At 51.3% G+C, this 115,343-nt stretch carries 108 protein-coding genes, 4 tRNA genes and 1 other annotated feature; of the genes, 19 read left to right on the plus strand and 93 right to left on the minus strand.

Annotation, left to right across the window (positions count from 1 at the left end; genetic code table 11):
* The first annotated feature begins 441 nt into the window (after positions 1–441).
* Entirely contained in the window at positions 442–1,041 is a 600-nt protein-coding gene (gene rpsD / locus SNR34_RS21465) for a 30S ribosomal protein S4 (protein ID WP_236416476.1), read from the plus strand.
* Between the two features lie 255 nt (positions 1,042–1,296).
* Positions 1,297–4,389, plus strand: coding sequence for a transglycosylase domain-containing protein (locus SNR34_RS21470; RefSeq protein ID WP_343261057.1), 3,093 nt, complete (start codon positions 1,297–1,299; stop codon positions 4,387–4,389).
* 149 nt (positions 4,390–4,538) lie between these two features.
* Here SNR34_RS21470 and acsA read toward each other — a convergent pair whose 3' ends face one another.
* A complete protein-coding gene (acsA, locus tag SNR34_RS21475; RefSeq protein WP_486180144.1) occupies positions 4,539–6,263 on the minus strand; it encodes an acetate--CoA ligase in 1,725 nt (574 codons plus the stop codon).
* Between the two features lie 277 nt (positions 6,264–6,540).
* Here acsA and SNR34_RS21480 point away from each other — a divergent pair, with 277 nt between their 5' ends.
* Positions 6,541–7,173 carry a GNAT family N-acetyltransferase gene (locus SNR34_RS21480; protein ID WP_339273501.1) on the plus strand — a complete coding sequence of 211 codons (633 nt, stop codon included), beginning with the start codon at positions 6,541–6,543 and terminating at the stop codon, positions 7,171–7,173.
* A 121-nt stretch (positions 7,174–7,294) separates the two neighbouring features.
* Here SNR34_RS21480 and SNR34_RS21485 read toward each other — a convergent pair whose 3' ends face one another.
* From SNR34_RS21485 to SNR34_RS21500, 4 genes are all read right to left on the minus strand, one after another.
* Positions 7,295–7,990: a 5'-methylthioadenosine/adenosylhomocysteine nucleosidase gene (locus SNR34_RS21485; RefSeq protein WP_236416489.1), complete on the minus strand. Its 696-nt coding sequence runs from the start codon at positions 7,988–7,990 to the stop codon at positions 7,295–7,297.
* Positions 7,991–8,172: 182 nt separating this feature from the next.
* Positions 8,173–9,180, minus strand: a complete 1,008-nt coding sequence (gene ccpA / locus SNR34_RS21490; protein ID WP_236416492.1) for a catabolite control protein A — start codon at positions 9,178–9,180, stop codon at positions 8,173–8,175.
* A gap of 92 nt (positions 9,181–9,272) precedes the next feature.
* A complete protein-coding gene (gene ytxJ, locus SNR34_RS21495; RefSeq protein ID WP_236416493.1) occupies positions 9,273–9,620 on the minus strand; it encodes a bacillithiol system redox-active protein YtxJ in 348 nt (115 codons plus the stop codon).
* A 122-nt stretch (positions 9,621–9,742) separates the two neighbouring features.
* On the minus strand, positions 9,743–10,144 hold the full coding sequence (locus tag SNR34_RS21500; protein ID WP_236416495.1) for a hypothetical protein: 402 nt from the start codon (positions 10,142–10,144) through the stop codon (positions 9,743–9,745).
* Between the two features lie 281 nt (positions 10,145–10,425).
* Here SNR34_RS21500 and SNR34_RS21505 point away from each other — a divergent pair, with 281 nt between their 5' ends.
* Positions 10,426–10,953, plus strand: coding sequence for a type 1 glutamine amidotransferase domain-containing protein (locus SNR34_RS21505; RefSeq protein ID WP_236416498.1), 528 nt, complete (start codon positions 10,426–10,428; stop codon positions 10,951–10,953).
* 154 nt (positions 10,954–11,107) lie between these two features.
* Here the strand turns inward: SNR34_RS21505 and ptsP are convergent, their stop codons facing one another.
* The 4 genes from ptsP to aroA form a co-directional block, all read right to left on the minus strand.
* On the minus strand, positions 11,108–12,868 hold the full coding sequence (ptsP, locus tag SNR34_RS21510; RefSeq protein ID WP_236416500.1) for a phosphoenolpyruvate--protein phosphotransferase: 1,761 nt from the start codon (positions 12,866–12,868) through the stop codon (positions 11,108–11,110).
* Entirely contained in the window at positions 12,865–14,745 is a 1,881-nt protein-coding gene (locus tag SNR34_RS21515; RefSeq protein WP_236416502.1) for a glucose PTS transporter subunit IIA, read from the minus strand. The genes ptsP and SNR34_RS21515 overlap by 4 nt, the downstream gene beginning before the upstream one ends.
* Positions 14,746–15,090: 345 nt before the next feature.
* Entirely contained in the window at positions 15,091–15,525 is a 435-nt protein-coding gene (locus SNR34_RS21520; protein WP_236416503.1) for a CoA-binding protein, read from the minus strand.
* Between the two features lie 36 nt (positions 15,526–15,561).
* Positions 15,562–16,857 carry a 3-phosphoshikimate 1-carboxyvinyltransferase gene (gene aroA / locus SNR34_RS21525; protein ID WP_486180145.1) on the minus strand — a complete coding sequence of 432 codons (1,296 nt, stop codon included), beginning with the start codon at positions 16,855–16,857 and terminating at the stop codon, positions 15,562–15,564.
* 151 nt (positions 16,858–17,008) lie between these two features.
* On the opposite strand from aroA, the gene SNR34_RS21530 reads away from it, so the two are divergent.
* Positions 17,009–17,314, plus strand: a complete 306-nt coding sequence (locus tag SNR34_RS21530) for a rhodanese-like domain-containing protein (protein ID WP_236416505.1) — start codon at positions 17,009–17,011, stop codon at positions 17,312–17,314.
* A gap of 55 nt (positions 17,315–17,369) precedes the next feature.
* Here SNR34_RS21530 and SNR34_RS21535 read toward each other — a convergent pair whose 3' ends face one another.
* The 3 genes from SNR34_RS21535 to SNR34_RS21545 all read right to left on the minus strand — a co-directional run bounded on the left by SNR34_RS21535 (position 17,370) and on the right by SNR34_RS21545 (position 20,407).
* On the minus strand, positions 17,370–17,879 hold the full coding sequence (locus SNR34_RS21535) for a shikimate kinase (RefSeq protein WP_236416506.1): 510 nt from the start codon (positions 17,877–17,879) through the stop codon (positions 17,370–17,372).
* A gap of 315 nt (positions 17,880–18,194) precedes the next feature.
* Positions 18,195–19,604, minus strand: a complete 1,410-nt coding sequence (gene gndA, locus SNR34_RS21540; RefSeq protein WP_486180146.1) for an NADP-dependent phosphogluconate dehydrogenase — start codon at positions 19,602–19,604, stop codon at positions 18,195–18,197.
* Between the two features lie 203 nt (positions 19,605–19,807).
* Positions 19,808–20,407, minus strand: coding sequence for a hypothetical protein (locus tag SNR34_RS21545; protein WP_236416508.1), 600 nt, complete (start codon positions 20,405–20,407; stop codon positions 19,808–19,810).
* 213 nt (positions 20,408–20,620) lie between these two features.
* Between SNR34_RS21545 and SNR34_RS21550 the strand changes: the two genes are divergently transcribed.
* Complete coding sequence (locus tag SNR34_RS21550) at positions 20,621–21,244, plus strand: YktB family protein (protein WP_339273509.1); 624 nt, start codon at positions 20,621–20,623, stop codon at positions 21,242–21,244.
* Positions 21,245–21,337: 93 nt separating this feature from the next.
* Here SNR34_RS21550 and SNR34_RS21555 read toward each other — a convergent pair whose 3' ends face one another.
* Entirely contained in the window at positions 21,338–22,636 is a 1,299-nt protein-coding gene (locus tag SNR34_RS21555) for an MFS transporter (protein WP_236416510.1), read from the minus strand.
* Positions 22,637–22,837: 201 nt separating this feature from the next.
* Here SNR34_RS21555 and SNR34_RS21560 point away from each other — a divergent pair, with 201 nt between their 5' ends.
* Positions 22,838–24,313 carry an aminotransferase class I/II-fold pyridoxal phosphate-dependent enzyme gene (locus SNR34_RS21560; protein WP_339278445.1) on the plus strand — a complete coding sequence of 492 codons (1,476 nt, stop codon included), beginning with the start codon at positions 22,838–22,840 and terminating at the stop codon, positions 24,311–24,313.
* Between the two features lie 572 nt (positions 24,314–24,885).
* On the opposite strand, the gene SNR34_RS21565 is transcribed toward SNR34_RS21560, so the two are convergent.
* Positions 24,886–25,296 carry a DUF2000 family protein gene (locus tag SNR34_RS21565; RefSeq protein WP_486180147.1) on the minus strand — a complete coding sequence of 137 codons (411 nt, stop codon included), beginning with the start codon at positions 25,294–25,296 and terminating at the stop codon, positions 24,886–24,888.
* On the minus strand, positions 25,293–25,856 hold the full coding sequence (locus SNR34_RS21570) for a type 2 periplasmic-binding domain-containing protein (protein WP_339273512.1): 564 nt from the start codon (positions 25,854–25,856) through the stop codon (positions 25,293–25,295). Before SNR34_RS21570 ends, SNR34_RS21565 begins: the two co-directional genes overlap by 4 nt.
* Before the next feature lie 205 nt (positions 25,857–26,061).
* Here SNR34_RS21570 and SNR34_RS21575 point away from each other — a divergent pair, with 205 nt between their 5' ends.
* Together SNR34_RS21575 and SNR34_RS21580 are read left to right on the plus strand one after the other, a co-directional pair.
* Positions 26,062–27,303 (plus strand): ATP-grasp domain-containing protein, encoded by a 1,242-nt coding sequence (locus SNR34_RS21575; RefSeq protein WP_236416519.1) that lies wholly within the window; start codon positions 26,062–26,064, stop codon positions 27,301–27,303.
* A 125-nt stretch (positions 27,304–27,428) separates the two neighbouring features.
* Entirely contained in the window at positions 27,429–28,688 is a 1,260-nt protein-coding gene (locus tag SNR34_RS21580) for an MFS transporter (RefSeq protein ID WP_486180148.1), read from the plus strand.
* A 702-nt stretch (positions 28,689–29,390) separates the two neighbouring features.
* Here the strand turns inward: SNR34_RS21580 and SNR34_RS21585 are convergent.
* The 9 genes from SNR34_RS21585 to SNR34_RS21625 form a co-directional block, all read right to left on the minus strand.
* Positions 29,391–29,675 carry a hypothetical protein gene (locus SNR34_RS21585; protein ID WP_486180149.1) on the minus strand — a complete coding sequence of 95 codons (285 nt, stop codon included), beginning with the start codon at positions 29,673–29,675 and terminating at the stop codon, positions 29,391–29,393.
* A 59-nt stretch (positions 29,676–29,734) separates the two neighbouring features.
* Entirely contained in the window at positions 29,735–30,052 is a 318-nt protein-coding gene (locus SNR34_RS21590) for a DUF1292 domain-containing protein (protein ID WP_236416523.1), read from the minus strand.
* A 97-nt stretch (positions 30,053–30,149) separates the two neighbouring features.
* Positions 30,150–30,704 (minus strand): copper amine oxidase N-terminal domain-containing protein, encoded by a 555-nt coding sequence (locus SNR34_RS21595; RefSeq protein ID WP_236416524.1) that lies wholly within the window; start codon positions 30,702–30,704, stop codon positions 30,150–30,152.
* Between the two features lie 212 nt (positions 30,705–30,916).
* Positions 30,917–31,657: an SDR family oxidoreductase gene (locus SNR34_RS21600; RefSeq protein WP_339273516.1), complete on the minus strand. Its 741-nt coding sequence runs from the start codon at positions 31,655–31,657 to the stop codon at positions 30,917–30,919.
* A 4-nt stretch (positions 31,658–31,661) separates the two neighbouring features.
* Complete coding sequence (locus tag SNR34_RS21605; RefSeq protein ID WP_339273518.1) at positions 31,662–32,276, minus strand: TetR/AcrR family transcriptional regulator; 615 nt, start codon at positions 32,274–32,276, stop codon at positions 31,662–31,664.
* A gap of 336 nt (positions 32,277–32,612) precedes the next feature.
* Positions 32,613–32,813: a hypothetical protein gene (locus SNR34_RS21610; protein WP_236416527.1), complete on the minus strand. Its 201-nt coding sequence runs from the start codon at positions 32,811–32,813 to the stop codon at positions 32,613–32,615.
* A 218-nt stretch (positions 32,814–33,031) separates the two neighbouring features.
* Positions 33,032–33,211, minus strand: a complete 180-nt coding sequence (locus SNR34_RS21615; RefSeq protein ID WP_236416528.1) for a hypothetical protein — start codon at positions 33,209–33,211, stop codon at positions 33,032–33,034.
* A gap of 82 nt (positions 33,212–33,293) precedes the next feature.
* Positions 33,294–33,851, minus strand: coding sequence for a YdhK family protein (locus SNR34_RS21620; RefSeq protein WP_486180150.1), 558 nt, complete (start codon positions 33,849–33,851; stop codon positions 33,294–33,296).
* 235 nt (positions 33,852–34,086) lie between these two features.
* A tRNA-Val gene (locus tag SNR34_RS21625) sits at positions 34,087–34,159 on the minus strand.
* A gap of 148 nt (positions 34,160–34,307) precedes the next feature.
* On the opposite strand from SNR34_RS21625, the gene SNR34_RS21630 reads away from it, so the two are divergent.
* From SNR34_RS21630 to SNR34_RS21640, 3 genes are all read left to right on the plus strand, one after another.
* The gene (locus SNR34_RS21630) at positions 34,308–34,559 is read left to right on the plus strand and encodes a hypothetical protein (protein WP_236416533.1); all 252 of its coding nucleotides are present in this window, start codon (positions 34,308–34,310) and stop codon (positions 34,557–34,559) included.
* Between the two features lie 252 nt (positions 34,560–34,811).
* On the plus strand, positions 34,812–35,255 hold the full coding sequence (locus SNR34_RS21635; protein WP_339273666.1) for a GNAT family N-acetyltransferase: 444 nt from the start codon (positions 34,812–34,814) through the stop codon (positions 35,253–35,255).
* 145 nt (positions 35,256–35,400) lie between these two features.
* A complete protein-coding gene (locus tag SNR34_RS21640; RefSeq protein WP_339273668.1) occupies positions 35,401–35,637 on the plus strand; it encodes a DUF3892 domain-containing protein in 237 nt (78 codons plus the stop codon).
* 90 nt (positions 35,638–35,727) lie between these two features.
* On the opposite strand, the gene SNR34_RS21645 is transcribed toward SNR34_RS21640, so the two are convergent.
* The 4 genes from SNR34_RS21645 to SNR34_RS21660 form a co-directional block, all read right to left on the minus strand.
* Complete coding sequence (locus tag SNR34_RS21645; RefSeq protein WP_236416543.1) at positions 35,728–36,012, minus strand: LexA family transcriptional regulator; 285 nt, start codon at positions 36,010–36,012, stop codon at positions 35,728–35,730.
* Entirely contained in the window at positions 36,006–36,218 is a 213-nt protein-coding gene (locus SNR34_RS21650; protein WP_236416545.1) for a hypothetical protein, read from the minus strand. Before SNR34_RS21650 ends, SNR34_RS21645 begins: the two co-directional genes overlap by 7 nt.
* 150 nt (positions 36,219–36,368) lie before the next feature.
* Positions 36,369–36,686, minus strand: a complete 318-nt coding sequence (locus SNR34_RS21655; RefSeq protein ID WP_236416547.1) for a DUF3889 domain-containing protein — start codon at positions 36,684–36,686, stop codon at positions 36,369–36,371.
* A gap of 45 nt (positions 36,687–36,731) precedes the next feature.
* On the minus strand, positions 36,732–37,025 hold the full coding sequence (locus tag SNR34_RS21660) for a hypothetical protein (protein ID WP_486180151.1): 294 nt from the start codon (positions 37,023–37,025) through the stop codon (positions 36,732–36,734).
* 229 nt (positions 37,026–37,254) lie between these two features.
* Here SNR34_RS21660 and SNR34_RS21665 point away from each other — a divergent pair, with 229 nt between their 5' ends.
* Positions 37,255–38,157 carry a manganese catalase family protein gene (locus SNR34_RS21665; RefSeq protein ID WP_339273674.1) on the plus strand — a complete coding sequence of 301 codons (903 nt, stop codon included), beginning with the start codon at positions 37,255–37,257 and terminating at the stop codon, positions 38,155–38,157.
* 281 nt (positions 38,158–38,438) lie between these two features.
* On the opposite strand, the gene SNR34_RS21670 is transcribed toward SNR34_RS21665, so the two are convergent.
* From SNR34_RS21670 to SNR34_RS21685, 4 genes are all read right to left on the minus strand, one after another.
* Positions 38,439–40,154, minus strand: coding sequence for an ABC transporter ATP-binding protein (locus SNR34_RS21670; RefSeq protein WP_486180152.1), 1,716 nt, complete (start codon positions 40,152–40,154; stop codon positions 38,439–38,441).
* Between the two features lie 163 nt (positions 40,155–40,317).
* On the minus strand, positions 40,318–41,349 hold the full coding sequence (locus SNR34_RS21675) for a FecCD family ABC transporter permease (RefSeq protein ID WP_236416735.1): 1,032 nt from the start codon (positions 41,347–41,349) through the stop codon (positions 40,318–40,320).
* 3 nt (positions 41,350–41,352) lie between these two features.
* Entirely contained in the window at positions 41,353–42,411 is a 1,059-nt protein-coding gene (locus SNR34_RS21680) for a FecCD family ABC transporter permease (protein ID WP_236416554.1), read from the minus strand.
* A 297-nt stretch (positions 42,412–42,708) separates the two neighbouring features.
* A complete protein-coding gene (locus SNR34_RS21685) occupies positions 42,709–43,446 on the minus strand; it encodes a glycerophosphodiester phosphodiesterase (protein WP_486180153.1) in 738 nt (245 codons plus the stop codon).
* A gap of 208 nt (positions 43,447–43,654) precedes the next feature.
* On the opposite strand from SNR34_RS21685, the gene SNR34_RS21690 reads away from it, so the two are divergent.
* Complete coding sequence (locus SNR34_RS21690; RefSeq protein ID WP_236416557.1) at positions 43,655–43,927, plus strand: hypothetical protein; 273 nt, start codon at positions 43,655–43,657, stop codon at positions 43,925–43,927.
* 434 nt (positions 43,928–44,361) lie between these two features.
* On the opposite strand, the gene SNR34_RS21695 is transcribed toward SNR34_RS21690, so the two are convergent.
* The 6 genes from SNR34_RS21695 to SNR34_RS21720 all read right to left on the minus strand — a co-directional run bounded on the left by SNR34_RS21695 (position 44,362) and on the right by SNR34_RS21720 (position 50,754).
* A complete protein-coding gene (locus SNR34_RS21695; RefSeq protein ID WP_486180154.1) occupies positions 44,362–44,946 on the minus strand; it encodes an LOG family protein in 585 nt (194 codons plus the stop codon).
* 240 nt (positions 44,947–45,186) lie between these two features.
* Complete coding sequence (locus SNR34_RS21700; protein ID WP_339273682.1) at positions 45,187–45,606, minus strand: hypothetical protein; 420 nt, start codon at positions 45,604–45,606, stop codon at positions 45,187–45,189.
* Positions 45,607–45,627: 21 nt separating this feature from the next.
* Positions 45,628–46,296, minus strand: coding sequence for a uracil-DNA glycosylase (gene ung / locus SNR34_RS21705; RefSeq protein WP_236416561.1), 669 nt, complete (start codon positions 46,294–46,296; stop codon positions 45,628–45,630).
* A gap of 293 nt (positions 46,297–46,589) precedes the next feature.
* Positions 46,590–49,511: an insulinase family protein gene (locus tag SNR34_RS21710; protein WP_486180155.1), complete on the minus strand. Its 2,922-nt coding sequence runs from the start codon at positions 49,509–49,511 to the stop codon at positions 46,590–46,592.
* 380 nt (positions 49,512–49,891) lie between these two features.
* A tRNA-Leu gene (locus SNR34_RS21715) sits at positions 49,892–49,977 on the minus strand.
* Between the two features lie 309 nt (positions 49,978–50,286).
* Positions 50,287–50,754, minus strand: a complete 468-nt coding sequence (locus SNR34_RS21720) for a general stress protein (RefSeq protein WP_486180156.1) — start codon at positions 50,752–50,754, stop codon at positions 50,287–50,289.
* A 207-nt stretch (positions 50,755–50,961) separates the two neighbouring features.
* On the opposite strand from SNR34_RS21720, the gene SNR34_RS21725 reads away from it, so the two are divergent.
* Positions 50,962–51,198 (plus strand): hypothetical protein, encoded by a 237-nt coding sequence (locus tag SNR34_RS21725; RefSeq protein WP_236416567.1) that lies wholly within the window; start codon positions 50,962–50,964, stop codon positions 51,196–51,198.
* Between the two features lie 114 nt (positions 51,199–51,312).
* On the opposite strand, the gene SNR34_RS21730 is transcribed toward SNR34_RS21725, so the two are convergent.
* On the minus strand, positions 51,313–51,801 hold the full coding sequence (locus SNR34_RS21730; RefSeq protein ID WP_236416569.1) for a NucA/NucB deoxyribonuclease domain-containing protein: 489 nt from the start codon (positions 51,799–51,801) through the stop codon (positions 51,313–51,315).
* Between the two features lie 275 nt (positions 51,802–52,076).
* Here SNR34_RS21730 and SNR34_RS21735 point away from each other — a divergent pair, with 275 nt between their 5' ends.
* Together SNR34_RS21735 and SNR34_RS21740 are read left to right on the plus strand one after the other, a co-directional pair.
* On the plus strand, positions 52,077–52,241 hold the full coding sequence (locus SNR34_RS21735; protein WP_486180157.1) for a DUF6199 family natural product biosynthesis protein: 165 nt from the start codon (positions 52,077–52,079) through the stop codon (positions 52,239–52,241).
* Between the two features lie 383 nt (positions 52,242–52,624).
* On the plus strand, positions 52,625–53,053 hold the full coding sequence (locus tag SNR34_RS21740) for a hypothetical protein (RefSeq protein WP_486180158.1): 429 nt from the start codon (positions 52,625–52,627) through the stop codon (positions 53,051–53,053).
* 104 nt (positions 53,054–53,157) lie between these two features.
* On the opposite strand, the gene SNR34_RS21745 is transcribed toward SNR34_RS21740, so the two are convergent.
* From SNR34_RS21745 to pyrR, 19 genes are all read right to left on the minus strand, one after another.
* Complete coding sequence (locus tag SNR34_RS21745) at positions 53,158–53,487, minus strand: DUF1904 family protein (RefSeq protein WP_236416573.1); 330 nt, start codon at positions 53,485–53,487, stop codon at positions 53,158–53,160.
* 163 nt (positions 53,488–53,650) lie between these two features.
* Entirely contained in the window at positions 53,651–53,761 is a 111-nt protein-coding gene (locus SNR34_RS21750) for a YjcZ family sporulation protein (RefSeq protein WP_236416574.1), read from the minus strand.
* 110 nt (positions 53,762–53,871) lie between these two features.
* Positions 53,872–54,534 (minus strand): hypothetical protein, encoded by a 663-nt coding sequence (locus tag SNR34_RS21755; RefSeq protein ID WP_486180159.1) that lies wholly within the window; start codon positions 54,532–54,534, stop codon positions 53,872–53,874.
* Positions 54,535–54,716: 182 nt separating this feature from the next.
* Positions 54,717–54,893, minus strand: coding sequence for a hypothetical protein (locus tag SNR34_RS21760; protein ID WP_236416580.1), 177 nt, complete (start codon positions 54,891–54,893; stop codon positions 54,717–54,719).
* A gap of 253 nt (positions 54,894–55,146) precedes the next feature.
* Positions 55,147–55,220, minus strand: a tRNA-Ile gene (locus SNR34_RS21765).
* Between the two features lie 57 nt (positions 55,221–55,277).
* Positions 55,278–55,351: transfer RNA gene (locus tag SNR34_RS21770), tRNA-Met, on the minus strand.
* 69 nt (positions 55,352–55,420) lie between these two features.
* A complete protein-coding gene (locus SNR34_RS21775; protein ID WP_236416582.1) occupies positions 55,421–55,585 on the minus strand; it encodes a hypothetical protein in 165 nt (54 codons plus the stop codon).
* 147 nt (positions 55,586–55,732) lie between these two features.
* Positions 55,733–57,181, minus strand: coding sequence for an ABC transporter substrate-binding protein (locus tag SNR34_RS21780; RefSeq protein WP_339273824.1), 1,449 nt, complete (start codon positions 57,179–57,181; stop codon positions 55,733–55,735).
* A gap of 20 nt (positions 57,182–57,201) precedes the next feature.
* Positions 57,202–58,065 (minus strand): ABC transporter ATP-binding protein, encoded by an 864-nt coding sequence (locus SNR34_RS21785; protein WP_236416587.1) that lies wholly within the window; start codon positions 58,063–58,065, stop codon positions 57,202–57,204.
* A 1-nt stretch (position 58,066) separates the two neighbouring features.
* Positions 58,067–60,997, minus strand: coding sequence for an ABC transporter permease (locus SNR34_RS21790; protein WP_339273825.1), 2,931 nt, complete (start codon positions 60,995–60,997; stop codon positions 58,067–58,069).
* Positions 60,997–62,109 (minus strand): efflux RND transporter periplasmic adaptor subunit, encoded by a 1,113-nt coding sequence (locus SNR34_RS21795; RefSeq protein ID WP_236416591.1) that lies wholly within the window; start codon positions 62,107–62,109, stop codon positions 60,997–60,999. The genes SNR34_RS21790 and SNR34_RS21795 overlap by 1 nt, the downstream gene beginning before the upstream one ends.
* The gene (locus tag SNR34_RS21800) at positions 62,072–63,007 is read right to left on the minus strand and encodes an ABC transporter ATP-binding protein (protein WP_486180160.1); all 936 of its coding nucleotides are present in this window, start codon (positions 63,005–63,007) and stop codon (positions 62,072–62,074) included. Before SNR34_RS21800 ends, SNR34_RS21795 begins: the two co-directional genes overlap by 38 nt.
* A 280-nt stretch (positions 63,008–63,287) precedes the next feature.
* Positions 63,288–63,929 (minus strand): orotate phosphoribosyltransferase, encoded by a 642-nt coding sequence (pyrE, locus tag SNR34_RS21805; RefSeq protein WP_236416593.1) that lies wholly within the window; start codon positions 63,927–63,929, stop codon positions 63,288–63,290.
* Positions 63,926–64,666 (minus strand): orotidine-5'-phosphate decarboxylase, encoded by a 741-nt coding sequence (pyrF, locus tag SNR34_RS21810; protein ID WP_486180161.1) that lies wholly within the window; start codon positions 64,664–64,666, stop codon positions 63,926–63,928. The genes pyrE and pyrF overlap by 4 nt, the downstream gene beginning before the upstream one ends.
* Before the next feature lie 107 nt (positions 64,667–64,773).
* Complete coding sequence (carB, locus tag SNR34_RS21815; protein ID WP_486180162.1) at positions 64,774–67,992, minus strand: carbamoyl-phosphate synthase large subunit; 3,219 nt, start codon at positions 67,990–67,992, stop codon at positions 64,774–64,776.
* 1 nt (position 67,993) lies between these two features.
* Positions 67,994–69,136 carry a glutamine-hydrolyzing carbamoyl-phosphate synthase small subunit gene (gene carA, locus SNR34_RS21820; RefSeq protein WP_236416595.1) on the minus strand — a complete coding sequence of 381 codons (1,143 nt, stop codon included), beginning with the start codon at positions 69,134–69,136 and terminating at the stop codon, positions 67,994–67,996.
* A 307-nt stretch (positions 69,137–69,443) separates the two neighbouring features.
* On the minus strand, positions 69,444–70,748 hold the full coding sequence (locus SNR34_RS21825; RefSeq protein WP_486180163.1) for a dihydroorotase: 1,305 nt from the start codon (positions 70,746–70,748) through the stop codon (positions 69,444–69,446).
* 122 nt (positions 70,749–70,870) lie between these two features.
* A complete protein-coding gene (locus SNR34_RS21830; RefSeq protein WP_486180164.1) occupies positions 70,871–71,785 on the minus strand; it encodes an aspartate carbamoyltransferase catalytic subunit in 915 nt (304 codons plus the stop codon).
* Positions 71,782–72,345 carry a bifunctional pyr operon transcriptional regulator/uracil phosphoribosyltransferase PyrR gene (gene pyrR, locus SNR34_RS21835; protein WP_339273831.1) on the minus strand — a complete coding sequence of 188 codons (564 nt, stop codon included), beginning with the start codon at positions 72,343–72,345 and terminating at the stop codon, positions 71,782–71,784. The genes SNR34_RS21830 and pyrR overlap by 4 nt, the downstream gene beginning before the upstream one ends.
* A 736-nt stretch (positions 72,346–73,081) precedes the next feature.
* Here pyrR and SNR34_RS21840 point away from each other — a divergent pair.
* Positions 73,082–75,757, plus strand: a complete 2,676-nt coding sequence (locus tag SNR34_RS21840) for a YhgE/Pip family protein (RefSeq protein WP_486180165.1) — start codon at positions 73,082–73,084, stop codon at positions 75,755–75,757.
* A 270-nt stretch (positions 75,758–76,027) separates the two neighbouring features.
* Here the strand turns inward: SNR34_RS21840 and SNR34_RS21845 are convergent, their stop codons facing one another.
* The 8 genes from SNR34_RS21845 to lspA form a co-directional block, all read right to left on the minus strand.
* Positions 76,028–77,356 (minus strand): DUF6080 domain-containing protein, encoded by a 1,329-nt coding sequence (locus SNR34_RS21845; RefSeq protein ID WP_486180166.1) that lies wholly within the window; start codon positions 77,354–77,356, stop codon positions 76,028–76,030.
* Between the two features lie 30 nt (positions 77,357–77,386).
* Positions 77,387–77,689: a permease gene (locus tag SNR34_RS21850; protein WP_486180167.1), complete on the minus strand. Its 303-nt coding sequence runs from the start codon at positions 77,687–77,689 to the stop codon at positions 77,387–77,389.
* Between the two features lie 4 nt (positions 77,690–77,693).
* Positions 77,694–78,023, minus strand: coding sequence for an EamA family transporter (locus SNR34_RS21855; RefSeq protein ID WP_236416602.1), 330 nt, complete (start codon positions 78,021–78,023; stop codon positions 77,694–77,696).
* Complete coding sequence (locus tag SNR34_RS21860; protein WP_339273835.1) at positions 78,011–78,655, minus strand: HAD family hydrolase; 645 nt, start codon at positions 78,653–78,655, stop codon at positions 78,011–78,013. Before SNR34_RS21860 ends, SNR34_RS21855 begins: the two co-directional genes overlap by 13 nt.
* A 25-nt stretch (positions 78,656–78,680) precedes the next feature.
* Positions 78,681–79,574, minus strand: coding sequence for a decaprenyl-phosphate phosphoribosyltransferase (locus tag SNR34_RS21865; RefSeq protein ID WP_236416739.1), 894 nt, complete (start codon positions 79,572–79,574; stop codon positions 78,681–78,683).
* 201 nt (positions 79,575–79,775) lie between these two features.
* Complete coding sequence (locus SNR34_RS21870; protein WP_339273836.1) at positions 79,776–81,029, minus strand: LL-diaminopimelate aminotransferase; 1,254 nt, start codon at positions 81,027–81,029, stop codon at positions 79,776–79,778.
* A gap of 106 nt (positions 81,030–81,135) precedes the next feature.
* Entirely contained in the window at positions 81,136–82,038 is a 903-nt protein-coding gene (locus tag SNR34_RS21875) for an RluA family pseudouridine synthase (RefSeq protein ID WP_236416740.1), read from the minus strand.
* A 91-nt stretch (positions 82,039–82,129) separates the two neighbouring features.
* Positions 82,130–82,624: a signal peptidase II gene (gene lspA / locus SNR34_RS21880; protein ID WP_339273837.1), complete on the minus strand. Its 495-nt coding sequence runs from the start codon at positions 82,622–82,624 to the stop codon at positions 82,130–82,132.
* Positions 82,625–82,854: 230 nt separating this feature from the next.
* Here lspA and SNR34_RS21885 point away from each other — a divergent pair, with 230 nt between their 5' ends.
* Complete coding sequence (locus SNR34_RS21885) at positions 82,855–83,592, plus strand: TraR/DksA C4-type zinc finger protein (RefSeq protein ID WP_236416605.1); 738 nt, start codon at positions 82,855–82,857, stop codon at positions 83,590–83,592.
* 16 nt (positions 83,593–83,608) lie between these two features.
* Here the strand turns inward: SNR34_RS21885 and SNR34_RS21890 are convergent, their stop codons facing one another.
* The 27 genes from SNR34_RS21890 to mraZ form a co-directional block, all read right to left on the minus strand.
* Complete coding sequence (locus tag SNR34_RS21890; RefSeq protein ID WP_486180168.1) at positions 83,609–83,980, minus strand: DUF5665 domain-containing protein; 372 nt, start codon at positions 83,978–83,980, stop codon at positions 83,609–83,611.
* Positions 83,981–84,140: 160 nt separating this feature from the next.
* Entirely contained in the window at positions 84,141–87,236 is a 3,096-nt protein-coding gene (gene ileS, locus SNR34_RS21895; RefSeq protein WP_343261707.1) for an isoleucine--tRNA ligase, read from the minus strand.
* Positions 87,237–87,903: 667 nt separating this feature from the next.
* Positions 87,904–88,191, minus strand: a binding site (T-box leader).
* Between the two features lie 57 nt (positions 88,192–88,248).
* Positions 88,249–88,758, minus strand: a complete 510-nt coding sequence (locus tag SNR34_RS21900) for a DivIVA domain-containing protein (RefSeq protein WP_236416609.1) — start codon at positions 88,756–88,758, stop codon at positions 88,249–88,251.
* Positions 88,759–89,006: 248 nt separating this feature from the next.
* Complete coding sequence (locus SNR34_RS21905) at positions 89,007–89,789, minus strand: YlmH family RNA-binding protein (RefSeq protein ID WP_236416610.1); 783 nt, start codon at positions 89,787–89,789, stop codon at positions 89,007–89,009.
* 14 nt (positions 89,790–89,803) lie between these two features.
* Positions 89,804–90,070, minus strand: a complete 267-nt coding sequence (locus SNR34_RS21910) for a YggT family protein (RefSeq protein WP_290371453.1) — start codon at positions 90,068–90,070, stop codon at positions 89,804–89,806.
* 7 nt (positions 90,071–90,077) lie between these two features.
* Positions 90,078–90,545, minus strand: coding sequence for a cell division protein SepF (locus tag SNR34_RS21915; protein ID WP_236416611.1), 468 nt, complete (start codon positions 90,543–90,545; stop codon positions 90,078–90,080).
* Positions 90,542–91,237, minus strand: a complete 696-nt coding sequence (locus tag SNR34_RS21920; protein WP_236416612.1) for a YggS family pyridoxal phosphate-dependent enzyme — start codon at positions 91,235–91,237, stop codon at positions 90,542–90,544. Before SNR34_RS21920 ends, SNR34_RS21915 begins: the two co-directional genes overlap by 4 nt.
* A 6-nt stretch (positions 91,238–91,243) precedes the next feature.
* Complete coding sequence (gene pgeF / locus SNR34_RS21925; protein WP_343261786.1) at positions 91,244–92,140, minus strand: peptidoglycan editing factor PgeF; 897 nt, start codon at positions 92,138–92,140, stop codon at positions 91,244–91,246.
* 59 nt (positions 92,141–92,199) lie between these two features.
* The gene (locus SNR34_RS21930) at positions 92,200–92,589 is read right to left on the minus strand and encodes a YlmC/YmxH family sporulation protein (RefSeq protein ID WP_236416613.1); all 390 of its coding nucleotides are present in this window, start codon (positions 92,587–92,589) and stop codon (positions 92,200–92,202) included.
* Positions 92,590–92,778: 189 nt separating this feature from the next.
* On the minus strand, positions 92,779–93,561 hold the full coding sequence (gene sigG, locus SNR34_RS21935; protein ID WP_236416614.1) for an RNA polymerase sporulation sigma factor SigG: 783 nt from the start codon (positions 93,559–93,561) through the stop codon (positions 92,779–92,781).
* A 121-nt stretch (positions 93,562–93,682) separates the two neighbouring features.
* Positions 93,683–94,405: an RNA polymerase sporulation sigma factor SigE gene (gene sigE / locus SNR34_RS21940; protein ID WP_236416615.1), complete on the minus strand. Its 723-nt coding sequence runs from the start codon at positions 94,403–94,405 to the stop codon at positions 93,683–93,685.
* An 11-nt stretch (positions 94,406–94,416) separates the two neighbouring features.
* Positions 94,417–95,397, minus strand: a complete 981-nt coding sequence (gene spoIIGA, locus SNR34_RS21945; protein ID WP_486180169.1) for a sigma-E processing peptidase SpoIIGA — start codon at positions 95,395–95,397, stop codon at positions 94,417–94,419.
* A gap of 404 nt (positions 95,398–95,801) precedes the next feature.
* Entirely contained in the window at positions 95,802–96,914 is a 1,113-nt protein-coding gene (gene ftsZ, locus SNR34_RS21950; RefSeq protein WP_236416617.1) for a cell division protein FtsZ, read from the minus strand.
* A 148-nt stretch (positions 96,915–97,062) separates the two neighbouring features.
* A complete protein-coding gene (gene ftsA / locus SNR34_RS21955) occupies positions 97,063–98,340 on the minus strand; it encodes a cell division protein FtsA (protein ID WP_236416618.1) in 1,278 nt (425 codons plus the stop codon).
* Between the two features lie 290 nt (positions 98,341–98,630).
* On the minus strand, positions 98,631–99,398 hold the full coding sequence (locus SNR34_RS21960) for a cell division protein FtsQ/DivIB (protein ID WP_236416619.1): 768 nt from the start codon (positions 99,396–99,398) through the stop codon (positions 98,631–98,633).
* A gap of 59 nt (positions 99,399–99,457) precedes the next feature.
* A complete protein-coding gene (gene murA / locus SNR34_RS21965) occupies positions 99,458–100,741 on the minus strand; it encodes a UDP-N-acetylglucosamine 1-carboxyvinyltransferase (protein ID WP_236416620.1) in 1,284 nt (427 codons plus the stop codon).
* 627 nt (positions 100,742–101,368) lie between these two features.
* Entirely contained in the window at positions 101,369–102,478 is a 1,110-nt protein-coding gene (murG, locus tag SNR34_RS21970; RefSeq protein WP_236416621.1) for an undecaprenyldiphospho-muramoylpentapeptide beta-N-acetylglucosaminyltransferase, read from the minus strand.
* A gap of 7 nt (positions 102,479–102,485) precedes the next feature.
* The gene (gene spoVE / locus SNR34_RS21975; RefSeq protein WP_486180170.1) at positions 102,486–103,583 is read right to left on the minus strand and encodes a stage V sporulation protein E; all 1,098 of its coding nucleotides are present in this window, start codon (positions 103,581–103,583) and stop codon (positions 102,486–102,488) included.
* Positions 103,584–103,631: 48 nt separating this feature from the next.
* Complete coding sequence (gene murD, locus SNR34_RS21980) at positions 103,632–105,053, minus strand: UDP-N-acetylmuramoyl-L-alanine--D-glutamate ligase (RefSeq protein WP_236416624.1); 1,422 nt, start codon at positions 105,051–105,053, stop codon at positions 103,632–103,634.
* A 3-nt stretch (positions 105,054–105,056) separates the two neighbouring features.
* Entirely contained in the window at positions 105,057–106,025 is a 969-nt protein-coding gene (gene mraY / locus SNR34_RS21985; protein WP_236416625.1) for a phospho-N-acetylmuramoyl-pentapeptide-transferase, read from the minus strand.
* A 12-nt stretch (positions 106,026–106,037) separates the two neighbouring features.
* Positions 106,038–107,450 carry a UDP-N-acetylmuramoyl-tripeptide--D-alanyl-D-alanine ligase gene (locus tag SNR34_RS21990; RefSeq protein ID WP_343261787.1) on the minus strand — a complete coding sequence of 471 codons (1,413 nt, stop codon included), beginning with the start codon at positions 107,448–107,450 and terminating at the stop codon, positions 106,038–106,040.
* Positions 107,450–108,937, minus strand: coding sequence for a UDP-N-acetylmuramoyl-L-alanyl-D-glutamate--2,6-diaminopimelate ligase (locus tag SNR34_RS21995; protein ID WP_486180171.1), 1,488 nt, complete (start codon positions 108,935–108,937; stop codon positions 107,450–107,452). The genes SNR34_RS21990 and SNR34_RS21995 overlap by 1 nt, the downstream gene beginning before the upstream one ends.
* A 131-nt stretch (positions 108,938–109,068) precedes the next feature.
* Positions 109,069–111,033, minus strand: coding sequence for a stage V sporulation protein D (locus tag SNR34_RS22000; protein WP_486180172.1), 1,965 nt, complete (start codon positions 111,031–111,033; stop codon positions 109,069–109,071).
* 93 nt (positions 111,034–111,126) lie between these two features.
* Positions 111,127–113,457, minus strand: a complete 2,331-nt coding sequence (locus SNR34_RS22005; protein WP_486180173.1) for a penicillin-binding transpeptidase domain-containing protein — start codon at positions 113,455–113,457, stop codon at positions 111,127–111,129.
* Positions 113,458–113,473: 16 nt separating this feature from the next.
* Positions 113,474–113,899 carry an FtsB/FtsL family cell division protein gene (locus SNR34_RS22010; RefSeq protein WP_236416632.1) on the minus strand — a complete coding sequence of 142 codons (426 nt, stop codon included), beginning with the start codon at positions 113,897–113,899 and terminating at the stop codon, positions 113,474–113,476.
* Between the two features lie 26 nt (positions 113,900–113,925).
* The gene (gene rsmH / locus SNR34_RS22015; protein ID WP_236416633.1) at positions 113,926–114,876 is read right to left on the minus strand and encodes a 16S rRNA (cytosine(1402)-N(4))-methyltransferase RsmH; all 951 of its coding nucleotides are present in this window, start codon (positions 114,874–114,876) and stop codon (positions 113,926–113,928) included.
* A 17-nt stretch (positions 114,877–114,893) separates the two neighbouring features.
* Positions 114,894–115,331, minus strand: a complete 438-nt coding sequence (gene mraZ, locus SNR34_RS22020) for a division/cell wall cluster transcriptional repressor MraZ (protein ID WP_236416634.1) — start codon at positions 115,329–115,331, stop codon at positions 114,894–114,896.
* Positions 115,332–115,343: the final 12 nt, after the last annotated feature.

Consider the following 115,343-nt stretch of genomic DNA (forward strand, 5'->3'; position numbering starts at 1 on the left):
TTTGCATCTGAAGATGCATGAATCTGCAGATCCTATCGCAAATCTGCAAAAGGTATGGGATAACGTTTGTTTTACGCAATCCTTTAAAGTTAAGATACACTTTATTCTACTCTCTTTAAAGGGTTTTTGCATCCATATTCCATAAAATCGTCCCATTTTTTTAGGCCCAATGACCTATCGACAAAATTAGACGTTTTTCTATCTTCACCTTGCTCTTGACTTCCTTTTATCCAAACTGTAGAATATATTGTTGATGAAGACTGCTAATGGGTCTTTAAATTTGGGCATTACCGGTTGTGTCACCCTCATTTGTTTTGTTGCTTTCAGGACAGCGGCTGAACTTTCCTGATTGATGCTTGCGAGGCTTGCCCGCAACAACAAAACGAAGCGCAAACAGAGCCCTAACTATTGAATTTTAATTAAAAAGGAGCTACTTTACACATGGCACGTTACACTGGTCCTAAATTTAAATTGAGCCGTCGTCTCGGCATTTCCCTGAGCGGAACTGGCAAAGAATTGAAACGTCCTTTCCCTCCGGGTCAGCACGGTCCTAACCAACGCAGAAAAATGAGCAACTACGGTATGCAGTTGCAAGAAAAACAAAAACTTCGCCACATGTACGGCCTGGGCGAAAAACAATTCCGCACTCTGTTTGCTAGAGCGCAAAAAATGCAAGGAATCGCGGGTGAAAACTTCATGTTCTTGCTCGAGAGCCGCCTTGACAACCTGGTATACCGCCTTGGATTCGCTAACTCCCGTGCAGGTGCACGTCAGTTGGTATCCCACGGTCACGTTACTGTAAACGGCAAAAAAGTCGACATCGCTTCTTACCAAGTAAGCACTGGCGACGTAATCGGCCTGCGTGAAAGAAGCCGCGGTTTGTCTTCCGTGAAGGAAGCTCTGGAAAACCGTACGCATCTTCCGGCATACCTGGAATTCAACGACACAGCTGTTGAAGGAAAATACATCCGCCTGCCAGAACGCGCGGAACTTTCCCAAGACATCGACGAAAAACAAATCGTCGAGTTCTACAACCGTTAATCGTTGTTTTTCAATCCTGCTTTACCCCAAACAGCTGCCTGAGAAATTTCTCGGCAGCTGTTTTTTTGCTTCCATGCTAAGCCTATATTCCCCCACAACTTACATATACTAATCGAACGACTTCGTCTCGATGACAACTTATTCAGTCATTCCCCCAAGAAATTGGCAATTTTCGTCGATTGCTTGTATTTCTCACGCATGCAAAGCCTCCTTTTTATGCTATAATAAGTGTCGTTAAAAGGAGGAAGACACTGAATGGTTGATGCAAATAAAAACAAGCCCGACGAGCAGCCTGTCCGCAAGCGGAGCTTTATCCGCAAACTCGGCAGCGTTGTCAAATGGATGGTTATCCTGGGATTCATGGGCGTGCTATTCGTTGGCGGTGCCTTGATGGGGTACGTCAGTTCCATCGTTAAAGATGAACCCGTTCGTTCAAGAGCCCTGATCGAGCAAAAAGTCAGCGAAAACTCCATTACAGGCTTTGCTTACTTCGCCGATGGAAGCCCGATCGGCCAGTTGCGAACCGAAGAAGATCGGCGCCCGGTCACCTTTGACCAGATTCCGCAAAAGGTCATCGACGCCGTCATTGCCATTGAAGACAATCATTTTTACGAACATAGCGGCGTAGACATGAGCGGAACGCTGCGCGCAGTGAAACAGAAGGTTTTGAACGAATCCGTTCAAACCGGCGGAAGCACCCTGACCCAACAGCTGGCCCGGCGTGTATTCCTCAATTTGGACCGAACCGAGGACCGCAAAGTCAAAGAAATTCTGCTCTCTCTGCGGCTTGAACGGTTTATGACCAAAAACCAAATCATGACCGCGTATCTGAATAAGGTTCCTTTCGGTAACGGGTCTAGCGGCTATAACGTCTACGGGATCAAAGCGGCCGCAAAAGGATTGTTCAACATCAATGATTTGGAGAAACTGAATACGGCACAAGCCGCTTATCTTGCAGGTTTGCCGCAGTTACCCTCCTCTTACTCTGCCTTTAACGGAAAAGGCGATTTTGTAGAGGAAAACTTCGAGCGCGCAATCAATCGTCAGCACCTCGTGCTGCGCCGCATGCTTGAACTCGGCAAAATCAATACGTCGGAATACGATGAAGCCCTTGCTTTCGATATCAAAAGTTCGCTTGCACCAAAAACCGTAAAAGCTTACAACACTTATCCTTACCTTATGATGGAAACGGAGCGGCAGGCTGCGCAGATCCTCATGGATCTGAATACGGAAAAAGACAAAACGAATAACTCAACCGGCAAGGACACGGATGGAAATACCGCCGATAAGGACAACAGCACATTGTTGGAGGAAGCACAGCAGCAATTGCGCACTGGCGGATATCGCATCTATACGACCATCAACAAAAATGTGTACAAAACGATGAGGTCGATCGCCGAGGATGATAGCAACTTCTCTGCCGAAGATCCTACCAAAGGCAAAGAACAAACAGCGGCCATGCTGATCGATCACAAAACCGGGGCCATTCTCGGCATGATCGAAGGACGCAGCTTCCAAGACGAACAGATGAACTATGCCACCCAGATGGTACGTCAGCCAGGTTCGACGATGAAACCGATCGCAGCATATTTGCCGGCCATGGAGGCAGGTCTCGTTCAGCCGGCTTCCATTATCGACGATGCTCCGATCATCCTGAAGAACGGCGGTGCCGGATACCATATTCCGAAAAACGCCAACAATCGCTATCAGGGACTCGTTACAGCCCGCAGGGCATTGAATTATTCATTGAACATCCCTGCACTCAAGCTGTTTAATGAAGAAGTCGGAATCGATAAAGCTTGGGCTTTTTCGAAAAAGCTCGGCATCACGACCATCCAGAAAAGCGATTACCAAGCGCAGACCGGTGTTCTTGGCGGCCTTCAATATGGCGTAACCGTCGAAGAACTGACCAATGCCTATGGCGCAATTGCCAACAATGGCGTCTATAACGATGCGTACATGATCAGCAAAATTGTAGATTCCAAAGGCAACATTGTTTACAAACACGAAGCCAATCCCGTTCAGGCTTTTTCCGAGCAAACGGCATACTTGATGACCGACATGCTGCGGACAGTCATTACGGAAGGGACGGCCGACAAAGTTCGTTCCAATTACAAATATACCAAGAGCGTTCCTATTGTCGGTAAAACAGGATCCACTCAAAGTTACGCAGACGTATGGTTTGAAGGATACACGCCAGACGTCACCTTGGGTGTATGGGTTGGATACAAGCAGCCTGTGAATACGCTTGAGACCAAATCCCAACGCAAACGGGCGCAGCAGTTATGGACCCAGATCATGAATGAGTTGGTTTCTTCCCAAAAGGACTTATTCGTGACGGATTCGTTCAAAAAACCCGACGGGATCGTAAGCAAAACCGTATCGGCTTACAGCGGTAAGCTGCCTACTTCTCTAACGGACAAATTTGTGACGGATATATTCAACAGCAAATACGTGCCGAAAGAGAGCGATGACGGCGTTGGGCGGGCAACATATATCACTTACAATGGCGTGAATTACATTCCGCGGGACGGAACGCCTTCGGATATGCTCAAAGTAAAAACGGTCATCAAACGGAAAAAGCCGATTTCCGAGTTGATTAAAGAACTGCAAAATGCGTTTTCTCGCATGAGTCGTCACGAATCGCTCGCATACTATTTGCCTGAAGATGCCGGCAGTGATATGCCGACCAAGATCGATCCGCGTACGGACAACGGCAAGGCACCTGATGCGCCATCCAATGTAAGGCTTTCCGGGTCGGTCATCACATTCAGCGCAACGCCTGAGAACGACGTCGTAGGCTATCGTTTGTATCGATCCGCCAATGGCGGAGGATTCCAGAATCAAGGCAAAGTCGTCCTGACAGGAGAATCCAGATCGTTTAGCGTTTCGACAAACGGTAATTTTGCTTACTATGTCACTGCCGTCGATGTAGCCGGCAAAGAGTCTGCACCGAGTGCCATCGTCAGCACTGCAGTCAATGCAGCCGAACCGGACGTAGAAAATAATGAACCGATCGAGGTTCCGGGTACTGTCATTGATCCAACGAATACAGGGGAGAAACCGGCCGCGCCAACGCCTCCTGGCACGCCTGGCCAGGTCGGCGTTTCCGCCCTTCCCCAAGGCATTCGCATTCAATGGTCTCCGAACCCGGAGACGGATGGGGTCAAAAGCTACACGGTATATTACAGCGAAACCGGATCAGCACCGTTTAACCAAATCGGAACCACTTCGGGCACATCGCTTGATTTCGGCGTAGCCGAAGGAACCGGAGGTTGGTTCAAGGTCTCTGCGACTAACGATGCGGGTGAATCCAGCCCTTCGGCAGCCGTTTCTTTGCAGCCTTGATCGAAACCTGAACGCATTAAAACGTTAAGCCCCGCTTCCTTTGATTGGAGGCGGGGCTTATATGTCATACAAATAAGCCTGCTCTGGTGTGATCCAGAACAGGCTTATTTCTTATGCTTTCATTCGAGAGACGAGCGAACCCTGCTGCTCTAATCCTCAATCGTGGATAGATCGCCAGCCGGAAGATCCAGCTCCCATGCCTTCAACACACGCCGCATGATTTTGCCGGAACGGGTCTTCGGCAGTTTATCCTTGAACTCAATTTCGCGTGGAGCAGCGTGGGCGGATAACCCTTCTTTCACAAAGCGGTAAATCTCCTCTTTAAGCTCAGGAGTAGCTTCATAGCCTTCACGCAATGCCACAAAAGCTTTAATGATCTCCCCTCGCATGACGTCGGGTTTGCCAATAACCCCCGCCTCGGCAACAGCCGGATGCTCCACCAGCTTGCTCTCGACCTCGAAGGGACCGATGCGCTCTCCCGAGGAATTAATGACGTCGTCAATCCGCCCCTGAAACCAGAAGTACCCGTCTTCATCCATATACGCGGAGTCCCCTGAGACATACCATCCAGGCAAACGGAAATATTCCTCGTATTTGGCAGGATTGTTCCATATCTTCGCCATCATGGATGGCCAAGGGGTGCGGATGGCCAAATTCCCCATGCTATACGGAGGGAGTACCTCGCCTTGATCGTTGATGATTGCCGCCTCTACCCCTGGCAAAGGCCGTCCCATGGATCCCGGTTTGATCGGCATGCCCGGATAGTTGCAGATCAGCTGTGCACCGGTTTCCGTCATCCACCACGTATCATGGATGCGCTGCCCGTACACGTTCCATCCCCAACGAACCACTTCAGGGTTAAGCGGTTCTCCTACGGACAGCACATGGCGCAGGCTGCTGAGATCATGCCGCTTTATTTCGTCCTCTCCCGCTCCCATCAGCATACGGAATGCAGTCGGCGCACTGTACCATACGCTTACTTTGCGTTTCTCAATGGTGCTGTACCAATCCTGCGGACTGAAACGGCCCCCGCGAATGACATTGGTTACCCCGTTCAGCCACGGAGCGAAGATACCATAAGAAGTGCCTGTGACCCACCCCGGATCAGCCGTGCACCAGTACACATCGCCGTCGCGCAGGTCCAATACCACTTTACTGGTGTAATAATGCTGAATCATGGCATTTTGAACGTGATAGACCCCTTTGGGTTTACCGGTGGAACCTGAGGTATAGTGAATCAATAGCCCGTCCTCGCGAGTCAGCCATTCCACTTCCATCTCGTCCGAAGCGGACGACATCTCGGCATCATAATCAACGAGCCCTTCTTCGGTCTGCGCTCCGCCGCCAACAACGAATACATACTTGAGCTCAGGCAATTCGGAACGTTTGATCCGACCGAGCAGCTCCGGCGTCGTCACAATCGCAACCGCGCCGCTGTCTTCAAGGCGATCCTTGACCGCCGTCTCCATGAACGCTTCAAACAGCGGGCCCACTACGGCGCCTGCCTTCAGAATGCCGAGCAGGCTAAAGTAGAGTTCAGGACTGCGGGGCATGAATATAAAAACCCTGTCTCCCTTGGCAATGCCGTATTTTCGCAGAACGTTCCCGAAGCGGTTCGATTGCTCGCTTAGATCGGCAAACGTGTATGCCTCTTCTCTTGTGGCATCGCTGTACAACAATGCGGTTCTGCCGCCTCTTCCTTCGAGCACGTGACGGTCGACCGCCTCATGCGCAATGTTTACTTTTCCGCTGGTATACCACGTAAAATGTTTCTCAACCGATTCCCAATCGAAGCGGCCTCGAGCTTCCTCGTAATCACCCAGATTGGATTCGGACACAACCGTTTGCAGCATCTCACCATGTGCTTGACTCATGCTTGCCAGCCTCCTCAACTCGACATTTCGATTCCTTCAAAAAGGTGTTTCGCTTTGCCTTGGTGTTGACTGAACTTACAGTTAGCGCTTACATTATTTAGAGAGCAACTCTCTGCATGTACCCTGTCAGGTAGCCAAAATCGGTGCAGCTTCATTCTGCATTCCAATTGTGAACGTTTTATGTCAAGGCAATTATATCAAATTGCTTCCGGGACCGTCTATGGCTTTTCATTTTTTTGATTTTTTGCTATAAGTAGGGAGGAGAGGAGCATGAACCATGGAGCATTTGAAAGAATACCACATGCGTTCCATCTTCAAGTCCGGTTTCCATATTACCGTGGAAGGCCCTTTGCCTCCTGACAGGATCGCAGCGTTGTCTTTTCATCCGGATCTGGATGCGTTCCGACGCCCTGCCGAGCAGCAGGAAGCGTTGATCGAAATTGCAGGTTTGCCCGAAGGGCGCATCATCATCGCTCGTGAACGCGAAACGATCGTGGGTTATATTACGTTTCACTACGCCGATGAGTGTGAGCGTTGGTCTGAAGGCAGCATGGCCGATCTGATTGAATTGGGAGCTATTGAGGTAGCGGATCGGTACCGCTCGCTGGGCATCGGGAAAGAAATGCTGCTTACGGCTTTTGCGGGCGGCCAGATGGAAAGATACATCGTGTTTACGACTGAATATTACTGGCATTGGGATTTGAAAGGCAGCGGTCTGTCCGTGTGGGATTATCGGAAAATGATGGAGCGTTTGATGCAGACCGTCGACATGACCTGGTACGCTACCGACGATCCCGAAATATGTTCGCATCCGGCCAATTGCCTGATGGTGCGTATCGGAAATAAGGTGCCTCTCGAATCCGAGCAGCAGTTCGATCGCGTTCGTTTCCGCCACCGGTTTATGTATTGATGCAAAAACCGCTATCCTTTCAACCATGTTTCATTTGAAAGACACATGGATGCAGTCATAGCGGTTTTTTAAAACAATTTGCTCCGCTCAAGGGCGCATTTACGATTTTATTTGCTTTCGCTTACATATTGGTGAGCATGTGTTCCACAATACGGTGAGAACGTTGCGACGAATGTACGGTAAACTCCGCAAAATTGACATGGGCCGAACCGTCAGCCTTATCGGACATGCCGCGCAGCACCACAAACGGCACACGATTCATGAAACACACCTGAGCAACCGCAGCCCCTTCCATCTCGGCACAGGCGCCATCCATTTCGGCATATAACCTGCCTACCGTCTCCTTGCTGGCGATGAATTGGTCGCCTGACAACACTTTGCCGATCCGATAATGTGCCCCTTGTGCAAGGCATGCCTGTTCCGCCAGTGCAATCAATGTCTCATCGGCTGGAAAAGCCGACGTCTCCTGGTAAGGGATGACGCCGCGTTCGAACCCAAGCGCGGTTACATCCATGTCATGCTGGACGCATACGGAAGAAATGACGATATCGCCGATATTCAACTCGGGATGCACCGCTCCGGCCACACCCGTAAATATAATTTTGTCCACCTGGAACCGGTCAATCAAAATTTGCGTGGTCACGGCGGCATTGACCTTGCCTACGCCTGACTTGCACACTACAATCTGTTTCCCCAGCCACTCGCCTGCGACATACGTAAGCCCGGTCTGCTTGACGGTCTCCGATCGTTTCATGCCTGCCAGCAAAAGCTCCACTTCTTCATTCATCGCACCGATTATTCCGATGGTTTCGCGCATTCTGTCCTGCCTCCATTTGATCCAAGCCTCGTCTTGAGATTCGGACGTATCTACTTCTTGTCAAGCACAAAAGCTCCGTTTCCGGAGCTTCGCCTGCATACTATGTAGAGAGGGAATAAATCTTCCCTTTCATCTTAATCCGGGCGGCGTCCGCCAGACGCGACATCCCTTTGCCGTCCCGTTTAGCCAGCGTGGCTGACAGACAAACGCAAAATCGTTTCATGCGGCAAAATCACGCGTGGATTTTCTACGTTTTCCTTCTTCATCAGCTTGGTCAAAAGACGCATCGCCACGGCACCCAGGTCGTACATCGGTTGGGCCACCGTTGTCAGCTGAGGACGAACCATGGAGGCCATACGGATGTTGTCCACGCTAATGATCGAGAAATCATCCGGTACTTTCAAGCCTTCATCCTGAATGCTGTGGATAGCACCAATCGCCATTTCATCCGTCGCGGCAAAGATCGCAGTTGGTCTCTTCTTCAAGCCCAGGAAGTACTTCATGGCTTCCACGCCGGACTCATAGCGGTAATTTCCGATACGTACGAGATCCTCCTGGTACTCCATACCTGCAGCTTCAAGCGCCTTCTTGTACCCTTGGAAACGGGCATAACCGTTGGCCGGGTCTTGCAGCGTGCCGCTGATCATGGCAATTTCCTTGTGACCATGGCGAATCAGCGTATTCACCGCATCGAATGCAGCCGCCTCATGGTCGATGTCCACGGAAGGATATGCCCCCTTCTCGTCGCTTGTGGCGCAAAGCACGATCGGCACGGCGGCAGACTGGAACGCCTGGATATGCTCGTCCGTCACGGTTCCGCCCATGAAGAGCAGACCGTCCACCTGTTTCTCAAGCAGCGTGTTGATAACGCGAATTTCCTTTTCCTTCTTTTTGTCCGCATTACACAAAATGATATTGTAGTGATACATATTCGCGATATCCTCGATACCGCGGGCAATCTCGGCAAAGATGGAGTTGGAAATATCAGGGATCACAACGCCGACGGTTGTTGTCTTTTTGCTCGCCAGACCTCTGGCTACAGCATTAGGACGATATCCCAGGCGTTCGATTGCTTCATAGACTTTTTTGCGGGTTTGAGGTTTAACATTAGGGTTATTGTTGACAACCCGTGATACTGTCGCCATGGATACGCCAGCTTCACGTGCTACATCATAAATGGTTACCGTCACAGCACTTCTCTCCATTACCAGTAAATTTTCATACCATTTTCATTAAGATTTATATTACGACAAATTATTGCATTAATCAATTAAAATAGGCTTCAATAGCCGTTTAATACACTTGTAAGCGCAGTCGAAGTAATGTTTGAATGGGAGGTATGCCATACCGCTTTCCCATTCTGCACAAGAATGGCCTGCGGCGACTCATGTTTAACCCCGAGTATTGCCTCCGTTTCATTGGAAACAGGGCGATCTTCCACAACATAGACGATGCCATAGTCCACATTTTCGTTCGGCTGATTCTGCAGATAATGGTCCATCTCCTGATAAGCTCTTGAACTGATTGGGCAACGAGTACTATGCTTAAACAGAAGCAATGGTTGATTATTCGTAGCTCCCAGCGCGGAGTTAAGCTGTTCAACACTTGTCATTTTGGTCATGTAAGCCATTGGATATACATCCCCCTTTATCAGGAATACCAATATGTTGAGCGTTTTCACTCTACGATATCTTAACAAAAAGTGCAGGAAAAAGCCAATTTTCATGAAAACAAGCATGAAACGCGTCAAAATCAAACAGCATTCGAGAAATAACTTCTCCATGCAAAGCCGGACAATTGTCCCAGCCTGCGCTGTGTCATTTGAATCCATTCCTCGTCACCGGATTTTTGGGCATAGTTCAATATATCCAGGAGCAGGTTGATGCGTTCCTGAACGGCTTGCTGCATGCGCTCTTCCATCTCCCGATCCGACGCGTCCGGCCACGACTGAAGCATTTCGTGAAAAAGGTCGGCGAGTTCGTTCTGTTTACCGAAAGATACGTCTTGCTGCACGGGATGATCTCCCAATTTGCTGATACATTCCTTAAGGTCCGGCTTTACCGGCTGAAGAACCTCGTATGTAACGCAATCCGTGCATGCGAATACAGGCACGTTGCGAATTTCCACCTTTTTGGCATATACTACCGTTCTCATTTCCAATTCCATTACATGTCCGCACTTGCATGATTTGCGCACATCCATCACCTCATTCGTTCTTTGCTCATGAATAGTTCATTCGACCTTTTTCGGCGCAAATCCTGCCCAAAACCACAAATTAAACAAATTACCACCATCCCCAGAAGATGGTACCTTATGAGGAAAGCATACATCGACACAAATCGTTGTACCGACGAAAATGCTGACCGTGAAGCCGTCCACAAAATTTGTTACAATAAATCGCGATGGTGAACACGTTCAATAAAGGAGAGATGATCATGAGATTAACCGGTAAGAAAGTTATCGCCCTTGTCGATGAAGAATTCGAGGATTTGGAGCTATGGTACCCGGTCCATCGGGTTCGTGAGGAAGGTGCGGAAGTGCATCTGGCCGGCGAAAAAAAAGGAAAAACCTACATTGGAAAATACGGCGTTCCAGCCGAGGCCGAATACAGCTTCGACGAACTGGAAAGCTCGCAATATGACGGCATTCTCGTTCCCGGGGGATGGGCGCCGGACAAGCTGCGCCGATATCCGAAGGTGCTTGAGCTGGTCCGCGAAATGCATGCCGACCGCAAACCCATCGGTCAAATCTGCCATGCGGGCTGGGTACTGATCTCAGCCAAAATTTTGGAAGGCGTTACGGTAACCTCTACGCCAGGCATTCGGGACGACATGGAAAATGCCGGAGCGATCTGGAAGGATGAGGCGGTAGTCGTAGATGGCCATATCATCTCGGCCCGCCGTCCTCCCGACCTGCCTCCCTATGGCAAAGCGTTCTGCGATGCGCTCGCGAATAACCAATAATGACATCGCAACTTGGTTGACCGTCTGAAAACGCATATGCCAAACAGGCCGGACCGCTCCTTTTGCCCTTTAAAAGGCGTTTTATGGATGGCGGCCAATAAATGAACGAGCACCCAACCCGGTTTGGCTAAATCGGGTTGGGTGCTCGTCGTTTTTACGATGCATTCGAATCGTTTTGTTCGTCAGGACTGCAATTGGCGTTATTGAAGGCTTGCAGCCTCTCCTCGATCTCTTCGCTAGTGCGAAGGCCGAAACATGCTCTCGCCGTTTCTTTCGCTGTGCTAGCCGTCGTGTTCAGGGCCCGGTGTTTGACCCGCAGGAGAGACTGGGGCGACATGCTCAAATTGAAAATGCCAAGCTCCAGCCAGAGCGGTATGGACCGCTCGTCTCCCGCCATTTCACCGCAGACGCTGATTCCGATTCCCGCACGGTGCGCCGCTTCCGCCGTTGTGCGCAGCATCCGCAGCACCGCAGGATGATACGGATGGTACATGTGGGCAATCTGTTCGTTCATGCGGTCAACGGCGAGGACATACTGTACCAGGTCGTTCGTGCCGATGCTGAAAAAGTCCGCTTCCTCTGCCAGCAAGTCGGCAATCATGACGGCGGCCGGCACTTCGATCATGATGCCGACCTGAATATGCGGATCGTAAGGCAATCCGCGCTCATCCAGATCATGCATCGCTTCGCGCAAAATCGCATTGGCTTGTCTGAGTTCTTCCACGGAAGAGATCATCGGATACATGACCTTGACGTTGCCGGCAGCGCTGGCACGCAAAATGGCCGTAAGCTGCGTTTTGAACAGGTCTCTACGGTCCAGGCTTATGCGAATGGCACGATATCCGAGGAATGGATTATCTTCTTCAGGCAATTCAAAATAGTCCAACTGCTTGTCTCCGCCGATGTCCAGCGTTCGGATGACGACAGATTGGCCTGCGGTTTTTTCCGCAACAAGCCGATACACCTCATATTGCTCCTGCTCGCCAGGGAACGTCGCCCGGTCCATGTACAGAAACTCGGTCCGAAACAGTCCGACCCCCTTCGCTCCGTGCTTCAGCGCAAGCTCCAGTTCTTTCACGGAGCTGATATTGGATGCCAGGTGCAGCGTTTCTCCGTCCTTCGTAACGGCGTCCACCGTGGCAAGCACTTGCAATTGCTCTTTTTTCTTTTGCTGCTGGGCGCGGAGCACCGTATACCTTTCCACCGTTTTGCGGTCAGGCTCCGTAAACACCAAGCCGTTATCGCCATCCACAATCAGCAGGTCTCCGGTCTCCACCGGCATGCCAAGGTTCGCTTCCAGTCCGGAAACGAGCGGTATGCCCAGTGCGCGGGCCATGATGGCCGAGTGAGACGTTTTGCCGCCAATCAAGGTCACGATGCCCAGCACGTAGGTTGGATTCAGATGCGCCAATTGGGAAGGCGACAGCTCCTTCGCCACCAAAATGTACGGCTGGGTATCCGAAGGAAGCGTAATTTCGGGCGCTCCCAGCAGATGCTTCAGGAGCCGATTGCCGACGTCCTTGATATCGATGGCCCGTTCCTTCATGTATTCGTCATCCAACAGATCGAACATGGTGACGAAATGGTCGATCGCTTCTTTGACCGCCACTTCGGCCGCCTTGTACTGACGTTCGATGATCCCGCGGATTTCGTTCATGAACACCGGGTCTTCAAGGATGGCCAAATGGGCATCGAAGATGCTCGATTCCTCCGGACCGACCACTTCCTTGAACTCGTTTTTGATGTTTTCGATCTCGTCCTTCGATGTCCGTATTCCCTCATACAGTCGTTCGAATTCCTGGGCAAGGTCTACCGAGTCCATCTTCTGATCCGGCAGGTCCCACTCCCAGCTGGGCAGGACAAATGCTTTGCCGATCGCTATCCCTGCAGCGCCATTGATGCCTTCTATCTTCATTCTACCCCTCCAACGTTCCTGTCATAGAGCACCACGGACATAACGGATGCCTGACCTTTCTTGACATGCTTGAACGGAGCAAAGCTCCAGGACTTGACGCGATCCGGATTGGTGATCACCATCGGTGTCGTTAAGGACGCCGCTTCGGTCCGCAGCTTCGCGAGATCGAAGCGGATGAGCAGCTGCCCCGGCTCCACCGTGTCCCCTTCCTGCACAAGCGCTTCAAAACAGCCTTTCAATTGCGAAGTGTCGATGCCGATATGCAGCAATACTTCCAAACCTTCCCGGGTCGAAATGCCGAGTGCGTGCATGGTCGGATAGAGATGCATGATCGTCCCGTACACAGGGGAAACCAATTCCCCTTTTTCAGGTACAAATGCAACGCCGTCACCCACCAGTTTGGCCGCAAAGATCTGATCCGGCACTTCTTCGATCGGCAGCATTTTGCCTTGAACCGGGGCGCAGAACAGCACCTGCTGCAAATCCCGCTCAAGCAGCTTTGCGATCTCTTCCCGGATCAGCTCCGAATATGTACCAAACACCACTTGCACATTGCCGCCGCCCAGCTTGATCAGGCCCGCGGAGCCCAAACTCTTCATCGCTCCCGTATCGATAAGCCTGTCATTGTGAACCGTCAGCCTCAACCGGGTGATGCATGCCTCCACCTGCACGATGTTCTCCTTGCCTCCCAATGCTTCCAGCACAAGGGGAGCCTGGTAAGGAATGTTGCCCACCCAATCTTCCAGCACGGAGCCTTCCTCGCGGCCGGGTGTTGGAATTTTGAACGTGCGAATAGCCCAGCGAAACAGGAAATAATACACCAATCCGTAAAGAATGCCGAGCGGAATCAGCTTCCAGGCATTTTCGGACAGATGGAAATTGATGATGTAATCGATGATACCCGCCGAATAGGAAAACCCGTGGCGTATGTCCAGCCAGTATCCCATCCACATGGCGATTCCCGACATTACGGCATGCACAATAAACAGATAAGGTGCCGCAAACAGAAATGCAAACTCGATCTGCTCCGATACCCCTGTCAGGAAACACACTAACGCAGACGTCAAAAACGTCTTTTTGATCTTGGGCTTGAGATCTTCCCTTGCTTCCTGAATGATGGCAAACGCGATCGCGGGAATCGCAAACATCATGATCGGAAACAGTCCTGCCATGAAATATCCGGCGGTCGGATCACCCGCAAAAAAACGCGGCAAATCCCCCTGAACGATATGGCCATCAGGTGTCTGATAGGTGCCGAGCTGGAACCAGAACACGTTATTGAGCAGATGGTGCAGCCCAAACGCCACGAGCACCCTGTAGAGCACCCCGTAAATGAACAGCCCGAACCCGCCCAGACTGTACTCCCACGAAGCGATCACATTAAGCCCGTTTTGAAGAATGGGAGCAATCCACAGCATAAAACAGGAAAACAAGGCCGAGCACAGCCCCACGATCAGCAAAACAAACCTGGAACCGCCGAAAAATTGCAAAATCTCGGGCAGTTTAATGCTTTTAAACCGATTATGCGTAACCCCGGCGAGCGCGCCAAGGATGATTCCGATTAATGAAGCAGGCTGAACCGTCCCGTCCCCGAAGTGACGAATGACCTGATCGTAAATCACGATGCCCGCAAGCGCGGCAAGCCCCGCCTGTCCGGCTTGATTGGAGAGGCCAAGCGCTACGCCGACGGCAAACATGTAGGGCAAAAAATAAAAAATACCGCGTCCAGCCACGGTAGAAATCTCGCCAACAACGTTCAGTCCCCAGGCATCCCAGGGCAAACTGCCAACGCTGAGCAGAATCGCTGCGGCGGGCAAAACCATTGTGGGCAGCATGACTGCCCTTCCGAGCTGCTGCAAGGACCCGAGCCAATTCATGGCGTCCTCTCCTTTCTATCCTTGATGGTAAGCTTTACGGAACGTTTTGTCAAAACAAAACGAGTGCGTGCCAAAAATTAAAACATCCCTTGCGACACATGTCAAAAAGGCCGTATCCTCGTGCGGTTTGCCTTTGGCATCGGCACTCACTTCAACGCTTACCCGAAGCAAAAATTCCTCTCCTGCCTAACCGGTCATTTCCTTGGTCCGGAAGGTTTCGCAACGCCACCTTACGGATGCGAAACCCCGCCAACCTTGGGGGGTCAACGGGGTTTCGACAAGCGGTTTATGAACCTGTTATTCGCAGGGCACAAGTCACAGGGCTGCCTTCAACATGAAAAGGCCTTAACCTCTTCCGGCGCTCCGCAGTGCGTAATCTTCCACTTTGATGCAACGATTCGTAACAGCCGTCATGCCGTTGTCGGCTGCAATCTGCACGGCTTCGTCACTATGGATTCCGAGCTGCAGCCAAAGCACATTGGCATGGATGGCAGCTGCTTCGCGGGCAACGTCGGCGCAAAACTCGGCGCGGCGGAAAACGTCCACGATGTCAACGGGCTCCGGAATATCCGCCAGAGAGGCATACACCTTTTCACCAAGAATCTCGCCACCACTTGCCTGCGGATTGACCGGAATGATCCGGTAACCTCTGCTCTGCAGTGCTTCCGCAACCAAGTAGGAAGTCCGGTCCGGTTTGTCCGACAGACCGACAATCGCGATGTTGCCTGCATTGCGCAAAATGTGTCCGATCTCTTCACGTGTAGGGTTGTTGAATTCCATGCAAAGCACCGTCCTTTTCAGCAAACGTTTGTTATGTTATCCTTCTACCCATTCCACCGAGGCTCCAAGCGCCCGCAGATGGTCGAAGTATTGAGGATAAGACTTGGCTACATGATGTGCGTCCCGAATACGAATCGGCTGTTTGGCACGCAGGCCTACCACCGTCAGTGCCATAATTACGCGATGGTCGAAGTGGGCATTGATCTCCACGCCGCCCTCCACGCCTTCAGGACGTCCATGCACGATAATCTCGGCTTGGCGTTCCTCCACATTGGCACCAGCCTTGCGCAGTTCGTTCAGATAATCCGTAATTCGGTCGCATTCCTTGTAACGCAGGTTCTCTACATTATAAAACCGGGAGGTGCCTTCCGCAAATACGGCCGCCGCGACCATCGCAAGCACGGCATCCGTTGCCGCATCGCCATCGAATTCCACGGCCTTCAACTTGCCGTTGCCCTGTACGTGAACGACATGGTTCTCATGCGTCAGCGGCACTTCCATCATGCGCAGTACGTCCACGATGGCGCGCTCTCCCTGTTTGCTTTGTTCCATCAAACGCTGGATCTTCACGTCCGATTGCGTAACTGCCGCTGCGGCGAGCACAGCTGCAGACCCGGGATAATCCCCCTGAACGGTATACGTTTGCGGTTGATAGGACTGGCCGCCCGGCACCCGGAAAGACATGTAGTCATCGCTCGCGTGGATCACGATCCCCGCCTGCTCAAGCACTTCGAGCGTTTGCCCGATGACAACCTTGGATTTCAAGTCGTTCAGCACCTCGATCGTGCTGTCTTCCGCCAGAAGCGGCGTTACGAAAAGCAGTGCGCTCAAATATTGGGAGCTGACGGAACCGGATACGCGGATATGACCGCCTTTCACATGTCCCCCCTTGATCGTGATCGGCAGGCGTCCTTGCTCGTGCTGAACTTCGACTCCCATTTGGCCGAGCGCATCGATCAGGTCGTCATGCGGGCGTTTGCCGAGCGATTCCGGATACGTGTTCACGAACGTCACCTCAGGGCAAAGCGCGGATACCCCCATCAGAAAGCGCAATACGGCTCCCGCGTTCCCCACGTTGAGTTCGCGCACGTCGCGCGGGTGTTTGCCAAAACCTTGGATCACGATTTTGCTGTCGTCTTCCTCCAGCACGGCGCCAAGGTCGCGAATACATCTGCGCATCGCATCGCTGTCCTCGCTGTGGGCAGGGAAATGAATGGTGCTTGTGCCTTCTGCCAGTGCTGCGGCAAGCAAGTAACGCGTCGTGTAGTTTTTCGAAGACAAAGCTCCGATGTCCCCTTTCAGGGTAGGTGTCGGTTTAACGATAACGTCCATCGATTAAATTCTCCTTCATTGATCAGATTCATTCGAAATAAGGTGCAATGCTGATGTCGATAACCACAATCGGCTGCAAGCCAAATTGACATTTCACCTGCCGCTTCGTATCATTATAGGCGTTAAGTCCATACAGAAAAGAGGACCTGAAATGACACAAATCGCTGAAATTCTGCCTTCCGAACTGCGCAGCCGCCTGCAAGCCGGCGAGAAGCTGCAGATGATCGACGTCCGCGAGGACGAAGAAGTCGCCCTGGGCATGATCGAAGGCGCCAAACATATTCCGCTCGGACAAATTCCGGACAGATTGTCCGAAATCGAGAAGACGGGCGAAATCGTCTTGATCTGCCGCAGCGGCTATCGCAGCGAGCGTGCCTGCGAATACTTGCAGCAGCTTGGCTACGAAGGATGCACCAACATGGTTGGCGGCATGCTGCAGTGGCAGCAGGAAGAATAGAGTGGATCAGGAACGGGCCGAAAGGCCCGTTTTTGTTTCCGGAACATTTACAGGCTTAGACGCGGTAATGCGCTAAAATTAAACGGGTCACTTCAGCGGCGGATAGCTCGGTTGTATCCACGGTGTGATGTGCGAAAAGGTACGCGTCTTTCCGCTCCTGCATAATGGTACGAATTCGTTCCTCCGCATTGCCGGCAAGCAGCGGACGATGGTCTGAGCCGCCGATGCGTTCGACAATGGCTTCGGGATCGGCCGTCAAGGCGACAACCCAGCCTTGTCCTGACATCTCGTCACAGTTATCCTGGCGCAGCACGATGCCGCCGCCCGTAGCGATGACCTGTGATTCGCTCGCGAGCACATTGCGGAGCACCCGGCTTTCCGCATCCCGGAAATACACTTCTCCCTTGTCTGCAAACATCTCGGGAATCGTACAGCCTTCCTCTTTCTCTACCTCGGCATCCAGATCTACCAGCTGATAACCAAGCTCATTTGCCAGCATCTCCGCCACGGTTGACTTGCCGGTACCCATCATGCCGATAAGAATAATATTGTTCGACTTGCTCAAGGTGTACACTCCTTTAATTCCAAGCAACTCATGGACACTTTTGTTTGTCCTATCATAACACACCCCCACGGACTGGGGAAGTCGTTTCATGGACCGGGACTGGCGCCTGTCATTCCGGTCAAGGATGTTCACCCGCGCTTGCACTGAAAGGGATGGGACAGATGCACATTTATGCCGCCTGCGTGTGTACTTCACTCCAAAAAGGCCTGGAGCCGTCCGGCATTGCCGGAACTCCAGGCCTTTCGCCGATCCATGCGCGGGAATCAACGTATGGATCGCAGACATTCGATTCGTCCAAAAACCAAAGAATGCGTATTATTCCATCCAGTTGTGGTGGAACGAGCCTTCTTTGTCCACGCGTTTAAACGTGTGCGCGCCGAAGTAGTCGCGCTGAGCCTGCAGCAGGTTGGCCGGCAGACGCTCTGTGCGGTAGCTGTCGTAGTAGGACAGCGCGCTGGAGAAGCCCGGTACCGGAATACCTTGCGTTACCGCTACGGATACCACTTCGCGCCATGCATCCTGGTACGATTCCACGATGTTCTGGAAGTAAGGGTCGAGCAGCAGGTTTTTCAGCTCGGCATTGTTGTCGTACGCTTCCTTGATGTTTTGCAGGAATTGCGAACGGATGATGCAGCCGCCGCGGAAAATCATCGCGATGTTGCCGTATTTCAAATCCCAGCCGTACTCGTCGGAAGCTTCGCGCATTTGTGCGAAGCCTTGGGCATAGGATACGATTTTACTTGCGAACAGCGCTTTGCGCACGCTCTCGATGAACGCAGCTTTGTCGCCTGTGAAGGCGGACGCGGACGGGCCGTTCAGGATTTTGCTTGCCGCTACGCGCTCGTCCTTCATGGCGGACAAGAAGCGCGAGAATACGGATTCCGTAATCATGGACAGCGGTACGCCCAGATCCAGCGCGCTTTGGCTTGTCCATTTACCCGTCCCTTTTTGTCCGGCAGCATCCAGGATGACGTCGACCATCGGTTTGCCTGTTTCCGGATCGTATTTGGAGAAGATGTCGGCCGTAATCTCGATCAGGTAGCTGTCGAGTTCGCCTTTGTTCCACTCCGTAAAGATTTCATGCAGCTCTTCGACCGAGACGTTCAGCACGGATTTGAGCAGGTGGTAGGCCTCACCGATCAACTGCATATCTCCGTACTCGATGCCGTTGTGCACCATTTTTACATAATGTCCGGCACCGTCTGGTCCGATGTATGTACAGCAAGGATCGTCGCCTACTTTGGCGGAAATCGCCGTCAGGATCGGTTCGACGAGTTTGTAGGCACTTTCCTGTCCGCCCGGCATGATTGCAGGGCCTTTCAGCGCGCCTTCTTCACCGCCGGAGACGCCTGTGCCGATGAAGCGGATGCCTTTATCTTCCAGCTCTTTGCTGCGGCGCTGCGTGTCAGGGAAGTAGGCATTTCCGCCATCGATGATGATGTCGCCTTCGTCCAGATGAGGCAGCAGCTGTTCGATCGTTGCGTCCGTTGCGCTGCCCGCTTGAACCATGATCAAAATTTTGCGCGGGGATTCCAGGGATGCCACGAACTCTTCGATGGAGAACGTGCCTGTCAGGTTTTTGCCTTCCGCTTCTTTCAAGAGGTCGTGCGTTTTCTCCGGGGAACGGTTGAATACTGACACCGTAAAGCCTCTGCTTTCAATGTTAAGGGCCAAATTTTTTCCCATGACTGCAAGTCCGATTACGCCGATCTGTTGTTTAGCCATCTGGTCCTCCATCCTTTAATCCACTGTATTTTTGGGTTTAGAGTTGTCTCCCGACAACACTCTCATTTTAACGGTTTTACGCATGGAAGTGAACCCTGTCCCCCTTGCCGACAAGGCGAAAACACCTCAATCCGTTGAGGTGTTCATCGTATAGTCATAAATCGAAACCTCCCGCCACTCTCATACATCCAATAATTGTATATTTAACCTTCCATCATCAGCAATTGTCTGGAAAGACGTTCCAGCGTTTCCCGACAAGCAGCCGCTTTGTCTGCATTGCCTGTCAGCAGGGCGGCGTGCAGCCGCTCCAGTTCATCGTCAACCTCCATACGCAGCAGCATTAACCGCTCTTCGCCTTCATGAGAGAGAAACATTTCCTCCATATCCTCCGCCGTCGGGGCGGGTCCCTTTTGGAAAATGACGCGCTGCTTGAAGCCGGTCACCTCGACAAGCCGGATCACTTCGCCAAACAAAATGTTTTCCACGGTCATTTGATGGTCCTTGAACCGTTTCACCACGGCATGCCCGCGCGTGTCGCCAATCAGCTTCTCCAGCCACTCGGCCAGCTTGGCGTCTTTGATGATGTAATCGCCCGTCATTTTGTAATTGCCGCTGCGCGTATGTTGAAAACGGAGCTTCACGAGCTTGCGCCCTGTGCGGACAGAGAGAATGATGAAGGATTCGTCCTCGCTCCAATATAGTGAATACCCTTCTCGGATCAGGTCTTTGATCAAGTTCTGGATATGCCGACGGTTGAACCGCAGCTCCACATTGCAATATTCAACTTCGTAACTTTTGTTCACGGCATTCCCCTCCATCTATATCGGTTTGTTCCGGCCGTTTCCGCATCCCTTCTTCAAGTTGGCTTACCCTATTTTATACTTCATTTTATGTAAGGGTACTTGGTTAGTTGACTATTTTTCGCCCAATCGGCCCGAATGGATTGGATCCATTGGACGAGCCGGGGCAATCCCCCGGATTTCATGATATAATGGACGCGAAACGGAGGTAATCAGATGACTTTTTCGGGGTTTAACGATAACGATTTTGATGTTTTCCAGATACCTGGACTGGAACCGCGTATGGAAATGCTGATCGAGCGGGTACGGCCGAAGCTGGAAACGATCGGAGCAGAGCTTGCTCCGTACCTGACGGAATTGTGCGGGGAGGAAATGTTCGTGCATGTGGCCAAACACGCGCGCAGAACCGTCAATCCGCCTATAGATACATGGGTGGCCTGGGCTTCCTCCAAACGTGGATATAAAGCATTGCCACACTTTGAAGTGGGTTTGTTTGGCACGCATCTGTTCGTCATTTTCGCCATCATCTACGAGAGTCCGAACAAAGCGGCATTTGCCGAAGGGCTGGAGCGCCAGTTGCGGGAAGTACGCCGGTTCATGCCGCAGGGTTACTATTGGTCCATGGACCATATGTCGCCCACAGGTACCCTTCAGCAAAATATGCAGGATGAGGATTACGATAAAATCATCACCAAGCTGAAGACGGTGAAAAAAGCCGAGGTGATGTGCGGCCTGCGTATTGAGCGCGATGATCCGCTGGCGGCAGACGGCGAAAAGCTGCTTGAAACCGTGCGTCAAACGTTCAAAACGTTGCTGCCTTTGTATAAAATGTCATTTTAGCCGGCTGTCGGACATGCCGGCTTATAATCAAAAAAGCTTCCGAGCCTTTACCTGGCCGGAAGCTTTTTTGATTTATCCAGTTTGTCCCCTGCCTTATTTGGCCGGCACGGTTCGATACGGCTTCCGCGAAAGCACAAAATGCACCGCCGCCAATGAAGCCATCACCACCGCGCTGGCGATAAACGGAGCCGGGTGACCGACGTGGTCCCAGAGCAAGCCGGATACGATGGGGCCTACCACCATGCCCGACCCTTGAAGGGTAAGAAAGAAACCCCAGATGGCCCCTCGCTCTCCCTTGGGAATCAGCGTCGCCACAAAGGTGTTCCAGGCCGGCAAAATCATGGCATAGCTAACGCCAACCAGCATGACGATGCCGAATACAACCGGAATCGAAGTGATGGAGGCAAATGCCAGCAAACTGGCTGCAGCGAGCAAAAAGCCCATGTTCAGAAACAGGGATGTACCGAACCTGTCCACCATTTTGCCGACGGGCAGCAGGGCCAGCACCGTAATCCCTCCGCCCGCCACCAGCAGCAGGCTGTACAGATTCGGCGAAATATGCAAGTCCGTACGCGTATACAGCGTAATGACCGGGCTGAGCAATCCAATGACGAAGGATTGCATGAACAAGGCCGGATAGACGAGCGGATTTACGTTTAAAGTGTCACGCACCCGCTGCAATGTTTGCTGCACACTTTTCTTGAGCCGAAACAGCGGTGTGAACAGATGAGGTTTCGCCGGCACGTTTTTCTGTCTCCCTTTGTTCGCAGCCTCTGAATGCTCTCCCTCCACGACTACATGTCCTGGCAAGATCATGGCGACAAGAATGACCAGGACGGCACAGCCCAGCAGCACGAGAAAAATGGTGCGGTAATCGTGATGCGTCCGCTCAAGCAGCCAATTCATGCCAACAGGGCCGAGCCCCGTGCCGCCAAGCGCAGCCATCTCCAGCGCGCCCATCGCAGTCCCGTTTTTGTTCTGGGGGCCGGACATTGCCGTTACTCCTGTCATGGCGCACGGCCATAACGGAGACGTGCCGATGCCGAGAATCAGGCAGGCCAGCGACAAGCCGAATGAGCTTTTGAAAAAAATAATCATGATGAGCGCAAGGAGGGTGCACACTAATGCCGTCACCATCGTTAGGCGAAAACCGATTCGCTCGGCAGCCCATCCTGACGGGGCACGAAACAAATTATCTCCCAAATATTGCAAAGCAAAGGCTACGCCGATAATCCCGGCGGACAATCCAAGGACGCTCCCCATGTATACGGGAAGGACGGCGACGAGCAGCGCCCCTTTAATGACCTCGACCAAAAACAAGGTCAGCCACATGGCGATAAAAAAAGGCGTGCGCAAAATGTTGGTCGGTTTGGTTGCTGGTTGTGGTTGCATGTTTTTCCCCTTTCAGCGTTCATTCGTTGGCTTATGGACCCGCCTCAGGCGAACAAATTCGCCCAAATCCTTGTAATTTGAAATTTTGTCATAAGGATTGCTTGCATTCGGTCCCACATTTGCTATACTCATTTTTGTTTGATATAAAGTTTCCTCATGAAACTGAACCCATTTTAATGAAGAAAGGTTGTGACAGCACTGATGGATCACCGCCGTACGCCGCTGTTTACCGCTTTAACCAATCACGCGGCACTCAATCCGGTGCAATTTCATATTCCGGGACATAAAAAAGGATTGGGAACGGATACCGAGTTTCGTGAATTTATCGGCGATAATGCCCTGTCCATCGATTTGATCAATATCGCTCCATTGGATGATCTCCATCAGCCTACAGGCGTCATTCAGGAAGCGCAGATGCTGGCCGCGGATGCCTTCGGAGCCGATTATACCTATTTCAGCGTACAGGGCACAAGCAGTGCCATCATGACCATGATTTTGTCAGTATGCGAACCGGGCGATAAAATTATTGTACCCCGTAACGTGCATAAATCGGTCATGTCAGCCATTATTTTCTCGGGAGCCAAACCGGTATTCGTCTCTCCCGCACAAGACGCAAATCTGGGCATCGACCACGGAGTAACCGTTCGTTCGGTCAGGCGTGCGCTTGAGCGTCATCCAGACGCCAAGGCATTGCTTGTCATTAATCCGACGTATTTCGGCGTATGTACAGATCTGAAGGAGATCGTGGAGCTGGCGCACAGCTACCAGGTTCCTGTGCTTGTCGACGAGGCGCATGGCGTGCTGATTCATTTTCACGAGGACCTGCCGCTTTCTGCGATGGCTGCCGGAGCCGATATGTCCGCAACGAGCGTGCACAAGCTGGGCGGTTCCATGACACAGAGCTCTGTATTGAACCTGAACACCAAAAACGGGTTCGTGAACCCGCAGCGTGTACAGACGATCCTCAGTATGCTGACTTCAACCTCAACATCATATATTTTGCTGGCTTCATTGGACACGTCCAGACGCAATCTGGCACTGAATGGCCACGCTATGGCACAGAAAGCCATCGATCTGGCTGAATTCGCCAGAAGAGCCATCAACGACATCGACGGATTGCACTGTTTCGGCAGAGAATTGCTTGGAACGGAAGCAACCTTCAACATGGACCCGACCAAGCTTACGATCCATGTTCGTCATCTGGGCATTACCGGTTATGAGACCGAAAATTGGCTGCGTGAGCATTACAATATCGAAGTCGAGCTTAGCGACATGTACAATATTTTGTGTCTCATCACTCCGGGTGATACGGACGAATCGGTCGACATTTTGCTGAACGCGCTGCAGGATCTGTCCCGTACGTATTACCAGGTCAACCCGGCGCATGAACTGGTCGTCAAAGTACCTGACATCCCGCAATTGATGCTCACTCCGCGTGATGCCTTCTACGGCGACACAGAAGTTATTCCGTTCAAGGAGTCTGCGGGACGCATTATAGCGGAATTTATTTATGTGTATCCTCCGGGCATTCCGATTCTGTTGCCGGGCGAGGTCATCACGCAGGAAAATATCGACTACATTGTCGATCACGTCGAAGTGGGCCTGCCCGTAAAAGGACCTGAGGACCGCAGCGTTACAAATGTTAAGGTGATCGTGGAAGCCGACGCGATTTTCTAATCGATCCTCATGCTTCTCTCACGACAAGACTGCTCAAGACCAGGCCATCAGGCCTGGTCTTTTTAATGCGCAGGATCGATCTTTCGGGCAGCACAAAAGCCCCCTTGCAAAAGGCGAAAACCACAAGGAGGACGTCCACAGTGGTCAATCGAATCGAGTGATACGAATGCCATTCGGAGCTTTTGAAGGAACAACTGGCCGTAGCGTTGATTCCCCGAAAGAGAAATCACCGAGTGATCCCAACATATGATCGATATGTCTACAAAGAGCGCCATTGGGTGGAATGCTTCTTTAATAAAATAGAAGAAATATCGCCGTTTGACAACTCGTTATGATAAATTAGCGTGTACGTTCAAGGCTTTTTTGACGCTGGCATTCATCATGGTGTGGCTTGCTTGAGTTTGAAGACACACCCTAGATTGTATCAGGTAATGCAAGTTAAGGGCAGATGTCTATCCAAGGATAGATTCTGCCCTTTGTCATGTCCGCACCACGCACAGACAAGATATTCAATTCTATCTCATCATCAATAAAACTGCACCGCCGCTGAAGCGCCTACGTCATGCCTTCCCTTATCTCATGACACTGAACTTCTTAGTCATGGCCCGAACGGCTTCATCTTCTCCCCATATAATAACTCCCACCACTTTGGTGGCTTCCAAAGCCATATTCGCAATTTCACTCGCATATTGTTCAAATGCGTTATTGAGTGACCGCCCAGTCTGAGAAAAAACAAGAAAATTCAATCCGCCATCGTGTTCTGAGCAGGATTTGACCAGGTTAATGAGTTGATTCTCCCCGGCCTTTAGAATGACCGTGCTGTATTGAATACCCGCATGCTGAACACCGCTCTGATCCAGTACAGGTTGACTCGAATATAACTCAGGCTCGTTCAGGGAGGATTGTCCCATCAGAAGGGCTGCCACATTCGCTGCGGCTCCAGGCTCCAGATTTTTATCCAGTATAATAGCGATTCTTTTCATATGAGTGCATTCACCCTCTGTGTATTTTTCGTAAAACATACCCAAGGCATCTGGATTCCCTCGCGCAGCACCTTGTAAGTCACCAGTCCGTAATGATCCGCACAGAGCTGGTTCGTGAGCGCAAGCGATCTCTCCGTATTTAGCATAACTTTCCTGCAAGCCTCAGGGTTCGATGATACCGTGCAGTTCTCTCTATAGATGATATCAAGTTCGGTCAACAAGTATGTAGTCGCCGGATGATGATAGATAATATCGATCTGTTCTGGGCATACCACCTGAAAACCAGACAGCACCAGTGCAGGAATCTTCTCTACAAAGCTTTCAGATACCACGAGATCTGAATCCATAATGAAGCTGTTAAGCTTGGGATACGCTCCAGGAACCAGGAGACAGGAAATCTCACCTGATTTCAGGTCATCTGCTGCCGCTTCGAATTCGGGGTATGGCTTAATCAAATCAGAATTATCCATTTTTTTTGCAATATGCATACTGCAAGTCAGGAAGCCTTCATCGTCACCCAATGTGCCCAGTATAGCGTATTTCCCTTTAGTTATCTCCATTTATTTCTATATCCTCCTTTTTATTTCTATTTCCGGTATGATAGTATACCATATAATCCCTATTGTCAATTAACACTTTAACGCAACAAAAATATGTATAATCGTTCATAATATTTTACAAAAAATGTATTGAATATGGAAAATAATGAGTTATAATGTTGAGAAAACCATTTTTCCTATTTTTAACTTTGTTCAAGGAGGTCCCATGAAAACGATCGTCTACATATCTGATTTCAGACTGCCTTTCGGCCTAAACTTCGTGAAACCACTTACCAAATTCACAGATCACAAAAGAATTCTGATTATTGAACAGCATCAATTACATCACCCCGAGCGGCTTCAGGATTATTTTGATGAAATTCGCTACGTCGATCACCTCGAATCCTACGATGCCATTCGGGAGCATGTTCTACAGATCAGGCAAACCCATTCGATTATCGCTTTGTTAACTCCAGGGGAGAATGCCATTGAGATCGGCGGGCAGCTCCGCTCCGAATTTGGCATCCCCGGTATGCAGCGCAATCAGGCCGAGGCGGTCCGTAATAAATGGATTATGAAACAAATGCTTCATCAACGCGGAATTCGTACGTCCAAAATAGCAATCGCTCTGCAAGAGCAGGACTATTTTCATTTCTCTGCTGCCCATGGATTCCCGATCATTGTAAAGCCACTTAGCGGTTACGGAAGTATCAATACCTTCAAGTTGTCCAGTATGGATGAGCTCTCACATTATCTGCAGCACACTAGACATGAGCTGCAGAGGGACCTGCTGGAAGAATTCATTCACGGTACAGAGTTTCACTGTGACTCCATCGTGTCCAAGGGAATCGTTGTATTTTCCTCTGTCTCTCAATACCTTTACAACTGTCTGGACATTGCAACCAAGCAGAAACCTCCGGCTAGCATTACGTTCCCCAAAGGCGCTAACGCGAACGTTATCAGGCGTATCCAAGAGATCAATTCACAAGCCATTGCTGCCCTTGGGATTAATCAATCTGTAACCCATGCCGAGCTGTTTCTCACGCCGGATGGAGAAGTGGTATTTGGAGAGATCGGGGCAAGAATCGGGGGCTCACAAGTTATGCCGCCTTGTATCAAAAACACCCATGGCGTAGATCTTTTTGAAGCCGTAACTGATCTGGAGGTTGGCATATATACTTTTACACAGCAGCAAACGAACAACAAATTCACGGGCATGATCTGTTTTCCTTCACGCGCGGGTGTCATTCAACGAATATCAGGAATCGACGATTATAAGGATGTTTCTGGCATTATTGAGTTCAAGGTTTCTTATGAAATAGGGCAGCGTGTAGGAGATGTGAACGATACGATGACACGATCAGGATTTGCCATTGTTGAAGGGGAGTCGTTTGAGGAATTGCGTCAGACTTTGCTGGACTTGTATGATCGATTCGTCATTGAGGTTGAGGTTGCCGAAACTGTATAGATTCGGACATACACCTTACGATTTATTTTATGGAATTGGGGTTTTCTTGGGGAGGATTGGAACGATTGTCTTTATCTCTATCCAAAACATACGCGGGACTAAGCCGCGATGTCTATTATCTCTGTTTGGCCAGAACCATTAACAGCACTGGAGATTTTATATTCTCGTTAATTACCTTGGTCCTTACGCTCCAGCTTGGTATGAATGTGGTCAGTGCAGGCATTTTTGTAGCCATGGCGGCCTTGATTAGCGGTCCCGGCGTATTGCTTGGAGGCTATTTAAGTGATCTGATGGGCAAAAAAACGATTATTGTCATCGGGCAGCTGTTGTCTACATTGATGATTATCAGCTGCTCCTTCTGGTCGGGTACGATAACCATTGGTTATCTTCTGATTGCAGTCATGTTTTTCATCAGTATTACCCGGCCTGCCTATAACGCCTTAATTATTCAACTGTGCACAGAGGAGAAGGAGCGCAAATCTGCCTTTTCTCTCATGTATCTTGGAGCCAATCTAGGCATAGCGCTTGGACCACTCATTGCCGGTTTTTTTATCAAGGATCACGTGCATATCGTCTTTATAGGTATCGGCACAGTGTTTCTGATCTCCACCTTGATCATCTTGAAGCGGGTTCATGTCGGTGCGGGCAACAAAGCAATGGAAACCGGAGACCATGCACATCAGATGCAACAATCACAAAAGAAACATCCCAACCATCAACATCAACAAGTATTGAAGCAATCGGCTTCTTCAATATTTAAGTTGCTGTTGAGAAATCCGCTCGTCGCCTTCTTCATCGCAGTGTCATTTCTTAATTATTTTATCTACATGCAATACTCGTTTAGCCTTCCACTTCAGATGAATCATTCGTTTGGAGAGAATGGAGCTGCTTATTATGGGTCTGTCATGACCATTAATGCGATCAGTGTTATTATTCTCACCACGTTGGTCCTGTCTGCTACCCACAGCTTCACAGCTCAGAATTCCATAGCGGCAGGTGCACTCTTTTATGGAATTGGATTTGGCGTTCTCTACCTGCTGAGCGATTTGCCTCATTTCGCTATCGTTGTTTTTTCCACTGTGCTGTGGACCATCGGGGAGATTCTGGTGCAAACCAATATCAACCTGTATATCGCGTCACGTGTACCCGATACCCATCAGGGAAGGTTTAACGGCTTGCTGTTATTCGTAGGTTGTCTCGGTTACACACTTAGTCCATATTTGACCGGCCTTTTCATTCGAAGCGTAGATATGGAGAGTGTATGGATTGTTATTCTGGGTATCAGTCTGTTCTATGCGTTATGCATGTCCCTTCTCTCGTATATTGAAAAAAGCTCCCCTACCAAACGCGAAATGGATTCAACAGATTTATCAAAAAGTATCTAATTCTTTGTGAGTAGAAGCTCTCTACTATAGCTTAAACGAGGAATCAAAAAGTAAAGGGATCACTCTGAAGTGACCATTTTGGGGAAGTACCAGCGAAGCTGACAGCACTCGCAAAGTAGATAGTATTAAATGGGGAATCTATGGCTAACTTCGTTGTATTCCTCCTGTGCATCAGTGATGGCAAGCTTGGAATAGACTTCTACTTCAGGCCTTCATGCCCCGAATACGGTTGGATCAGCATCATCAATGCCTTGTTTTTTAAGCCACGTTAAAAGAAAAATGCCGCATCATGGTCTGTCGTTGATTAAGCTCAGAGCGGTATAGAACAAGAGCGGGTTATCGAAAAGATAGCTTGCTCTTGTTTTGTTCAAAAAGAGTGACGGAATTCAGCAGGCAAATGGAACGGATGGCGAGGCCTCTTAAAAAAGAAGGAGGTTACGTCAGATGGATGAGTATGCGAACTCATTAAAAAGAAGACTGACATCTCTCTATAACCTTCTGCATTTGAACGCAGTTTATGATCTCGCAACAGACGTCTTTCTGGCCTGTATTTGCCCTCGGGTGGAGAGTTTGATTTGATCGGAACGTTCATCTGACACTCACCAAAAAACAATCCAAAGAAATCAAGGCTCAGCCTGAGATGTATAAGTTCGTTCCTTCCACGTCAAACTTTGATTTTTTGGATTTGCATGAAAATTTGTTTTATCCGATTTCATTTTGAGTGGTTCGTTTCATCCTGCCAAGTGGAGCCAATGAAATGATTCTGACCAATCTTTCAGGTCTGACGTTTGTCCTGCAAAGAGACGAGAGTCCATCACCCAAGAGATTTTCGCCAGAATGAACAGATACAATTTCGCTGAGATGATGACCTCGCACGTCATCATTTCGGGAATGGATATTTTTCAAGCGGATTTTTTCTCCGTTTTGTTTGCTATACGCTTTTTCCTTGCTTGCACTAAAAAAAAACGGCACAGATTGTTCTCCCATGCCGTTTCGAGTCCATAAATTCACTTTGTTTTGTCTATTGAACTTATTTGGAGCCTGACTTATTCCTGTCCTGCAACGAGTTCGTTATAAGCCGCTTCAACACGGCTCCACTCTGCTTCGTCTTCGATATTGTAGAGTACCATTTCCTCGTTTTCTTCTTCCATGCGGAAAATGATACCGTCAGCTTCAGGATTGTTACGTTCCAGCAGGAGCGCATAAACATGGTCTTCCACGTCAAACGTCTCCACCAAAACCATCTCCACGTCGTTTCCGTTCTCGTCTGTCAGCGTCAGAAGAACTTCTTCATGCTCGTGGTCGTGGTCATGATCGTGACCGCAGCCGCAGGCATCGCCGTGTTCATGTGTGTGATCGCTCATTGATATACCTCGCTTCATCGATTGAAATTGTGTAACCTTGCATATCGTAACATGTTCATAGTGCCAGGTCAATTTCGACCGCGGGCGTGATTCGGGTTTATTCGTTTAGTGCGGTAATGACTTTCTCGGCGACCTGCACGTAATTGCTGTTTGCATTTTCCTTAATATGAAAACCGATTGAATATTTGCCTGCGCGGCTGAAATCATACGTGAAATCATACGTGCGGAACCAGAAGTTATCTTTCTGGGTTGTCAGCTCCTGGGACTGAATATCCTTCACCTGCCCGCTCGGGTTCGTAATCGTCAACTTCACGGCAGCCACGTCGGTCGTCAGACTGTCGACTTGTGAGAACACGTTGAACTTCAGCTTGCCCACGTTCACGTTGCCAAATACAGTGTCTCCTTTGAACAGAAAAATATGTACATTGGGCTTAATCACCGTCACCCGCTTGCTACTGTTGTCCCATTTGGCGATGCCGCCCGCTTCCCTCACAGGAACATAGGTGGTTCCATCAATCAAATAACCGCCGTCAGCCGCTTCCTTGCCATTGATGAGTACCCGAATCTTCTCGTTCACGGAATCTGCAAACAGTAGAGATCCGCCAAGCAAGGAAAATATGCTGACACAGAGCAAGACCCTCTTCCACTTCATGCGCCAATTTCCCTCCCCTGCTGCTGCTGTTGTACATTTATACTGCAGATTCGCTCACAAAGTTGCGCCGTTTTTCATTATTTTTCATTTTTTATCCAACATTTTTTCCACTCCATGGATTGAAAAAAAGAGATTTCCTGTGTGTCAGGAAACCTCCATGATCTCGTTGTTGCCAACCCCTTCTCAGCCGAAGCAAATTCACATGCCCATGCTCAAATGAAGCCGCCATTGGCACGGAGCGTTTGCCCGGTAACCCACCGGGATTCAGGCCCGACTAGGAAAGAAACGACGTCGGCAATGTCTTCCGGTTCCCCCAGCCGCCCAAACGCATTCAATTTGCGCATGCCTTCTATCTGCTGCTCCGTTTTTCCCTCAGTAAACAATTCAGTAAGGACCGGACCCGGCGCCACCGCGTTAATCGTGATTTGCCTGGACCCGAATTCCTTCGCCAATTGGCGCGTGAATTGCTCCACGGCTCCTTTCGTGCCAGCATACACGCTGTAAGCCGGAAACATTTGCCCCACTACCGAGGTGGAGAAATTGACGATGCTTCCGCCTTCGGTCATATGTTTCATCGCCTGCTGGCATGCAAAAAACGTCCCCTTCACATTGATCGCAAACTGTTGGTCAAACTCCTGCTCCGTGACATCGGCAAGCGGCGTTGTTTTCATGATGCCTGCATTGTTAACCAAAATGTCCACTTTGCCTAACTGGGCAATCGCCTCTTCAAACAGCCGTTCAACCTCCTCCTTGCGTGCAAGGTTAGCTTGGACAACGGCTGCGCGTACGCCTTTTTGCCGAATGGCCTGTGCCGCCGCCTCAGCATGGACAACATTGCTTGTATAGTTGATTACGATGTCCGCGCCCTGGTCTGCCAGTTTCTCCGCAATGGCACGTCCGATGCCGCGTGATGAGCCTGTTACGATCGCTACTTTGCCGCTTAAATGGTTCATAAGTCTACTTCCTCTCCGCTTGTAATTGGATAAGCCCTTTCTCTACCAAGTTCCATACCTGGCCGAATTCCGCTTCAATGGCACCCTGTTTCCATTCGTAGGCATGTGCCGGGTGATGAAAACGGGCAGTGGATTGCAACACGGCGGCCGCGATATTCCCCGAATCGGCAGCGTCAAAAAGGTAGTTCTTTTCAAGAATTTCCCGGATCTGCGCGATCATGTTCCGCACATGGGCTTGGATAATGTCAGCCGATTGCTCCGTAACTTTGGCGTACAAATCAAACAACTCGGCATCCGTCTCGGCATAATGACGCTTCCGCTGCACCAAGGTTTGAATATAGGCATGAACGTGACGGATACCTTGGCCCGAAAGCTCCCGGTCTTTAACGATTTCATCCAACCGGGCAATGATCTCCTCTTCAAGCCATTTCTCGGTGACGGCCTCAAACAGTTCTTGTTTGCTCGCGTAATGCCTGTATATGGTACCGTGGCTTACGCCAAGACGTTTGGCGACATCCGTCACTGAGGATTTGGCCGCTCCGTAGCGCCTTACCGTATCCTGCGTAGCTTCCATAATCTGCTCTTTGGTCAAAAATTCAGTTGCTTTCTGTTTGGTCATTTGTTTGCAAGATGGCCCCAGCCTTCTTCGCTCACCTCCGTTGCAGATAGAATACCACAGCGAATGACGAATGACAAATTTTATTTTTTGTCACCGTTAATCATCAATGATCTCGAAGTTGCACGAAAATGGCAAAGACAGCGCTCTAATCCAAGCATAGGACACAATTTCGATTCAGTTGGAACGGGAATATCCATGCTGAACCCGAGCTGATGCGAGCCCATAGGCTAAAACGCATACAAAAAGGATCAACCGGAAATTTCCGACTGATCCATATCATCGTTTCACATCCATTCGGCGCATATTGAACGTATGCTGCGCGTAGATAAATAAGCGTTATGAGGAGATATGACGAGTCAGGATGCAGGGCACGCCTTTGCCAACCGCTCCATCCAGTCTCATTCTGGCAGCATACTCCGTCCCTCGGGCACAAGGGGTTTTACATCGTTCGCATACATCCGAAGTGACCAACTTCATCGATACGCGAACCTTGTCACTCTTTGCTGCCGAAGCCTTTTTGCCTTTTGCTTTTGCCATTCCGATTCCCCCGCTTCCCATATTGCTTGTTGAAGTACAGCATTATATGGAAGTTCGCCTAGAGGTGTGCATGCATCAAATGTAATGGCGAGCAGGGCGTCGGTATACGAGTCGATCACAACGCTTAGTATGAGGATTGAACCATGGTTCGACGTTCAGGCGCAAAAAAAGCCTCTGTTCAGAGGCTTCGCAGCAAATGCAGTTTAGTTGTTTAGTGCCTAGAACACATATATAAACAACAGGAAAATGCCCACAAAAATCCCGGCAACAATCAGCCAGTTACTGATTTCTGTCCAAATGCTGGTGCCTCCGGCTAGCAACTTTTGCTCATTCTCCTCGTGACGCTGCTGGTGCGTGTAACTTTCGGAGCCATGGGGTGGCTTACTGAAGTCCATCATATCCATTCTCCTCCTGTTTACTAAGTTGTTTTTGAATCTCTACTAAACACCAGATCACTTCAAATTTGGAATAATTCGAAACTCAATCAACAGCCAGCTCTTGTTCGGTCACCCATTTATGGTTGCGAACCATCTCTCCATCTGTTGTCGACTTGTAATCAACCATATAAACGGTCGTTGGTTCGGCGTTCTCGACCGTCGCTGCGGCCCCCTTCATTCCTGGCATATGGTCGGCTTGGAGAATGACCTCGTCGCCAGGCTTATACGGCTGATCGGCAGAGTCCTTTATTTCTTCGTGTATAACCCATTTATGGTTTTCTACGAGATGGCCACCCGTTGTCGGTTTATACGTAACAGCGTAAGCAGTGGTTTCATATGCACCGACAATCGTAGCTTCAGCCCCCTTCATACCGGGCATGTGATCTGCATTCATCGTTGCCTTGCTCCCGATCGGAAAGGTCGGATGGCTTTTCTCCTTCAGATTAGCGGGCAGCTCGCCCGAGCCGGAATGATGCATCTCCTCCATGTTTCCTTCATGGTTCGAACTGCTAACTGGCTGCGGTTCGTTTTTTCCGCATCCGCTGAACACAATCGTGCTGAGAAGCAATATAGCAAGTCCGATGCTGGCCGTCTTTTTCATGAGTATTCTCCTTTAATCCATAGAGTTGGAATCACTTTCATAATATACCCATATAGGGTATATTTCAATCATCAAAAAGTCAGCCAAGCGGAGAAAAACGTCGGCATGGGGTTTCGGAGCTTTCGTTCGAACTTGTTGATTCGTCCCCCATTCGTCCCCCAACTTCATTTATTCATAGCTTATTATCTGGATCGGCAAAAGAAAAGAAGCCTTGCTGCGCAAGGCTTCTTGTGTATGATCTGTAGTGGGCTCGAACCACTGACCCCTACCCTGTCAAGATAGTGCTCTCCCAGCTGAGCTAACAGATCAGATCAAATATTAAATGTTGTATCGATCAAGTAACAGTATCATACCAAGTAAACGCGTACACTGTCAATCCTTTTTTTAACGTTATATTTTCGCTGATTTTGAGCACACTATGGTAAGATTACCAATTAAGTAATGGAGGTCCAACCTTTGAATAATATGCCGGAATCCAAAACCACTTCCCATCCGATCATTGCCCGTTTGTGCTTCGGTTCAATCTCCCTGCTGATGTGCATTGTTATTACGGGCTGCAGTCTGGAGAAGGATGAACGCACGGTGCAAATCCAGCAGCTGATGCAGCCCAACGAAACGAACGATCTACCTGTGTGGCGGGACGTTTATTCCAACTCCGTTCAGCATGACGTTTACTCCCCGCGAGGACATGTCGAATCTCTGCCTTGAAACAGGCCTATTCATGACCGATTCGGAAGGCTTCACTCCTCCTCATCCCATTTTCGAGAATAGGCCTTCTTGGTAACAAAGTACATAAGAACCATCATTCCAAGCGACATCAAAATGGCAATGACCACAACTCCCGCCATACCCCGCCCTCCCACTTTCCCATATATTCCCTCAACTATACAGCATCCGCCGTTTTTTGTATAATTTCAGACGGATATGTTATGCCAGAATTGAAAGAAAGAAGGAATGGAATTGGCAGCGGAGATTAGCTATGCACAGACAGAGGAACAACTTCAACAAGCGTTGGACATTCGCCATGATGTATTTGTGGTAGAACAACAGGTCCCGGCTGAAATCGAGATCGACGATTATGATGTCATTAGCGCGGACGTGCATCACGCATTGCTTCATGTGGACGGACAAGCCGTTGCGACGGGCCGTTTGGTCTATTATGCTGACGATACGGCCAAAATGCAGCGCATCGCCGTGCTTAAATCCCATCGCTCGTTCGGCTACGGCCGTGTGCTTCTGTTGGCCATGGAAGAGCGGGCGCGTGAGCTGGGCCTTGCTTATTCCGTGCTGGATGCCCAGTGCCAAGCACAAGCTTTTTACGAAAAACTGGGATATGAAGTAATCTCCGCGGAGCCTTTTTACGATGCAGGCATTCTGCACGTCCGGATGAGAAAAAGCCTGTAACAACTTGCTTGCTCCCGCCAGAGGAGCACCATTGCTCCCCATGCAAGCAGATCGCCAATCGCTCTCTTTACGCATATTATTCATGCAATGGGGCCAACCTACCTAAGGAAGGATTCCATTCGCAGCAGACAAGGAGAGTGTACAGATGGATGCAACGAATCGTGAAACGTTCGTGGCCGTGCAGAAAAACGGCGATGGCGACCTGACCGCTTTCCAGACTTCCACCGGCCGCGTGCTGGATTATCAACAAGCATTGGCTGAGGTGAAGTCCGGTGCCATTGCGGGCGTGAACGTCTTTAAAGGCAGGGATGGAGAAATGTACATCCGCGGCGACGCCGATGGCGATCCAACCAACAACCTGGATCAACTTCCCCCATTCTAAAGCCCGGATGCAGTCATGCATTCCACTGGCAAGCACCCTTCCATCCTCTTGGATATTGGATCGGTGCTTGTTTTCTTATGGATAGGACGTTCAGTATTCCATAAAATACTTGACCGCAAGGTCGCCGGCAGGCTCGCTCTTACGTACAGGCTGCGGCGGCTGCTCCCATGCTTGCAATATGCGAATGCCCTCCAACGAAGATTTATCCTCCCACAAAATATGCTGCCTGCGTTCAAGCTCCAGCAAAGACTCGCGAATCAACGCCTTGCTTCTGCCCGTTTTGTTCTCCAGTTCATCCATCCTTGGCATACGGCGCCGCTGTCCAGCGTAATTCACGATAATACGCAATATTTTTCGTTCAAAATCATTCAGCATACTCCCGCCTCCTTGTCCTTACCGGAAATAGGACGCCATGCCAATATGCCTTGCTCCAGAAACGTCCGCGGCGAACCGTCGGCCCCGGAAGATGCTCGGATTTTCCCGCTCTTGACGCTATTGATCCGGATCTCGCGCTGCGTGATGCGTCCTGCCCGATCCATGTAAACGAGTTCGATCATCTGACCGACATATTTGTCAATCATGCCATTCCCTCCAATAAGAACATTTGTTTGCTTTTATTATATGCGAACATAAGTTCTTTATTCAACCTCCAAAAAAAGGATGCTCACGCCATATAAAAAAGCCGGAACCCCCGTCTTAGGGTAACCGGCTTCCATCCCGCCTGTTTCACACTATTGATTTTCAACCGTGAACTCCACGTTTTTCAACATTTGCGTATCCGGATTGAAATTGACGCGTACATTTACGGCAAATTCCTTTCCGTTTTTGTCTTTCACCCACAGCTTGAACTGTTCCTGGGACAAACCGCCCGCAAGCGGCGAACGGCCGATATGTTTGTAATCCAAAATGTCGACATCATATTTGGCCTGCGTCTCTTTGACTGCAATCAATCCCCATTTCGCATAATCGGGAATCGGAGAAGCCGATCCTGTCCCACCGCCGGTCGCGCCAAGCAATACTGCAATAAGAATAATAAAGAGTGTCCTCATTATTTTCCCTCCATAACCGCATTTCTATTAGCGTGCCCAAGCTATTTAATTCATAGCCACATACGAACCAAGAACACCATCGGATGCGTGAATGCCCGGACCATACTTACTGCTCCACCCAATGAAACAAGCTCGTCCCCAAAACTTATTCCCCAATCCACCGACATGGCGGACGGGGATGTTCCCGTATTTTTCGGCAAGCCGATCTGCCGTCTCCTGGTCAACACCCCCTTGTTCAAACGCAAACGTCACCTCTGTGCTCGAAATCTCAGCCCCCAAAAGGATCACAAGTACCGTCCAAAGGATCATGGCAGCTCGCCATAATTTATGTTTTCTCACTGAAATCCCCCTCATCCCTATCCATTCAATCCTTTAAAGCCAATAAGGCATTTCATCTCATTGTATCGAAAATTCAACCGGCTTGGAAATAACAAACATAGGTTCTTCAGGACTGCGACTCCCGACTCAATCCTCCAATAAATGGTTTATTCCCATCATTTCAAGTGTAATAGCCCTTGTCGGAACGATCCTTCATTTCGCAAAATGATGATGAGGAGGCTATCTCGGTATGTTCAAACGTATGGATGAAATCGCCATTGAAATTCCTGACGTCCACAAGCCCGACCCGAACGCCGCAGCAGCCGTGCAAGAGCTGCTGGGAGGTAAGTTCGGCGAAATGTCCACCTTGAACAATTACCTTTACCAATCTTTTAATTTCCGCGCAAAAGACAAACTCAAACCCTTCTATGATTTGGTGATGAGCATTACGGCCGAGGAGCTTGGCCATGTTGAACTGGTCTCGCATGGCATCAACAAAATCCTGCGCGGCTCCACCGAACACAAAACCCCGGATCAAACGCCGTTGGACCCGGTTAAAGACGCAAGGCTTTCCTATCATTACCTCGCCGGCGCACAAGGAGCCATGCCCGTAGATTCAATGGGCCATCCGTGGACTGGAGCAAACGTATTCAACAGCGGCAATCTGGTGGAAGACCTGCTGCACAACTTTTTTCTCGAATGCGGGGCGCGAACCCACAAAATGAAAGTTTATGAAATGACCGACCATCCCGCGGCACGGGAAGTGGTCGGCTACCTGCTGGTCCGCGGCGGCGTTCATGTCGTGGCATATGCCAAAGCTTTGGAAGTGGCAACAGGAGTCAACGTGACCAAACTGGTGCCGATCCCTTCCTTAAACAACAAAGCTTTCACCGAAGCCCGAAAATTCGAGGACAAAGGCGTCCATCGCAAGCTGTACACATGGAGCGAACAGGATTTCAATACCCTTGGACAGATTTGGAAGGGTACGCATCCCGAGGACGATCAGCCGTTGGAGGTCATTCAAGGCGCACCCGAAGGTGTGCCCATCAAGGAATATCCCGCAGCCGAAGAGGAATTCGCGCCAGGCATCTCCGAGGAAGATTTCAAAGAAATCGCACGCCGGTTGAAAATCGCCGGGAATATCCACGGGTAGATCATGATTTTCCCGAAATCATTCGAAACGGCATGCCTGCAATCCAAAACAAACGGGTGCGGTGAATGGATTTTCGATGATCCAATCACCGGGCAGGGCCTGCCGTTGTCACCAGACTCATAAAACATCCGCTTTCGCGGGAAGTATGGGCCGGCCTCCCACAACATGGCCTAAACGCTAAGAACGCCTTCACGGTTCTTCCCGAACCGGCTGAAGGCGTTTTGTGGTGTATTGGTTTGAAAACATAGGATGAAACACAGGACGACTCTAGAGCAAAGGGCTTACGCGCCAAATTGCGCATAATGCAAGCGGCTGTATACGCCTCCTGCGGCAAGCAGTTCATCGTGACGGCCCTGCTCGGTAATGCCTTGTTCGGCAACGACGATAATGCGGTCCGCATTTTTGATCGTAGCAAGCCTATGGGCAATGACCAGCGTGGTGCGTCCCTCGGACAGCTCGGAAAGCGACTGCTGAATGGCGGCTTCCGTCTCGGTATCGAGCGCGGATGTCGCTTCATCCAGGATGAGGATCGGCGGATTTTTCAGGAACATCCGGGCAATCGACAGTCGCTGCTTCTGTCCCCCGGACAGCTTCACGCCGCGTTCGCCAATCAATGTATCCAGCCCTTCGGGCATGGAGCTGATCAATGCTTCCATTTGGGCACGGCGTGCCGCATCCCAAATTTCTTCCTCCGTGGCGTCCAGTTTGCCGTAGGCTATGTTTTCGCGGATCGTGCCGTCAAAGAGGAACACATCCTGCTGCACGATCCCGATATGGCTGCGCAACGATTCGAGCTTCATTTGCCGGATGTCGTGTCCATCGATCGTAATACGGCCGCCTAACACGTCGTAGAAACGCGGCAGCAGACTGCACATCGTGGTTTTGCCTGCTCCCGAAGGGCCGACGAGGGCTACCGTCTCTCCGGCTTGAATGCGGAGATCGATGCCTTTCAACACAGGCTCCTGATCGGAATAACCGAAGGTGACATTTTCATAACGGATATCTCCTTGTAAATGCGGCACGCTGGACGCGCCCGGTTGGTCCTTAACGTCAGGCTCCGTGTCCAGCAGCTCCATGTAACGCCGGAACCCAGCGATTCCTTTCGGGTACGTCTCAATGACGGAGTTGATCTTCTGGATCGGTGTCAGGAACACGTTGGACAACATGATAAACGCGATGAATTCGCCATAACTCATGCTGTCGTTCAATACAAACCATGTACCGCATACAAGCACGAACAGCGATACCAGCTTCATCAACACATAGCTGATGGAGGAGTTCCAGGCCATGATTTTGTAAGCGAGCAGTTTCGTTTGGCGGAAGCGGCCGTTATTCACGGCGAATTGCGCCATTTCATGCTCTTCGTTGGCAAACGCTTGAACGACGCGAATTCCCGTAACGTTGTTCTCTACACGCGCATTGAAATCCGCAATGTCCCCGAACATCCGGCGAAACGCCTTCGACATTTTGCTTCCGAAATACATGGATAAATAAATGATGAGCGGAATGATGATAAACGTTAGTACGGCAAGCTTCGCATTGATGCTGAACATGATGCCGAACGCTCCTACCAGAGTCATGATCGCGATGAATACGTCCTCAGGACCGTGATGGGCGATCTCTCCGATATCCATCAAATCGTTGGTCATGCGGGATACGAGGTGACCTGTTTTGGTATTGTCGAAAAACCGGAAGGACAGCTTTTGTACATGGTTGAACAACGCTTTGCGCATGTCGGTCTCGATGTTGATGCCGAGCTTGTGCCCCCAATACGTCACCACATAGTTCATGAAGGCGCTCAGCAGATAGACGGCCAGCAAGCCTAAGCATGCCCAAAGAATCCAGTCCCAGCGCCCGCCGGGCAGCAGCTCGTCGACCACTTTGTTCACCGCGAGCGGAAACGCCAGCTCAAGGGCAGCAACGAGAATGGCGCAGGTAAAATCCAGGATAAACAGCTTTTTATAGGGCCTGTAATAGGCAAAGAAACGGCGTAGCATGGACGAAGGTCCTCCTTATCGCTACCACATCGCAAGGGCAATGGATGAATTTTTTATCCGTTCGGAAAGAGTGCACTTTCAGAGCGTGATCTTCCTGATCATTGTAAGAAAAGCTTCTGCTATGTGCAGTTTGTTTTCTTGAAATGCGCGTCAGTAGACGCTCCTATCTCGTTCTGCTGAGCAGATACAGGAAATACGGCGCACCCAGAATAGCCACCAGGATACCCGCCGGAATTTCGGACGTCTCCAGCATGACGCGTCCCAGCGTGTCAGCCACCAAGACGAGCAATGAGCCGATCAGTGCCGAGGCAGGCAGCAAAAACTGGTGTTTGGGACCGACGAGACGACGAGCCAGATGCGGTCCGATCAAACCGACGAAGCCGATCCCGCCGCTGACGGATACGCACGAACCGGCAAGACCGACTGCGGCAGCAAGCAGAACCAGCCGTTCCCGTTCGACGGGTGCGCCCAAACCGGTCGCGGTCTGATCGCCAAGATTCAGGACATTCAACACCCGCGCCTTATACAGTACGACAGGCACAAGAATGAGAATAAACGGCAGCAGCGCCGTGACGAACTTCCAGTTGGAGCCCCAAATGCTGCCGGCCATCCATGTAGCCACAAATTGGTATTTCTCCGGGCTCAAACGAAGTGTAAGCACGATCATTGCCGCGCTGATCCCTGCAGCAACGCCAATCCCGGTCAACAGCATGCGGGTCGGCACGATGCCCTCTCCTTTTTTGTAGGAAAGCACGTAAATCAGGAATGCGGAGAAAGCGGAGCCGATTAAGGCAAGAACCGGCAGCAGGAAAATAGGAGCAGCCGTCGTTGTCGGGAAAAAGGAAACAAATAACATGACGACCAGGCCGGCCCCGGCGTTAATGCCAAGAATCCCCGGGTCTGCCAGCGCATTGCGGGACACCCCCTGCAAAATGGCACCGGACAACGCAAGCCCGGCACCCACCAGCACAGCAATGACGATTCGCGGCAAGCGGAATTCGAACAAAATCAATTCTTGTTTATCCGTACCGCCGCCGAACAAGGTTTGCAGCACTTCAAACGGCGTTAACCGGATATGCCCTGTGTTCATGCTGATTATGAACGAAGCAACAATCAAAGCAGCAAGCACAATGATGACGATCGTATTCTTGGTTTTCTTTCTGCGCTCTGCACCTACCCTGGTTGAGGAAGTCATCATTTACAGAGACCTCCTTTCATTGCGTGCCAGATACAGGAAGAACGGAACTCCGATCAAGGCAATAAGCGCACCGATCGGTGTCTCGTGAGGCGGGTTGATCATGCGGGCAGCCAGATCGGCGAACACAAGCAGCAAGCTGCCCAACACGGCCGAACAAGGGATAATCCAGCGATAATCGACCCCGACCAGTTTTCGCGTGAGATGCGGGATGATCAAGCCAACGAAACCGACTGCACCCACGACGGATACGGCTGTGCCAGCGAGAATGAGCACGATAATCAAGCCGATCAATTTGACCAAACCGGTACGCTGACCAAGTCCGACCGCGATGTCTTCCCCCAGGCTAAGCAGCGTAATGGACCGGGAAATGAGGAATGAACCAATAAGGGCAGCCACTACCCAAGGCAGCATGACCTGCAAATGGGACCACTTTGTTCCGGCCACGCCGCCCGCTGTCCAGAAAGCCAAGTCTTGCCCGATTTTGAAATACAACGCAATGCCTTCGCTCAGCGCGGACAGCATGGCGGCTACCGCCGCCCCTGCCAGAACGAGGCGAATCGGTGTAAGTCCTGATTTTGAAGCAGCACCGAAACCGTACACCAGCAGAACGCCCAACCCCGCACCGATGAACGAATACATGATGATGTACATGTAAGACAGTCCCGGAAAAAAAGCAAAACAAATCGCCAGCGCGAAACCTGCGCCGGCGTTCAGGCCGAGCAAGCCCGAATCCGCGAGCGGGTTGCGGGTCATGCCCTGCATGATGGCGCCGGCTACGGCGAAGCAGGCTCCAACCATGGCACCCCCGAGAATGCGTGGAAATCGAATTTCCCATATGATCTGATGCGGTGTCAGGTCGGGATTGAAATGAAAGATGGCCTGCCACACCATGCCGAGTTTGATATCGGCTGCACCGAACGAAATGGATAACGCCATGCCGAATATAAGCAGCAGGATGCCCCCTGTCAGTATAAGCGTGGCCGTCCACGGGCGAGTGTGTATTTTTGCCGTCGGTGAATCCTTTGTGCCGCGACTTTCGACTGAAGCTTTTGTACTCATGCTCGTCCACCCTTGTTATGAGCGAAGCTTGCAGACCTTATGTACATAACAATCACCTCTCTACATATGCCGAACTTTTAATGATATTGATATTGATTCTCATTCCCATACATCATTGTATGTCAACGATGTCACTCTGGCAATGGATAAATCGGACAAGTTTGATGTATAAATGAGTATTGCGTACAAAAAAAAGAAGCCGCTTCCGGCTTATTGTTTCCAAACCATGAGCAAACACATGTAAAAGCACGGAACAATTCCAGTTCCGTGCTTCTCTTATGCATCATAGTTTCCAAATTATTGTGTAGGCGCATACGTTCCCATCAGCGCAGCCATGACGTCCGGCACATCCGTAATGATGGCCTGTACACCCATATCCATCATGGCCCGGATTTCGGCCGGGTCATTTACGGTGAATGGATGAACCGTAATTCCGTGCGCCAGAGCTGCAGCCACCTCTTCCCGCGTTACGGCCCATTTGTACGGATGGAGGGCCGAAGCTTCCAGCTTGGCCGCGTAATCGTACGGACGGTACAATTTTTCCATGTAAAGCAAGGCCGTACGAATCTCCGGCGCAAGACGCTTGCATCTGACCAAGGAAGCATGATTGAAACTGGAGATAATGACCTGTTCTTCCAGTCCCCATTCCCTGACGGCATGCACAACCTTCTCCTCCATGCCCCGGTAACCGACAATACCGTTTTTCAGCTCCAGGTTGAGCAACGTATTTTTCCCCCGAATCAGGTCGAACAACTCTTCAATCGAAGGAATCCGCTCCCCTGCAAACTGCTCATCAAACCAGTAGCCCGCATCAAGCGAACGCAAATGCTCATATGCAGCGTCCTTCACCCAGCCCTCTGCCCCGGCCGTCCGATTTAACGTCTCATCATGAATGAGCACCAGCCTGCCGTCGCTTGACATCTGCACATCTGTCTCGATGCCTGTCGCTCCAAGCTGCAATGCCCGGTCAAACGCCACCATCGTATTTTCGGGACATACAGCAGATGCTCCCCTATGCGCAATAATCTCGACCATTTCGCAATCGCTCCTTCGAAATTTTCATTCCTTGCCACCCCATTGCTACTATACTGACGATTTGTCACACGGGTATTAACAGAACGTATAATGAAGTCATTCAGCGGGCTTGGGGAAACACTCATTTTTGCGAACTCAATCTGCAAATCCACATAACATGGTATAAACCATAGAAAAGCAGTACACTCCGCCATAAGGAGGTTGACTTTTGAAGTACTCCAGCCCAAAAAATCGGAGCTCACCTTCCCGCCCGCATGCCTCCCCGTCAAAGTCGGCGTCCAGGCTCTCCAGACCTACCGTACGCACCAAAAGCTATTCCGCTCCAACGACAACCATGCCAAATACAATGGCCGAAGCCGACCATACGCTGGATAAACTCGCTGTCGTTGCCGCCATTCTCTCCCTGCTCGCGGCCATCCTCGGTCTATACATTGCTTGGAAAACCTTATACCACCCCGGCCAAACGGCCATTGTGGTATGAATCGATGCAGCCGGGCTGAACGACTCTTGTATTTGTCCTGCTTCCGTCAAACGTGTAAAAACCGGGGGCAGGACACCTTCCATTGATTTGATCCATTTTTCGCGAAACAACAAAAAAACCGTTCCCTGAGAGCCGGCAGCGAACCGGCGCCTCAACGGAAAGGCTGATGTATGGGGCCTGCGATCATACCCCTGACGAAATGTGTGATCCCTAACAGATGAAGGTGCGACAAATGATGACCAGCAGGATGAACAGGACGAGAATTGCTCCTGTCGACGTCCAGTCTCCGTAGCCACAGCAACCATAGTCCGTACCTTTGATTTCGCTCATGAGTGACACACTCCCCTCTTCGAAAGTACACTATAGTCTATGTGTCAGTCCTGAACTTGATTGGGCGAAGCAGGAGCTATGGCGTGAACAAACGGTGACTTTATTTAATCGGCACCAAGCTCCGACCATTTCTGAGTCAATGGTGCGGGAACGTAAGCTTCCATGCGGGCAAGCAGGTCGGCCGGATCCGATTCAAGGCTCCACAAGCTCAAATGGGACGTATTCGAAAATCCTTCGTGCACGCTATGCTCCACCATTTTCATCAGCGGTTCGTAATATCCGTTCACATTCAACAGTCCGACAGGTTTGCGATGAATGCCGATCTGTGCCCAGCACAACACCTCGAACAGTTCCTCGAACGTGCCCATGCCTCCCGGGAGCGCAATGAAGCCGTCCGACAGTTCGGCCATCGTCGCTTTCCGTTCGTGCATCGTCCCTACTTCAACGAGCTCGGTCAATCCGCTATGTACGATTTCACCGCGAAACAGACCTGTCGGCATGACGCCGATGACTTCTCCGCCTTGTTCCAGCACGGCATTCGCGACGGCTCCCATCAAACCCATTCGTGATCCGCCATAAACAAGCGCATGCCCCCTGCTTGCGATCAATTTGCCCAATTGCACGGCCTGCTCGGTATATTCCGGTTGTCTACCAGGGTTGGACCCTGCAAATACGCATATACGCTTCACGGATGTCACTCCTTTTCTTCTCCATTGTTTTAGTATACAACTTTATTGTCATTCCCATGTTATCTCCGTTCGGCTTTTCCTGGCAAAAAAAATACCCGACCGTTTGCAGCCGGCCGGGCTTTCAGTCTTTGCACATCATTTAGAAGGGGTTGTTACATTTAATATAAAGGCCGAAGATTAAATCCATATGATCTTTACATGAAATACATATTAAATTTCTAACACGCCAAGTGATGCCATTTAGCGGATGCCCCGCCTTGAACGTACAACGAAAAGATGCTTGTCCTTGCGAAGCTTCCGTCCATCGGCAATGACGACCTGGTCCTCGTCATGGCGAAGGATCGTTGTCGAGTAGGCGACGATTTTGGCGCGATGCCAGATCATGACCCGTGATTTGAAATAAATGGCATTGTCGAACTGCAATGCCTTTTTCATCACATAGCCGACTTTATGCAAGTCGGAACGGGCTTTTTTCAAAGGAAGGCTTTCTTCGGGCAGCGGCCTGATCATGGCGATGTTATCGAACGATACCTTGATTCGCTTGGGTCCAATTCGAACACATTCCGCTTCTTCATCCCATTCCACCAGCGTTCCTTTCAGTGGCTCGCGTATGCCGGATGCGCGATATACTGCTACCTTCCGTCCCTCCCAATGCCGCAATGCCCTCACCTCTCTGTCGTTCTATATTTGCGGTATGCTCCAGTCGATCGGCGCGACGCCATGGGAGCTTAAGAACTCATTTGCCTTGGAGAACGGCCTGCTCCCGAAAAAGCCGCGGTGGGCGGCGAGCGGGCTAGGATGTGCGGATTGCAGCACCAAATGCCGGTCACGGTTGATGAAAGCTCCTTTTTTTTGGGCATGACTGCCCCACAGCATGAATACCATAGGCTCTGAACGCTCGTTCAAGGCACGGATTACCGCATCCGTGAAACGCTGCCATCCAAGACCTTGGTGGGAGTTGGGTTGACCTTCACGCACCGTAAGCACCGCATTGAGCAGTAATACGCCTTGCTCCGCCCAGTGCACCAAATACCCATGCTTCGGAATGGGCAAGCCGAGATCGGCGTGAAGTTCTTTGTAAATGTTCTGCAAAGACGGCGGGATGCGCACATCCGGCATGACCGAAAAGCTTAATCCGTGAGCCTGACCCGCCCCATGATACGGATCCTGGCCAATAATGACCGCTTTGACCTTATGGTATGGGGTCAGTTTTAGCGCGGAAAACAGGTTTTCCTTGGACGGGTAAACGGTCTGTGTCTTATACTCCGCCGCAAGCGCGTAACGAATATCGTTGAAATAGTCCGCCTCAATCTCTTGTTGAAGCACCGTATCCCAATCGTTTCCAAACATTGCATGGACTCCTTTCCTTGATGAATGCATATCCGTGCAGTCCACACCGGGTCCTGCTGCCTGCGCAGCCGTTTGTTTGATCCAACGGCACATAAACTATCCACCATTTTAACATAATGGAAGACAGCTAGCCAGAAAGAAGGATACAGCATCGGATTGTTGACATATGCATCGTGTATTCCCCCCGAAAAATCAATGGAAAAAGGGATTCCCCGAAGCGAAATAAATCCACCCCGAGAAATCCCTTGACTTGATCCATCCTTTAGCTCCACCGTGCAAAAACCTGCTGAAGCTTAATATCGTATCAGATCCAGCGTTTCATCAAATAACCCGCGCTGTTCTTCAATTTTATTCTCATTGCCGATGACACAGCGATACTCGTCTGCCAGGATCGCCGATACGAGCGGCGCAAAACCGACGATGTCGCTTTCCGTTGTGCCCAGCACTTCGTCGCGTTCCCGCTGAAGGTCTTCTTCCGTCACGTTGGACAAATAACACTCCAGGGAGAACACTCCTTCGCCATGAGGCGTACGCGGCGTATCCAGGTCCTGAATAGCACCGATAATGTACCGCGTCATCTCGCGCTCATCCGCTTTGAACTGCTGCAAGTATTGCGGCATTTCCTCATACACCTTGAACGTTTTCTCCAGATTGGGATCACGATAGGAGGCCATGTAACTGTCGCCATTCCGTCTGAACCCCGTCATGCAGCCGTAAGCGCCGCCTTTGGCCCTGATATTCGTCCAGAGATAATCCAGGGAAAGAATGCCCTGCAGCACGCGCAGCGATCCGGTGTACCGATACCCTTTTGCGATGAAATTGCCCGTCTGCACCACATACTGCACCTCCGAAGGAGACTTGAACCCCTCCTTATGATTCACCGGCTTGAACGACGGATCTTCCTTGGGCACATCATGGGTGAACAGTTTTCCTTTCAGTTGGGACACGCGCTGCTCCAATCCGGCATAACCTTCGTCATCCGCCGTATAGCTCACGAGCAGGTTTTCCGGCCTGAAAATAATGCCGGTCAGTTCCCTGAAACGGTCGGCAAGCTCCTCTTTCCGTTCCTCGTAATGGGCCTGAACCTCCTCCAGCCACTGATAGAAAGAAATGCCGCCCACGGCTTCCCGGAACGAGGCTACCGCAGAGTGTTTGGCCGAGGATCTGCCCATGGCGGCGGAATGGCCGCTGTTGATCAAGCTGCGCTGCAGCTGGCCCTTCAACTGGGAGATGATTTCGTACAGACGTTTGGAGTCATCGAACTTGGAGGTCAGAATGATTTCCTCGATCATGTCAAAGGCAAATCCCAATTTGCTGTACAGCACCTTTGCGCTGAATTCAAAGTTTGCCTTATAGGCGTTAAACTGCTTCGCATCGGCGCTCGCGCTTACATTGGCCGAAATGCCGCCGGAATGAATATGGATTTCGTTAGACAGATCGCTAAACGTGTGGTTCGCCGTATTGACGTAACCAAGCACGCTTTTCAGCAGGCCGACGTAGGGCAGGAGACGTTCCGGCACCGATTTGACGTCGAACAACAGTTTCAGGTATCCGATCCCGTTGGTGTACAAATTATGGTGAACGATCGTGGTGCCGTCTGCCTGTTTCAGCGTCTGATGCAGGACAGAGGCTTTCGGTTCAATATCCTCGATCGACAACGTCGGGATCGCTTGCTGCTGTTCTTTCGTCGACGGTGCATTCTGGTAGTCTGCGAGCGCCTGTGTCCGCTGTACCAGCTCTTGAACTTCCGTCTCGCTCAGTCCGGCCTGCAGCGCCTTCAGCTTCGCCTTGAGCGCTTCTTCCTTGCGCAAATTCAACCCTTTGTCGGGTGTCACCGCAACGAAAGAAACATGCGTATTGTCCAGCAAATAGCGCTGAATCAGTTGTTCAAAGTATCCTTCCTTCATCTTTGTTCTCAGTGCGTCATACACCTCATTGGCTTCAAGGTACATGAACGGCGCCTGATCATCGTACAACCAGCTCTGCAATGTCTGGAGACCGTAGATGAGTCCTTTCGGCATTCTGCCGAAATCGGCCTCGCGATGGTTGAACTCATAGGAATTGATTCCCGCGAGCAGTGCCTTTGGATCGATCCCGTCCCGCACAACGCGTTCAAGCACCTCGCGCACCGTATCGAGGAACACCTGTTTGCTCTCCAGATTACTCTTTTTGAGTCCAATCGTCAGCACAGGCTGGTACAAGCTGTCATCGTATGAGCCGTATACATCCTTCGCGATGCCCTTGTCCAGAAGGGCCTGCTTGAGAACAGCGCCTGGCGCGTTAAGGAGTGCGTACAACAAAATTTCGAGCGAAATGTTCAATTCTTTGTCCAACGTCGTTCCAATGACCGCATTGTACGTCAGGAAGCTGTTGTCGGTTTCCGATTCGGTGCTGCCGGCAGAATAACTCGTCACGACGTCCACGCGTTCTGCAAAAGGGGATTGCAGGCCGATGGCCGAATCCGGCTCTGTCCGATCATAATGGCTCAGATAGGCTTCATCCAGCCAGTTCAACTTTTCCTCCATGTCCATGTCGCCATACAAATAAATGTAACTGTTGGACGGATGGTAGTACTTGGTGTGGAAATCCAGCAAACCCTGGTATGTAAGGTCCGGAATGGCATCGGGAATGCCGCCTGACTCGTTGGAGTATGTCGTATCCGGGAACAGGGAACTCAGCACCGCACGGCGCACGACGCGTTCCGGCGACGAGAAAGCACCCTTCATTTCGTTGTATACGACCCCGTTGTACGTTAACTCGTCTTCGGGGGAAGCCAGGTTGTAATTCCAGCCTTCCTGCAAAAATATTTTTTCGTTTTCATAAATGTTGGTGTTCAGTACCGCATCCAGATAGATGTCCATCAGATTGTGAAAATCATGCGCGTTTCGGCTCGCAATCGGATATACCGTTTTGTCCGGATACGTCATAGCGTTCAAGAATGTATTGAGTGAGCCTTTCAACAATTCTACAAAGGAATCTTTGGCCGGAAATTTCTTCGACCCGCAGAGCACCGAATGCTCCAAAATGTGCGGTACGCCCGTATCGTCGCTCGGCGGCGTTCTGAACCCGATATTAAACACCTTATTGTCATCCTCGTTGGACAGCAGCAAAATTCTGGCGCCTGACTTCGTATGTTCCAACAGATAGGCGTCCGCTTTGAGTTCCTCGATCCTGCGCTCCTGCAATACTTGGTAAGCCTGAAGATTTTTCAACATATACCGAGTCCTCCATCATCAGAAATGGTTTGTGCCTGTAAAAACTTCTGAAATTTATCCCGCAAGATAAAGGTAATTAATGACTATTTCCTCATTATACACGATCACTCGCCGTCTTCCTAACCGGGGTTTATCCCGACAGAACGCCGTCTTAGATCCTATGTTTGGAGGATTGCGATTATGAGATTAGCCTTCCGTACAGCTATTGCATCGGGCAACAGAAAAAATTTGCATACTGCTTGCTTCGATCCTAAAGTTCGCCCCCAATCCGCCCCCAAAGAGAAATAATGCACTCGTTCCCTTTGAATCGGGAGAGTTCATTCAAAATACAAAAAAAGGAAACCCCTTATGTATTAAGGGATTTCCTTTTTTTAAATGGATGCCGAGGACCGGGATCGAACCGGTACGGTAGTCACCTACCGCAGGATTTTAAGTCCTGTGCGTCTGCCAATTCCGCCACCCCGGCATATGTATGTCTTTCTTTAATTACTTGAGGCGACAAGAAATATAATATCATGTTATTAATCATTATGCAACATATTTTTTATAATTGTAATGAATAAACGTGAGTGCACAACCATCGCCCCATATTTGTCTCATGACATGGAAACGGGACTGCCGGACAAAGCCGGCAGTCCCTCTGGAAAATCCGAGTTGCGGTCTCGAATTTTCAGATCAACCATCTATATTAAGGGAGGTGTGAGTAAAGAATACATCGCCAACATTAAAAGAACCTAAAATGCGCCTTAAATTAAACTAAAAAGAATACAAGCTTTCAAGCCTGCGGTTTTTCCTCCATACTTAGAATCGGAATAACTTCATCCAACTCGGAGTCATCACACTCCACTACAACGATTAAGCCACCGTCAAGCAAAAAAGTTTCATACATCTGCGCTTTCGTCTCGGATATGCCCGCTTCGGTCAGCATCAGCACCAGATCGTCCGTGCCTTCGCCAATTTGATTGCCTGCCAAACGCCGGACAGCTTGCCCCACCGTCTGAATCTGGTCCTTGCGCTCATCCAACGCGGCCAATACTCCTTTGAGCGCTCCAAACGCACCGTCTGTGCCGCCTCCTTTCAAAGGCTTAGGCAATTCGGTTTGCTCGCTTACCCGTTCCAAATCCACTTGTTCCTTCGCCACGACGCCAAGACGATCCTTCGCGATCCCGACAAGCTTTAACCTGTTGAGCATCAGTATCGCTTCATTTTCTGTGCTTGCCATGCCAATCAGCAATTGAGTCATATCCATTCCTCCTCGGACCGCTATCTCAATATGAGTTCTTTATGTTCATTTACCCGTTTTGCGCTTCATGTCTTTCATTTTCGGCGAATTCACGGCATGCATTTCTGGAAATCGATACCTAGTTCTGATAGACTACATAAAGAAGCCCAATTAACCATTGATATTAAAGAATATATTTTCATATCCCATGTTCAGGAGTAATGTCTTATGAAAAAAGAGGTAGATATTGCCATTCGCCGCAAACAGCAAATCGTGGTTCGCAATACGAGCGGGCAAACCGTTACCGGAACTCCCGAGCGTTCGGCCGACTCATCCATATTGACCCTTAGAACTGTGCAGGGAAACCTGTGGATTCCCTTTGACGAAGTGGAACAGGTTACCCGGATATTGAGCATCCGGTCACACCATCTGAACGGCCTGCAGATGACAGCTGCCGACCTGTAACGATGGGCCAGAACACTCCGGCACTTTCGGGACGTTTTTTTCTTCATCCAAAAATTTCAGGAAAAAAGCTGATTCGCAAGGGGCTTGTCTCCTTGAAATCAGCTCTTTTGAATGTTATTTGACTACGAATCGAACCCGGGTCCCGTCCGGATATGTACTGAGTTGATTCCCAACCCAAGATCCTGCTCCACGGTTATCCTTTGGCGTAATATATTGGATATCCGCATTCGCGCCGCCTTCGGCGCACATGGCCATCGGCCATTCGTCGCGATCATACCCTTTTTTGACCGGCACGCCCTTAAGCGACAATTCCCGATTGGCTTCGGCTCCGTCCCGATCGATGGTGCAGACATCGGAATGTCCTGCTTTAATGGCGGATTTAATATGCGCTGCAGTCTCGGGGTAGCGTTCGGACGGAAACGTAATCGTGTGATCCACACCCTGAGTGGTGCCTTGATCAAGCCATGCAGGCAAATCCAGCGGGATCTCTCCCTTAAACCAAGCAAAGAACAGCACCACCATCAAAGTAAGAAGCGTCAAACCCTTCTTTTTTAAGCTGCCGAATCCTTTGTTTCTTCGTTTTTTTCTGTGCGTTCTGCTCATGCTGCCTCCTCTCATTCCCTTTGCATTATAACAGAACGTCCGTTCGCCAAACAATCCTTAATATGTATCATTCAAGCGAATTCGTTTATTCCAACCGATTCAAAACCCGGCTCGATGTGGTAACATATCATTACGTTAGGCAACACAAACATCTTACTCGTTACCGACAGCACGATCCTGGCTATTCTATCGAATACTGACGCCTAGTCATTAAGGGAATCGGATCATGCCCATGAGGAAGGATGAACGGTATGCGAACCCTCTTTTTTATCTTTATGACATTATGCATCATTAATTTCTGTTTCCCTAAAGTGGGCTGGTATTTGCGTTATGGCTGGATCACGCGAGGGGAATCGGAGCCCGAAAGCTCACATATGATTTTTGTCCGAATGACAAGTTTGGTTATGCTGATTGTGGCTTTTACCCTTTCCGTCGGTTAAAACATAAAGCGATAAAGCAGCATTCCGTCCAGGAATCGCTGCTTTTTGCCGTTCAATGAGCAAAAAATGATAATTTTATTTGTGGAATGGCGCAACATGGCATCTTATTATAAAATGACGGGCTTGTTGCCGACATCCGGTATCTGAGAAAGGGTCTTATTCTTATGAACATTGCATTTTATCCTTATTGGGCGGCGAAAACACTACTTTCTTTTGTTCATGTAATATACATTACAGTCATCACCATCATGATTTATGGACTGACAGCCTCCTTGCTCTGGGCTTTTTTGTTTCCCATTATGCAGGTGGCAGTACGGAGTTTCGCCGGCTTGTCTGTTTCATCGCGAATCAAGCACTTTGCTTGTTCACAACTCATGATCGGTATGCTTGCAACCAAAACATTGCTGCTGTCTGCAATTGCAGCCGGCCTTCCCTATTTGAAGCAGCATATTCCCATCCTGTTCGTTGCTGCCTTTCTGTTATCCCTGCTGGAAGGGTGGGAATCCGCATTGCTTCATGCTCTGCCATGGTCGGCAGGTCATGCTCTGGAAACCGAAATCGCCAAGGCGAACAGCCTGCTCTCTTTCTCCAGTCATACCGCCACCGTTGTCGGATTGCCTATCACCTTTTTGGCAACGGTACATTGGGGGGCCGCGTCCACATTATGGAGTTCGGCCGCATTATCGTGGACCACGCTTGTCTTTGCGATCGCGTTTGTGCTTTTGATCCAGGAAAAGGAAAACACCTATGCGAAACGTGCATCGAGGGCATCCCGGTTCGAAATCAAACAGGAAGACAGACGGCAGTTTTAATGAACTCTTGTCATATCCACCACACCAAAAGACGAGCAGCTTGCGCTGCTCGTCCATACATGCTGAAGCCCTATGTTCGCGCATCCACGGTTGACCGCTTCAGCTTAGTCCAACGGATAGTCCAACAACGGTTTACCCTGTTTGTAATATAGCGAAGGAGATAAAATGTTAAAAAAGATATGCGCATCAGGCACTCCGGCCTCAGCCAGGATCCCATGTATGCTGGATGCCATACGGTTGTGAACATCCTGATGCCGCTGAAACATCAAAATTTCGACGGACGCCGGCGAAGGCGTAAGTGCTTGTACATCATACCGTTCCGCCTTTACTCTCTCTTCCGGAATATTGAATACAAAAGCCATCTGCTCGGTAATTCGGGGTACGACTTCCTCCAATTGATTACCTGTAAATCCTCTAAAGCGAATAAACGGCATGCAAATCCCTTCAATCTCTGATATAGTCTCTTATGTGATTTTAAGCACATTCTTTTCGGTTGTCAAATGACCCGCATGCCGCTCATTCCCCATGTTTCGCGCCAAGCTCCGCCGTCAAGCGGCGGAGCCCAGCCGAATCACAAGGATTTCAGGGGTATCCAGCTTATACCCAGAAGGATTTTGTGATGATTACGAGAAGGATGAACAGCACCAGAATTGCACTTGTGGAAGTCCATACTCCGCCATTTCCACAACCGTATCCAACTTGACTCATTTGATTGGCCTCCTTTGAATTTCAAGGTATGCCATAAGATATGCGAATTCAATTGGAATGACCGGGCCATATCCCAATCTACAGCGCCCAAAATCAAGGAGTTTGTCTCGCTACTCCACGGCGACATCTGCTTGCTTGCCGGTTCCCGTCCGGATCCGACCTCTTCCTCCATCGCTGTTTAGAATGACCGTGCGAGTACGCGTATCGTTTCGAGCGGCCAACAGCACCGTCCCATCCGGAGCAATGCAATACGCGATCGGGATGGACACTTCAGAATTGCGATAGAAGCCGTCTCCATGGCTTGACCCCATAACGAGGCATCTGTTCTTCACCGCAATGCCGCGAGCGGCTTCCAGCCATTCTTCATACTGCTCTTCACTGAACATGCCCACCCCGATGGAATGCATCAGGATGTCCACCTTCCCTATTTCTTCATTCTCAAACCCCTGAAGTACCAGCTCATCGCATAGCAATGTACTGATCCTCCATCCTTGCTCCTCTACGGCCTCAGCTGGCGTATATTTCGCCTTTTCCAACACGATCTTGCCTTTTGGGTCAATGACGATGGAACGATCCTTCGGACGTTCATTCAGCCTGCGATGTCCGGACACGATCATGGTTCCGTACCTTGCCGCCAGCTCACGTGCTTGGTCCACGTTCTGGTTCAAATACCCCTCCGGAAACAGCAAAATATCCGCATCGTTGTCCATGAGCTCCTTTTCCAACTGCAGAAGCCCATCCTCAAGCTTCGGTTGACCGATGACAATTTTCAAGCCCAACTCCCCCATTCTTCGTCATTAAAAAGCCGGTTCATACCCCATAAAGAGGTACGAACCGGCTTAAAGGCAAGCACGCGCCGATTGGGTCACGTACTGCAACTCCTTCAAGAGCAATGGTCCGCAAGCCGAGAAAATGCCTCAATCCCATTGCCTTTACAGTTCAGGTTGATATGTAATTATGCTTTTCTATGCTCAATTCTATCATATATCTCTTGTCCGTCATAGCTCCGATCTGTTGTGACGTCCCGCATAAACCGGATGCCTTCCGGGCTTCCGAGCTCAGCCGTTCCTCCGGCCAATGCTCCCATAATCATGGCGAAAGGATAAATCATAATCGCTAACATTTTTTTCACGATGCCCCTGCCTCTTTCCTATTTGGATTTTTATTCTATATATATACGACATAAGTTTCATATCGGTTTCACATTCCATGCAATTGCTTAGGATGATAATAATGCTAGATTCGAGAAAGCTATGGACAATCACAGAATACGAAAAATAAGACTATCGCGTGAGGGAACGTTCGGTATAATGACGAAAAGCAGATCCAGGAAGATATGTTAGTAGACAGAAAAAAACCCTTGCTGCGCAAGGGCTTTGAGGAAATGGGTCCTACAGGACTCGAACCTGTGACCAATCGGTTATGAGCCGACCGCTCTAACCAACTGAGCTAAGGACCCTCACCAAAAAAGTATAACGTTCACATGATGGCTGTTTAAACATCGAGTGAAACTTGATTGCGGGGGCAGGATTTGAACCTGCGGCCTTCGGGTTATGAGCCCGACGAGCTACCGGGCTGCTCCACCCCGCGTCAGTAAAAAATCAAAATAGCGACTTAATTAATATACACCATTTATATCCTATACGTCAAGGGGTAATGTCAGGGAATAAATCGAACACCATATCTCCCTTTTTTGGAACGGAAAATCTCGATCTCTGACGGGTCGCTGTATCCATATAACCAACCATCATGTTCAAGCCGCTTGGCCAAACAGCCTGCTTGAAATTTGGTGGCGTAAAGCTTGCTAAAATATATCCAATGCATAGGTCACCCTCCTTTCCAATCCATTGCTCAATATGTAGAATACCCCGCTTGCTCCAATTTTATATCCTGCATGCTTAAAGTCAAAAAAAGCTGCCAGAGACCAAATCTCCGGCAGCTTCAGGATGAAGCAAATTAAAACATGACTTCTTATGGGTTAAATGTCGCTTTTGGGTCCTTTTTCAACTTTGCCAGCATTTCGTTACCCTTAGCAGCCCATTCGGCAAGTGCTTCCTTCGGTGTTTTTTTGTTCTCCAGCACTTGGTTGAAGTACTCCATGCCTTTATCGCTAACTTGCCACAGATTCGGCATCTTCTGGTACATTTTGTCCAGATTCGTATTGGTCGGCGGAATCGGTTTTAACGTATAGAAGGCCTGAATGTTGTAATCCATGCCGTCCTTCGGCTTGATGAAACTCTTGCGGGAAACCATCTCATAGGCGCTGCGCGCTTTGATTTTTGCCCAATCCTCGCTGTTCATGTATTTGATCAGTTCCCAGGCATCATCCGGATTTTGCGCCGAACTGTTGATCGCCATCAGATTGCTGAGATAGATGTTGCCGCCGATTCCTGGCGCTTCGGGATGCACGGGCGGTGTGACGACCTCCCAATCCACTTTCGTGAACCCTTCCATTTTATCGGCGTTTTTGTTGGCATCGATCAACTGGTTGATGTAACTATAATCGCCTAAAGCCATGGCTGTTTTGCTGCTGAGGAACAGATCGCCCTGCAGCGGGTTGTATCTTTCGCCACTGCTTTGGTCCATCTGCTCATCCCCTTTCGGGGTAACCTTGTCGATGGCGAGCTTGCTGATCTTGCTCCATACTTTTTCCCACTGAGGCGAATCGACCGTCATTTTTTCCGCCTTATCGTCGAAAATTTTCAGTTGAAGCGCGCTATAGTACTGTTGCATCGAATAGTAGGGTGATCCTCCTTGCCATGTGCTGAACGCAAATCCAAACACATGGTCCTTGCCTTCGCCGCTGGTAACGCGAGTCGCCAGGTTAAAGATGTCGTCCCAAGTCATGTTATCCGTCGGCGGCTCTACGCCTGCCTTCTGGAAGATCGCCTTATTGTAGAAGAGGGCGGACGAGGAAAACGTTGGCGTCAACGCATAGATGCTCTGATCCCCGATGTCTTTGATGCCTTCCAGCACGCTCGGTACGATATCGCTCGTGTCGAACTTATCCTCTTGCATAAGCGGATCAAGTTGTTTCAGCATGTTCTCCTGGATCAACGACCTGATCGTTGACGTATCGGCCACAACCACGTCCACCGGATTGTCTCCGGTCATGATTTTTTTGATGCTCTCCATCGTATCCGGAACTTCCTGCTGCTCATCCGTGTTGCCGTAACCGTACATGCTGCCCTGCTCAACGGCTGGTACAACCTCAATCGTAATATTCGGATGTGTCAGCTCAAAGGCATCCGTAAACTGCTGGCGAAAATAGCTATCGTCTGTATTGCCCCACAAGGTGGCCACACGCAATACGCGCTGCTCGTTGTCCTTCGATTCGCTTGCCGTGCAACCTGCAAGCAGCGGCAATGCCAGACTGGCTGTAGCCAATATGCCCAGCACACGTTTTCCCCACATCTTCATTCCCCAATTCCCCCTCATGATTATCTTGGCGGCGTAATCACGATACGCTCGCCGTCAAATTCCAACGTCGCCCGGTTGTCGATCGATAACGCCTCGAGGTATTCCTTCGGTACCTGAAGCCGCCCGGCCCGGTCAATAATGACAAAAGCTTCATGAATGCTCGGCGTTCCCGAGCCAGGCAAGTTATGCTCGTCATCCAGATTTTCGTTGCGTTTCACAAATTCGGTACTCGTTAATCCGTCACGAATGGCAACGATCCGGTCGACCTTGCCCGCAAGCGTCAGGTCATGCGTTACGATCACGATGGTGACGCCTAATTCCTTGTTCATTTTGCGAAAAATATTCATGATCGTATCCGATGTCTCGGAATCGACCGAACCGGTCGGCTCGTCGGCGAGCAGCAGCTTCGGCCGATTGGACAATGAAATCGCAATCGCAACCCGCTGCTGCTCCCCACCCGACAATTGATGGAGCTTGTTATGCATCCGATCCTTGAGCCCGACCCATTCCAGCAGCTGTTTGGCGTATGCGCGATCCCGCTTTCCACCTAGAATCATCGGCGTTTCCACGTTTTCCAGGGCCGTGAGATACGGCAGCAGATTGCGGCCGTTGTTCTGCCAAATAAATCCGACGGTATGCCTTTTGTATTCCACGAGCTGCGCATCCGTCATTTTCAGCAAATCCCAGTCGCCGACGATGGCCGTACCGGCTGTCGGCCGGTCAAGGCCGCCGAGAATGTTGAGCAGCGTCGATTTTCCGCTTCCGCTATTTCCGATGATCGCCATCATCTCTCCCGGGTTCACCGTCAAATTCAGACCTTGAAGGGCAACGACTTCCACGTCGCTGGATTTAAAAATTTTAACAAGTCCTTCACACTGGATCACGTTACCTCTCCTCTCCCATTTTGACCGCCTGATGTACGCGCAGCCTGCGAATCTGCCAGAGCAGCATGCTTGCTCCAATAATCAGCATGACTACCGTCACGCCATACAGCTGGAGCATGTCGCTCTCTTCAAACACGATGCGGAAAGGCGGAACCTGCGCAGATACGTTGTCGGTCGTTTGCAGGAAAGGCAGGAACAATCGGCTCGCCACTTGACCGATGCCGATGCCCAGGGCGATGGACAGCCCTGCGGTGAAAACCTGCTCCAGGAGCAGCATGCCGCTCAACTGGGCCCGCGACAGCCCCATTGCCCGCAGGACGCCGAACTGCACGACGCGTCCCGACAGGTTAAAGAACCAATACAGGATGTATCCGATCAGGGATATGATGACGGATACGAGAAAACCGAGACTGAGAATGCCGAAAACGCCGCCGCGGGACGGATGTTTGCCCTGGGTTACGAGTTCGGTGCGCACGTCGCGCACAGAAGACAATTCGATGCCTTCCGCTGCAAGCTTCTCCATCAACGGGCCTACCTTGGCATCAGGTTCCATTTTCAGCCAAACTTCATATGGAATCAGCGGTACCTGATCATAGATGTAATCCAGATTCGCAATGAAGAACGGCATCTGATCCGGGTATTGGGCAGGCCAGTAAGGGATAATGCCAAAAATAACGAATTCGATGGCCTGCCCCTGAACGCCGATCGATACCAGGTCCCCGGTTTTGAGCTTGTATTTGTCCGCAAACTTGGAGGATACAAGAACCGCGCCTTCATACTTCCCGAGCAAATCGAGATACTTGTACGGATGCGCCGGGAAGAGATCGTTGCGGAACCAGGCTACCTTGGCAAAATCGACGTTGTCGATGCCGACCAGCATGCCCTGGCCTCCCGATTTGCCAGAAACGATCACATTGCCCTTCGTTTGCAGCACCCTGGCGGCGCCCTCAACGCCATCCAGCCTGCGGAACACTTCAAATGGCGGTTCGGAGTATATCACTTTGGTCGGCTGTTGAGCGCCACCGCCACCGCCTCCTCCGCCTTGGCCTCCTCCTGCACCATTGCCGCCGGAAGCGCCGCCTCCGTTCTGCCCTCCGCTGCCTCCGCCTTGTTGTCCTCCACCGCCGCCGGCGCCTCCATTTGGACCGGAGCCGGAAGGGTTCACTTCAGGCGTCCCTTCCCATACGGTTTGCATGATCACGTCCGTACCATAGCGGTACAGCGTCCGCTCGGTAGAGTTCAGGTCAATGGTCCGGGCAGCAGCCGAGTTGTACACGCCGAGGCCCAGCGTCAGCACAAGCAGGATCATCAGCGGATAATACGATGCCGACGAACGCGAGAGCTGAGTCAGGGTCAGGTACAACGGTACCGGGAGCAGCTTGCGGCCGATCAGCTGAATCAGCTTGAGAATCCACGGGAACAACCGCAGAAAGAACAGCCCCAGGGCAAATATCGCCAGTGCGGGCACAAAGAACAGAAACGGCTGCACCTGCAGCTGGTCTGTCGTCATGCCTGTTTGAAACGTAAGCATCTGCCGTTCATAGAACAAATAATAACCGTATCCCGCCAGCCCAAGCAGGGCAATGTCCAGAAACCATCGCTGCCACACCGGCGCACGATCCGTGCGTGCCTGACGGCGTTTGGCTGACACGATCGTTGCTCTAGCATAGGTGATTGCCGGGATCAATGAAGCAATGATCGCAACCAGCACGGCTGCCAAGCCCAGCAAAATCGCTTCCTTGGACACGCCGATCGGGATGGATTTCCGGTCCACGAAAGACAGGAATCCGCTGGCAGACCCGATGCTTTTGGCCATGAAATATCCCAACATGGGACCGATCACAAGCGCGATCACGCCAAGGAACATGCCTTCAAGCAGGTACAGCGAGAAGATTTGCCGTGCAGAAGCCCCCCGGCTTCGCAGCACGGCAATGTCGCTTTCCTGCTTCTGCAGCGACTGCCTGGCGTTCATCGCGATAAAATAGAACACCATGGCGATCATCGGTGCCGCAAGCGTAAACAGCATCGTCTGCAGCTGCAGGCTTTGGCTGCGGAACTGCTTGAGCAGATCGCCGAAGGTAATGTCAACCTTGGTGTCCTTCAAGCGTTGGTACAGCTCGATATCCAGCCGTTCCAGCATGGACGTCAAACCGGGCAGCTGGCTGGTCTGGATTTCCTTCAGGTCGAATGCATAATACCAGCGCGAATTTTGAAGCGGGATGCCTTGTTCCTTCAACAACACTTCATTGAATGCGGCTTCGTCCACGTACAGCCCGTTCATCATGCTGTCGAAACCCTGAACCCAGTAAGGGCTGGTTTCGTCATCCGGTTTGAAGGAACCCGTAATTTTTACGCGCAGCGTAATATCGAGCCCGCTATATATCGGGTACTCGAGTATGTCTCCCACGTGAAGGTCGTTCCGGTACATGCCCTCTTCAAGCATCGCCGCTTCGATGAGGCCATCCTTGACCTGATTGCCCGGCTTCATGCCGGCAGAATAATTCACCTGTTGGTCCAGCCCGCTCATCGTGCCGATTGTCATGCTGCGCGAGCGGCTGGCATCCACTTTCGTCGGATCCTCGGGACTCACTTCCGTACCGCGAATGGAACGAATGTTCACGTACGTGTTGAACGGAAATCCGACATCACGAGGCACATCCTCGCGTATGTAGCGATCCACTTCCTCCAGCCCAAGGGTGTCCGTCTTGGTTCCCCCTGGCGCCTGATAACTCATCAGCAAGGAACCAGCAGGCAATCCTTCGCTGTTATCCTGCAGCGTTTGGGCTACGACCCGCTTCAGCGCCCCGTCGGCATACATCGGAATGCTGACGGTGAACGCAACCGCCACGATCAAACCAACGAGCGTGCTGAACGTCATCCAGCGGGTATTCCACATTTTGCGGAACAACAGTCGTAACAATGGCAGCCCCATTAGCGTCCCACTACTTTCTGTCCTACGGTGAGCCCTTTGACGATCTGTACGTCCGTGGAGGTCTGCTGCCCGACTTCAACATCCACCTCGCGTTTGCTGCCGTCACTTTCCACAACCTGCACGTAGGTTCGTGAACCGATGGACCGCAGGGCAGATATCGGGATGACGATGGCGTTCTCGGTCCGCTCTGTCACAATCGATACGGTCAGCGGCGTTCCGCGTTCAACCCCTTTGGGCATTTTGGCGAGCGAAACGATGACGTACTTGTCGAGCGTTTCCTTGGCCGGCGGCGTTCCGCCCTCGCCCGAGCCGGAGTTGTTGTTTCCGGAGTCGGCGCTTTGGGCTACCGGCATCACTTTGATCTTGCCGTTCACCTTGCCCGCGCCATTGATGTCCACCGTGGACTTCATGCCTACCGAAATCTTCTCCAGGTCTTCCTTCGCAAACGTCGCGGCCACGACGAGATTGGACGTATCCGCAATCGTGGCAATCGGATCATACGCCTTCACGGCCGCCCCTTTTTCCACCTGAACCGCAATGACCGTGCCCGCAAACGGTGCGGTCAGCGTCGCTTTGCCGATCTGTTCTTCCAGGTCGGCCAGCTCCTGCCGAAGTTCCTCGAACGCAATGGTGGCCTCCTCAAACTCGACCGGGTCCATCTCGTCCTTCTTGCGCAGCGTTTCCTTCATCTGCACTTCCGCTTTGCGGATCTGCAGCTTCTTCGAGCGAATTTCCTTCTCCACGCTCGCAACGTCAAGTTCAGCCAGCAGCTGCCCTTTCTTGACCTTATCTCCGGGCTTGACGTTCAATTCCTTGACATGCATGCCATCCAACGTAAAATATACCTTTTCTTCGCGCTGGCTCATCATTTTGCCGCTGCCGCTCACCGATCGTTCCAGCGTTTCCGTCCGGACCTCATATTCCGGCTTTTTGGAAATCGTCGGCGGCGTGATCGGAGGAAGCACCTCCTCCTCGCTTTCGGCCGGCAGCAAAGAGCAGCCGGACATGGATACAGCGACAATTGCCCCTAGCAGGATCAGCGCTGTTCGTTTCCCCTTTTTCGGAGCGGCAGCCTTACTTGAGAAATCTGCCATCCGCCATTTCGTAAACATGGTCCGCAACCTCCAAAATTGTAGGATCGTGTGTTGTCATGCAGATGGTTACCTGCTCTACTTCTATAATGTTGCGAAATACGGCCATGACCTGTGCTCCCATCTTCGAATCCAGCTCGGCCGTAGGTTCATCCGCAAGCAGCAGCCTGGGCCTGTGCGCAATCGCCTTTGCGATCGCCACCCGCTGCTGCTCGCCTCCCGACATTTCGAAAGGACGATGCTTCGCCCTTTTGGTCAAACCAACCAAATCCAAGCAATGGCCTACCCGGTCCTTCCATTCGGAACGAGGCACTTCGGCCATGCGCAGCGATAACTCCACGTTTTCCCAAGCCGACAGCAAGGGCATCAGCGCGTAAGCCTGAAAAATAAAACCGATTTCCCTGCGCCGCAATGCGGTCCGTCTCCGGTCCCCCCAGTCCTGCAGCGGCTGCCCGGAAAACAAAATCTCCCCGCTCGATGGCTGATCCAGTCCGCCCAGCATGTTCAGCAGCGTAGTTTTGCCGGAACCCGAACGTCCCTTCAGCATGACGAGCTGCTGAGGTCTGACTTCCATGTCAATGCCTTTAAGCACGTGAATGATGCGGCTTCCCGTCTGGAAGCTGCGATGCACGTTGCGAACCTCAAGCACCGGGCCGTCATAGGGAGGCAGCAGCGCTTTCTTGGCAGGCTTGGTTTTTTTCGGTTCAGAGACAGCGGCAGCCGCAGCAGCTTCAGCTTCGGCTTCAGCGGAAGTTATGTTCTCTCCGTTGAATTCGGAACGATCCGTCGGTTTCTGTAAATCCGTTATGTATGCCTGGCCTCCCGACTCGGCCTGATCATGCTGCTCTTCCCCCTTCGGTGCACTCTTTTCGCCTGATTGGCTTTTGGCTGGTTTGATCTTGGAAAATAATTTCTTCATGCCAGCAATCACGCTCATCCTCTCTGTCCCTGTTTCAGTAAGAACCTGAACTAGAAATCTATTCCATACTACACTGCATTATAAACGACTGCTATCGGCTAAAAGTTACAAGCTTTTTACAACGTTTCGCCGAAAAAGTTAATATTTTGATGCGAAAACGAAAAAAGCATCCCCTTAAAGGAGATGCCTGGTGAATTTAGCGCAAAAACGGCTGCAGCGCTGCAACTATTACAATTTTGAAACCGTTGCGCGGGAAAAACGTTCCCGAACTTACGTTTCATTATTTTCCAAATGAAGTAGGATCTTCACGCCATGCCTTGAGCAGCTCGAAGTCGCTCTCCTGAATGGTGCCCTGAGCCAAAGCCACGTCCATCAGCGCCGTGTAGTTGGACAGGGTCTGAAGCGGAACGCCCGCTTCTTCGAACGCCTTGATGCCCTTATCCAGCTGATAGCTGAAAATGGCGAGCACGGCCAGCGGTTCCGCCCCTGCTTCCTTCACAGCCTGGGCGGCTTTCAGAGAGCTTCCGCCCGTGGAGATCAGGTCTTCAATGACAACGACCTTCTGCCCTTCGGAGATCAATCCTTCGATCAGGTTTTCCTTGCCGTGCCCTTTCGCTTTGTCGCGAATGTAAGCCATCGGCAGATTCAGCTTCTGCGCGACCCATGCCGCATGCGGAATGCCTGCGGTTGCCGTTCCGGCGATCACTTCGGCGTCCGGATACTGTTCGCGGATGATCGCCGCAAAACCTTCCGCGATATCGTCGCGAATCTCCGGATAAGACATGGTCAAGCGGTTATCGCAATAGATCGGCGATTTGATGCCGGATGTCCAAGTAAACGGCTGCTGCGGACGCAGTGCCACGGCTTTGATTTTCAACAGCTGTGCTGCAATGTGGTTCGGGATTTCGGATAGTGCGATCATGCGTTCAACATCTCCTTCAAAATGGTTTCTGCCGCTTCGCGCGGGTCGGCAGCACCCGTAATCGGCCTGCCCACAACGATGTAATGGCTGCCTCGCCCGATGGCCTCGCCCGGAGTAAGCACACGCGTCTGGTCTCCCAGGCTGCTTCCCGCGGGGCGAATGCCAGGGGTTACGGTATGGAAATCGGGTCCGCAGGCCGCCCGAATGGCCGGCACCTCGAGCGGCGATGCCACTACGCCGTCAAGCCCTGCTTCGCTGGCCAGTCCGGCATAACGAACCACGGTGCCTTCCACGGTACCCGGAATGCCGATCTCATCATTCATGACGGTCTGGCTCGTGCTCGTCAGCTGGGTCACGGCAATGATTTCCGGTCTGCGCAGGGCAGGGTCCGCAGCCAGCGCGGCTTCCGCACCTTCACGCGCTGCGCGCATCATGCTTGCGCCTCCGGCAGCATGAACGTTGAACATGTCTACGCCCAGGCGCGTGATGCTTTCCGCACCTCCGCGAACGGTATTCGGAATATCGTGCATTTTGACGTCCAGAAATACTTTGTACCCTTTTGCCTTCAATTCCCGGATGAATTCCGGTCCTGCCGCATAGAACAGCTGCATGCCTACCTTCAAATAACACGGAATGCCTTCCAGTGCCTTGATCAAGCCCTTCGCTTGTTCCGCCCCGGGATAATCCAGTGCCACCATCAGGCGGCCGGCCATCGTTTCGTAATTCGGGTGATTCATTGATCCCGCTCCTTCCGCATCGTTGATTTTATCGATTTTTGCCCGATATAAAGGACATCCCGCCAGCCCGCAGGCTGGCTGATGTCCTTCATCAGCAGGTTCTTCAATTAATCGGCGAAAACCGGCATGGCTTCGGAGGAGAAGTTGATCGTTTCCAGCATTCTCAGCAGGGCACGAATCGTATCCAGCGATGTCATACATACGATGCCATTCTCTACCGCTTCGCGGCGGATGCGGAATCCGTCGCGCTCAGGCGTTTTGCCTTTGGTCAGCGTGTTGAACACAAAGTTCGCTTCGCCGCTGCGGATCATGTCGAGAATGTTCGGCGATCCTTCGCTCAATTTTTTGACGGTCGTTACCGGAATATTCGCCGCTTCAAGCGCAGCAGCAGTCCCTCCGGTAGCAATGATTTTGTAACCGAGGCGGTAGAAGCCGCTCATCAGGGACACTGCTTCGTCCTTGTCTTTGTCCGACACCGTTACAACGATGGCACCGGTCGCCGGGATTTTCATGCCCGCTCCGATCAGTCCTTTGAACAGTGCTTTGGCATATTGCGGATCGCGTCCCATGACTTCGCCCGTCGATTTCATTTCCGGTCCGAGCGTCGGCTCCACGCGGCGCAGTTTCGCAAAGGAGAAGACCGGAACTTTAACCGATACGTGGTCTGACTCAGGCCACAGTCCGTCCTGGTAACCGAGGTCCTTCAATTTCACGCCCAGGATGGCTTGCGTTGCCAGGTTCGCCATCGGAATGTTCGTTACTTTGCTCAAGAAAGGCACGGTACGGGAGGAACGCGGGTTTACCTCGATCACGTATACTTGGCCATCATGGATGACAAACTGAATATTGACCAGACCGACCGTTTTCAGTTCTTTGGCGATTTTGATCGTGATGTCCACGATGCTGGCTTTCAGCTCGTCGGACAGATGCTGCGGAGGATATACCGCAATGGAGTCGCCGGAGTGAACGCCTGCGCGTTCGATATGCTCCATGATTCCCGGTACAAGCACCGTTTCTCCGTCGCAAATGGCGTCCACCTCAACCTCTTTGCCCAGCATGTAACGGTCGATCAGCACCGGATGTTCCGGATTGATTTTCACCGCTTGCTCCATGTAAGTCAGCAGTTCCGTATCGGAGTATACGATCTCCATCGCGCGGCCGCCCAGTACATAAGATGGACGCACCAATACCGGATATCCGAGGCCTTTGGCAGCTTCAACGGCTTCACCCACCGAAGTAACCGTCGTTCCTTTAGGCTGAGCAATGTCCAGGCGGGACAAGAGACTCTCGAATTTTTTGCGGTCTTCCGCTTCGTCGATGCTTTCCAGATCCGTTCCAAGGATGGTTACGCCTGCTGCACGCAGCGGTGCCGCCAGGTTGATCGCCGTTTGGCCGCCGAACTGCACGATAACGCCCACCGGCTGCTCCTGCTCGATCACGTTCATGACGTCTTCGAAGAACAGCGGTTCGAAGTAGAGACGGTCGGATGTATTGAAATCCGTCGATACGGTCTCTGGATTGTTATTGATGATGACTGCCTCGTAACCTGCTTTTTGCAGCGCCCATACGGCGTGTACCGTCGAGTAGTCGAATTCGATGCCTTGACCGATCCGGATTGGACCGGAACCGAGCACCACCACTTTTTTCTTGTCCGAAGGCAGCACTTCATTTTCGGTCTCGTACGTGGAGTAGTAGTATGGCGTCGTCGCTTCGAATTCGGCTGCGCAAGTATCTACCATTTTGTAGACCGGACGCAGGTTTTCTTCCAGGCGGCGCGTTCTCACTTCGGATTCAACCGTCAGGGAGCCTCCCGGTTGTCCTTGTGCACGCAGCTCGGCGATGGCGCGGTCCGTGAAGCCCAGACGTTTCGCTTGATACAATGTTTCCGAAGTCAACTGGGCTTCTTCGCGGATGCGATCCTCGAATTTTACAAGCCCTTCGAGCTTGTCGAGGAACCACCAGTCGATTTTGGTCAGATCTTGCAGCTCCTGCAGGCTGTATCCTCTGCGGAACGCTTCGGCAATGAGGAACATGCGCTCATCGTCGGCTTTGACCAAACGCGTTTTCAACGTTTCGTCGTCCAACGTCTCTGCATCCTTCAAGTAAATGCGGTGCACCCCGATTTCCAGGGAACGGATCGCTTTGTGCATCGACTCTTCAAAAGTCCGGCCGATGGCCATAACTTCACCGGTCGCTTTCATTTGGGTCCCCAGTTTGCGGTTCGCCGAAGTGAATTTATCGAACGGCCAGCGCGGAATTTTGCTGACGATATAGTCCAGCGTCGGCTCGAAGCATGCATAGGTTTGGCCCGTTACCGGGTTAACGATTTCGTCCAGCGTGTATCCAAGGGCGATTTTGGCTGCCATTTTGGCGATCGGATAACCGGTTGCTTTGGAAGCCAGGGCCGAAGAACGGCTTACCCGCGGGTTAACCTCGATGACATAGTATTGGAAGCTATGCGGATCAAGGGCAAACTGTACGTTACATCCGCCTTCGATGTTCAAGGCACGGATTATTTTCAGGGAAGCGGAACGCAGCATTTGATATTCGCGGTCCGACAACGTTTGGCTTGGCGCCACGACGATGCTGTCGCCCGTATGCACGCCTACCGGGTCGAAGTTTTCCATGTTGCAGACCACGATGCAGTTATCGTTGCGGTCGCGCATAACTTCATACTCGACTTCTTTCATGCCGGCGATGCTTTTCTCGACCAGACACTGTCCAATCGGACTGTAGCGCAGACCTGCCGCCACCGTTTCGCGCAATTCTTCTTCCGTGGCGCAGATGCCGCCGCCCGTTCCGCCCAGCGTATATGCCGGACGCACGATGATCGGATATCCGATTTCGTTGGCAAAGTCGAGCGACTCCTGCAATGTCGTAACGATGGTGCTTTCCGGCACGGGCTGCTCCAGTTCGCGCATCAGATCGCGGAACAGGTCGCGGTCTTCCGCTTTTTCGATGGAAGTCAGCTGCGTGCCGAGCAATTTCACGTTTTCGCGTTCCAGCACGCCTGCGCGCGCCAGCTCAACCGCCATGTTCAGGCCGGTTTGACCGCCCAGCGTTGGCAGCAATCCGTCGGGACGCTCTTGGCGAATGATTTGCGTAACGAAGTCCAACGTGATCGGCTCGATGTATACTTTATCCGCCATGTTGGTATCCGTCATGATCGTTGCCGGGTTGCTGTTGATGAGTACAACTTCCACGCCTTCTTCTTTCAGCGCCTGGCAAGCCTGCGTGCCGGCATAGTCGAACTCGGCGGCTTGCCCGATGACGATTGGACCGGATCCGATCACCAGAATTTTTTTGAGGTCCTTGTTAAGTGGCATGTTATTGTGCTCCTTTCACTGCGGCTGCCAAAACAGCTTGACGCGGTTTCTGCGGATGGTTGATTTTGTGTTCGCGGATCATTTCAATGAAACGGTCGAACAGATAGCTGTTATCGTAAGGTCCTGGCGCTGCCTCCGGATGGTATTGAACCGAGAACGCCGGGAATGTTTTATGTTTCAAGCCTTCAATCGTTTTGTCATTGTTGTTGATATGTGTCACTTCAAGCTCGGTATTCTTGACGGACTCTTCATTCACGGTATAACCATGGTTCTGGGAGGTGATGAAGCAGCGTCCGCTTTCCAGCTCTTTGACCGGATGGTTTCCGCCGCGGTGGCCGAATTTCAGTTTCTCGGTATCCGCCCCGGCTGCCAGTGCGAAGAGTTGGTGACCCAGGCAGATGCCGAAGATCGGATATTCGCCAAGCAGTTCGCTAATCATTTTCACGGCGTGAGGCACGTCTTTCGGGTCCCCAGGGCCGTTGGAAAGCTGGATGCCGTCCGGATTCAAGCGGCGAATCTCGTCTGCAGTCACGTCATGAGGTACAACGACCACATCGCAGTTGCGCTTGCTCAGCTCGCGCAGAATGCCCGTTTTGGCGCCGTAGTCTACCAGCACGATCCGTTCTGCCGTGCCCGGGCTGCTGTAAACATGTTTGGTAGAGGTCATGGGAACTTGGTTACGCAGTTCGGCGATGCTTGTGTCTTTCATCATTTCCAGCAACTCTTCCACAGGCTTCGATCCTGTTGTGAGAATTCCTTTCATCGTGCCTTGGTGGCGAATCCGGCGAGTCAACATGCGTGTATCGATGTCGCTGATGCCTACGATTCCGTACTCTTTCAACAGATCGTCCAGGCTGTATTCCGCACGCCAGTTGCTAGGCACCGGCTCATGACGGCGCACGACAAAACCGTGCACGAACGGGCGAATCGACTCGAAGTCATCGCGCGTAATGCCGTAGTTTCCGATCAGCGGATATGTCATCGTTACAATTTGACCGCAATACGAAGGATCCGACAGCACCTCTTGGTAGCCTGTAATTCCCGTATTAAAAACGACTTCACCCGTTGTTTCCCCTTCAGCTCCGAACGCTCTTCCGGTGAACAGTGTGCCGTCTTCCAACAATAATCTTGCCTGTGCCTGCATCCCATTTCACTCCTCTTTAGTTATACCGCCGAAATGCATTTCCGTTGAACTTAGCTTACTTTCGTGGGGGCTACATGTTCGAAAAACCTTTCGATCGCTGTTATCCCCGGATTACTGTAATTATTTCTCAGAGGTTGTAATCCGGTGATAAAGGCGAACACTTCGTTTCTCCAGGTCTTTTTCGACCATTCCGCGTGCCACTCCAGGCGCTCAAAATTCAAAGCCATGCTTTCGGCTTTTTGTCTCTTATCTATTCCAATCTCGGCTTACATCAGACTCGATTTGATTTGAGTTACTCAACCGCTTGTTATTGCTGGATTTCGCTGCTCCACACGCTTTTTCCGTCTACCCATGTTTGTACCGGCCAGCCTTTCAGCTTCCAACCCGTAAACGGCGTGTTTCTTCCCTTTGTGGCAAACGTCGCGGGATCTACCGCTTGTTCTTCGCTCAGGTCGATCATCGCGATATCCGCCGGAGCTCCCTCTTCCAGTTTGCCCGCATCCAAGCGGAACACCCGTGCCGGATCGGCCGTCATGCGTTTCACCAGGAAATCGAGGGTCCACAGTCCCGTCTCCACAAACTTGGTGTACAGCAGCGGGAATGCCGTCTCGAATCCAACGATGCCGAACGGTGCAAGCTGCATGCCTTTGGCTTTCTCGTCCTCGCTGTGCGGCGCATGATCCGTGACGATCATGTCGATCGTGCCGTCCAGCAGCCCTTCGATGCATGCTTGCACGTCGCGCGGCGAGCGCAGCGGCGGATTCATTTTCCAGTTCGCGTCCATGCCCGGGATATCTTCGTCCGACAGCACCAGATGGTGCGGGCATACTTCCGCAGTCACGTTAATGCCGATTGACTTCGCCAGGCGAATCAGCCTTACCGATTGCTCTGTGCTGACATGGCAGACATGGTAGTGTACTCCGGTTGCCTCAGCGAGCAAAATATCGCGGCCGACGTGAATGGCTTCCGACTCGTTCGGAATGCCTTTGATGCCGTGGCGTTTCGAGAATTCGCCTTCCGTAACGTATCCGCCCACGACCAGCGAGTCGTCTTCGCAGTGAGCGATGACAGGCATATCCATGCTTGCCGCAAGCGTCATGGCGTCCTTCATCATCTGGGCATTCTGCACGCCTACGCCATCATCGGTAAATCCGATGGCTCCGGCTTCCTTCAGGGCAGCAAAATCGGTAAGCTCGCGGCCGAGCTCGTTTTTGGTGATCGCAGCGTAGGGCAGCACCTTCACCAATCCGGCTTCCTTCGCTTTATCCAACACCAGCTTCACCGTGTCCGGATTATCGGTAACCGGTTTGGTGTTCGGCATACAAGCAATCGTGGTATATCCGCCTTTTGCCGCCGAGCGCGCTCCCGTTTCGATCGTCTCTTTATGTTCGAATCCAGGTTCGCGCAGATGGACGTGCATGTCGATCAGGCCGGGAATGACCAGTTTGCCCGCAGCGTCGGTTACTGCATCTGCTTCGCGTTCCGCCTGCATGATCGCCGCATCTTCAACATCAGCGATCTTCGCGATTTTTCCTTCTTTAATAATGATGCTTTTCCGTTCCAATTCCCCTTGTTGATTCAACATGCTCGCGTTTTTTATAACTTGCATCATGATATTCCTCCGCTTCGATTCTGCCTCGCTTTTCGGCAAGCGAGGCGAATATTTTATCGTGTACCCTCCCGTTGCTCTCTAAGAACGTCCGTCATCGCCTCCCGGCAATCCCCCTGCCGATGTTACAGCTTCATTGCGCGTTCCATGACCGCCATGCGGATCGGTACGCCATTGGCCATCTGCGGGAAAATCCGCGATGCCTCGCTCTCCACCACCGCATCGTCGATTTCGACGTTCCGGTTTACAGGAGCAGGGTGCATAATGATCGTGCCCGGCTTCAGGCGGGCAGCCCGTTCTTCCGTCAATCCGTAGTGTTCGCGATAATCCTCAGCCGAGGTAATCAGACCATGTTGGTGGCGTTCCAGCTGCACTCGCAGCATCATGACGACATCCGCATCCAGCGCTTCCTCCAGACTTACGTATGGAGCGTGCTCGGCCAGTTCCGGTGCCTGCATCGTTTGCGGAGCGCAGAAGTGCACGTCCGCACCGAATTTTTGCAAAGCCCACAGGTTTGAGCGGGCGACCCTGCTGTGAAGGATATCTCCGATAATCGATACGCGCAAACCTTTCAACTCGCCGAACGTTTTGCGCATCGTGTACAGATCCAGCAGCGCCTGCGTCGGATGTTCGTTGTTTCCGTCTCCGGCATTAACCAGCGGCACATTTACCTTTTGAGCCAGCTGCTGCAGTACGCCAGCCGGTTTCAACCGAATCACGCCTGCGTCGATGCCCATCGATTCCAGCGTTCGTACCGTATCGTAGATCGATTCGCCCTTCTCCACGCTGGATGCCGCTGCGGTGAAGTTCATCACCTGCGCGCCCAAGCGTTTCTCGGCCATTTCGAACGAGAAGCGGGTACGCGTGCTGTTCTCGAAAAACATGTTGGCTACGAATCGGGATTCCAGTACGGGCACCAGTTTGTTCGTCTGCGACTCCCAGTGCGCCGCCCGGTTCAGAATCGACTCGATCTCGCTCCGGTCAAGATCCTTCAGTCCAAGCAAACTCCGGTCCTTCAATGCTGGCTGCGTAATCGTCATGCTTGCTCCCCCCGGTTCTGAATGATTTTGACCTCGTCCTGCCCATCCGTTTCCTTCAACGCAACTTCGATCTCCTCCGATTTGGACGTCGGCACGTTTTTGCCGATGAAATCAGGGCGGATCGGAAGCTCCCGGTGCCCGCGGTCAGCGAGTACGGCCAGCTGGATGTTCTGCGGCCTTCCGCAATCCATCAGGGCGTCCATCGCTGCGCGAATGGTGCGGCCGGTATACAGCACATCGTCGAACAAAATGACCTTTTTGTCATGGATGGACAGAGACTCCGGAATCATCTTCAAGACCTCCTTGCGCTGCGCTCTATTCTCATCCGAGCGGTCATCGCGGTAAGGGGTCACATCCAGTTCTCCCCAGGGGACCTTCGTTCCCTCAATCTCCTCAATCTTGGCAGCAATGCGTTCAGCGAGGTATACCCCGCGAGTCCGAATGCCTACAACTACACAACCTTCGATTCCTTTGTTTTTTTCCAAAATCTCATGGGCAATCCGTGTCAAAGCGCGGCGGATCGCCGTTTCATCCATAATGACATGCGTTTCTGTGCTCATGCGTTCAGCCTCCTCAGGATTTCCCTTCAGATCATGGCCCCGTGACGAGGAGAACAAAAAAGACTCCTTGCCGTGTCGTTGGCAAGGAGTCTCCGAACTTCAGCGCGCGCTGAAGAAAGTTTACTCTCGGGATGCACCGTCCTATTTTGCCGCAGCAAAAAGACGATGTATCGTTCACGTTACCTTGCCAGTCTCACGGGACTGATTTAAAGGTGCTATTCATGTCGTTCATACGGTAAAGCGCCTCACAGTGCACTTTCGTACCGTATGTCCGTCGATCTTCATGAATTATGACAGAAAGGAAACCTCCTGTCAACACCTCACCATCGCAGGCGAAAAGATTCTGCTGCGTTCCCCTTATCATCAGCAATCTGGCTGAATAACATCCGTGCACAGCACATCTCATATCATTAATAATTATACAATAATCTTGCATATTTATCCATAGGAAATGTGGAAAGACTTTCAGGCAAAATAATCCGTTTCCTTTTCTTATTCCTCCCCATCGCAGGCGAAAAAAGAAAAACGGGCAGGATATAGTCGGGTAAGCTGCACGACTCCTTTACTTCTCATGAATGGAATCCGATATAAGAGGGTATGTAAAACATGTAAGTACGCCATGTGCATCATTCCCTTTCAACGCTTCCCGGGTACAATGATGGATGGTACAATCATTCTTCCATCCATTACAGGAACTGCTTCATGTTTGCTGCATACTTACGTTCAGGAGGGCATTATGCGAAATATTTGGCACATTTACAAAACAGACTGGCTTCACATCCTCAAGGTGCCCACCGGCATCTTTCTGATTGTGGCCATCATATTGCTTCCCGGCGTGTACGATTGGGTTAATGTCAAATCCGTCTGGGACCCCTACAGCAATACCCAAGGGATCAAAATCGCCGTTACCTCCGAAGATCAGGGTGCGTCCGTCGCAGGCCAAACGCTCAATATCGGAGACGAGCTCATTTCGAGCCTTAAGCAAAACAAAAAACTCGGGTGGGTGTTTGTTGACGAGGAGAAGGCTTCTCACGGCGTACAGACCGGAGAATATTACGCCAGTCTGCTGATTCCCCAAGACTTTTCCGCCAAAATAACCAGCATTGTCGACGGAAAGCTTGAACGCCCGGAGGTCATATATACGGTGAATGAAAAGGTCAACGCCATCGCGCCCAAAATTACAGGTTCAGGCGTGTCGGCAATCACGACTCAAATCAATGAAAATTTCACCGAAGCCGTCAGCGAGGCCGTTCTCACCAAGCTGAAAGAAGCCGGAGTGCAGATCAATGAACAGTTGCCAACGCTGCGAAAAATGGAGAATGGCATTTTTACGCTGGAGAACAACCTCCCGCAAATCGAAAATGCGGGTCAGAAAATTCTCGAAGTGGATCAAGCGATGCCCGAGATCGTGCAGAAGGCGCAGAAAATCGTCGAGCTCCAGCAAAAGCTGCCGGAAATCAACGAGGCTGCGCAATATGTAGTAAAGGTTCAGCAGCATTGGCCTCAAATTCAATCCGCCGCCTCGGAAATTCTGGCCATCCAGGAACGAATTCCCGAGCTTCAAAAAGCCGCTGGCTTCGTGCATGATGTGGACCAGCATTTCGATAAGGTGGGGAGCATCATTCAGACTGCGTTGGAGCAATCGGACAAGGCGCTGAATATCGTAACGACAGCGGAGCAAAATTTGGACAACGTTGCCCAAATTGCAGAAAACGGAAAGGCATTAACGGAAGGAGTCAACCAATTCATCGCTTCAAGCGAAAAAGCAATGAACAGCATTGGCCCGGCCATCAGACAAAACCTGCTGCTGGTGCAGCAGATTAGCGATGCGGCAGGAGATGTGTTCGAGCGCTTGCAAAGCACGGACCTGAGCAAGCTGCCCACGGCCGATGAATTGGATCATCTCGCATCAAGATTGGGGATCGCGCTTAGAATGACGGACAATACGTCCGCACTGCTCAGCAAAATCAATGATTTTCTGCCCGCTCACCCGTTGAGTAACCAGATTTCCAAACTGAACGCTGTATCGGACAAGCTGCAGCTGCAGATTCGTCTGGCCGGAATCGTGAGTGACGCATTGCGGCGCAACGCTACCCCGCCTGCCGACGTCGTCGCCCAATTGCACGAATTATCGAGGGATGTCGGAAACGGCATCGGCGAAGCGTTGAAGGCTTATGACAATGTAATCGCGCCGGCACTGGCCGCCGGATCGGATCATTTGAGAACGATGTTATCTTCATCCGCGGCTGCCCTTCAAACCGCGCAGGACGCCTTACCAGATGTTGCGGGCATACTTGCAACAGCCAAAGAAGGCATTACGCTTGGCCAGAGTGAATTGAGAAAACTGCAGCAGAATTTGCCGGAAATTCAAGCCAAGGTCCATGAGATCTCACAAACCTTGCAGAGCAAGAGCAATGCATTCATTCGCGCCTTGAATGCGGTGGCCCCGATCATCCGGAATGACTTGCCCAAAGTCAAAGCCAAATTGGATGAAGCTGCCCGCTTTGTGCAAAACGATCTGCCCGAGGCGGAGAAACAAATCGGCAGAGCAGCGGACTTTGTGAAAAACCAGCTGCCCGAAGTACAAACAGGCGTGAAACGCGCCGCCGAACTGGTTCGCACCGACCTGCCGGCATTGGAGCATGCCATCAGGCAGGCCGCCGACAAGCTCAGGGAAGTGGAACGGGACAACCATTTTGCGGAGCTGGCCAAATTGCTGCGGGGTGACATTGAAGCAGAGAGCGCCTTTCTTGCGAGCCCGGTACACATCAAGGAAAACCAGTTATACCCGATTCCCAACTACGGTTCGGCCATGTCCCCTTTTTACGGCGTATTGTCGTTATGGGTCGGATCTACATTGCTTATTTCACTGCTGCGGGCGGAAGCCGAAAATCCGGATGGAAAGTTCAGGGGATATCAGCTCTACCTGGGACGTCTGGCGACATTCCTGACGGTAGGTTTGCTTCAAGCCGTTTGCGTCACGCTGGGCGACATCTGGCTGCTCGGCACCTATGTAGCCGATAAATGGTGGTTTGTGCTGTTTGCCATGCTGGTGAGCGCCGTTTTCGTCACGATCACGTATACCTTGTTGTCCGTCTTCGGCAATATCGGGAAAGGCATTGCGATCATTTTCATGGTATTCCAGTTTTCCAGTTCGGGCGGCACGTTCCCGATCAGCATGACCTCTCCGTTCTTTCAGGCCCTCAACCCTTTCATGCCGTTCACGTATGCCATCAGTTTGCTGCGCGAGGCTGTTGGCGGCATTTTGTGGGAGACCGCGTGGAAGGATATTCTGTGGTTATGCATATTCATCGCGATTAGCCTCGTTATCGCTCTTGCGTTGAAGCGGCCGCTAAGCAGCCTGACCCGACGATCTGCGGAGAATGCCAAAAAAACGAAAATCATCGCTTGAGACGATCAAGCAGAACCACAACAAAGACCATAAATCCTTCATGGATTCATGGTCTTTTTTTAATCTATATAAACCGCACTAATCATTCACACTAGAGCACTGCGAGTGCAGTACCATCTTCCGATCGCTGTTATCCCCAGATTTTTTGGATCCCCCTTTCTAAGGGGAAAATCCGGTGATAAATGCGAACGCTTTGCTTCTCCAGATTAGTTCTGCCTCTCCGTTAACGTGTGTTTGTTTTTTGCGGTTTATATAACTTCATTCATTTTTTCACAATTGGTTCGGTGCCGAAATGAATTCGTTCATCGCGGAAGTTGAATCCAGCTGCTCGTAAGATTGCTTAATCGTCGTCAACGTCTCGAAGTGGCGGTACACATTATTGGCGGCCATCACCAGAACGGACACGGCGAGCAAAACGGTAAGCGCGGATTTACCTATGCCAGGACGAAGACCAATGACGAATCCTCCGGCCAACAAGAAAAACGCAAACAGGTAATGTCCTGCATACAGGTACATATCGTATTGGAATACTGCAAGCCCAAAGCCCACTACGATGTGCAGCAAAAATGCAAACAAAACGTACGGAACCAGAGTCCACACTTCTCTCTTCCGAACGCCCGCGATAAAGCCTGCAAGCGCAAGCACCAGAATGAACACGCCGACGAACAGGGAATACAAAGGCGTTGGTCGGGACAAATCCGATACAAACGCCATCATGCCCTGGTCCAATAAATGAACTTTCGGGGACAGCATCGGGTTGATGGTCAGAAGCCCAAGCGCCTTCCAATGTGCAGCAAACTGGAATGGCGTTGCATAGCTGGTTCCCCCGTTCTGGATACCGAGCAGCCAGTTGCTAACCCAGCTCCGTCCGCCGAATGCCACGTACTGGATGACGGTCAGCGCGGCAATCATGCCGACAGCCAAAACCATGATGCCAACGTATTTTTTGAAGCTCCCTCGATTCCGCCAAGCTCGCATATTAACGAACAAACTGGCCGCAAAAGGAACGATATTGGTGGACGTCAGGCCAAAATTGACGGCAGCCATCGCTGCATTCGCGGAGTAGCTAACCTCTTCCCGCTCTCGAGAATATTGCAAGTAAACTACCGAAATCAAGATGAAAAGCTGCACATACGGATAAGAATCCGGAATCAATGCAGTAAACATGAGGTACGAGCTGAATCCGAACATCAGCGCTACAAGCAGCGGAACCGTTAATTCCTTCCCTTTGCGGGCAAGGAACAAAAACACAAGCATGACGGACAAAGCATTGACAAGCGACTGCAGCACAAGAAAGAATCCATTGCCGCCCAGCAGCGCTGCGCCTCCCCCCAATACAACCGTTAAGTAAGAAATCAACGGATGAATGACGGAAGAACTGTTCATGCCGTAATACATGGATGGATCAAAATTGAACAGGTTCAGCGGAAAATCCCTTGTGTTAAACGGGCTCCGATCTCCAAGAAGTCCGGCATTTTCGGCCATATAATTGACGTAAGGAATGTTGATCAGTCCGTAAAAAAGAGCAAAACCAATAAATAACAGAAGCGCTGCACGGTTCGCCCTGCGGTCGGAAAATATGTAATCCAGAAAATTCATTATTTCACATCCTGTTTTTTCGTCTGGTCTTTAAAACACCAAAAAGAACAACCCGCCCATGATGCAAGCGACACCCACCCAGCGCAGTGGTCCTACATTTTCTTTGAAAACCCATCGGGCAATCAAGAGTGTCCATACATACGTCAGCGCATTAGCCGGAAGAACTACGGTCAGCGGAAGGAAGCGCAGCAGCAAAATGTTAAGCAACGCCCCCACCCCGTAAAATCCAAGTCCTCCTAACACATGCAGCCGTTTGCGACTGTCGGCGTATGCTTTGAGCCCGGCTCCGCCAATCGCTCCGCAAAGCGTCATGACAACAAGCACAACCGCCATCCAGCTATCGTTCCACACTGGTTAACGTCACCCCGATTCCAAGCAGCAGGACGGCAGCAAGTTTCTGCAGCGTAATGTCCTCCCCCAGCAAAAAATGACCGTACAGCAGTGCGAATACATAACTCGTACACATCAGGGGATAGGCGACCGACAGTTTTTCCAGCGAGAAAGCCTTGATCATCAGCACCGCTCCCAATCCGTAACACGCGAATCCAAACCCAAGGTAGATCCACTCCTCCAGCCCCCACTTCCAGAAGAGCTGGCCCGTTGCCGTCAGGAACGCCGAAAACAGCATGAACATTTTGCCTGTATGGCGTCCTGTCATTTTCCCCATGATAGTTCCTCCATATCTGGCACGCTCCTGTTGATGAAATATCGCCGAGCCACCAAATTCATCACGGGCAGGTCTGAAAGTGAATCAGAATAGGAGCATGAATGTTCATAATCAATGGTCATCCCTTGTTCCTCCAGATAGGACAGGATGCGGCGCACTTTCTCTTCTCCCTTGCAATTGCTTCCCTCGATAGAACACTTGTACCCTGTCCCATCGGGCCGGCGCGCAAGTTCGGTACCGATCACATGATCGACCCAAGATAAGGTCTGAAAATACTTCATGTAGGCATGGGGAGATGCCGTCACGAGCAGCACATGGTACCCTTCTTTCTTGCGCTGCATCATCTCCATATTGGCCTCAGCAAACATCGCTGTGCGGAGCCGACTTTCAAAGAAATGCTCCAGATCAGCCTCGGACATCCGTTCAATTCCTTTAAAATAAGAGCGCTTGACCCGCTCCACTTTCATCAATCCCGCTTTGTAGAGCATGGTATGTAGTCCGATCATCGGAAGCTGCAACGCCAGTGCCGGAAAACGGCGAATGCCATAACTTACAAACTGGAACATGGAATCGCTGCGTATAATCGTTTTATCAATATCGAAAATGGCAATTTTCGTGCTTTTCAAACTCAACCTTGTTCCTCCTTGTTACGGATGGTTATTCAAAAATGGAAAATATAACGATAACCGCAGCCACATACAGAATGACGGTGATCAATATAGGCTTATCCTCAAACAAAACACGGTCGGGAGAGCCGCCTTTGTTCTTCATATGAACCAAATATAGATAACGGAACATGCCGTAAATGACAAGCGGGATCGTCCACATCAAATGAATCGTCCGGTTGGACGTGAACGTAAACAGCGAATAACTGATAATGGTCGCCGTAGTCACAATCGTGTTGAATTGATCGAGCAGCGTAACAGAATAATGATCCAAAACCTTACGATGCGATCCCGTATTGCCTTCCAGCAGTACGAGTTCGTGACGCCGTTTACCGATAGCCAAAAATAGCGACAACAGCATCGTACAGATCAGAAACCATGGCGTAAAAGGAACATGAATCAGCACACCCCCGGCAATCGCACGCAGCACAAACCCGGCGGCAATCGTCATGACATCCATGATCACTATATGTTTGAGCACAAACGAATACGATACATTAAGCGCAAAATAGACGATGCACAACACGCCGAATAATGGGTTTAACATCATTGCCGAGCCTACGGACAAGACCAGCAACCCGATTCCAAACCCAAGCGCCTGACGGGGGCTCACTTGTCCCGATGCGATCGGGCGGTTTCTTTTCACGGGATGCTGGCGATCCCGTTCGCGGTCCACGTAATCGTTCAAAATATATACGCAGCCTGCCACCAGACTGAACAGGAAAAAACCGACGAGTGTGGCGATGACCGTTTCTGTTCGAATTTCCTCAAAAGAAAAAACCAAAGCGGCAAAAAGCAGCAAATTTTTCGTCCATTGCTTTGGGCGCAGCAGGCGGATATACCCCGCCACCACGCTTTCGTCCGTTTTGCTTGCAGATGATGAAATATTTGGACGTGATGATAACAACCTCATCGTCTCCCTTCCCAAAAAACTCCATTAACATTCATTTTACTACACAAATAATAAACGAAAAATAAATAATAAATCACTTGGTACTTTTTGTAAAGACAAAACTAAGAAATTGCGAGACAAAACAAAAAAGAGACCTTTTCGGTCTCTTTTCATATCAACGAATGATTTGACATTTTAAAATTCGAACTGCACGTCGCTCAGGCGGCGTTTGATTTCAGCAATGACACGCTTCTCTTCTTCTTCGCCTTGAGCGATGAAGGTAACCGAGAAACGCACGAAGTTGCCGGCATCATCCCAAGGCACCGACGAAATCAGTTTTTCGCGAATCAGGAACTGGGAGAAATCCTCGCCGGATTCGAAACGGCGTCCGCCAACAACACCCTTAGGAGCTTCGACATACAGGAAGAAGGAGCCTTTCGGTTTCTCTGCTTTGAAGCCAAGTTCGTTCAACGCGGACACGAGCAAATCGTGACGGCGGGAATATTTCTCCGCGATTTTCTCGGTAATTTCCGGATGGCTCAAGCCATAGGCCGCAGCCTTTTGGATCGCGATGAACTGACCGGAATCGTTGTTGTCTTTTACGTCGCTGAACGCTTTGACAACAAGCGGATTGCCTGCCACAAACCCGATTCTCCAGCCTGTCATGTTGTAGGATTTGGACAAGGAATGCAGCTCCACGCCAACATCCTTCGCTCCAGGTACGGACAGGAAGCTGAACGGTTTGTTTCCGTCGTAAGTCAATGCTGCATACGGAGCATCATGTACGACGACAACGCTGTATTTTTTGGCCCACTCGACCACTTCAGTAAAAAACTCAACCGTTGCGGCTGCACCCGTAGGATTGTTTGGATAGTTCAAGTAAAGCAGTTTCGCGCGTTTAGCGATATCTTCCGGAATGGAGGACAGGTCAGGCAGGAAGTTGTTCTCTTTCGTCAATTGAACGTTATACACTTCTCCCCCGAGGTACTTCGTGTGTGTACCCATAACCGGATAGCCCGGAACCGTCATGATGGTCACGTCGCCAGGATTAATAAAGCAGGAAGGCATCATGGCCAAAGCCGGCTTGGAACCGATCGAGTGCACGATTTCCGTTGCGGCATCGATGCCGTCCACGTTAAAAACGTTTTTCAGGTAGGCCGCAGCGGCTTCCTTGAATTCAGGAATACCGTTGTCTGCATAACCGCGGTTCTCCGGTTTGGCTGCTTCTTCAGCCAATGCGGCAACGATGCCTGCATCTGCCATCTCGTCAGGCTCGCCAACGCCGAGGTCAATCAGTTCAACATCCGGAAAATCCTTTTTGGCGGAAGCTTTGGCGCGTTTGATTTTTTCGAATTTATAGATGTTCGTGTCTTTGCCATAGTTAGCGCCACCGATGCGGTCAGCGAAGTTGGTCTGGATGTAGGTTTCTTGATATTTGTCGATACTCATAGCGATATTCATCTCCTCGTTTTGACGCAAGTTTCTATTCCACTATGAAGCATTTACATGGTCTTATCCATGGACAAAACACCCGAACATTTGTACTTTCAGCGCCCTAACGGCTGCGCAATGAGGCGAGAACATCCTCCATGTCCTGCGGCAGCGGAGCCGTGAATTCCATATATTCCCCGCTCGTCGGATGCACGAATCCAAGCACTGCCGCATGCAATGCCTGTCCTTGCATTTTAATACCTTTGTTGCGACCGTATACCGGATCGCCGACCAGCGGATGCCCGATGAATTTCATGTGCACCCGGATCTGATGCGTACGTCCCGTTTCCAGCTTCAGTTCAAGCAACGTATAATCATTGATGCGCTCTGTAACAGTGAAGTGAGTCACTGCATGCTTGCTGTTTCGTTCCGTGACGGTATACATTTTCCGATCATGAGGATCACGGCCAATCGGGGCATCAATCGTGCCTTGATCGTGGCTGAGATGGCCGTGCACAAGCGCAATGTAACGCCGATTTACGCTGTGTTCCTTTAGCTGTGCAGCCAGGGAAGCATGCGCACGATCGTTTTTGGCCGCCATGAGCAGTCCCGATGTGTCTTTGTCGATCCGATGCACGATTCCGGGACGAAGCTCGCCGTTAATGCCTGACAAGTCCTTGCAGTGGTACATCAACGCGTTCACGAGCGTCCCGGACAGATGGCCGGGTGCAGGATGAACGACGAGGCCGCGCGGTTTGTTGACCACGATGACATCGCTGTCTTCATATACGACTTCCAGCGGAATGTCCTCGGCAGCAATCTCCACCGCGGCAGGCTCCGGAATCTCAAGCACCACGACGTCGCCTTCGGACAACTTGGCATTCGCTTTCGTCGCGCTGCCATTGACCGTAACCAATCCATCGCCGATCCACAATTGGACTTGAGAGCGGGATACGTCCTCCAGCGACTCCGTAATATATTTGTCAATGCGCTCCTTTTTATGCTCGGGAGCTACAGTCCATTCCATTCGTTCTTTGCCTTGAAGAAGATCGTCTTCCTGGCCGTATTTTCCCAAAGCGGAGACGTCTTCCTGACTTTTTGCTGCGTCATCAAAACGGTTACTCATGCGTTTCATTCCCTTCAATCTTTGCAGCGGCTTTCTCTCTGCGTCCTTCAAGCAGCGTTTCAAGCACGATCAAGGCCACCCCGATACATATGGCCGAGTCGGCAATGTTAAAGATGGGAAACGTATAACTTCCAAAATTAAGCTGAACAAAGTCAACGACTTCACCGGTCAATGCCCGGTCCAGGAAGTTGCCGATCGCCCCCCCAAGCACCAGACTAAGTGCTACAGGCAGCAATTTGTGCGGACTGTTTTTTACTTTTTGCAAATACCATACCAGAGCAACAACTACAACAATGGTCACCACGATAAAAAACCAGCGTTGGTTTTGCAAAATGCCAAACGCCGCGCCGGCATTGCGGTGAGAGGTAATAACGAAGAAATTGCCGATGACCGGAATTTCGTCGTCGATGGTCATTTGTGTGGCGATCAGGTACTTTGTGCCCTGATCCACCAAAAAAACGATAAAAGCGAGGATATAGTACACCACGTTTTTTGTCACTCCGATCTTGTCTTTTCCATACGATACCAGGCTTTGCGCCAGACTTGTCCATTGTAGCACAGCTGTTTGGAAATCGTCCACGGCCCGTGCGAAAGGCGGCTTCATGGCAAAAAGGATAACATTTTCCTTCTGTATTCCTGCCCGAAATGGCACATCCTACAACGGAGTACACATTCGGCTTAGCAGGTTCAACATATCGCTGCGGAAAGGGGAATACCATGGCACATCTATCACCGGAACAGTTACATTCCTTGCGTACCCAACTGATCACCGAGAAACGGCACATCGAACATCGGCTTGCCGAGAACGAACATTATGGGCTAGGCGATTCAATGAAATTGCAGACCGGCGAGCTTTCCCCCATCGATAATCACCCGGGAGACGTAGGCACAGAAATGTACGAACGTGCAAAAGACATCTCCTTGCTGGAACATGATGAATTTCAGGTGGAACGAATTGCTTCCGCTTTGCAATCCATGGACGAAGGGAGATACGGCATCTGTGTCGTTTGCAGGCAGCCGATTTCCTTTGAGCGTCTTCAAGCCGTGCCTTATACCCAGTATTGCGTCGACCATCAACCCGGCCATGTCTCCAGCGACCGACCTGTCGAAGAACAATTTTTGGAACCTCCCTTTGGCCGAACAAGTTTGGATGAGCGCGAGGACCAAAACGGTTTCGATGGGGAAGACGCATGGCAAATCGTCGAGAGCTGGGGAACATCCAATACTCCGGCCATGGCCGAAGGCTCGGACATCGACAGCTATGATGTGATGTCGATCGAAGCTACAGATGAAGTCGAAGGCTGCGTTGAAGCTTATGAAAGCTTTGTGGCCACCGATATTTACGGACATGACGTATCCATCGTACGCAACCGGCAATACAAGGAATACCTTGAACGAGGCGAAGGCGAAGGATTGCTTGAACCGGATGTCGAATTTTCCGATGATTTATATTGAGGCTGCCCGTTAATTCCTAATACGTATTCAATTCAAGCTGACGCTGAACAATACGAACAATATCGGCTATATAATCCCCCACGATTGGCAGGTTCAATGCACCAAGCATCTGTAATAAATAAATGATCGTCGCTGCAAAAAAAGTAAAGCCGATCGCAATGCCCACTCCTCTGGCAGCTCCGGATAACAGATTAAGCCCAATCAGCTTCCAGGGGCGATACAGCAGCTCCGTATATTGCAAAATGCGGGAACGTTCCAGTTCCTGAGCGATTCGGCTCGTCAGGGTGAACAGCTCCTTTATTTGTTCGTTCGAGTCCAATGCAGGCGGAACGGAAGATGTTGTCTTCGCCTGTGCTTCGGTTGACGGTTTATTCTTTGGTTCAGTCATGATTTCCGCTCATTTCTGTATGGGGTTTATACCATAATGGCAATGTACACCATATAGTCATTGCCCATTTGCCTTAAAATCAAACGAGCCGGGAAACAGGGTAACCCTGACTCCGCGGCTCGTTTGCATGTTTTTCGTATGATATGTTCGGGTACTCCAACTACTCGATCGCTACACCGATGTTTTTACCGGCAGCTTCGACACGTTCCATGGACTCACTGGAACCAAAAACCACGTCCGTCACGAGCACGTTTTCACGCAGCACATGATCGAAAGCTTCGATGGCTGCCTGCAATTCGGCATCGACGTCCAGCGTCAGGCGCACTCTTTTCTCGATCGGCAGATCGAGTTTTTTGCGTGTATCCTGAACCACGCGCACCACTTCGCGAACCAGGCCTTCCTGTTCCAGCTCAGGCGTGATTTCGGTATTGAGTGCAACCGTCAAGCCATATCCTGAAGCGGAAGCAAAGCCGGTTTTGGCTTGTTTTTCAACCAGCAGCTCTTCTTCGGTCACTTGCAATTCTTCCCCATCCGGAGAAACGACATTGAATCGGCCCTCTGTTACCACTTTGCGCGTCTCATCCGGCGTCATGCCTTTGAACAGGTTTTGCAAGAATCCAACGTTTTTGCCATATTTCTTGCCGGCTACTTTCAGGTTCAGCTTCAACGTGAAGTCAACGAAATCGGCGTCGTTATGCTCAGCCCGGATCGTTTTTACGTTGATCTCTTCCTTGATGATGTCCTCATAGTCGGAGAGATTAAAGCCTTTGTCCAGCGAAACGATCAGCTCGGACAACGGTTGACGCGTTTTCACGCCGGTCTCGTTACGCACATTGCGTGCCAACTCAACTACCCGGCGAGCCGTCTCCATATCCCGTTCCAATTCCAAATCGATCAAAGACTCGTTCGCTGCCGGATAGTCATCCATATGCACGCTTTCGCCGTTGCTCAAATTCAGATAGATGTCTTCCGCCAGCATCGGCGTAAATGGAGCCACTAATTTGGCTGTTGTCACGAGCACCTCAGTCAGCGTGCGGTATGCATCCAATTTATCCTCAGTCAGTCCGCTGCCCCAGAAACGATCGCGGGAACGGCGGATATACCAGTTGCTGAGCTCATCAACAAACGCTTCGATCGCTTTGGAGGAGTTCAGATAATCGTTAACGTTCAGCGCCTTTTCAACAACAAGGATCAGGCTGTTCAATCTGGACAGAATCCAGCGATCCAGATTGTGGGCAGACACTTTGAACGGATGTTCTTGCGGATCGAATCCGTCAATCGTCGCATACAGCGTCAAGAATGCATGGGTATTCACCAACGTATCGACCATTTTGGATTTGGCTTCCGCCACGATGCCTTTGGAGAAACGTTTGCTGTTCCATGGCGCGCTGTCCGAGAGCAGGGCCCAACGGAATGCATCGGTACCGAACTCTTCGATGACATCCCATGGATCGATGACATTGCCCTTGGATTTGGACATTTTTTGCCCATTCTCATCCAGCACGTGTCCGGTTGCCATAACCGCTTTGTATGGCGCTTTGCCTGTCAGCAATGTGGAAACCGCCAGCAAGCTGTAGAACCAGCCGCGCGTCTGGTCGATCCCTTCGCAGATCATGTCTGCAGGGAACTGCTGCGCAAAGATATCTTGATTCTCAAACGGATAATGCTGCTGCGCAAATGGCATGGAGCCGCTGTCGAACCAAACGTCGATCACTTCCGGCGTTCGTTTCATTTCGTATTTTCCGCAAGAGCTGAGTACCTTCACTTCATCGACGTAAGGCTTGTGCAATTCCAGGTTTTCCGGTACATCCCCGATCGCGCGAGCACGCAGTTCGGCAATGCTGTGCGGAGCAAACTGTTCGCCGGTCTCCTCGCACACCCAGATGTTCAGCGGTGTTCCCCAGTACCGGTCACGGCTGATGTTCCAATCCACCAGATCTTCGAGGAATTTGCCGAAACGTCCTTCGCGAACGTGACCCGGATACCACTCCACTTCACTGTTGTTGGCGATCAATTGGTCTCTGATCGCAGTCGTTTGGATAAACCAGCTGTCCATGGCGTAGTACAGCAGAGGTGTATCGCAACGCCAGCAGAATGGATAGCTGTGCTCATATTTTTCTTTGCTGAACAAGCGTCCTTTTTCAGACAGATATCTCACGATGTCCACATCGCAATCTTTGACGAAACGTCCGGCAAAATCAGTAACCTGAGCTACGAATTTACCCTCCAGATCAACCATGTTCACAAAACTGATGCCGTTCTCGCGGCAAACGCGATAGTCGTCCTCGCCGTGGGCAGGCGCCATGTGTACGATCCCTGTACCGCTTGCATCGGTTACGAAGCCTGCGCCCAGGATGATATTGGTTTTCTCTGCTTTAATGTAGTTGAATGGAGGATCATAGGTTTTGCCAACCAGGTCGGAACCTTTCAGTGTGCCAATGACTTCATATTCACCTTTTGCGTCTTTCATGACTTTCTCGACCAGGTTAGTCGCCATGATGTACACTTCACCATTCTGGCTTACGCGGGAATATTCCATGTCCGGATTCACCGCAAGCGCAACGTGGGATGGCAGCGTCCATGGCGTTGTCGTCCATGCCAGTACAAATTCTCCGCTGTCATCCAGCTTGAATTTGGCAGTGGCACTGAGGTCTTTAACATCCTTGTAGCCTTGGGCAACCTCATGGGAGCTCAGCGTTGTCTGACAGGAAGGACAATACGGGCTTACGCGATGACCGCGATACAGCAACCCTTTCTCGTGAATGGTCGCAAGGATGTTCCACACGCTTTCGATATAGTTGTTGTCGAGCGTGATATAAGGGTTATCCATGTCCGTCCAGTAGGCGATGCCTTCGGTCAGGTCTCTCCATTGTTGCTCATATTCAAAAACGCTGGCTTTGCATTCATTGATGAACTTTTCCACGCCATAATCTTCGATTTCCCATTTATGAGAGATGCCCAGTTTCTTCTGCACGCCCAGCTCCACCGGCAAACCATGTGTATCCCAGCCCGCTTTGCGCACGACGCGATATCCCTTCATCGTATTGTAACGGCCGATAAAGTCTTTGATGACGCGCCCGAGCACGTGTCCGATATGCGGCTTTCCGTTTGCAGTAGGCGGACCTTCATAAAAAACGAAATTCGGCTTCCCTTCGCGGTTTTCGATCGATCTTTTGAAGGTGTTTTCTTCCTTCCATTTGTTCAGCATGCGCAGTTCTCTTGCGCGGGCCTTCTCTTTGACGTCAACTCTTTGCATGATGATATCTTTCCTTTCGACATTGGTTAATTGTGGACCGTTTCAATCCCCCTAAATCCCCCTTACCAAGGGGGACCCCATAGGCGCTCCGCCCTCTGGACACCCGGCATGGTTTGTCGGGGGCGAGCATGCGGCGCGTGGGTGATACTGCGTGCGGGGAGTCGGCCCTTATGCGGCTGTTCCTTTTCAGGAACGCCCCAGGGCCTCGACTTCGCCGCATGGGGGCTGGCCGATGGCTTCGCCCCATCGGCGCTGGGCTCTCTGCCTGAGGTCCCTGCGGGCCTCATGGGCGTTCGCCTTGGCGGGGCCTTTGGGCCGATGGCTTCGCTCCATCGGCGGTGGGCTCCCTGCCTGAGGTCCCTGCGGGCCTCATGGACGCTCGCCTTGACGGGGCCCTTTGGCCGATGGCTTCGCTCCATCGGCGGTCGGCTCCCTGCCTGAGGTCCCTGCGGGCCTCATGGGCGCTCGCCTTGGCGAGGGCTGGCCGATGACTTCGCCCCATCGGCGGTCGGCTCCCTGCCTGAGGTCCCTGCGGGCCTCATGGACGCTCGCCTTGGCGGAGGCTCTGGCCGATGGCTTCGCTCCATCGGCGGCGGGCTCTCTGCCTGAGGTCCCTGCGGGCCTCATGGGCGTTCGCCTTTTTTAAACACCAAAAAACCCCGTCCCGGAAAGGGACGAGGTTGTGCTCGCGTTACCACCCTAATTCTGTTCATCACAAACCATAACCAAATATCTTGGGTATGCTTTGTCATCAACAGCACTTATGCCCTGCTCAGTATACAGGGTGCCGATATAACGTTCGGCTAACGGCTTCGCTTACGCACGGATACATTAAACCGCTTCAGCGTCGCTTCTCCGGGATGATATTCGGCTATAACCCATCCATTGGCTTGCACCAAACGCCAACTCTCTGAGGGATGCAATCATAACGTACTGAACCCGTCATGGAATCACTATTCATTATGAATATAGTTATAGCCTCTTTACCGGTAAAAGTCAACCAGGCGGGCGTTTAATAAATTTCCTTCATTTCCCGTTCGCGTTCAAGGACTTCTTGTTCCCGGCTCTCCAGCGCTTCCCAACCGTCCTGAGACAACAATTCCAATTGGGCCTCGACCAGCGTACGGAAACGGGCGCGGTAAATGGATGCCTGCTTTTTCAGCTCTTCCACTTCCAAGGAAACTTTGCGCGATTTCGCCAAAGCCTCGTTGACGATTCGGTCGGCGTTTTTCTCCGCTTCCTTCACGATCAGCTGAGCTTCCTTCTTGGCGTTGTTCTTCACATCGTCCGCTGCTTCCTGGGCGATAATGATCGTTTTGCTAAGCGTCTCCTCAATCGTGGCAAAATGGTCCAGCTTCTCCTGAACGGACAGCAACTGATTGGTCAGTTCCTTGTTTTCGCGGATGACGCCTTCGTAATCTTTGATGACTTGATCAAGAAATTCGTTGACTTCATCCTCGTCATACCCGCGCAACCGTCGGGAGAATTCCTTGTTGTGTATGTCCAGCGGCGTTAATGGCAAGCTGTCCACCTCCTGTAAAAGTTCCTTCTCGTGCCGAGAAAGTTTGCAGCATATATAGGTTTCTTACAAAGAAGCCAGGCAACCGGCTTCTTGGAAGATTCCTACGTTTGCATCATGGAATGAGATACGGTGAACCCGGAGGGCCATACAGCATCCCATCCATCCTCATTGTTTATCGGAAACCCCAAATATTTATTTCACCTTTAGTTTAGTTATTTCGACAAGAACAAGAGATTTCCTGCAACGAGCTATGCAAATTTGCCGATTTTTACGCGACAGCGTCCTTTTTTGGTCATGCCATCCAGTTCCAGTACCTTAAACCGACCAAATCCGCGAACGGAAACGACATCCCCTGCGTTGAGAAGCTTGGACGGGTCTTCTTCCACTTTCCAGTTCACGCGGCAGCGACCCGCTTTGATCGGGAGCAGCGCCTTGCTTCGGCTCATCCGGTATACGTCCGCGCAAATGCCGTCCAGCCGCAAAGAAGCAACGGTGATGTCCAGAATCTCAAGCTTCGTTTCCGACCATCGCAATTGATCCAGCGGCAGCAGCTCGGTAAATACGTGCACACGATGCACCTGATTCATTTGCAGCGATAAAAAAGCGCTGGTTTCCGACGCTACCACAGCGTGGCACCCGTCTTCCAGCACTTGGATATCCCCGATTTTGCCGCGTTTCATGCCAAGCCCGAGCAAAGCTCCCATGTAGTCGCCGTGCTCCAATTCGGCAATTTTGGAGTCATCGGACGAAATGCTAAGCACCTGCATATTCATATCTTCATCGTCAAGGTAGCGGTAATCCGGGGCGATCAGAGCACGCTTTCGTTCGGCGGACGCGTATCCGCCGTCAAAACGCACTTGGACATCCGTCCGCCGATTGACTAGCGTTTGCAGTATAAACATCTGCCTGGGATCCAAAAAATCCGTCAGCCGGGTGTCATGCCTTTCCCCGGCACGTTCCACCCATTCCGCTGCTTTATCCACGAAATCCCGTTCATCCGGCGTAAAATGTTCATATATTCCATTACCCATGGTCGGTTCCTACCTTACATAAAACGGAGAAGAATGGACTTCAAGCCCACTTCCGCCAATTGAAGTGTAATCAAGGCCACGATCGGCGAAATGTCCAGCATTCCGAATAACGGCGGAATAAACCGCCTGAACGGGCTCAGGAAAGGTTCAACGAGTTTGGCAAGCCATTCTCCGACAGCGCTCTCCCGAGCATTGGGAAGCCACGACAAAAGCACATACGCAATAATCATGTAGAGGTAAATTTGGAACGCGATGGATACGACACTATAAATTAGACTCAAAAAAGGCTCACCTCATCCTGTTATAATCTTGTTCGCTCTCAGCCAGAATTTCCGTAATGGTACCCTGGATCTCTACCGTGTCTGGCGTGCAGAGAAAAATGTTACCGCCGATTTTGGAAATACCGCCGCCCAGGGCGTACACCGTTCCGCTCAAAAAATCAATGACGCGCAAAGCCTGGTCCTGGCGAACACGCTGCAAATTAACGACGACCGTACGATGCGAACGCAGATGATCGGCAATTTCTTGAGCCTCGTCATAGGAGCGCGGTTCATACAAAACAACTTTCACATTTTTCTGGGAATGAATGCTTACCACATTATTGCCCCTTTGTGTTCTACGTTTATCCAGCTCGGAGGTTTCAGGTTCATGGTGATCCGGCTCGGATTCTTCTTGTGCAGCCAAACGTTCACGTTCCACAATCTCTTCTTCTTCCTGGAGTCCAAAGAAATTCATGAATTTATTCATTACGCTCATCGTGAACCCTCCTCTTTCCCTACGAGAATCGATCCCAGTCGAACCCAGGTTGCTCCCTCTTCAATCGCCACTTCAAAATCATTGGACATGCCCATGGATAATTCAGTCAGCGGTTCTTGTGTCAGGGCCTGTCCATTCAAACGGTCTCGCAGTTCCCGCAATCCGCGAAATACGGGACGAGTCAGCTCCGGGTCCTCTTCATGAGGGGCCATCGTCATTAAACCGATAACCTTGATATGATCCAATGAGCCTATTTCACGTAAAAAGCCGGCTGCGTCTTCAGGCTGCAAACCATACTTGCTCTCTTCACCCGAAATGTTGACCTGCAAAAACGTTTCCACGCCAATGCCCAGCGCAGCCGCCTTTTTGTTCAATTCCTTCGCCAGCGATAACCGGTCCAGCGAATGTATGTAACGAAATTTTCCGACAACGTCCTTGACCTTGTTCGTCTGCAGGTGGCCGATAAAATGCCAAGTTCCCTGCTGCCCATAGGCTTCCCATTTGGCCTGCGCATCCTGCCAGCGATTTTCTCCGATATGCTCAAGCCCGCGGTCCAGCACAGCTCCCGTCGTTTCCAGCGAAACGTACTTCGTGACGGCAATCACGTTAACATCCTCGCGATTGCGGCCGCTGCGCCGACACGCGGCTTCGATCTTCTGATTTACCTGTTGTATACGTTCCTCCAAAGACACAGAGGGTCACCTCTCTTCCAGCCCAATCCAGCTAGCCATGCGCCCGGTAGTTCCGTTTTCTTTCCGGTAAGAGAAGAAAATGTCCGGGTTGCAGCTTGTACACCAAGTAGTACATTCGATATGATCCGGCAATATTCCTGCTTTCATCATAATGTGTCGATTGCATTCTTTCAAGTTTAACATCGTTTTGCCATTGCCGGCCGAATGGAAGATCAGGTTGCCATTTGCCCCATACCCCTCATTACCCTCGGCCCCGTCAAGCCAAACCCGCACATGTTTCATGACGGCCTCATCCACCTCGTAACAGCAATCGCCGATGGAAGGGCCGATCGCGGTTCGGATATGATGCCTTTGGCTGCCGTACTCCTGCTCCATTTTTTCGATCACGGATTCGGCAATGCCCGCTACCGTCCCTTTCCAGCCAGCATGAGCAAGCCCTACTGCACCTCGTACGGGATCGTAGAAATATAATGGCACGCAATCCGCGTAGAAGGAGGTCAGCAGGACACCCGGCACATCCGTAACCAAGCCGTCCGTATCTTGAAAGGCAGATTCGCGATCCATCCACCCCCGCCCCCGGTCTTCAGCCCGAACGACGGCAACCTGTTTGCCATGAACCTGCTCTCCGCACGTCCAGGCACTTTCCGAAAAGCCCAGCTTGGATGCAATCCGCTTTCGATTGTTGAGAACCGTTACCGGATCGTCACCGACGTGATACGCACAATTCAGGCTTCCATAAGGAGCACTTCCGTTTCCTCCCTGCCTCGTCGTAAATCCTGCACTCAAACCGTCATATTGCTCTCTCCACGGCTTCACATATATCAACAACGGCTCGGGAGCCGCTGCATTTTCCGGGCCCCCGCTCTTAAGCATCTGTTCCTGTTCCAACACAAAAGGTTCCATCTTCATATTTTTCACCTCGCAAGCTCCAGTGTACCAAATGAACCCCTGTCCTGTCTCGTTCAGATCGACCGGCGCTGACTTCGCTCCAGACGTTCCGTTCGATCCATTCGTTCTGCGCGGCTGATCTGCGCATCATACATGCGAGCCTCGCGTTCCCCTTCATCGTATGAAGGCTCCTTGACTTCATCCATCTTCACCAATATGACGTCGGAGCCGATCTTGACGATGTTTCGCCATGGAATGATCAGGTCCGTGCCCCCTCCAAACAATCCCATGAAGCGGGTATACCCCGGCACCACGATGGCCTCGATCCTCCCCTGCCTTAAATCCAGTTCCAAATCGCTGATCTGGCCCAATCGTTTGCCATCGGTAATATTGATGACCTCTTTGGTTTGAAAATCGGAAATCTTCATTCCTCTGCCCGTCTGGGCGCCCACATTTCCTTTCATCGGGTTCCGCCTCCAGTCTGCTTCCGCTCCTGCCCGTTCTTTCATTCTATACACTATATGTACGGGCGGGGAAAAATGTCCTGTTTTTAGGCAGGCGGCCGCACAGCGAAACATCTCCGTATTACCATGCACCCCAAAATAAAAGAGCGACTCCGGGTTATCCCGGATCATCGCCCTATCTCGTATCGTTTATGACTTCACGTGTTTTTGCATCTGCTGAATGGCCGACTTCTCCAAACGCGAGACCTGTGCCTGGGAAATCCCGATTTCATCCGCCACTTCCATTTGGGTTTTCCCTTCGAAAAAACGCATGGACAAAATCATTTTCTCCCGTTGTCCCAACCGATGCATCGCCTCGCGCAAAGCGATTTCCTCGATCCAGGAAACGTCCTTGTTTTTGTCGTCGCTGATCTGATCCATCACATAGATGGGGTCGCCTCCGTCGTGATAAATGGGTTCGAAGAGCGATACCGGGTCCTGAATGGCATCAAGGGCAAATACCACGTCTTCTTTGGGCACGTTCAGCGCTTCGGAAATTTCGAAAATGGTCGGTTCGCGAGAGTTTTTGTTCGTCAGGCTATCCCGGACTTGGAGCGCTTTATAAGCAATGTCCCGGAGAGAACGGGATACGCGAATCGGGTTGTTGTCGCGCAGATATCGACGAATTTCACCGATGATCATCGGCACTGCGTATGTTGAAAATTTGACATTTTGGGATAAATCAAAATTATCAATGGCTTTCATCAGGCCTATGCAGCCAACCTGGAACAGATCATCGACAAACTCCCCCCGATTGTTGAAACGCTGAATGACGCTGAGCACGAGGCGCAGATTGCCATTCACCAATTTCTCTCTTGCTGAGCGATCATGGTGCTGCTGAAGGGAATGAAACAATTCCCGCATTTCTACGTTGGTGAGGACAGGCAATTTTGCAGTGTCCACGCCACAAATCTCGACTTTGTTTCGGGTCATCGTGATTTACCTCCCAAGGAGAAACATTAATGTACATTATCTCCGGGGCAGGCTTTTTTATTCGCTGCTGGCATGCTTGCCAGTAATACCCATAAATTAAACAAACCGGATCTGCGGCGCTTCAAACCATCTTGTTGAACTCTTTGCGCAGCCTCTTGATGATCCGTTTCTCCAGGCGGGAAATGTAGGATTGGGAGATTCCCAGCAGATCGGCCACATCCTTCTGCGTTTTCTCTTCCCCGTCCTGCAGTCCGAACCGCAGCTCCATGATCATTCGCTCGCGATCGGTCAATTTGTCGAGCGCTTTATGCAAAAGCTTCCGATCGACCTGCTCTTCGATGTTTCGATAGATTGTATCATTCTCAGTGCCAAGCACGTCAGACAGGAGCAGCTCATTTCCATCCCAATCGATATTGAGCGGTTCATCAAACGAAACCTCTGTCCGGATTTTGCTGTTGCGCCGTAAATACATCAAAATCTCATTTTCGATACAACGCGAAGCATACGTCGCCAGCTTGATTTTTTTCTCCGGATCAAACGTATTCACGGCTTTGATTAACCCGATGGCCCCGATGGATACCAGGTCTTCAATGTTGATGCCCGTATTTTCGAATTTGCGCGCAATGTACACTACCAGCCGCAAGTTTCGTTCGATCAGCATCGCGCGGATCGCAGCGTCGCCCGAAGAGAGCTTTTGCAGCAGATACTCTTCTTCCTCACGCGTTAACGGAGGCGGTAACGCCTCGCTTCCGCCAATGTAATAGATTTCCTCGCTCTTGAGTCCAAGCAAAAATAAAAAACGATAATATTGAAGCTGCGCTACCAGTTTCCATTTCAAAAGCATGCACGTTCCTCCTATACCACATTCAGCGGCTTTTCTGTTGTTCCTGCAGTGCCGGCGATCGGCGCTCCACCGCTGGAATCCTGCACGAGGTCAGGGTGAATGACCGCCTGATATTTTCCTTCGGACGATAACGTTCCCCCATCCAAACCTATCAGGACTCTGGTTGTTTCATAACAGATCCCACCCATCGTTACCTTCACCCGATCCGGCTTGATTGCCAGCATAAACGCAGTCCCCTTATTGATGCCCCGATAGGGTACAAGCCTCAATCGATCCTGCCAGTGAAATTGCTCCTGATTCATGTCCATAATAAGGTTGTCCGGCGCCTCATGTTTCAATCTGTCCTTCCAGGAATCCGGCAGCCATTGCTGCCATTGCGATACTTCCATCACCATAACGGGTTGACGGGTGAGCGGGGCGGCAAGTTGGTTTCCCGTATCCAAAAGGCCTGTACAAGAAACGATCGCTTCATCAATGTACACATCGACCTGCCCGAGATACGTAGTCATCCGTTCTGCTTTACGCTTCGAGTTCTGCACGGCTTTGAACAACGCCAGCACCGCAAAAAATACGATAAACGTAAACCAAAACGCGATTTTCAAATCAAACGACATTCCGCCAGATGCCGTAAACCAGATTCCGTTGAACAGCTCACCCGAGCTCTGAAGCATGTAGTGCACGCCCAGAATGCCCCCGGCAGCCACAAAATTGATGACATAAAAGGTTCCCAACGTTTTGCAGAATGCCTGCAGACCTTTGAAGCCAAACGCGATAAACAACATAATCAGGGACAATGTGAATTTGATCAGGAACGTGAACAGAAACGCGAGCTCAGGCACGAACATCATGACCACGTACAGTGCCCCCACAACGGCGGACAACAACCATCTCCACCAGACCAGCCTGCTCTTTCTCATCCATGCTGTCAGCCCGATGAGCGCACCGTCGATGCACAGGTTGGTCAAAAAAATGAGATCTACGTATACAACCACACGATCCACCTGCCCGCTCACCACATATCGAAATTAACTGACTTCGATCGCCGTGGTTGCTTATCTATCAATTTTGCAGCACAGTTTCCATATGGAACATACTCACAAGTATAGGGAACCCCTTTCTCAAAGTCTGTCTAAACATGGTGGAATGGCTTCAACTTTTTTTGTCGGAACGTGCGCTATGCGGGTTGTTCAGAATTTGTTCATTGGGGTATGGTACAATCTTCCTAAAGGAAATAGTTATCGAGGCACTTGTCGAGGAACCGGGCCGCGAATTGAAGAGAACCGGGTTGCAGTATGAAGGAGAAGGTGACTTGAAGTTCAGTCATGCTGATATTGTGAACGGCAAAGAACCCGGTTTCTCCATCAGGAGACCGGGTTCTGTCGCTTTCCATGAACGATCAATCGTTATTGTTATTACGCGTACGATTGCGCAAAAATGTCGGAATGTCCAGCTGATCGGCACTTGGCTGATTCCCAAACGGACGCAGGTTCGGAGAACGATTCTCCGCCGGTTCGCTCGTTGGCGTTGGTTTGCGGCCTGGAGGCGGTGATACCGGATTGTCTTCAAAACCGGTTGCAATGACAACGACTTTGATTTCCTCTTTCATGTTTTCGTCAATGATCGCACCAAAGATCATGTTCACTTCAGGGTCCGAAGCCGAAGTAACAATTTCCGCTGCTTCGTTCACTTCATACAGGGAAAGATTGATTCCGCCCGTAATGTTCATGATTACGCCGCGTGCGCCTTCAATCGAAGTTTCAAGCAATGGGCTCATGATCGCCTTACGTGCAGCTTCAGCCGCGCGGTTCTCTCCTGTTGCTTCGCCGATCCCCATCAGGGCCGATCCGCGTTCCGTCATGATCGTTTTGACGTCCGCGAAGTCAAGGTTGATCAATCCTGGAACGGCAATCAGGTCAGAAATGCCCTGAACGGCTTGACGAAGCACGTTATCCGCTTGACGGAACGCTTCGAGCATCGGCGTTTTTTTGTCGACGATTTCAAGCAAACGATCGTTCGGAATAACGATCAGCGTATCGACCTTTTCCTTAAGAGCTTCAATGCCTTGCTCCGCATGGCTGGAACGTTTCCGTCCTTCGAACGTAAATGGTCGGGTCACTACGCCTACCGTAAGGGCCCCGCATTCCTTGGCGATTTCGGCAATGACCGGTGCCGCGCCTGTTCCTGTACCTCCGCCCATTCCGGCAGTTACAAAAACCATGTCCGCACCTTTCAAGGTGTTCATGATCAGATCGCGGGATTCCTCGGCAGCTTTTTTACCTACCTCCGGGTTGGCACCGGCACCAAGACCTCGCGTCAACTTGTCGCCAATCTGCAATTTATGTTCGGATTTCGCCAAGTGCAACGCCTGCGCATCCGTATTCACCGTAATGAATTCTACGCCTTGCACTCCATTTTCGATCATCCGGTTGACAGCATTGCTTCCGCCGCCGCCCACACCGATAACCTTTATTTGAGCCAAGCTCTCCATCTCGAAATCAAATTCCAACATATTATTCCATCTCCCCCTCAATGTGCATGGATGGCCCGTCCAATTGGTATTGAACCGAATCAATTTCATATATCGACGAACGAAAGCGTTTCTGTGAATTTACCAGCGCATTCAGACGGCTTAAAGAGTATGAAATGGATTCAACCTGTTATATAAATTCGCTGAACATGTTTTTCAGCCGTTCGATGAAGCCCGGTTTTTGTTCAGCTTCCGGAGCTGCGCTCGGCTTTGCGCGGTTGGCCGGCTTCTTGCTGCCCGTGCTGCTGCCGCCACCGCTGCTGCTCACAGACGGACGAACGCGCAAGCTGCGGATCACATTATGCAATATGCCCACACCGCTAGTATATCCGGGGTCGCGGACACCGATATAATCCGGAACCGCGATTCGAACCGATGCAGCCAGTTCATGCTGAGCTACCTGCAGCACTCCAGGCATGGACACGGTTCCTCCCGTTAATATATAACCTCCGGGAAGTTCCATGTAACCAAGGCGTTTCACTTCCTGAGCGATCATCTGGAAAATTTCTTGAACCCTTGGCTCAATAATTGCAGCAAGATCCTCCTGCGAAAACTCCTTGTCCACATTGCTGCCAATGCGGGTTACCTTGAACATAACGTCGGCGGCAGCATCATCCAGCCAAGCACAACCGTATTTCAACTTGACCTTTTCAGCCTGATCCGTCAACGTGCGAAGCCCATAGGCGATATCATTGGTTACAAACTCGCCGCCAATCGGAAGCGTTGAAGTAGCCACGAGGCTATCTTCCTCGAAAACGGCAATCGTTGTTGCCCCTGCGCCAATGTCAACAAGCACGGAACCCATCGATTTCTCATCTTTGGACAATGCTAACTGACCTGCGCCCAGAGACATCAGCACGAGGTCGCTTACCTTCAAGCCCGCTTTCTCCACACAGCGCAAAAGATTATGTATCGCGGTTTTTGCCCCCGTAATAATCGTTGCCTCAACTTCAAGGCGAACGCCAATCATACCGCGCGGGTCCTGTATGCCCTCCAGACCATCTACGATATACTGCTTCGCCACAACATCGATAATTTCACGCTCTGGCGGGACCGCAATGACTTCGGCTGCTTTCAACACCCGTTCCATGTCTTCTTCCCCGATTTCACGATCTTCGTTCGAAACGGCCACGACACCGTGGCTGCTCATCAACCCAATATGATTTCCCGAGATTCCAACATATACTTCGGATATTTGAATACCTACCATACGCTCCGCATGTTCCACCGCATTGCGGATCGATTGCACCGTCTGGTCGATATCTACGATTACACCTTTGCGAATTCCCTCCGAGTCGGCAGATCCAACTCCAATAATATTAAAGGTTCCATTATTAATTTCCCCAATAATAGCGCGAATTTTGGATGTACCGATGTCCAAACTAACAATGATGTCATTGTTGCTCAAGTCTCTGGCACCTCCTGACTCCAATAATAGATTACGAACGTATAAACACTCTTAAAACATATTCAACACACTTTAGGCTTTCCCTCTTTTTTCTACAATTTTTTTGGATGCCAACATCTGGGTGTCAATACATAAAACCTTGAAGAAAAAAGAAGGAGGCTATTCCAGTGCCATAAGCTAAAGTGTATCATTTTTTCCCCTTCACAGAAAGCACAACTTTCACAAACCGGACCAGTCTGAAACGGCATTCCGTCAGGCTTTGCACTTCTAATCAGGAGAGCTTCGTTTCGTTATTGACCCGCTCCTGGTTCGGCATTTTCATCCGGGTCTTCCGCAATGAAAGGCACGTATGTGTCCGCCTCCAGCATCGTAATTTTCCCTGGCCGTTCGGTCTCGATCACCTGGTTCAAATACTCCACTTTGTCCGCAAGCATGGAGACCGTCGTAACCACTTCGAATTGCGTTTTGGTATACATCCGAATCTGGTCGGGAAAAGATGGCGTCGGATTCGGAATGATTTCCGAAATATCCGTGGTCAACTCATTCGGAATTTTCGATAACACTTCGCTGAGTTCCGCTTTGAGCGGATCATCGGCTTTCCACTGCGTGAGGATCGGCTTCTCAACGGCTACCCCGGTGTTTGCAGGTACGGCAAGGCTTGTCCCGCTGGCCAGAATGGCCTTCAGCGCACCGCTCGCATCAAGTTCATACGCAACTGTCGGGTACTCCTGGACCTTGATATGAATGGTGCCCGGAAACTGCTTGTCCACCGTCGCTCCTTGTATGGCCTTGTTCGCTTTCAGCCTCTGGACCACTTCCCCGGAACTTGTCCCAAAAAACTGGTCGCCGACCTTCAATCCGGTTTGCTCAAGAAGCTCCGAGGTCGAAGTGTATACATTTCCCGTAATTTCAATCGCCGAAATCCGGCTAACGGAAGAACGAAAAAAAAGAACGGCAAGAAGGACTACGAATAATAGCAATAACACAAAAACAAGCTTACGGCTCGTATTTCGTTTAGGCCGGTTCGTTTTCAGAACCGGAATTTGACTTTTTGGCATAGATCGCGCTCCACAAAGCCTCGAGTCCCCTCCCCTATAAGAAGGGGACTCAAAGGACGTTAATTGGCAAAATCCAGCTGTTTCGAGACCGGAGACTGTCGTTCAACCGTAGCCCCCAGACTCTGGAACAGCTTCTCAATCCGATCATATCCTCGATCGATATGATGAACCTGCTCCACAACCGTCTTCCCTTGCGCAGCCAATCCGGCAATGACAAGTGCCGCTCCGGCGCGCAGATCGGTTGCTTCCACGGTAGCCCCATAAAGCCTAGGTACCCCGCGGATGAAAGCCGCGTTCAAATCCACGGAAATGTCGGCTCCCATCACATTCAACTCATCAACATGTTTGAAGCGGCCCTCGAACACCGTTTCCCTCATTACACTAAACCCATCCGCCAAGCTAAGCAGGACCATGATCTGGGACTGCAGATCTGTAGGAAACGAAGGATACGGCGAAGTCACGATGCGGTCCACTGATTTTGGACGGCTCATGCTGCTCACCGTCATTATATCATTGCAGACCGTGATTTGAACACCAACGCGCTTGAGCACATGAATAAGCGAAGTAAGGTGCGCCGGGTTGCAGTGCGTAAGCGTCACATTGCCACGGGTCGCTGCGGCTGCGATCATCACCGTGCCTGCAACGATTCGATCCGGGATAATTTCATATGTGCATGGCTCCAGCTTCTCCACGCCGTTAATGGTAATCGTATCGGTTCCCGCACCGATAATGCGTGCCCCCATGGCATTGAGGAAATGCTGCAAATCTTGAATTTCGGGCTCTCGCGCCGCATTGTAGATCGTCGTAGTACCTTCTGCCAACACTGCGGCCATCATGATATTTTCGGTGGCCCCTACACTGGGAAAATCAAGCTGAATATCCGTACCCACCAGTTTCTGTGCTTGACAGACGATTTGCTGATCCAGTTCTTCAATCGAAGCCCCCAATGCTTCAAGGCCTCTGAGATGAAGGTCAATCTTCCGCTCTCCTATGGCACAGCCGCCTGGCTGGTACACGGAGACTTGCCCAAACTTGGCCAATAATGGCCCCATCAAGAAGATGGATGAGCGCATCTGCTTCATCAGGTCCTCAGGCACGTCGAATGACTGAATGGACGATGTGTCAATGGTCACGATCTCCTGTTCATGCCGACATGTGCATCCAAGCCGCTCCAGGATATACAGCATCACTTGAATGTCCAGCAAGTGCGGAACGTTGTGCAGGGTTACTTTGCCGTCTGCCAACAAACTTGCGGCCATAATCGGTAAAGCGGCATTTTTTGCTCCATGGATGCGTATGGTTCCTGAGAGGGGTTTCCCGCCTTCAATCACCAATTTGTCCAATGTATCACCTCCGGGGTTTACCGCTCACCCGCTGCGAAAACTTCCGAAACAAGTTCAATGCCGGTTTGAGATGATGTATTGCTCCGAATTTGCTGTATCAGGGTGATAACGTCCTATGCCGTTGCATGGCCGGGAATTGCACTTGGAAACATAATGTACCGTCTCCCACGCCCCAGCTTCTATTCAAGCGGTATGAAATATCCGTGACCATCCGATCCATGGGCACCTGCATTCATTTCACGACATCCCCCGACAGTTCCGGGAGCTGCAGTCGAACCCAGATCCTCCATTTCCCTTCGGCTCCCCCAAGGAATCTGCCATCTGTGCAACAGGCCGAACGGGATTGAACATTTGCTCACTGTTCCCCGGTAGGACCGGCGTACCCGCAGGATCCGCCGATGTTCCATATGGTGCCAGTTGCAAGCGTTTCGTTTTCAAGGACCGTGTCCGCATGATGCCGGATGGGGCTCCAAACTCATGCAGACCATCACCCTTGTTTCGAAACCGATCGGAGAACCAGCTTCTTTTCCCGCAGGCTGTGCTGCCGCGCCATAGAACGATTGTCACGATTTATAGGGTATCTTATGTAAGTCCCTGCCAGTGTGTGACAATCGCCCATAAAGCACTTTACCGATGCACCGCAAGTCTTCGAATTTCGTCTACCAGCACTTCGGCTGCATCCGGTTTGCCGAGCGAAAGGGAGGATGCCGCCATGCGTTTGCGGGCTTCCTCGTTGTTCATGATGCCCTCGATGGCCTCATAAAGCGCCTTGCCGGACAAATCCTTCTCAAGCATGGTCACCGAAGCTCCGCCTCGTTCCAGCATGCGGGCATTGGCTTCCTGATGATTGTTCGTCACGTTCGGAGACGGAATCAGGATGGAAGGTATGCCGAGCGAAGTAATCTCGGCCAGAAACGATGCGCCTGCCCGATTGACGATCAGCGAAGTGCACGCCAGCACTTCCGGCATGTTGTGTACGTACGGCAATACATGCAAATGATTCGGCATCGTGCCAAGCGTGCTGCGAATGGCTTCCCGCGTTTCATCAAAGTACGATTCGCCGGTGACGTACACGACGTGCACATCCTTCAACCGCTCCAGCATCGGAGCCATGTCGACCATTGCCTTATTGATCGCCTTGGCTCCGCGGCTGCCTCCCACAACAAGGACAACCCTGCTGTCCATCGGTACGCCCAACGTGGCAAATCCCCGGTCACGGCTGGCCTTGGCCACGGTCGTTGCCCGGGGATTTCCGGTGTAAACGACCCGCTTGGCCCCCGGAAAAGCCTTGTCCGCGCCTTCAAAGCTGACCGCCACCGTATCCACATAGCGGGTCAGGAACTTGTTGGTCAGACCCGGAATGGCGTTCTGCTCGTGAATGACGCTCGGAATGCCCAATTTGGCTGCGGCATAAACGACCGGTCCGCACACATATCCGCCTGTGCCGATCACCACGTCGGGTTTGAACTCCTTCAGCATTTTTTTGGATTTCCTGACGCCTTGAAGGAAGCGCATCACGGTTTTCAGATTGTCCATGGATAATTTACGACGGAAGCCCGTAATGTCAATGGACTGAAACGGGATATTTTCCTGGGGTACCAGTTTGCTCTCCAAGCCTCTGGTACCGCCGATATATAAAAATTCCGAGTCCGGATTTTCCGCCTCGATCTGCCTAGCAATGGCCACGGCCGGATAGATATGACCTCCGGTTCCGCCGCCGCTTAATACGACTCGCATCGTATGTTCACCTCGCATAACGGGATAAATTCAATAAAATGCCGAGAGCTGTCAGCATGAGGGTTAAAGAAGAACCGCCGTAACTGATCAGTGGAAGCGTAATGCCCGTGACCGGCATTAAACCGATCACCACGCCGATGTTGATGATGACCTGAACAGCAACCATGCCGACAATGCCGACGCCGAGCAGGCTGCCGAAAGCATCGGGAATCGTCATCGCGACGCGCATGCCCCGCCAAATCAGCACAAGGAACAGGAGCAGCACAATCATTCCACCGATGAATCCAAGCTCTTCGGCCAAAATGGAAAAAATAAAATCAGTCTGCGGTTCCGGGACGTAACTGTACTTCTGCCGGCTCATCCCGAGTCCCAGGCCTGCCAACCCGCCAGGGCCAATCGCATAAAGGGATTGAATGATCTGATATCCTGCACCTAACGGGTCTGACCATGGGTCAAGAAATGCCGTAATTCGTTTCAGCCGATAGGGGGCTGCAGCGATCAATGCCACAAAACCGGCCACGCCGCCAAGGGCTAAGAGCAGCAAATGTTTCATTCTTGCTCCGGCAGTGAACACGATCAACACGGAGGCTCCCATCATGACGGTGCCTGTCCCCAAATCAGGCTGCAGCATGATAATCCCAAAAGCGAGCCCCATCAATCCGAGGGGCGGAAGCAATCCTGTCGTAAAGGTTTTGAGTTTGCCCGTATCCTTACCGAGCCAGTGCGCCAAAAACAAAATCATGCCCAGCTTCATGAACTCCGACGGCTGGATGCCGAACGAACCGATGCCCAGCCAGCTCCTGGCTCCGCCGCGAACAACGCCGATCCCGGGAATCAGCACCGCAATCAGCATCACGAAACAGGCAATCAATATCGGCTTGGCATACTTCCTCCACACACGATAGTCCACGTTAGCCGTAACAAACATCGCCGCGAGTCCAAGTCCCGCAAACAGCAGCTGTCGTTTGACAAAGTAAAAGGAATCGCCATAATCATGGAATGCAAGTACCGATCCCGCACTATAAACCATAATAATGCCGATGGCAAGCAAAGCCAAAATACAAATCAGGAGCCAGATGTCCGGCGCCGGTCGCGTCTGTTTCATCAGGAGGCCACCCCTTGCATCGAAGTAGGGGCTTTTCCACCCCCCTACTTACAAGTTATGCACCGCCTCTTTAAAAATGCGTCCCCGCTCTTCGTAAGAAGCAAACATGTCCCAGCTGGCGCAAGAAGGCGACAGAAGAACCACATCGCCCGGAGCCGCAAGCTTCTTCGCTTCCTGTACTGCAGCGGTTAGCGTCAGGGCGGCATCCTCCTCATTATCGACGACCTTGATTTCCTTTAACCCGGCCAGTTCCGCAACCCGGGCAATCTTCTCCCGTGTCTCGCCAAGGGCCACCACCGCTTTGACCTTTTCCTGAAATAAAGGCAGCAGCTCCATCATGTCCGACCCGCGGTCCAATCCACCGGCGATCAGCACGACGGGTTGTTTGAAAGAGCCCAGCGCATTGACGGTAGCTTTGGAGTTGGTCGCTTTCGAATTGTTGTAATATGCGGCTCCTTGGTGCTCCAGGACATACTCCAAACGGTGCTCGACACCCTTGAATTCGGACAGAGGTACGAGCAATGAAGACGGATCGGCCCCGGCAGACACCGCAATCGCAATGGCGGCCAGTGCATTCTCCACGTTGAACCGGCCAGGAAGGCCGATGTCGGACACGTCAATGATGACATGGTGATTGCCGCTGCCGTCAGCGTAGATCGCCTGGCGCTGAACATCATCCTCCTCACCGTCCACGTATGGCGGATCGGCGTAAACCCCGATGTCCAGCTTCTCCGTCACGGAGAAGGGAACCAATCTGCCCTTGATGTAGGGTACGAGGCCGCGGCATACGGGGTCATCCCAATTGAGCACCGCGGTATCCCCGGACTGCTGGTTGGCGAACAGCTTGGCTTTGGAGGCAACGTAATCGTCCATGTCTCCGTGGTAATCCAGATGGGTCTCGGCCACATTGAGCAGACACGCAATGCGCGGACGGAAATCCACCGTGCCTTTAAGCTGGAAGCTGCTCAGCTCAGCCACCATCCAATTGTCCTGATCAGCCTGTTCCGCCGCTTCGCAGAGCGGTGTACCGATATTTCCAGCCACAATCGGTTTCAGGCCGGCATGCTCCAGCATTTTTCCAACCCATGTCGTTGTCGTTGTTTTGCCGTTGGACCCCGTAATTCCGATGATCGGTGCCTCGCAGAGATGGTAAGCAACCTCGACTTCGGTAACGACCTCAATCCCAAGCTCGAGCGCTTTCTGGACGGGTGGTGCCTGGTACGGGATTCCCGGATTTTTGACCACGAGCTGAACATCCTCGTTAATGAGGTTATCGGGATGTCCCCCGCATACAACAGAAATTCCCAAAGCCTCCAACTCGGATGCTTCGGGACACTGTTCCCTCTCCTTTTTGTCATTGACCGTCACTTTGGCGCCGGCGCGTTCCAGTACCTTGGCGACCTGCACGCCGCTTTTGGCCAGTCCGAGCACGACAACCCGTTTTTCGCGATATTCATCAGGATGCTTCATGTTTTACAACCCCTTGTTGAGATAAAGTCCGACAGCTGCCAATATGGCGCCAACAGCCCAGAAGGTAATGACGACGCGCCATTCCGACCAGCCGCTCAGTTCGAAGTGATGGTGGATGGGACTCATTTTGAATACGCGCTTGCCCCGGGTTTTGAACGAGATGACCTGGATGACGACGGACAAAATCTCGATGACAAACACGCCGCCGATAATGACGAACAACAGCTCCGTCTTCGTGACGATGGCAACCGCTCCTATCGCTCCGCCAATGCCCAGCGATCCGGTATCACCCATGAATACTTTGGCGGGATGGGCATTGTAAACGAGGAAGCCCAGCACAGCCCCGATCATAGCCGCGGCACATACGGCTGCCGGCATGGAAGTCGCCTGCATCGCCACAATGGCAAATGCGCCGAAAGCAATGGCACTTACGCCGGATAGCAGACCGTCCAAGCCATCGGTAAAGTTCACGGCGTTGGTAATGGCCAGCATCATGATTACGACAAATGGATAGTAGAACCATCCCGTCCAGTCGAAAGATACCGAAGTGCCCGGAATCGATATAGCGGTGCTATGCCCGTTTTGAATAAGCAGGTAACACATGATCGCGCTGAATAACAGCTGCCCGAACATCTTCTGCCCCGGCGTCAGGCCCAGCGAGCGCTTGAACACGATTTTGATGTAATCATCCAAAAATCCGATGAGTCCAAAGCCAAGCGTAGCTACGAGCAGAACGTAAAAATCCGTATTTTTGACAGCCGAAAATTTCAGGAAAGCCAGCGTGAACGCCAGAATGATTACAACCCCGCCCATTGTCGGCGTTCCGCTTTTCTTCAGATGGCTCTGCGGGCCATCTTCCCGTACCTGCTGGCCGAATTTCATCCGTCTCAGCAGTGGAATCAAGAGCGGTGCGGCAATCACCGCCAAAATGAATGAAACGCCGATTGTTAACAGTAATACTTGAAAATCCATGGGTTCACCCCTCTAGTCTACTCGGTTCTGTAATGGTGCTGTTTTCAGTGCTTCGACCACGTCCTCAAGCTTCATGCCCCGTGAGGCCTTGAACAAGACAACGTCTCTGGGATGGAGTTTCTCTAGCAGGTAACGGGTCATTTCTTCTTTGTTGTCAAAAGCATGCACCGCTTCGGGCGGCATGTTTTCCCTGGCCCCTTCCGCAATGTGGGCGGACAACGGCCCGTATGCAAGCACCAGGTCCAATTTCTCCGGCGAAATATACTTGCCTATATCATAATGAAGCTGCTGCTCTTGAGGCCCAAGCTCCAGCATGTCGCCAAGCACGGCGACCTTGGATTTGTATCCATTCAGGCCTTCAATGACATCCAGCGCTGCTTTCATGGAGGTCGGGCTTGCATTGTAAGCATCGTTCAGCATGGTGAGTCCGCTGGCGCCTTGAACGATCTCAATCCGCATGCCTGTAAGCTTCAGCCCGGACAATCCCTGCGCAATGCGGTCGGCAGGCACTCCGAAATGGCGAGCGACCGCCAGGGCAGCCATACAGTTCACGACATTATGCGTGCCGAGCAGCGGCAAGCTCAGCGCGGCCTCGCCGGATTGTTTGCTCGTGAAAACAACCCCGCCGGGCGCATTCATGATGCCTGTCGCATAATCGTCATTGTCCGGCTGAAGACCAAATGTAAACTGGTTCAAGCCTGCCGGTTTGATCGTTGTTTCCTCTGCTAGCACTTGCGTGATTAGCGGCTCATCCCCGTTTCGGATCAGCAAGCCGCCAGGTTTCATGCCAGCCACGATCTCCACTTTGGCCCTGGCAATCTCCAGCCTGGAACCGAGCTGCAGGAGATGGGATTCGCCGATGTTCGTAATAATTGCAACGTCGGGGCGGGCAATGCGGGACAATGTCTCGATCTCCCCTCGTCCGCTCATGCCCATTTCCAAAATAATGATCTCGGTGTCCGGCTCCATCGCAAGCACGGTGAGCGGCAGACCGATATGATTGTTAAAGTTGCCTTGCGTTTTGTGCACCTTGAACGTGGTGGACAGAAGCGCGTCGACGATGTCCTTTGTCGTTGTTTTGCCGTTGCTGCCCGTAATGCCGACCACCGAGGCTTTGCTTTCGGCCAAATAAGCCGACGCAAGCGCCTGGAGCGCCTCAAGGGTATCGTCGACGACGATGACGGCTCCCTGCGGCGGTTCGCCATGGTCTTTTTGCCACAGTGTACCGGCAGCACCGTTCTCCATACAGGCTTGCGCAAATTCATGTCCGTCAAATCTGTCGCCGACAAGCGGAATGAACAAACTTCCTTCAGCCCGCTTACGCGAATCCGTATAAACGCCTTGGGCAGCCATATTGGCATATGCAGCAGGGGCGACTAAAGTGCCTCCACACATTTCGGCCAGTTGTGCCATAGTTCTCTTTATCAATTGGATTTTCCCCTTATCGCTTCTTTGGCAATGATCCGGTCATCAAAATCGGTTTTGGTCGTGCCGATAATCTGATAGTTTTCATGCCCTTTGCCCGCAATCAATACTACATCGGCAGGGCTTGCCTTTTCAATAGCCTCATGAATCGCCTGACGGCGATCAACAATCATGATATACCGGTCGGTCGGAACGGATTCTTCGATGAGTCCCTGCTCGATGTCTTTAAGAATAAGCTCCGGATCTTCCGTGCGAGGGTTATCTGAGGTAACAAACACAAGATCGCTGTATTTTGCCGCAATTTTCCCCATGAGCGGACGTTTCGTCCGATCGCGGTCTCCCCCGCAGCCGAACAAGGTAATTACGCGGCCTTCGGCGAACTCCTTCACGGTGCGAAGCACGTTTTCAAGTCCGTCCGGCGTATGCGCATAATCCACGATCACCGCAAACGGCTGGCCTTCGTCGACGGCTTCCACGCGGCCATCCACGCCAGGAACCGTCTCCAGGCTGCGCTTGATCTCTTCCAAGGGTACGTTCTCCACAAGCGCTGCAGCTATGGCCGCCATGGCGTTGTAAACGTTGAATTTGCCCACCATGCGCAAACGGATATCCGTGCTGCCCGCAAAGGTGTCCACATGGAACGACGTGCCTTGCGCCGTTATTTTGATCTCGGAGGCTCGGACGTCCGCGTCCTCTCCCATGCCATATGTAATGACTTCGGCCGCCGTTACCGATTTGAAATAGTCCGCAGCGGCGTCGTCCGCATTGATGACCGCGTATTTGCGGCGGGAATCATCCGCGCTGAATTCGTTGCCCAGGCGGGCAAAGAACAGTCCTTTGGCGGAACGGTACTCTTCCATGGAATGGTGGTAGTCCAGATGATCCTGCGTCAGGTTGGTGAATACCGCCGTGCGGAAGTCGGTTCCTTTTACGCGGCCTTGTTCCAGTGCATGAGAAGACACTTCCATCACGCAGCAGGTCGTCCCCGTCTGCACCATGTCATGCAGGCTGCGCTGCAGATCCAGCGCTTCCGGCGTAGTGCCGGACATCGGGTATGTGCGACCGTCATAACGCATCTGTATGGTGCCGATCAGTCCTGTCTTTTGTCCGTAATCGCTCATGATCTTTTCGATCAGATAAGTGGTCGTCGTTTTGCCGTTCGTTCCGGTTACCCCGATCATGTTCATCTTGCGGCTTGGGGACCCGAAAAAGAAATCGGCCAGCACGGCCATGGCGAAACGGCTGTCCTTGACGAGCAGCTGCGGAACCGGCAGATTCAGCTCGCGTTCCACGACAAGTGCGACCGCACCCGCGTTCACGGCTTTTTCCGCATAATCATGACCGTCGACCGTATGTCCCGGCAGACAGATAAACAGATCGCCCGGCTTGACTTGACGGGAATCTGTCTGCAGGTTTTGACATTCTGTATGAGGCTCGCCGATGAGGCGAGCGGTTTTCAGTTTTGCTGCAAATTGGTTTAAAAGCACATGAATAACCTCACTTCTCCAAATTAATCTGTTCGAACATGATGTCTTTATTATACTAATATCGTCAATAAGGCCATTTAATGAAACGCAGTTCGGCGAATTTTGTTGCGGTTGAGGAGAAGGGGCACGCGTTACGGCGTGCCTCCCTCCTCCTCGGCATGCTGATGTGCATCCTGTAACACGTCGCTCATGTAAATCCGGATCGTTGAACCTTGCTCTACCCGGGACCCGGGCTTCGGCGCCTGATTAATGACATACTTTCCGCTGCCGGACTTCGCCAGCATAAAGTTCATGTTCAAATCCTCGTAAAGATCCTCCGCCGTTGCCCCCGTCAGATCGGGTACGGTAACGATTTTCGTTTCGCCGTACTTGTATTCCTTTGCCACCTGGTCCTTGCGAGGAGCGACGTTCATGTAATGCAGCGCGTCCTCCAGAATGTTCTGCACGATCGGCGCAGCAACCACGCCCCCGAACTGAATGCCTTTGGGATTGTCCACTGCCGTGTAGACAACGATTTGAGGATCGTCGGCAGGGGCGAATCCGATAAAGGATACGATATGCTCGCTTGTTGAATAACGTCCGTTTACGACCTTTTGGGCCGTTCCCGTTTTGCCGCCGACCCGGTAACCGTCAATGAACGCCGGTCTTCCCGTGCCCTTGGCAACCACGCTCTCCAGCGCTTCGCGCACCTGCTTCGACGTGCTCTCCGAAATCACCTGCCGCACCAGTTGGGGTTTCGATTCCTCGATGACTTCGCCTGTATCCGGATGAACCCACGCTTTGGTCACATAAGGCTTGTATAACTTGCCGCCATTGATGGCGGCCGACACGGCGGCCACTTGCTGGATCGGCGTTACCGAGACGCCTTGGCCAAACGCCGTCGTGGCCAATTCGACAGGGCCTACCCGCGATAGCTTGAACAAAATTCCGTTTTCTTCCCCGCTGAGATCGATGCCGGTTTTGCTGCCGAACCCGAAATTTTTGATGTACGAGAACAAGGATTCTTTCCCAAGCTTCTGGCCAAGGGCCACAAAACCCGGGTTGCAGGAGTTTTCGACGACTTGAAGGAATGTCTGGCTTCCGTGGCCACCCTTTTTCCAGCAGCGAAGCCGGGCTCCGCCGACCTCGACATAACCTGGATCATAGAATTGGTCCTGCTGCAAATTGACCTTTTTCTCTTCCAACGCTGCCGCGAGTGTAATAATCTTGAAGGTCGATCCCGGCTCGTAGGTCATCCAGATCGGAAGATTGCGGTTGTAGATCTCGGATGCATATTGCTGATAGTTAGCCGGCTCGTAACCCGGACGGCTCGCCATCGCAAGCACCTCGCCCGTTTTTGGATTCATCGCGATGGCCAGCGCCGAATTGGCCTGGAATTTAACCATCGCCTGGTCCAATTCGCGCTCCATGATGGATTGAATCGAGTGATCAATCGTCAGTTTCAGGTCCAATCCGTCCTTGGGCTCCACATACTTCTCGGATGAACCCGGCATCAGCCTGCCGGCCGCATCGGACAAGTAGGAAACGCTCCCGTTCAGCCCATTGAGTTTGTCATCATACTTCTTCTCGACCCCGGTCAATCCCTGATTATCAATCCCGGTAAAGCCAAGAATATGCGCCGCCAAATCGTCATAAGGGTAAAAGCGTTTGTTATCCTCCGCAACGACGATGCCCGGAAGCTTCAAATCACGGATGCGTTGTGCTTTCTCCATCGTAATTTTGCGGCCGCCGGGCTGTAGTCGTACGATCATATCTCTCTTCGTGATAGTTGCCAGCACCTTTTCTTCCGTCATGCCCAGCAAAGGGGCCAGCGCCTTGGCTGTTGTCTCGGGTTCCTTGACTTGCACAGGGATGGCCATAATCGTCGGCGTGGTGACATTGTATGCAAGCGCAGTACCATTCCGGTCCAGAATTTCCCCTCGTTTGGCCGTGTACGGGATGTTACGCCGCCATGACTCTTCCGCCTTTTCCGCGAGTTCCGGCCCTTGTCCCAATTGTACATATGCAAGCCTGATTACCAAGGCCGAAAACAACACTACCAAAATGAGCAATGCCCACAGCAACCTGCGCCGCAGCTGAATGCTTGTGCCTTTCAATAGAAGTTCCCCCCAGTCGTCCCAAAATCATGATCTGCGTTCCATTCATGAATATTCGGGACAACCGGGGGTTAGAACGGGCTGTCCATATCGTTATGGCAGCGAGGTATCCGTGGACTGCGAATCGGACGCTGCATCTCCATTCTCGGTTTGAGACGAATCCGTCGTTTGCGTCTGCGTTTCCTTCTCTTGGTCCGCCTGCTCCGAATCGCTCGCGTCGTCGTTTTCGGACGATGTTGGCGTACCCGAAGATTCCGGTGCTTCGTCCTCGATCCCGGTGACTGCGGCTTTGGCCGATTGCAGCGTGAGCTGCACCGTTCGCTGTTCTCCTGCCACTTGCTCTTTTTGTTCAACGACATACCCTTCGCCTTTGACCGTAACGCCCACCTTCATGAGCGACAGCACTTCCATGGCGTCTCTGAGCGATTCTCCCGTCAGATCAGGTACTTTCATTTTGCTGCTCTCTTCGGTAAGCAGATAGACACGCTGTCCCGGATTCATCGAGGCGCCCGCAGCGGGGTACTGTCGAATCACGTTCTCTCCTTGGCCCAGCGTTACATAGGCGATGCCCGAATTGAGCAGAGTCGTTCTGGCTTGTTTCGCCGCTTTTCCTGTCAGATCAGGGGCTTTGGCTTGAACGACAGGAGCGTCGGTTTTCGATTTCGTTTTCGCCGTATCTTTCGGTACACCCATATACTGCAAAGTTTGGCTCACGATTTTTTTGAAAACAGGCGCTGCAGCGGCACCGCCGCCGATATTGGCCCCTTCAGGCTGGTCGATAACGACTAATACGGCGATTTTCGGATTATTGACAGGCGCAAATCCGATAAACGATACGACATCTTTCGTTTTGCTGTACTGCCCGTTGATGACTTTTCTTGCCGTACCTGTCTTACCAGCGACACGATACCCTTCAATATAGGCCTTTCGTCCGGTTCCGATATCCTGGTCCGCAACAACCTGTTCCAAATAACTGCTCACCAGTTTGGAAGACTCCGCTGAAATGACTTGGCGGACTTCCTTCGGTTTGATCACTTCGGAAGTGCCGTCATTCGGATTGATGATCTCTTTGACCAAATGCGGCTCCAGCAGCTTGCCGCCATTAGCGATCGCCGAGATCGCCGCCACCTGCTGGATTGGCGTCACTTGTATAAGTCCATGTCCATAAGCAGCAGCCGCGATATCCGCTTTGTATACCAGAGGTTTGATCGGCGAAGCCGACTCGTTGGGCAAATCGATGCCTGTTTTGACGCCAAAACCGAAATTATCAATGTATTTCCGCAACCGATCGCCGCCGAGCATGCTGTAACCCAGATTGACGAAAGCGACGTTACTTGAACGTTTGACCCCTTCCAGGTATGAAATGCGCCCATAAGCGTGCCCATTGTCACTGATGGGATATCCGCCGATGACGATCCGTTTGGACTCAAAGGTCGCATTGGGATCGAACAGTTTTTCTTCCACGGCGCCCGCAAGCGTGACAATTTTGAACGTAGAACCCGGCTCGTAAATCGACTGGACGGCGTGATTGACAAAGTTTCTTTGATCCGAGGCATCCCAATACGTATTCGGATTAAAATCCGGCCAGTTGGCCATGCCCAGTATTTCCATCGTGTTCGGATCGGCCGCAATAACAGTCATGCTGAGCGGGTTATACTTTGCCACGGCCTCTTTCATCGCTTCCTGAATGTAATATTGGATCGTGTCGTCAATGGTCAGTTTCAGGTTGTGCCCGTTTTGCGGAGGCTGGTAGTTCTCCTTCGAATTGGGAAGCTGCACGCCCTTGGCGTCCTTCTGATAATGCAAATACCCGTCGGTACCGGTCAGCTTATCATCGTAAGAGACTTCAAGCCCGTTGACTGCTTTCCCTTCAAGGTTCATGTAACCCAGCAAATGGGAAGCCAGATTTTCCTCGGGGTAGTATCGCTTGGATACCTGCGTCGTCACGATTGCATTCTTCGCTTTATATGTTTCCTGCAGTTCATTACGCAAGGCTTCTACCTTTGCATTAAGCTCCGGACCGATCTTGAACCCTTCGCTCCGCACTTCACGCTGCTCGTAAAACTCGTCGCTGTTCGGCTTTTTCGCGGTCACCAAAGTGCGCATTTCACTTTCTTTTTTGCCCAAAATTTTGGACAGCTCGGTCGTTACTACATCTTCGATCCCGAGTTTATTGATCAATTTGGGATTGACGGAAACGATATAGGCAGGCGCATCGGTGGCCAGAACGTTGCCATTCCGGTCCATAATCGTGCCGCGGGATGCCTTTATGGTCTGCTCCCGGTCGATCAGCGAAGAGGCTTCAGCCTGCCATGTATCACCGTTCACCACTTGAATGAAAAAAATTCGAATGATCAGTACAAGAAAAAAGAGGGTTATACATCCCCCTATAAGCAGCGTTCGCATTTTAATTTTTTTAATCATCGGCACACCTCTTTATTTACTCTGCGGAATCCGACGACTTGCCTGCATCCGTGTCACTCGCCCTGCTCGTTGAACGGGGCACGTAAATAACGTCTTTGTCGGTAGCTTCGACATACCCGAGTTTGCGCGCATTTTCGATGACCAGATTGTTAAGTCTCTCTTTTTCGACCTCCAGATCGGCGATCGTTTTTTCATTTTTTTTGATTTCCGAAGCAGCTGTTTGCGCTTGTCTGTTCAAATCGTAAATGTGCGCATATCGCCACATCAAAGCACCGCCTACAATGATGCAGACGAGCAGGGTCGCCATGTACAAAAGCTTCTCTCGACCGGGGATGCTTGAACGGCGCGTCACCACTTTGGTCGTTTCCTTGTAGCGCTGCTGCGACACGCGCTGTTCGGACGCCTTCTCCTTCACTGCCAGATTGCCACGTGTATATGCCATGCTGAAGCTCCTCCTTCGCTATTGGTTTACAATTTCTCGGCTACGCGCAGCTTGGCTGAACGAGCACGTGGATTATCGGCCAGTTCCGCTTCCGTTGGAACCAGAGGTTTGCGGTTGACCAAACGAAGTACGCCTTGGCCGCCGCACACGCACAACGGAAAATCCGGAGGGCATGTGCATTTCTCCAAATAACTGCTGAAAATTTGTTTGCATATCCGATCTTCAAGCGAATGGAAGGTAATGACAGATACACGTCCACCAGGCGCCAGACAGCGAACAGCCTGGTGCAACGCTTCCTCGAAGGCTCCCAGCTCATCATTGACGGCAATCCGCAGTGCCTGAAAACTGCGTTTGGCCGGATGGCCGCCTGTGCGGCGAGCCGCGGCGGGAATCCCTTCTTTGATCAATTCGACGAGCTCGCCCGTCGTTTCGATCGGAGACTGACTTCGCTTCTCCACGATAACCCTGGCGATCCGTCTTGAGAACTTTTCCTCGCCGTAGGTGTACAAAATCCGGGCAATCTCCTCTTCGGGCCATTCATTGATGATCTCTTTGGCCGTCAGATACGCATCTTGGTCCATGCGCATATCGAGCGGAGCATCGTGGTTATAGCTGAACCCGCGCTCTCCCTCATCAAACTGCGGGGAAGATACCCCCAAATCGTACAAAATGCCGTCCACTTGCGGTACGCCGTCTTTCATGGGTACGTTCAAATCCTTCAGTACCTGCTCCAGATCACGGAAGTTGGTTTTGACGAGCGTCACCCGCTCTCCGTATACGGCCAGTTTCTCGCGTGCATTGTCCAACGCCCAGTCGTCCTGGTCGAGCGCTATGAGTCGCCCTTCTGGACCCAGCTTGGATGCAATCACGGAACTATGCCCGGCACCGCCTAAAGTGCAGTCCACGTATATCCCGTCCTGCTTGATGTTTAATCCTTCTGTTGCTTCTTCTTTGAGTACGGTAATGTGGTGAAACAACCTGCACCCCTCCTGCTTCATAAATCAAAATTAAAATCGACCAGCTTCTCGGCGATGTCGTTGAATGCTTCTTCGGATTGATTGAAATAGTTCTCCCATATGCCTTTGCTCCAAATCTCCACCCGGTTTGACACGCCCAGAACCACGCAGTCCTTGTCCAGCTTGGCATACTCCCTGAGGTTGCCAGGCAAATTTACCCTGCCCTGTTTGTCCAATTCGCATTCGGTAGCCCCCGAGAAAAAAAACCGGGTAAACGCGCGCGCATCGGATTTCATCAAAGGCAGTGCCTTGAGCTTCTGTTCCATGATTCCCCATTCATCCATGGGATACACGAAAAGACACTGGTCTAACCCACGTGTGACAACGAAAGAAGGCCCTAAGGATTCGCGGAATTTGGCCGGGATAATGATCCGGCCCTTGTCATCAATGCTATGTTGGAATTCCCCCATAAACATTGGCCCACTCAC

Source organism: Paenibacillus sp. XP01 (genome assembly GCF_057364885.1).

What these genes read in the sequence shown, in the direction of transcription:
- rpsD (WP_236416476.1), top strand. Translation starts at nt 442, where the DNA reads ATGGCACGTTACACTGGTCCTAAATTTAAATTGAGCCGTCGTCTCGGC.
- SNR34_RS21470 (WP_343261057.1), top strand. Translation starts at nt 1,297, where the DNA reads ATGGTTGATGCAAATAAAAACAAGCCCGACGAGCAGCCTGTCCGCAAG.
- acsA (WP_486180144.1), bottom strand. Translation starts at nt 6,263, where the DNA reads ATGAGTCAAGCACATGGTGAGATGCTGCAAACGGTTGTGTCCGAATCC.
- SNR34_RS21480 (WP_339273501.1), top strand. Translation starts at nt 6,541, where the DNA reads ATGGAGCATTTGAAAGAATACCACATGCGTTCCATCTTCAAGTCCGGT.
- SNR34_RS21485 (WP_236416489.1), bottom strand. Translation starts at nt 7,990, where the DNA reads ATGCGCGAAACCATCGGAATAATCGGTGCGATGAATGAAGAAGTGGAG.
- ytxJ (WP_236416493.1), bottom strand. Translation starts at nt 9,620, where the DNA reads ATGGCTTACATGACCAAAATGACAAGTGTTGAACAGCTTAACTCCGCG.
- SNR34_RS21500 (WP_236416495.1), bottom strand. Translation starts at nt 10,144, where the DNA reads ATGAGAACGGTAGTATATGCCAAAAAGGTGGAAATTCGCAACGTGCCT.
- SNR34_RS21505 (WP_236416498.1), top strand. Translation starts at nt 10,426, where the DNA reads ATGAGATTAACCGGTAAGAAAGTTATCGCCCTTGTCGATGAAGAATTC.
- ptsP (WP_236416500.1), bottom strand. Translation starts at nt 12,868, where the DNA reads ATGAAGATAGAAGGCATCAATGGCGCTGCAGGGATAGCGATCGGCAAA.
- SNR34_RS21515 (WP_236416502.1), bottom strand. Translation starts at nt 14,745, where the DNA reads ATGAATTGGCTCGGGTCCTTGCAGCAGCTCGGAAGGGCAGTCATGCTG.
- SNR34_RS21520 (WP_236416503.1), bottom strand. Translation starts at nt 15,525, where the DNA reads ATGGAATTCAACAACCCTACACGTGAAGAGATCGGACACATTTTGCGC.
- aroA (WP_486180145.1), bottom strand. Translation starts at nt 16,857, where the DNA reads ATGGACGTTATCGTTAAACCGACACCTACCCTGAAAGGGGACATCGGA.
- SNR34_RS21530 (WP_236416505.1), top strand. Translation starts at nt 17,009, where the DNA reads ATGACACAAATCGCTGAAATTCTGCCTTCCGAACTGCGCAGCCGCCTG.
- gndA (WP_486180146.1), bottom strand. Translation starts at nt 19,604, where the DNA reads ATGGCTAAACAACAGATCGGCGTAATCGGACTTGCAGTCATGGGAAAA.
- SNR34_RS21550 (WP_339273509.1), top strand. Translation starts at nt 20,621, where the DNA reads ATGACTTTTTCGGGGTTTAACGATAACGATTTTGATGTTTTCCAGATA.
- SNR34_RS21555 (WP_236416510.1), bottom strand. Translation starts at nt 22,636, where the DNA reads ATGCAACCACAACCAGCAACCAAACCGACCAACATTTTGCGCACGCCT.
- SNR34_RS21560 (WP_339278445.1), top strand. Translation starts at nt 22,838, where the DNA reads ATGGATCACCGCCGTACGCCGCTGTTTACCGCTTTAACCAATCACGCG.
- SNR34_RS21565 (WP_486180147.1), bottom strand. Translation starts at nt 25,296, where the DNA reads ATGAAAAGAATCGCTATTATACTGGATAAAAATCTGGAGCCTGGAGCC.
- SNR34_RS21570 (WP_339273512.1), bottom strand. Translation starts at nt 25,856, where the DNA reads ATGGAGATAACTAAAGGGAAATACGCTATACTGGGCACATTGGGTGAC.
- SNR34_RS21575 (WP_236416519.1), top strand. Translation starts at nt 26,062, where the DNA reads ATGAAAACGATCGTCTACATATCTGATTTCAGACTGCCTTTCGGCCTA.
- SNR34_RS21585 (WP_486180149.1), bottom strand. Translation starts at nt 29,675, where the DNA reads ATGGGAGAACAATCTGTGCCGTTTTTTTTTAGTGCAAGCAAGGAAAAA.
- SNR34_RS21590 (WP_236416523.1), bottom strand. Translation starts at nt 30,052, where the DNA reads ATGAGCGATCACACACATGAACACGGCGATGCCTGCGGCTGCGGTCAC.
- SNR34_RS21595 (WP_236416524.1), bottom strand. Translation starts at nt 30,704, where the DNA reads ATGAAGTGGAAGAGGGTCTTGCTCTGTGTCAGCATATTTTCCTTGCTT.
- SNR34_RS21600 (WP_339273516.1), bottom strand. Translation starts at nt 31,657, where the DNA reads ATGAACCATTTAAGCGGCAAAGTAGCGATCGTAACAGGCTCATCACGC.
- SNR34_RS21605 (WP_339273518.1), bottom strand. Translation starts at nt 32,276, where the DNA reads ATGACCAAACAGAAAGCAACTGAATTTTTGACCAAAGAGCAGATTATG.
- SNR34_RS21610 (WP_236416527.1), bottom strand. Translation starts at nt 32,813, where the DNA reads ATGGCAAAAGCAAAAGGCAAAAAGGCTTCGGCAGCAAAGAGTGACAAG.
- SNR34_RS21615 (WP_236416528.1), bottom strand. Translation starts at nt 33,211, where the DNA reads ATGATGGACTTCAGTAAGCCACCCCATGGCTCCGAAAGTTACACGCAC.
- SNR34_RS21620 (WP_486180150.1), bottom strand. Translation starts at nt 33,851, where the DNA reads ATGAAAAAGACGGCCAGCATCGGACTTGCTATATTGCTTCTCAGCACG.
- SNR34_RS21640 (WP_339273668.1), top strand. Translation starts at nt 35,401, where the DNA reads ATGGATGCAACGAATCGTGAAACGTTCGTGGCCGTGCAGAAAAACGGC.
- SNR34_RS21645 (WP_236416543.1), bottom strand. Translation starts at nt 36,012, where the DNA reads ATGCTGAATGATTTTGAACGAAAAATATTGCGTATTATCGTGAATTAC.
- SNR34_RS21650 (WP_236416545.1), bottom strand. Translation starts at nt 36,218, where the DNA reads ATGATTGACAAATATGTCGGTCAGATGATCGAACTCGTTTACATGGAT.
- SNR34_RS21655 (WP_236416547.1), bottom strand. Translation starts at nt 36,686, where the DNA reads ATGAGGACACTCTTTATTATTCTTATTGCAGTATTGCTTGGCGCGACC.
- SNR34_RS21665 (WP_339273674.1), top strand. Translation starts at nt 37,255, where the DNA reads ATGTTCAAACGTATGGATGAAATCGCCATTGAAATTCCTGACGTCCAC.
- SNR34_RS21670 (WP_486180152.1), bottom strand. Translation starts at nt 40,154, where the DNA reads ATGCTACGCCGTTTCTTTGCCTATTACAGGCCCTATAAAAAGCTGTTT.
- SNR34_RS21675 (WP_236416735.1), bottom strand. Translation starts at nt 41,349, where the DNA reads ATGACTTCCTCAACCAGGGTAGGTGCAGAGCGCAGAAAGAAAACCAAG.
- SNR34_RS21680 (WP_236416554.1), bottom strand. Translation starts at nt 42,411, where the DNA reads ATGAGTACAAAAGCTTCAGTCGAAAGTCGCGGCACAAAGGATTCACCG.
- SNR34_RS21685 (WP_486180153.1), bottom strand. Translation starts at nt 43,446, where the DNA reads ATGGTCGAGATTATTGCGCATAGGGGAGCATCTGCTGTATGTCCCGAA.
- ung (WP_236416561.1), bottom strand. Translation starts at nt 46,296, where the DNA reads ATGTTTGGAAACGATTGGGATACGGTGCTTCAACAAGAGATTGAGGCG.
- SNR34_RS21710 (WP_486180155.1), bottom strand. Translation starts at nt 49,511, where the DNA reads ATGTTGAAAAATCTTCAGGCTTACCAAGTATTGCAGGAGCGCAGGATC.
- SNR34_RS21720 (WP_486180156.1), bottom strand. Translation starts at nt 50,754, where the DNA reads ATGACTCAATTGCTGATTGGCATGGCAAGCACAGAAAATGAAGCGATA.
- SNR34_RS21725 (WP_236416567.1), top strand. Translation starts at nt 50,962, where the DNA reads ATGAAAAAAGAGGTAGATATTGCCATTCGCCGCAAACAGCAAATCGTG.
- SNR34_RS21730 (WP_236416569.1), bottom strand. Translation starts at nt 51,801, where the DNA reads ATGAGCAGAACGCACAGAAAAAAACGAAGAAACAAAGGATTCGGCAGC.
- SNR34_RS21735 (WP_486180157.1), top strand. Translation starts at nt 52,077, where the DNA reads ATGACATTATGCATCATTAATTTCTGTTTCCCTAAAGTGGGCTGGTAT.
- SNR34_RS21740 (WP_486180158.1), top strand. Translation starts at nt 52,625, where the DNA reads ATGCTTGCAACCAAAACATTGCTGCTGTCTGCAATTGCAGCCGGCCTT.
- SNR34_RS21745 (WP_236416573.1), bottom strand. Translation starts at nt 53,487, where the DNA reads ATGCCGTTTATTCGCTTTAGAGGATTTACAGGTAATCAATTGGAGGAA.
- SNR34_RS21750 (WP_236416574.1), bottom strand. Translation starts at nt 53,761, where the DNA reads ATGAGTCAAGTTGGATACGGTTGTGGAAATGGCGGAGTATGGACTTCC.
- SNR34_RS21775 (WP_236416582.1), bottom strand. Translation starts at nt 55,585, where the DNA reads ATGCATTGGATATATTTTAGCAAGCTTTACGCCACCAAATTTCAAGCA.
- SNR34_RS21780 (WP_339273824.1), bottom strand. Translation starts at nt 57,181, where the DNA reads ATGAAGATGTGGGGAAAACGTGTGCTGGGCATATTGGCTACAGCCAGT.
- SNR34_RS21790 (WP_339273825.1), bottom strand. Translation starts at nt 60,997, where the DNA reads ATGGGGCTGCCATTGTTACGACTGTTGTTCCGCAAAATGTGGAATACC.
- SNR34_RS21795 (WP_236416591.1), bottom strand. Translation starts at nt 62,109, where the DNA reads ATGTTTACGAAATGGCGGATGGCAGATTTCTCAAGTAAGGCTGCCGCT.
- SNR34_RS21800 (WP_486180160.1), bottom strand. Translation starts at nt 63,007, where the DNA reads ATGAAGAAATTATTTTCCAAGATCAAACCAGCCAAAAGCCAATCAGGC.
- pyrE (WP_236416593.1), bottom strand. Translation starts at nt 63,929, where the DNA reads ATGATCGCACTATCCGAAATCCCGAACCACATTGCAGCACAGCTGTTG.
- pyrF (WP_486180161.1), bottom strand. Translation starts at nt 64,666, where the DNA reads ATGAATCACCCGAATTACGAAACGATGGCCGGCCGCCTGATGGTGGCA.
- carB (WP_486180162.1), bottom strand. Translation starts at nt 67,992, where the DNA reads ATGCCACTTAACAAGGACCTCAAAAAAATTCTGGTGATCGGATCCGGT.
- carA (WP_236416595.1), bottom strand. Translation starts at nt 69,136, where the DNA reads ATGCAGGCACAGGCAAGATTATTGTTGGAAGACGGCACACTGTTCACC.
- SNR34_RS21825 (WP_486180163.1), bottom strand. Translation starts at nt 70,748, where the DNA reads ATGATGCAAGTTATAAAAAACGCGAGCATGTTGAATCAACAAGGGGAA.
- SNR34_RS21830 (WP_486180164.1), bottom strand. Translation starts at nt 71,785, where the DNA reads ATGACGATTACGCAGCCAGCATTGAAGGACCGGAGTTTGCTTGGACTG.
- pyrR (WP_339273831.1), bottom strand. Translation starts at nt 72,345, where the DNA reads ATGAGCACAGAAACGCATGTCATTATGGATGAAACGGCGATCCGCCGC.
- SNR34_RS21840 (WP_486180165.1), top strand. Translation starts at nt 73,082, where the DNA reads ATGCGAAATATTTGGCACATTTACAAAACAGACTGGCTTCACATCCTC.
- SNR34_RS21845 (WP_486180166.1), bottom strand. Translation starts at nt 77,356, where the DNA reads ATGAATTTTCTGGATTACATATTTTCCGACCGCAGGGCGAACCGTGCA.
- SNR34_RS21850 (WP_486180167.1), bottom strand. Translation starts at nt 77,689, where the DNA reads ATGGCGGTTGTGCTTGTTGTCATGACGCTTTGCGGAGCGATTGGCGGA.
- SNR34_RS21855 (WP_236416602.1), bottom strand. Translation starts at nt 78,023, where the DNA reads ATGGGGAAAATGACAGGACGCCATACAGGCAAAATGTTCATGCTGTTT.
- SNR34_RS21870 (WP_339273836.1), bottom strand. Translation starts at nt 81,029, where the DNA reads ATGAGTATCGACAAATATCAAGAAACCTACATCCAGACCAACTTCGCT.
- SNR34_RS21875 (WP_236416740.1), bottom strand. Translation starts at nt 82,038, where the DNA reads ATGGAATGGACTGTAGCTCCCGAGCATAAAAAGGAGCGCATTGACAAA.
- SNR34_RS21885 (WP_236416605.1), top strand. Translation starts at nt 82,855, where the DNA reads ATGGCACATCTATCACCGGAACAGTTACATTCCTTGCGTACCCAACTG.
- SNR34_RS21890 (WP_486180168.1), bottom strand. Translation starts at nt 83,980, where the DNA reads ATGACTGAACCAAAGAATAAACCGTCAACCGAAGCACAGGCGAAGACA.
- ileS (WP_343261707.1), bottom strand. Translation starts at nt 87,236, where the DNA reads ATGCAAAGAGTTGACGTCAAAGAGAAGGCCCGCGCAAGAGAACTGCGC.
- SNR34_RS21905 (WP_236416610.1), bottom strand. Translation starts at nt 89,789, where the DNA reads ATGGGTAATGGAATATATGAACATTTTACGCCGGATGAACGGGATTTC.
- SNR34_RS21915 (WP_236416611.1), bottom strand. Translation starts at nt 90,545, where the DNA reads ATGAGCGTAATGAATAAATTCATGAATTTCTTTGGACTCCAGGAAGAA.
- pgeF (WP_343261786.1), bottom strand. Translation starts at nt 92,140, where the DNA reads ATGGAACCTTTTGTGTTGGAACAGGAACAGATGCTTAAGAGCGGGGGC.
- SNR34_RS21930 (WP_236416613.1), bottom strand. Translation starts at nt 92,589, where the DNA reads ATGAAAGGAAATGTGGGCGCCCAGACGGGCAGAGGAATGAAGATTTCC.
- sigG (WP_236416614.1), bottom strand. Translation starts at nt 93,561, where the DNA reads ATGACCCGAAACAAAGTCGAGATTTGTGGCGTGGACACTGCAAAATTG.
- sigE (WP_236416615.1), bottom strand. Translation starts at nt 94,405, where the DNA reads ATGCTTTTGAAATGGAAACTGGTAGCGCAGCTTCAATATTATCGTTTT.
- ftsZ (WP_236416617.1), bottom strand. Translation starts at nt 96,914, where the DNA reads ATGTTGGAATTTGATTTCGAGATGGAGAGCTTGGCTCAAATAAAGGTT.
- SNR34_RS21960 (WP_236416619.1), bottom strand. Translation starts at nt 99,398, where the DNA reads ATGCCAAAAAGTCAAATTCCGGTTCTGAAAACGAACCGGCCTAAACGA.
- murG (WP_236416621.1), bottom strand. Translation starts at nt 102,478, where the DNA reads ATGCGAGTCGTATTAAGCGGCGGCGGAACCGGAGGTCATATCTATCCG.
- spoVE (WP_486180170.1), bottom strand. Translation starts at nt 103,583, where the DNA reads ATGAAACAGACGCGACCGGCGCCGGACATCTGGCTCCTGATTTGTATT.
- murD (WP_236416624.1), bottom strand. Translation starts at nt 105,053, where the DNA reads ATGAAGCATCCTGATGAATATCGCGAAAAACGGGTTGTCGTGCTCGGA.
- mraY (WP_236416625.1), bottom strand. Translation starts at nt 106,025, where the DNA reads ATGGATTTTCAAGTATTACTGTTAACAATCGGCGTTTCATTCATTTTG.
- SNR34_RS22005 (WP_486180173.1), bottom strand. Translation starts at nt 113,457, where the DNA reads ATGATTAAAAAAATTAAAATGCGAACGCTGCTTATAGGGGGATGTATA.
- SNR34_RS22010 (WP_236416632.1), bottom strand. Translation starts at nt 113,899, where the DNA reads ATGGCATATACACGTGGCAATCTGGCAGTGAAGGAGAAGGCGTCCGAA.
- mraZ (WP_236416634.1), bottom strand. Translation starts at nt 115,331, where the DNA reads ATGTTTATGGGGGAATTCCAACATAGCATTGATGACAAGGGCCGGATC.